83 protein-coding genes and 1 riboswitch are annotated in these 108,579 nt (G+C 48.1%); of the genes, 34 read left to right on the top strand and 49 right to left on the bottom strand.

All coding sequences use genetic code 11. From position 1 onward, the window contains the following. Window positions 1-160: 160 nt before the first annotated feature. Window positions 161-1,222 carry a tRNA dihydrouridine synthase DusB gene (gene dusB / locus ACR6Z4_RS17660; RefSeq protein WP_479718623.1) on the top strand — a complete coding sequence of 354 codons (1,062 nt, stop codon included), beginning with the start codon at window positions 161-163 and terminating at the stop codon, window positions 1,220-1,222. Window positions 1,223-1,343: 121 nt separating this feature from the next. Here dusB and nblS read toward each other — a convergent pair whose 3' ends face one another. Together nblS and ACR6Z4_RS17650 are read right to left on the bottom strand one after the other, a co-directional pair. Next, entirely contained in the window at window positions 1,344-3,353 is a 2,010-nt protein-coding gene (gene nblS, locus ACR6Z4_RS17655; RefSeq protein ID WP_479718619.1) for a two-component system sensor histidine kinase NblS, read from the bottom strand. Window positions 3,354-3,973: 620 nt separating this feature from the next. Beyond that, the gene (locus ACR6Z4_RS17650; protein WP_479718618.1) at window positions 3,974-5,764 is read right to left on the bottom strand and encodes a protein kinase domain-containing protein; all 1,791 of its coding nucleotides are present in this window, start codon (window positions 5,762-5,764) and stop codon (window positions 3,974-3,976) included. A gap of 629 nt (window positions 5,765-6,393) precedes the next feature. Here ACR6Z4_RS17650 and ACR6Z4_RS17645 point away from each other — a divergent pair. Together ACR6Z4_RS17645 and ACR6Z4_RS17640 are read left to right on the top strand one after the other, a co-directional pair. Beyond that, entirely contained in the window at window positions 6,394-7,551 is a 1,158-nt protein-coding gene (locus ACR6Z4_RS17645; RefSeq protein ID WP_479718617.1) for a DegT/DnrJ/EryC1/StrS family aminotransferase, read from the top strand. A gap of 428 nt (window positions 7,552-7,979) precedes the next feature. Further along, window positions 7,980-9,245, top strand: coding sequence for a hypothetical protein (locus ACR6Z4_RS17640; RefSeq protein WP_479718616.1), 1,266 nt, complete (start codon window positions 7,980-7,982; stop codon window positions 9,243-9,245). Between the two features lie 102 nt (window positions 9,246-9,347). Here the strand turns inward: ACR6Z4_RS17640 and ACR6Z4_RS17635 are convergent, their stop codons facing one another. After that, window positions 9,348-10,283, bottom strand: a complete 936-nt coding sequence (locus ACR6Z4_RS17635) for a peptidoglycan DD-metalloendopeptidase family protein (RefSeq protein ID WP_479718615.1) — start codon at window positions 10,281-10,283, stop codon at window positions 9,348-9,350. Between the two features lie 496 nt (window positions 10,284-10,779). On the opposite strand from ACR6Z4_RS17635, the gene ACR6Z4_RS17630 reads away from it, so the two are divergent. Next, window positions 10,780-12,000 carry an HhoA/HhoB/HtrA family serine endopeptidase gene (locus tag ACR6Z4_RS17630; protein ID WP_479718622.1) on the top strand — a complete coding sequence of 407 codons (1,221 nt, stop codon included), beginning with the start codon at window positions 10,780-10,782 and terminating at the stop codon, window positions 11,998-12,000. Between the two features lie 208 nt (window positions 12,001-12,208). On the opposite strand, the gene ACR6Z4_RS17625 is transcribed toward ACR6Z4_RS17630, so the two are convergent. From ACR6Z4_RS17625 to rimI, 5 genes are all read right to left on the bottom strand, one after another. After that, the gene (locus tag ACR6Z4_RS17625) at window positions 12,209-12,577 is read right to left on the bottom strand and encodes a DUF760 domain-containing protein (protein WP_479718614.1); all 369 of its coding nucleotides are present in this window, start codon (window positions 12,575-12,577) and stop codon (window positions 12,209-12,211) included. A 90-nt stretch (window positions 12,578-12,667) separates the two neighbouring features. Further along, window positions 12,668-13,162: an SMC-Scp complex subunit ScpB gene (scpB, locus tag ACR6Z4_RS17620; RefSeq protein WP_479718613.1), complete on the bottom strand. Its 495-nt coding sequence runs from the start codon at window positions 13,160-13,162 to the stop codon at window positions 12,668-12,670. Window positions 13,163-13,447: 285 nt separating this feature from the next. Continuing rightward, window positions 13,448-14,299, bottom strand: a complete 852-nt coding sequence (locus ACR6Z4_RS17615) for an ABC transporter ATP-binding protein (protein WP_479718612.1) — start codon at window positions 14,297-14,299, stop codon at window positions 13,448-13,450. A 146-nt stretch (window positions 14,300-14,445) separates the two neighbouring features. Beyond that, the gene (locus ACR6Z4_RS17610; RefSeq protein ID WP_479718611.1) at window positions 14,446-16,920 is read right to left on the bottom strand and encodes an ATP-dependent Clp protease ATP-binding subunit; all 2,475 of its coding nucleotides are present in this window, start codon (window positions 16,918-16,920) and stop codon (window positions 14,446-14,448) included. A gap of 602 nt (window positions 16,921-17,522) precedes the next feature. Then, window positions 17,523-18,275, bottom strand: a complete 753-nt coding sequence (gene rimI, locus ACR6Z4_RS17605; protein ID WP_479718610.1) for a ribosomal protein S18-alanine N-acetyltransferase — start codon at window positions 18,273-18,275, stop codon at window positions 17,523-17,525. Between the two features lie 234 nt (window positions 18,276-18,509). On the opposite strand from rimI, the gene lysA reads away from it, so the two are divergent. The 3 genes from lysA (at window position 18,510) to ACR6Z4_RS17590 (ending at window position 21,895) form a co-directional block, all read left to right on the top strand. Continuing rightward, a complete protein-coding gene (gene lysA, locus ACR6Z4_RS17600; protein WP_479718609.1) occupies window positions 18,510-19,919 on the top strand; it encodes a diaminopimelate decarboxylase in 1,410 nt (469 codons plus the stop codon). Window positions 19,920-20,225: 306 nt separating this feature from the next. Next, a complete protein-coding gene (gene cdaA, locus ACR6Z4_RS17595; RefSeq protein WP_479718608.1) occupies window positions 20,226-21,149 on the top strand; it encodes a diadenylate cyclase CdaA in 924 nt (307 codons plus the stop codon). Further along, the gene (locus ACR6Z4_RS17590; protein WP_479718607.1) at window positions 21,146-21,895 is read left to right on the top strand and encodes an isoprenyl transferase; all 750 of its coding nucleotides are present in this window, start codon (window positions 21,146-21,148) and stop codon (window positions 21,893-21,895) included. Before cdaA ends, ACR6Z4_RS17590 begins: the two co-directional genes overlap by 4 nt. Before the next feature lie 118 nt (window positions 21,896-22,013). Here the strand turns inward: ACR6Z4_RS17590 and ACR6Z4_RS17585 are convergent, their stop codons facing one another. The 3 genes from ACR6Z4_RS17585 to ACR6Z4_RS17575 are packed head-to-tail and all read right to left on the bottom strand — an operon-like array spanning window position 22,014 to window position 23,964. Continuing rightward, entirely contained in the window at window positions 22,014-22,286 is a 273-nt protein-coding gene (locus tag ACR6Z4_RS17585; protein ID WP_479718606.1) for a DUF3143 domain-containing protein, read from the bottom strand. 3 nt (window positions 22,287-22,289) lie between these two features. After that, window positions 22,290-23,099 (bottom strand): J domain-containing protein, encoded by an 810-nt coding sequence (locus ACR6Z4_RS17580; RefSeq protein WP_479718605.1) that lies wholly within the window; start codon window positions 23,097-23,099, stop codon window positions 22,290-22,292. Between the two features lie 22 nt (window positions 23,100-23,121). Next, complete coding sequence (locus ACR6Z4_RS17575; RefSeq protein WP_479718604.1) at window positions 23,122-23,964, bottom strand: YaaW family protein; 843 nt, start codon at window positions 23,962-23,964, stop codon at window positions 23,122-23,124. A gap of 99 nt (window positions 23,965-24,063) precedes the next feature. On the opposite strand from ACR6Z4_RS17575, the gene ACR6Z4_RS17570 reads away from it, so the two are divergent. After that, window positions 24,064-25,209 (top strand): NAD(P)/FAD-dependent oxidoreductase, encoded by a 1,146-nt coding sequence (locus ACR6Z4_RS17570; protein ID WP_479718603.1) that lies wholly within the window; start codon window positions 24,064-24,066, stop codon window positions 25,207-25,209. Between the two features lie 78 nt (window positions 25,210-25,287). On the opposite strand, the gene ACR6Z4_RS17565 is transcribed toward ACR6Z4_RS17570, so the two are convergent. The 5 genes from ACR6Z4_RS17565 to ACR6Z4_RS17545 all read right to left on the bottom strand — a co-directional run bounded on the left by ACR6Z4_RS17565 (window position 25,288) and on the right by ACR6Z4_RS17545 (window position 31,814). Further along, entirely contained in the window at window positions 25,288-25,479 is a 192-nt protein-coding gene (locus ACR6Z4_RS17565) for a hypothetical protein (RefSeq protein ID WP_479718602.1), read from the bottom strand. A 362-nt stretch (window positions 25,480-25,841) separates the two neighbouring features. Then, entirely contained in the window at window positions 25,842-27,173 is a 1,332-nt protein-coding gene (locus ACR6Z4_RS17560; RefSeq protein ID WP_479718601.1) for a tRNA nucleotidyltransferase/poly(A) polymerase-related protein, read from the bottom strand. A gap of 501 nt (window positions 27,174-27,674) precedes the next feature. Further along, window positions 27,675-29,030: an SPOR domain-containing protein gene (locus ACR6Z4_RS17555; RefSeq protein WP_479718600.1), complete on the bottom strand. Its 1,356-nt coding sequence runs from the start codon at window positions 29,028-29,030 to the stop codon at window positions 27,675-27,677. A gap of 419 nt (window positions 29,031-29,449) precedes the next feature. Further along, entirely contained in the window at window positions 29,450-30,832 is a 1,383-nt protein-coding gene (dnaA, locus tag ACR6Z4_RS17550) for a chromosomal replication initiator protein DnaA (RefSeq protein ID WP_479718621.1), read from the bottom strand. 694 nt (window positions 30,833-31,526) lie between these two features. After that, window positions 31,527-31,814 carry a hypothetical protein gene (locus ACR6Z4_RS17545; protein WP_479718599.1) on the bottom strand — a complete coding sequence of 96 codons (288 nt, stop codon included), beginning with the start codon at window positions 31,812-31,814 and terminating at the stop codon, window positions 31,527-31,529. Between the two features lie 540 nt (window positions 31,815-32,354). Between ACR6Z4_RS17545 and ACR6Z4_RS17540 the strand changes: the two genes are divergently transcribed. The 4 genes from ACR6Z4_RS17540 (at window position 32,355) to plsY (ending at window position 35,934) form a co-directional block, all read left to right on the top strand. Then, complete coding sequence (locus ACR6Z4_RS17540; RefSeq protein WP_479718598.1) at window positions 32,355-33,152, top strand: MlaE family lipid ABC transporter permease subunit; 798 nt, start codon at window positions 32,355-32,357, stop codon at window positions 33,150-33,152. A gap of 137 nt (window positions 33,153-33,289) precedes the next feature. Next, on the top strand, window positions 33,290-33,700 hold the full coding sequence (locus tag ACR6Z4_RS17535) for a DUF3119 family protein (RefSeq protein ID WP_479718597.1): 411 nt from the start codon (window positions 33,290-33,292) through the stop codon (window positions 33,698-33,700). A 73-nt stretch (window positions 33,701-33,773) separates the two neighbouring features. Continuing rightward, complete coding sequence (locus ACR6Z4_RS17530; protein ID WP_479718596.1) at window positions 33,774-34,916, top strand: DUF3086 domain-containing protein; 1,143 nt, start codon at window positions 33,774-33,776, stop codon at window positions 34,914-34,916. Window positions 34,917-35,256: 340 nt separating this feature from the next. After that, window positions 35,257-35,934, top strand: coding sequence for a glycerol-3-phosphate 1-O-acyltransferase PlsY (gene plsY / locus ACR6Z4_RS17525; protein WP_479718595.1), 678 nt, complete (start codon window positions 35,257-35,259; stop codon window positions 35,932-35,934). Window positions 35,935-36,070: 136 nt separating this feature from the next. Here the strand turns inward: plsY and mtnA are convergent, their stop codons facing one another. From mtnA to ACR6Z4_RS17490, 7 genes are all read right to left on the bottom strand, one after another. Then, the gene (gene mtnA, locus ACR6Z4_RS17520; RefSeq protein WP_479718594.1) at window positions 36,071-37,129 is read right to left on the bottom strand and encodes an S-methyl-5-thioribose-1-phosphate isomerase; all 1,059 of its coding nucleotides are present in this window, start codon (window positions 37,127-37,129) and stop codon (window positions 36,071-36,073) included. 96 nt (window positions 37,130-37,225) lie between these two features. Continuing rightward, entirely contained in the window at window positions 37,226-37,513 is a 288-nt protein-coding gene (locus ACR6Z4_RS17515; RefSeq protein WP_479718593.1) for a DUF2281 domain-containing protein, read from the bottom strand. 123 nt (window positions 37,514-37,636) lie between these two features. Further along, window positions 37,637-41,503, bottom strand: a complete 3,867-nt coding sequence (locus ACR6Z4_RS17510) for a tetratricopeptide repeat protein (RefSeq protein WP_479718592.1) — start codon at window positions 41,501-41,503, stop codon at window positions 37,637-37,639. Between the two features lie 166 nt (window positions 41,504-41,669). Continuing rightward, window positions 41,670-44,663, bottom strand: a complete 2,994-nt coding sequence (locus ACR6Z4_RS17505; RefSeq protein WP_479718591.1) for a CHAT domain-containing protein — start codon at window positions 44,661-44,663, stop codon at window positions 41,670-41,672. A 160-nt stretch (window positions 44,664-44,823) separates the two neighbouring features. Then, window positions 44,824-44,979: a hypothetical protein gene (locus ACR6Z4_RS17500; RefSeq protein WP_479718590.1), complete on the bottom strand. Its 156-nt coding sequence runs from the start codon at window positions 44,977-44,979 to the stop codon at window positions 44,824-44,826. 49 nt (window positions 44,980-45,028) lie between these two features. Beyond that, window positions 45,029-45,529 carry an anthrone oxygenase family protein gene (locus ACR6Z4_RS17495; RefSeq protein WP_479718589.1) on the bottom strand — a complete coding sequence of 167 codons (501 nt, stop codon included), beginning with the start codon at window positions 45,527-45,529 and terminating at the stop codon, window positions 45,029-45,031. A 329-nt stretch (window positions 45,530-45,858) separates the two neighbouring features. Next, window positions 45,859-46,491 carry an FMN-dependent NADH-azoreductase gene (locus ACR6Z4_RS17490; protein WP_479718588.1) on the bottom strand — a complete coding sequence of 211 codons (633 nt, stop codon included), beginning with the start codon at window positions 46,489-46,491 and terminating at the stop codon, window positions 45,859-45,861. 240 nt (window positions 46,492-46,731) lie between these two features. On the opposite strand from ACR6Z4_RS17490, the gene ACR6Z4_RS17485 reads away from it, so the two are divergent. Further along, complete coding sequence (locus ACR6Z4_RS17485) at window positions 46,732-47,322, top strand: class I SAM-dependent methyltransferase (protein ID WP_479718587.1); 591 nt, start codon at window positions 46,732-46,734, stop codon at window positions 47,320-47,322. Between the two features lie 83 nt (window positions 47,323-47,405). Next, entirely contained in the window at window positions 47,406-47,762 is a 357-nt protein-coding gene (locus ACR6Z4_RS17480; RefSeq protein WP_479718586.1) for a Spx/MgsR family RNA polymerase-binding regulatory protein, read from the top strand. Here ACR6Z4_RS17480 and ACR6Z4_RS17475 read toward each other — a convergent pair. Continuing rightward, window positions 47,759-48,115, bottom strand: a complete 357-nt coding sequence (locus ACR6Z4_RS17475) for a hypothetical protein (RefSeq protein WP_479718585.1) — start codon at window positions 48,113-48,115, stop codon at window positions 47,759-47,761. The two genes, ACR6Z4_RS17480 and ACR6Z4_RS17475, sit on opposite strands and share 4 nt — an antisense overlap. 21 nt (window positions 48,116-48,136) lie before the next feature. Between ACR6Z4_RS17475 and ACR6Z4_RS17470 the strand changes: the two genes are divergently transcribed. Then, window positions 48,137-48,532, top strand: a complete 396-nt coding sequence (locus ACR6Z4_RS17470) for an ACT domain-containing protein (protein WP_479718584.1) — start codon at window positions 48,137-48,139, stop codon at window positions 48,530-48,532. A gap of 106 nt (window positions 48,533-48,638) precedes the next feature. On the opposite strand, the gene ACR6Z4_RS17465 is transcribed toward ACR6Z4_RS17470, so the two are convergent. Both ACR6Z4_RS17465 and ACR6Z4_RS17460 read right to left on the bottom strand, forming a co-directional pair. Then, window positions 48,639-49,439: a hypothetical protein gene (locus ACR6Z4_RS17465; RefSeq protein ID WP_479718583.1), complete on the bottom strand. Its 801-nt coding sequence runs from the start codon at window positions 49,437-49,439 to the stop codon at window positions 48,639-48,641. A gap of 55 nt (window positions 49,440-49,494) precedes the next feature. After that, window positions 49,495-49,839 carry a DUF3082 domain-containing protein gene (locus tag ACR6Z4_RS17460; RefSeq protein ID WP_479718582.1) on the bottom strand — a complete coding sequence of 115 codons (345 nt, stop codon included), beginning with the start codon at window positions 49,837-49,839 and terminating at the stop codon, window positions 49,495-49,497. Window positions 49,840-50,149: 310 nt separating this feature from the next. Here ACR6Z4_RS17460 and ACR6Z4_RS17455 point away from each other — a divergent pair, with 310 nt between their 5' ends. Further along, complete coding sequence (locus tag ACR6Z4_RS17455) at window positions 50,150-51,532, top strand: lysophospholipid acyltransferase family protein (RefSeq protein ID WP_479718581.1); 1,383 nt, start codon at window positions 50,150-50,152, stop codon at window positions 51,530-51,532. 316 nt (window positions 51,533-51,848) lie between these two features. Then, the gene (locus tag ACR6Z4_RS17450) at window positions 51,849-52,211 is read left to right on the top strand and encodes a VOC family protein (RefSeq protein WP_479718580.1); all 363 of its coding nucleotides are present in this window, start codon (window positions 51,849-51,851) and stop codon (window positions 52,209-52,211) included. Between the two features lie 83 nt (window positions 52,212-52,294). Here ACR6Z4_RS17450 and ACR6Z4_RS17445 read toward each other — a convergent pair whose 3' ends face one another. From ACR6Z4_RS17445 to speB, 6 genes are all read right to left on the bottom strand, one after another. After that, the gene (locus ACR6Z4_RS17445) at window positions 52,295-53,071 is read right to left on the bottom strand and encodes an ABC transporter ATP-binding protein (RefSeq protein ID WP_479718579.1); all 777 of its coding nucleotides are present in this window, start codon (window positions 53,069-53,071) and stop codon (window positions 52,295-52,297) included. A gap of 397 nt (window positions 53,072-53,468) precedes the next feature. Then, window positions 53,469-54,326, bottom strand: coding sequence for an ABC transporter permease (locus ACR6Z4_RS17440; RefSeq protein WP_479718578.1), 858 nt, complete (start codon window positions 54,324-54,326; stop codon window positions 53,469-53,471). Between the two features lie 12 nt (window positions 54,327-54,338). Continuing rightward, window positions 54,339-55,385 (bottom strand): ABC transporter substrate-binding protein, encoded by a 1,047-nt coding sequence (locus tag ACR6Z4_RS17435; protein WP_479718577.1) that lies wholly within the window; start codon window positions 55,383-55,385, stop codon window positions 54,339-54,341. Between the two features lie 79 nt (window positions 55,386-55,464). Continuing rightward, window positions 55,465-56,181, bottom strand: a complete 717-nt coding sequence (gene hypB, locus ACR6Z4_RS17430) for a hydrogenase nickel incorporation protein HypB (RefSeq protein ID WP_479718576.1) — start codon at window positions 56,179-56,181, stop codon at window positions 55,465-55,467. A gap of 287 nt (window positions 56,182-56,468) precedes the next feature. Next, window positions 56,469-56,834, bottom strand: coding sequence for a hydrogenase maturation nickel metallochaperone HypA (gene hypA / locus ACR6Z4_RS17425; protein ID WP_479718575.1), 366 nt, complete (start codon window positions 56,832-56,834; stop codon window positions 56,469-56,471). A 13-nt stretch (window positions 56,835-56,847) separates the two neighbouring features. Then, window positions 56,848-58,032 (bottom strand): agmatinase, encoded by a 1,185-nt coding sequence (gene speB, locus ACR6Z4_RS17420; RefSeq protein WP_479718574.1) that lies wholly within the window; start codon window positions 58,030-58,032, stop codon window positions 56,848-56,850. A gap of 127 nt (window positions 58,033-58,159) precedes the next feature. Beyond that, a riboswitch (guanidine-I (ykkC/yxkD leader) is annotated at window positions 58,160-58,291 on the bottom strand. A gap of 392 nt (window positions 58,292-58,683) precedes the next feature. On the opposite strand from speB, the gene ACR6Z4_RS17415 reads away from it, so the two are divergent. Further along, window positions 58,684-59,067 carry an endonuclease domain-containing protein gene (locus tag ACR6Z4_RS17415; protein WP_479718573.1) on the top strand — a complete coding sequence of 128 codons (384 nt, stop codon included), beginning with the start codon at window positions 58,684-58,686 and terminating at the stop codon, window positions 59,065-59,067. Between the two features lie 249 nt (window positions 59,068-59,316). Here the strand turns inward: ACR6Z4_RS17415 and ACR6Z4_RS17410 are convergent, their stop codons facing one another. Further along, entirely contained in the window at window positions 59,317-61,590 is a 2,274-nt protein-coding gene (locus tag ACR6Z4_RS17410; protein ID WP_479718572.1) for a GUN4 domain-containing protein, read from the bottom strand. 92 nt (window positions 61,591-61,682) lie between these two features. Further along, window positions 61,683-62,624: a ribokinase gene (rbsK, locus tag ACR6Z4_RS17405; RefSeq protein ID WP_479718571.1), complete on the bottom strand. Its 942-nt coding sequence runs from the start codon at window positions 62,622-62,624 to the stop codon at window positions 61,683-61,685. 33 nt (window positions 62,625-62,657) lie between these two features. Here rbsK and ACR6Z4_RS17400 point away from each other — a divergent pair, with 33 nt between their 5' ends. Then, window positions 62,658-62,900 carry a hypothetical protein gene (locus ACR6Z4_RS17400; protein WP_479718570.1) on the top strand — a complete coding sequence of 81 codons (243 nt, stop codon included), beginning with the start codon at window positions 62,658-62,660 and terminating at the stop codon, window positions 62,898-62,900. Between the two features lie 81 nt (window positions 62,901-62,981). Further along, complete coding sequence (locus ACR6Z4_RS17395; RefSeq protein WP_479718569.1) at window positions 62,982-64,205, top strand: homocysteine biosynthesis protein; 1,224 nt, start codon at window positions 62,982-62,984, stop codon at window positions 64,203-64,205. 143 nt (window positions 64,206-64,348) lie between these two features. Here ACR6Z4_RS17395 and ACR6Z4_RS17390 read toward each other — a convergent pair whose 3' ends face one another. Further along, window positions 64,349-65,488, bottom strand: a complete 1,140-nt coding sequence (locus ACR6Z4_RS17390) for a hypothetical protein (protein WP_479718620.1) — start codon at window positions 65,486-65,488, stop codon at window positions 64,349-64,351. 1,024 nt (window positions 65,489-66,512) lie between these two features. Between ACR6Z4_RS17390 and ACR6Z4_RS17385 the strand changes: the two genes are divergently transcribed. The 7 genes from ACR6Z4_RS17385 (at window position 66,513) to ACR6Z4_RS17355 (ending at window position 81,437) form a co-directional block, all read left to right on the top strand. Beyond that, on the top strand, window positions 66,513-67,436 hold the full coding sequence (locus tag ACR6Z4_RS17385) for a tetratricopeptide repeat protein (RefSeq protein ID WP_479718568.1): 924 nt from the start codon (window positions 66,513-66,515) through the stop codon (window positions 67,434-67,436). 539 nt (window positions 67,437-67,975) lie between these two features. Continuing rightward, window positions 67,976-69,022, top strand: coding sequence for a threonine aldolase family protein (locus ACR6Z4_RS17380; RefSeq protein ID WP_479718567.1), 1,047 nt, complete (start codon window positions 67,976-67,978; stop codon window positions 69,020-69,022). 656 nt (window positions 69,023-69,678) lie between these two features. Next, window positions 69,679-72,351: a hypothetical protein gene (locus ACR6Z4_RS17375; RefSeq protein WP_479718566.1), complete on the top strand. Its 2,673-nt coding sequence runs from the start codon at window positions 69,679-69,681 to the stop codon at window positions 72,349-72,351. A gap of 208 nt (window positions 72,352-72,559) precedes the next feature. Beyond that, the gene (locus tag ACR6Z4_RS17370; protein WP_479718565.1) at window positions 72,560-73,834 is read left to right on the top strand and encodes an AAA family ATPase; all 1,275 of its coding nucleotides are present in this window, start codon (window positions 72,560-72,562) and stop codon (window positions 73,832-73,834) included. Further along, a complete protein-coding gene (locus ACR6Z4_RS17365) occupies window positions 73,831-74,535 on the top strand; it encodes a retron system putative HNH endonuclease (protein ID WP_479718564.1) in 705 nt (234 codons plus the stop codon). The genes ACR6Z4_RS17370 and ACR6Z4_RS17365 overlap by 4 nt, the downstream gene beginning before the upstream one ends. 772 nt (window positions 74,536-75,307) lie before the next feature. Beyond that, complete coding sequence (locus tag ACR6Z4_RS17360; protein WP_479718563.1) at window positions 75,308-77,776, top strand: 5'-nucleotidase C-terminal domain-containing protein; 2,469 nt, start codon at window positions 75,308-75,310, stop codon at window positions 77,774-77,776. A 343-nt stretch (window positions 77,777-78,119) separates the two neighbouring features. Then, complete coding sequence (locus tag ACR6Z4_RS17355; RefSeq protein ID WP_479718562.1) at window positions 78,120-81,437, top strand: choice-of-anchor I family protein; 3,318 nt, start codon at window positions 78,120-78,122, stop codon at window positions 81,435-81,437. 75 nt (window positions 81,438-81,512) lie between these two features. Here ACR6Z4_RS17355 and ACR6Z4_RS17350 read toward each other — a convergent pair whose 3' ends face one another. From ACR6Z4_RS17350 to ACR6Z4_RS17310, 9 genes are all read right to left on the bottom strand, one after another. Further along, window positions 81,513-82,010 carry a GNAT family N-acetyltransferase gene (locus ACR6Z4_RS17350; RefSeq protein ID WP_479718561.1) on the bottom strand — a complete coding sequence of 166 codons (498 nt, stop codon included), beginning with the start codon at window positions 82,008-82,010 and terminating at the stop codon, window positions 81,513-81,515. Between the two features lie 3 nt (window positions 82,011-82,013). Then, window positions 82,014-82,703 (bottom strand): Rho termination factor N-terminal domain-containing protein, encoded by a 690-nt coding sequence (locus ACR6Z4_RS17345; RefSeq protein ID WP_479718560.1) that lies wholly within the window; start codon window positions 82,701-82,703, stop codon window positions 82,014-82,016. Further along, complete coding sequence (locus tag ACR6Z4_RS17340; RefSeq protein WP_479718559.1) at window positions 82,700-84,040, bottom strand: ParA family protein; 1,341 nt, start codon at window positions 84,038-84,040, stop codon at window positions 82,700-82,702. The genes ACR6Z4_RS17345 and ACR6Z4_RS17340 overlap by 4 nt, the downstream gene beginning before the upstream one ends. Before the next feature lie 335 nt (window positions 84,041-84,375). Continuing rightward, window positions 84,376-85,122, bottom strand: coding sequence for an SDR family oxidoreductase (locus ACR6Z4_RS17335; protein WP_479718558.1), 747 nt, complete (start codon window positions 85,120-85,122; stop codon window positions 84,376-84,378). Between the two features lie 208 nt (window positions 85,123-85,330). After that, complete coding sequence (locus tag ACR6Z4_RS17330) at window positions 85,331-85,642, bottom strand: hypothetical protein (RefSeq protein WP_479718557.1); 312 nt, start codon at window positions 85,640-85,642, stop codon at window positions 85,331-85,333. 252 nt (window positions 85,643-85,894) lie between these two features. Continuing rightward, window positions 85,895-86,566, bottom strand: coding sequence for a hypothetical protein (locus ACR6Z4_RS17325; RefSeq protein ID WP_479718556.1), 672 nt, complete (start codon window positions 86,564-86,566; stop codon window positions 85,895-85,897). A 181-nt stretch (window positions 86,567-86,747) separates the two neighbouring features. Continuing rightward, window positions 86,748-87,728 (bottom strand): NAD(P)-dependent alcohol dehydrogenase, encoded by a 981-nt coding sequence (locus tag ACR6Z4_RS17320; RefSeq protein WP_479718555.1) that lies wholly within the window; start codon window positions 87,726-87,728, stop codon window positions 86,748-86,750. Between the two features lie 182 nt (window positions 87,729-87,910). Then, the gene (locus ACR6Z4_RS17315) at window positions 87,911-88,762 is read right to left on the bottom strand and encodes a DUF6602 domain-containing protein (protein ID WP_479718554.1); all 852 of its coding nucleotides are present in this window, start codon (window positions 88,760-88,762) and stop codon (window positions 87,911-87,913) included. 513 nt (window positions 88,763-89,275) lie between these two features. Beyond that, the gene (locus ACR6Z4_RS17310) at window positions 89,276-89,464 is read right to left on the bottom strand and encodes an NblA/ycf18 family protein (protein WP_479718553.1); all 189 of its coding nucleotides are present in this window, start codon (window positions 89,462-89,464) and stop codon (window positions 89,276-89,278) included. A gap of 384 nt (window positions 89,465-89,848) precedes the next feature. Here ACR6Z4_RS17310 and tnpA point away from each other — a divergent pair, with 384 nt between their 5' ends. Then, entirely contained in the window at window positions 89,849-90,277 is a 429-nt protein-coding gene (gene tnpA / locus ACR6Z4_RS17305; RefSeq protein WP_479718552.1) for an IS200/IS605 family transposase, read from the top strand. Window positions 90,278-90,566: 289 nt separating this feature from the next. Here tnpA and ACR6Z4_RS17300 read toward each other — a convergent pair whose 3' ends face one another. Continuing rightward, window positions 90,567-93,071 carry an NAD-binding protein gene (locus ACR6Z4_RS17300; protein ID WP_479718551.1) on the bottom strand — a complete coding sequence of 835 codons (2,505 nt, stop codon included), beginning with the start codon at window positions 93,069-93,071 and terminating at the stop codon, window positions 90,567-90,569. A gap of 468 nt (window positions 93,072-93,539) precedes the next feature. Here ACR6Z4_RS17300 and purS point away from each other — a divergent pair, with 468 nt between their 5' ends. The 3 genes from purS (at window position 93,540) to ACR6Z4_RS17285 (ending at window position 95,104) form a co-directional block, all read left to right on the top strand. Further along, on the top strand, window positions 93,540-93,812 hold the full coding sequence (purS, locus tag ACR6Z4_RS17295) for a phosphoribosylformylglycinamidine synthase subunit PurS (RefSeq protein ID WP_479718550.1): 273 nt from the start codon (window positions 93,540-93,542) through the stop codon (window positions 93,810-93,812). 89 nt (window positions 93,813-93,901) lie between these two features. Next, window positions 93,902-94,600: a phosphoribosylformylglycinamidine synthase subunit PurQ gene (gene purQ / locus ACR6Z4_RS17290; protein ID WP_479718549.1), complete on the top strand. Its 699-nt coding sequence runs from the start codon at window positions 93,902-93,904 to the stop codon at window positions 94,598-94,600. A 6-nt stretch (window positions 94,601-94,606) separates the two neighbouring features. Then, a complete protein-coding gene (locus ACR6Z4_RS17285) occupies window positions 94,607-95,104 on the top strand; it encodes a GNAT family N-acetyltransferase (RefSeq protein ID WP_479718548.1) in 498 nt (165 codons plus the stop codon). 140 nt (window positions 95,105-95,244) lie between these two features. Here the strand turns inward: ACR6Z4_RS17285 and ACR6Z4_RS17280 are convergent, their stop codons facing one another. After that, window positions 95,245-96,201 carry an aldo/keto reductase gene (locus ACR6Z4_RS17280; protein WP_479718547.1) on the bottom strand — a complete coding sequence of 319 codons (957 nt, stop codon included), beginning with the start codon at window positions 96,199-96,201 and terminating at the stop codon, window positions 95,245-95,247. Between the two features lie 508 nt (window positions 96,202-96,709). On the opposite strand from ACR6Z4_RS17280, the gene clpB reads away from it, so the two are divergent. Beyond that, the gene (gene clpB, locus ACR6Z4_RS17275) at window positions 96,710-99,331 is read left to right on the top strand and encodes an ATP-dependent chaperone ClpB (RefSeq protein ID WP_479718546.1); all 2,622 of its coding nucleotides are present in this window, start codon (window positions 96,710-96,712) and stop codon (window positions 99,329-99,331) included. Window positions 99,332-99,691: 360 nt separating this feature from the next. On the opposite strand, the gene ACR6Z4_RS17270 is transcribed toward clpB, so the two are convergent. From ACR6Z4_RS17270 to ACR6Z4_RS17260, 3 genes are all read right to left on the bottom strand, one after another. Further along, a complete protein-coding gene (locus tag ACR6Z4_RS17270) occupies window positions 99,692-100,999 on the bottom strand; it encodes a CO2 hydration protein (protein WP_479718545.1) in 1,308 nt (435 codons plus the stop codon). 66 nt (window positions 101,000-101,065) lie between these two features. Beyond that, on the bottom strand, window positions 101,066-102,574 hold the full coding sequence (locus ACR6Z4_RS17265) for an NADH-quinone oxidoreductase subunit M (protein WP_479718544.1): 1,509 nt from the start codon (window positions 102,572-102,574) through the stop codon (window positions 101,066-101,068). A 323-nt stretch (window positions 102,575-102,897) separates the two neighbouring features. Further along, the gene (locus tag ACR6Z4_RS17260) at window positions 102,898-104,739 is read right to left on the bottom strand and encodes an NAD(P)H-quinone oxidoreductase subunit F (protein WP_479718543.1); all 1,842 of its coding nucleotides are present in this window, start codon (window positions 104,737-104,739) and stop codon (window positions 102,898-102,900) included. Window positions 104,740-105,337: 598 nt separating this feature from the next. Between ACR6Z4_RS17260 and ACR6Z4_RS17255 the strand changes: the two genes are divergently transcribed. After that, window positions 105,338-106,525, top strand: coding sequence for an MFS transporter (locus ACR6Z4_RS17255; protein WP_479718542.1), 1,188 nt, complete (start codon window positions 105,338-105,340; stop codon window positions 106,523-106,525). 1,537 nt (window positions 106,526-108,062) lie between these two features. Continuing rightward, the coding region (locus tag ACR6Z4_RS17250; protein ID WP_479718541.1) for an AMP-binding protein at window positions 108,063-108,579 on the top strand (517 nt) is incomplete at its 3' end.

Below are 108,579 nucleotides of genomic sequence, written 5' to 3'. Positions count from 1 at the left end.
CTTGCCAAGGGGGACTACAGGGGGTTCTAGTTTGGCGCAACTTCATAAAAGATTGGTATTAGGACATCAGGGGGATGGGGCACCGCCCCCACGCAGGGGTTTCACCCCTGCACCCCGTCCTTACCCCAATACGTACTGCTATAAACCTCATCAACGTTCCATGCTCTCTTTGTCTCCTCAACTTCGGGATAGGCTGGCTACACCGCTGAAGATTGGGTCGGTTGCGGTCAACAGTCGTGTGCTGCAATCACCATTATCTGGTGTCACCGATCTGGTGTTCCGCCAGTTAGTACGGCGTTATGCGCCAGACTCAATGATGTATACCGAAATGGTCAGTGCGACCGAGTTGCACCATGTTAAGCAACTGCCCAAAATTATGGAGATTGACCCCAACGAGCGTCCGATTAGCATTCAGCTATTTGACTGTCGTCCTGATTTTTTGGCAGAAGCGGCTCAAAAAGCCGTTGCAGAGGGAGCCGATACGATAGACATCAATATGGGGTGTCCGGTCAACAAAATTACGAAAAAGGGGGGTGGCTCGTCGCTGCTGCGCCAACCGGAAATGGCGATCGCCATTGTGCAAACGGTGGTTAATGCCGTCCATGTGCCCGTAACGGTCAAAACCCGCATTGGTTGGGATGATGACGACATTAATGCAATTGAATTTGCCCAGAAAATGCAAGATGCTGGGGCACAAATGTTGACGCTACACGGGCGCACACGGGCACAAGGCTATACGGGTGAGGCTCGCTGGGAGTGGATTGGTCGAGTCAAACAGGTGTTATCGATTCCTGTGATTGCCAATGGAGATATTTTTTCGGTCGAGTCGGCAGTGCGGTGTCTGGAAATGACGGGTGCTGATGGGGTGATGTGTTCGAGAGGTACGTTGGGCTACCCATTTTTGGTCGGTGAGATTGACCATTTTTTCAAGACCGGAGAGGTTCGTAGACCTGCCACGGTGATTGAGTTGCTCCAATGTGCGCAGGAACATTTACTGATGCTATGGAATTACAAAGGCGATCGCGGTATTCGTCAGGCGCGCAAGCATATGACCTGGTATGTCAAAGGCTTCGCTGGAGCTGCTGATCTGCGCGGACAGTTGGCGGTAATTGAAAGTGCAGCGCAAGGAATTGAGTTGATTGATCAGGCGATCGCTCATCTGACACAAACAGAAGTTGAAAACATCAACCCTGCCCCACTGGGTCTTCTGCAACCCAACTGAACTGCCGGTTGAGGATGATGTGTTAAGCCGCATCGATTAATGAAGCGATCGTTACGTTTGAGCGTGCGATGGCAAAGCCATCGCACGCTCAAGAAGAATTGGATTTTATCAATCCCCAATCCTAAGGATCTATGCCAGGACTTAGCACCAGTTCCGTGACGGGAGCCGTTTCGGGTGGGTCGTCCGTTAATTGGATCGATTGAACGGGCAAGGCATGGTCTTGAAAGATGCTTAGATCAAACCAGAACGTTGTGCCAATGCCAACTTCGCTAATCAATTGAACGGCACTGTGGTGCTTCTCAATAATATTTCGCACGATAGATAACCCCAAGCCTGTGCCTTCGAGGGTGTGAACTCGATTTTCTACCCGGAAAAAGCGATCGAAAATTGCTTCCTGATCTTCTGGATCAATTCCAATTCCCGTATCCGATACTTCAATGCGCACTAACGACGACGGGATATGACTTCTCGGGTCGGGATCGACGAGATACGCTCGAATGCCAACGCGTCCGCCCGATTGGGTAAATTTGAGGGCATTGCCAACTAAATTGGAAAATACCTGCAACAACAGATCATAGTTGCCCAGGACAGGGGGCAGGTCTGGATCAACATCTTGAATTAACTCAATCCCCTTATCTCTCGCATTGAGTTGATATGTCCGAATCGTTTGTTCAACCGCTTGAGGGATATAAACCGCATCAAATAGATAGCGTTTGTTTGACTCCAGCCGAGATAGATCCAGCACATCATTAACCAATCGAGTCAGGCGATCGGTTTCCCGGTTAGCTGTTTCCAGGAATTCGAGCCGTTCTTCTTCGGTTAAATCATCGCCATACTCGTGCAATGTCTCAATAAAGGATTTGATATTAAACAGGGGAGTTCGCAACTCATGAGAAACATTACTGATGAAATGGCTTTTCGCCTCATTCAGTTCCACTTCGCGCGTAATATCTTGCACCGTAATGGCAATGCCTTTGACATTTTCTCGATGCTGATCCAGCACCGTGGTCAATAGTAACCGTACCGTTCGGCGCGTCGGCTCAGGAATGGTGATGCAAAACTCCGCTCCTTCCCGCTCGCGCAGCGCTTCGGGTGACGGTTCACCGGCGGCAATTTGATAGAGCGGACAGGTAAGTTCTGCTTTAACGGGTTCCGGCAGATAATCCGCGACATCCTTACCCAACACGTCCTGATTTTCCCAGCCAAATAACCGTTGGGCAGTGGGGTTTACCAGAATGATGCGCATATTGCTATCCAGCAGCACGGCACCATCGGCGATCGTAGACACCAACGTTTCTAATTTGGCTTTCTCGGCGGTTAATTCTTCAATATTTTGTTCTTCATAGCGTTCCAGCCGCTCTGCCATGTCGTTGAAGCTGAGGATTAATTCCCCCAGTTCTCCGCCCAGAGGCAAATCGATGCGTTGCTTAAAGTTGCCTGTGGCAATGTTTTTAACACCCAGCAGTAGCTCTTTGATCGGCTGAGTAATTGTCAGGGCATTAAACACCGCTCCTAAAATCACCATGACCCAGATCGAAACAAATACGGCGATCGTGACATCGCGAGTCAGGTGAGAAGAGGTGACAACGGTGGGATTGGGATTGGTGCCGATCGCCAATACACCCAAATATTTGCCATCGTGCAGCAGCGGAACAAATACATCGGTGACTTCGCCATCAGGGGTAATATGCTGCCGTACCATTGGCTCTTCCAGATTTTGCATGTAGTTATCTGGAAGTTGCATTCGTCGGCGAATTGTCAGGGAGTTTTGGACTTCGGAGTCCGAGAAAGGAATGCCAAAGAAAATATTGCCGTCTTCGTCGGCATACAGCATATAGCGAACGCTAGACGTGCTGCTATAAAACCGATGGGAAAAGCGGGCAAGTTCTGTGCGATCGCTTTCTGCCACCAGAGGTGCAACATTGGCAGCCAACAGCAACCCCAAATCTCGACCAAAGCGGGTGTCATTGAGGCGAGCATCTTGCTGAATGGAATTGACTGCCCAAAAGGTGAGACCACTCATAATGAGCGAAACAACCAGGGTTGCAGCAGCCATTAGGCGAGTCTGAAGTGTGAACTCAGACCACCAGCGTCCTATAATTTCCCCGATTTTTTTAAGTAGCGCCAACAAACTAAGTCTATCCGCAGCGAATATTTATGATGTGATAGAGCCTGTTCTAGAACTCGTGGGTTGTGCACGTCTTAAGTCCGGTTGGTCAGAATGACGAGGGACGCAACCGCTGGCTTTTGTTAAGGATCATGGATTAAATGAGATCGACGATTGAATCGTTTGCAGGGGCGAACGACCGTTCGCCTTTGCAACACATCATCAATAGTTATTGACAGCGATTTTCAATCGTTTACAACCGGGTTAGTTTCGTGAGCGCCGTGCTCCGCGCAGCTTTCACAAAACTAACGATGGCTTACTCAATCGCAAAGCGCTGTAATTCCCATTCCTACATTTCAAAAGCGTTAGCTTGTACTATCAGACCTGTAATCAGCCCAAAAGATTAGAACTTCTTTACTTTTACTTCATTTTTACACAAATGGCAGACTTAAAGGATGAGTTACCGAAACGCTTGATGTTTCCGGAGTCTGCGCGTGGAGCATGGGGTAAAACATCATCGCTAGCGCGATGATTATGGGTGTTGTGTGAGAGCCGCGCAGAGCGCGGCTCTCACACAACACCCATAATAATTCGGATCTTACAAATAACAGACTTATAAGGATGAGTTACCGAAACGCTTGAGTTTAACCTGCCTGACAAGAATCGACAATTGCCCTAAATTCAGGCGGGAGTTGTTCAGCTTGGGACAACTCCTGAACTAACTGAACGAATTCTTGGTAAGTATATTGCTGCTGAATTTTGTCAATCGTGCAGCCACAGTAGCTTTGAGCTTGACTCTGAGTTGCTCCGTTATCAAGCGCTGAGTCAATGCAGCTGGTCATGTAACTCTTGACTTCTGCATCGGGATAGACATTGCTTGACGTCTCGGTACCTGGAGCAGACCCGGAAGATGCAACCCCAGAAAGAGGATTGGGGGCGATAGGAGATGCGGTTGGCGCTTGGGTGGGTTGGGTACCTGAGTCAGACCCGGAAGATGCAACCCCAGAAAGGGGATTGGGCACGGTAGGAGATTCCGGTGAGGTGCCCGTTGCGTTAGAGGTTGCGCTCACTTCTGGGTTTTCTTCGGTGGGTATAAAAATTGCAACGCTGACAATGAGTGCTACCAAACTTCCCCACGTCACAAACCCTCCGATCGCCCAATGTTTTTGATTTCGTTTAAAGGTTTCTATATCGCGCCATTGGCGGCTTTTCCATGCCCATTCGTTGCCTTTTGCACCCAGAACGAATGCCATGACAAAGCCGACATAGGGAATCCAATTGAGTAATCCAATCCAAACCTGGTTGTTAATGCACCACAATCCCGGTAGCCAGAATGCGCCCCAGTTCCATCCCAGGATCTCGGCAGGAACATCACTTCTACTAGAGGGAGATAAGGCGTTGTTAGATGCCGCCAGACTACCTGCTTGGGCATTATATTCTCCCGCCACAAACTGTCCCCCCTGATCTACGGCGCGGGGTGGATTGACTACGGTCGGCGGAACGTTTGCTTGTGCCTGAGTTGGGGGTATAGCTGATGCATCCGTATGCCATGCCGGAGAAACAATCGTGGGATCAACCCCTGGAGCAATTGTTTCCGTCGGGGCACTGACCTTAAGATTTTGTAACGCGGTCAACATATCTTGGGCAGCAGGAAAGCGATCGCGTGGATGATATTGAATCGCCTTATTGAGCACCTCAGCAAACGCTGGTGAAAGGGTTGGCGCAAACGGACGCCAGATAATATCTCCAGTTGCAGGATCAGACTCTAGCTCATGGGGATACCGCCCAGTAAGCAGATAAATCATCGTCAACCCCAGGCTATATAAGTCACTGGAGTAGAGTGGACGTCCGGCTGCCTGCTCAGAGGGCATGAATCCAGGTGTACCAATGACAATCGAGCTGCCCGTTTGCCCCTGCGAGTTCATCACGGTGCCCATGGTTTCTCGCACTGCGCCAAAGTCAATTAAAACGGGCTTACCATCTCGTTTTCTCAGGATGATGTTGTCGGGTTTAATATCGCGGTGAACAATATGCTTACCATGCACATAGCTCAGCACCGGCAAAATATCGATCAAAATCTGGCGGACGATCGCCTCTGTCTGGCATCCTTCGGTTTCGACTTTGCCCCGCAGTGTTGCACCTTCAACCCATTCTTGAATGAGATAGAACTGATCCCCTTCAGAAAAATAGGCATAAAGGTTAGGAATCTGCCCATTCATATTGCCCAAATCTTCCAAGATGGCAGCTTCTCGTTGAAACCGCTCTTGAACCAGTTGATAGATTTGGGGATTATTGTTGATGGGTTTGAGTTGTTTAATGACGCATTTACGCCGGGAGGGCATTTGAATGTCTTCTGCTAGATAGGTAGTGCCGAAGCCCCCAGCTCCCAACGTTTGCAGAACTTGATAGCGATTCCCTAACAATGTGGCAGACATAGGATGATAGTTCGACCTTTAGGATTCTTCTAAAACATTCCCTTGATTTAAGGGAAGATACGCAGGATTGTTACAAATTGGATTGATTTTGCATCCGCAAGATTGTTATAGCGGTACGCACTCGGGTCAGGACGGGGTGCAGGGGTGAAACCCCTGCGTGGGGGCACCGCCCTCACCCCCCTAATGTCCTAGCTGGATTACGTAAAGCCATACAAATTGGATGGATTGTTAAAGAGACAGATGATGAAGGGAATAGGGGGGTTGCATCCTTCATCAATACAACGTCTGCTGCACCTCTATCTGTTATGTTTGCGGTTCAGGTGAAGATGGGGGCGCTTCAGATGATCTGAACCAAAACATCCAAATTTTGGTGCGGCGCAAAGCGCCGCACCAAAAACCAAATTTATAAATTTCAAGGTGTGGCTGAATTTTGGAACAAATGTGAACTCACAGTTATAGCCAAAACCAGCGCGACAATTTCGACAAAGTCTAATCTATAAACCAACCCGTCTCAGTCTTATTCCGGATGTAATCTATCAGATCTTTTTCAGTTGCGGTTTCGGCTAGAAAACCGATAAGGCAAGATAATACAGAACAGCAAAATAGACAGCAAGGTGTGGTGTAAGCGAGTGAACTTTATTCCTCCTCTTGATCTAACCCAGCAATATCAGCTGATTGGTGATGAAATTAGTGCCGTTGCCGCAGAGGTATTATCATCGGGTCGTTATATTAACGGTCCTGTTGTTGAGACGTTTGAACGGCAATTTGCATCTTATATTGGTACGACTGAGTGTGTTGCCTGCAACTCTGGTACTGATGCGCTCTACCTGGCATTGAGAGCGCTCAAGATTGGAGTTGGAGATGAGGTGATCACAACGCCCTTTACCTTTATTGCGACAGCAGAGGTGATTAGTGCTGTCGGGGCAACTCCCGTTTTTGTGGATATTGATCCGCAGACGTTTAATTTAGACGTGAACAAAATTGGCACGGCTATTACGCCTCGCACCAAAGCAATTATGCCAGTGCATTTGTTTGGGCAGCCTGTGGATATGACGCGGCTGATGGCGATCGCCCAAGCCCATCAGTTATGGGTAATTGAAGACTGCGCCCAGGCAACGGGAGCCACCTGGGCAGACACCAAAGTGGGTAATATCGGACATATTGGCTGTTTCAGTTTTTATCCCAGCAAAAATTTAGGTGCCTGTGGTGATGGCGGAGCGATTACGACCAATGATGCAGCGATCGCCCAGACCATTCGAGTCTTAAGAAATCATGGGCAACAACAGCAATATTTGCACGAAGCCATTGGGGTCAATAGCCGTTTAGATGCAGTACAGGCAGCGATTTTGCAAGTCAAGCTGCGCTATCTCGATACCTGGAACCAGCAACGCCAGAAAGTTGCTGACCACTATCATCACCTGCTGTCGGCTATTCCAGGGATTGTTTTGCCCCAGGGCATTTCGGGTGGGCAGAGTGTTTGGAATCAATACACCATCCGTATTATGGCTACAGATGCAGATACACCTGATTTGCAGCTCGCTAAAGGGGGAGAAAAACGCGATCGCATTCGCCAAGCTCTACAAGATCGGGGTGTGAGTTCTACGATCTATTACCCCATTCCATTGCATTTGCAGCCCGTTTATGCGTCACTGGGTTACCCCATCGGGCACCTGCCAAGGGCAGAACAAACTGCGTTTGAGGTCTTGTCGTTGCCCATGTTCCCCGAACTTTCTGTAGAACAACAAGAGCAAGTTGCTTACGCTATCAAAGATAGTCTGATGGAATAGGGTGCAAAAAGGGGGGCGCGGCATTGCCGCGCCCCCCTTTTTTTCATCTATCCAAAGGTTGATTAGAAAAAGTCATGTTTCAGACAGATTCTAAAAAGTAACATTGCTTAATCTGGCTATGATATTGAGTTTAGGTGTCGTGCGAAGCATGACACCCAAACTCAATATCACAATTCCGATCAGCAGCGTTTAATAGAATTTCACCCAGATGGTGATTTTTCTCTGACGATGGTCACTTGGCAAAGTGTCCCGAATCGGCTATAGAAAGAATGGGTTAGCTATAAAATTTTTCTAGTTTCAACACTTGCCCCCAACTTATAGCCCCAGCTTGCAGAGTTTATCTGCTTTAACTAGCCCGAAGAAATCTTAGCTCACAGTTGGCATCAGTGTTGCATCACCCACTGTTTCATGATTTCGGTGCTATCTTCATGATGGATTCTTGGTCTCAATACTACAATCGTCCGTCTAGCCTTGCAGAGCAAACGTTATACGATTGCCTATTTGAATGGGCAGAAATGGCTTCGCCGCCCGCCGTGCTCGATGCCTTCCATCAATTGTTTATTGAAGGAACAGCTTGTTCCGACGTGGAGGCACGGCGGGCACTGGAAATAATTGTCAACGAGAAGTGGATTGAGCGCGAATTCAAGTTCATTCTCAACCGCAGTTGTTATATTTTGATCAACCGTTGGCTAATGCAGCCACATTGGCGCAATTACGTTCCAGAATTGGTAGCGTTGCTTGACCTAAGCCCGACGACGGTGACTCGTTCTCGAACTACACAACGATTACGAGAACTGATGCAGCGGTTTGTGGGTACAGAACAATATCTGGCACTTCATCATTTAGCTCAGGTTGTTCTGGCTGAAGAGCAAGAGGGTGAGGTCGAGATTCCGCTAAGAAATCTGATTCACCGTTACCCTTGCCTCTACGAACACACGCTGTTGACGGAAGATAGCCCGGATGAATTGCGCCGCCGGGTCAGATCTCTGCGGGGTCAAGCACAAAACAAGTTTGAAGTAGAGCTTTCCCATTACCTGACCTATCGGAAATTGCGAGGTACGGCTATTGTCTCCGATAGCGGCACGGCTGGTTCTCCTGAAGGGTTTCCCCAGATCATCAAAAATCCAACCCTACTGAGCGATCGCCAAATTGACCAAGCCGTTGAGTTATTTACAGGGCGCGTCGATGGTTTCAACACCCTGAGAGATCAGGCAAAGCATTTCACCGCTTACAGTCGAGACACTCGCAGCTATGGAGCGTTTAAGGAAGACCTCTATGTTTATCTCATTTCTGCGGTGGATTTAAAATATGGGCAACGCCAGTTCAACCAGGGTCTATATCGATATTTACAAACTCTATTGTCTCAAAACGACTCACAAAAAATGAGTAATGTTTTGTTGATTACGACCTGCTGCAAACTGCTGAACTATCTGGTTGTCGAGAGTCCTCAGCAGCCAAGCCACTTTATTTTTAATGATTTGACTGCAAATCTGGGCACAACCCAGACCATTGGATTGTTACTTAAAATTGTCTTGATTTGCCGCAGGGTCAAGCATCATCTGGAACGACGCTTTGCAATTTTGTTTACGCACTATGAAGCCTGTGTGACCGATAGTGTGAGTTGGCTAGTCGAGGCATTGGAGAATCTCAACATCGCTCTCAGCACCAACTTTGGCTCCATGAAACTCTGTTGAGGATGCAACCTAATTTTTTGAGAGAGCGATGGCGCAGCCATCGCTCTCTCAAAAAGAATGACACAGTCATTTACGTGTGACCTTCAACCCTAGTGGCGCAGCTCAATTACTGCCAAACCGCATATTGCGAACATAGTTGCCGGGGTTTTGGGCAACCCAGCCCAGATCGGAATTAGACCGTACTTCAAAATGTAAATGGGGCACAGTCGCTAACCCTGTAGACCCAACACTGCCAATGCGATCGCCCCGACGGATTTGTTGCCCCATCTCAACATTCATGGCGTCTAACTGGGCATAGCGCGTTTGCAACCCATCGGCATGGTTAATCACCACTAGATTACCGTACGCTCCCTGTTGCCCGACGAACGCAACCAACCCATCTCCGGCTGCCAAAACGGGTGTGCCTCGTTCTGCGGAGAGGTCAACCCCACTATGAAAGACGACGGTGCCGGTCGCATTATCGAGTTGCCAACCATATCCCGTGAGTACCGCAGCAGTTTCGGGTAATGGATAGCCACTAGCGGCGTTGTCTTCGGTTGCTACGGTTGCGGCGGCGGGGTTAGGAGACCAGTTTACCCCCGGAATAAACACGGTTCGAGGAACATCCTGACAGCCATTGATCTCAAATAAAACATCAGCTCTTACCCCATAAGCGGCGGCTAAATCTCGCCACGTACTGCCGCGTGGTGCCTCAACCTGGATGCCGTTATAGGGCGGGATAAGAATTTCTGTGCCGGTACGAGCTTCTCCCGTTCGTAGAGATGGATTCATCCCCATCAAGGTTGCCGGGATCAAGTTATAACGCTGAGCAATACTCACTAGCGTTTCTCCGGATTCGATCCGATGTCGCGTCAGGCGTGATAGGGCAGCGTCGGGGCAAGCTAAACCAGTTTGCGGGTCTTGTTTAACCGACGATGGAGCGATCGCCGCAGGGGAGGATTGGTCTGCTGACGACACGATCGATCGAGCTTCACCCGGCATTGCAATGATTAACCCTGTCAATGCAAATAGAAAGGAAAAATAAGGCACTCGATTCATACCTACCCATGCAGTCCAACAATTTAGCTACAAAACCAGTAAGCCATTTTGGCACTGAATCTAGCTATGAAATTTTGATATGCGTGCCGCGCCGCGCGCGGCACGCATATCAAAATTTCATAACCCCAATTAGCAATGCCTGTCATTTCTAAGATAACGATGACTGTCTCATCTGTGTTGCATCTTATGTAAAAAATAGACGCCATTCATCCTGTCTGCTACACGCCACTTTATAAATGTGTCTTAATTAGAATTGAGCTGGCTAAAATAAACATGCTTGTAAATCTCTTTGATAAAAGCATTTACCAAAGCCTATCTAACGAATGCTTCGCCCTTACAGGGGATAACATCTTTTTCAGCAATCTCCTTAGTTCTTGAGTTGTGGATTCACCCCTGCTTGAGGTTTACTAGCAAGTTTTCGTACCTATTCCTGAGCCATGCTGACTTCTTATAGTTGCTCTTATCCTGCTGTTACACAATCATGAGTACAAAAATGATGGGTTTATCCGTCAAGCAGCTAGTTATTTATACAAGTTTTTTAGCCATCGGTGGCATCGCTGGCTGGGCAAGTGGCTATTATCTCAACGCCGATCATCGGTTGTCTCAACAGGGTGAAGCGCAAGCACCGCTGGGTTTATCGGAAGCACAAGCCCAGGTTCCGAGATTACCCGTGCTTAACAGTAGCGATCGCTCAACCAATCCTAATTTTATTGCAGAAGCGGTTGAAAAAGTGGGCCCTGCGGTGGTTCGCATTGATGCAGCTCGAACAATTACCCGACGGGTGCCCGATGTGTTTCAACGACCATTCGATCGGTTTTTTGATGAAAATACACCTCCTGACCAGGAACAGCGGGTCGAACAGGGAACAGGGTCGGGGTTTATTTTGACCAAAGATGGGCATATCTTGACCAATGCCCATGTGGTAGAAGGGGCAGATGTCGTCACCGTGACGCTCAAGGATGGTCGAGAGTTTGATGGTGAAGTGGTGGGGATTGATCCGGTCACAGACATTGCAGCAATTAAAATTGAGGCGAATGATCTACCTATCGTCACTCTGGGAAATTCTGAAAATCTGATTCCCGGTCAATGGGCGATCGCCATTGGTAATCCGCTTGGGCTAGACAATACCGTGACGGCTGGAATTATCAGTGCAACTGGGCGATCGAGTTCTCAAGTTGGCATTCCCGATCGTCGAGTTCGCTTTATTCAAACTGATGCGGCGATTAATCCGGGCAACTCCGGAGGTCCCCTGCTCAACGATCAAGGTGAAGTCATTGGCATCAACACGGCGATTCGTGCCGATGCGCAAGGCTTAGGGTTTGCCATTCCGATAGAAACAGCTCGACGGGTTGCCGAACAATTATTTAGCTCAGGTCAGGTTCAGCATCCCTATTTGGGTATCCAAATGATTGAGCTAACTCCTTCTCTCAAAAAGCAGATTAACGAGGACAGTCAAGCTGAATTTGAAGTGACCCAAGATAAGGGCATTTTAATTATTCAAGTCATCAGCGGTAGCCCTGCGGCTCAGGCTGGTCTGAAACCCGGAGATGTGATTCTCAAAGTGGGCGGAGATCCGGTGCTAACAGCATCCGAAGTGCAAGATAAAGTAGAATCAACCCAGATCGGCGAAAATCTAGCCATTGAAGTAGATCGTGCCGGTGAAAACGTAACAATTCAAGTCAATCCCAGTGCTTTCCCTACTGAGCAACTCAAGTAGACGTAAGGGACGGGAAAAAGAAGCGCTTTGCGCCTGAAGAGAGTATGGTTTTGAGAGAGCCGCGCAGGGCGCGGCTCTCTCAAAAAACTGTGTATTTTACGCCATTGAAAATTGCTGTAAAGTCCCAATTTGGTAGGAGTAAACGGTGCTGCGCTGCCACCAAACTGGGATTTTATCAAAAAAGTCAGGGTTGATAAAATCTGCGCTTCTAAGGCTCGGTTGGCTCAGAATTACTGGACTCACGATACAACGATACAGACCCTACAACGCTGCTTTCTAGTTCCATGCGTTGTTCCATGCGCCGCAGAAAATATCCTGTCATCATGGCAGAGGCTAACAAACCTGCCAGATTTTCTCGGTCGGTTGTGATTTGCACGTTAAAGTTTTCGGATGGTAAAACCCCTACCAAACCTTGAACATTTTGCGAGATAATTTGCTTAATTTCGGGGCTAACAGACCGGGCAACTCTGGCTAAAACTTCAGGGGATTGATTTTGTAAATACTTCAACAATTGGTTGGCTTGAACCTCTTCAGCACTACTGCCAAAAAAGTTAGTGTCGTCAGGGTTGAAAACCATAGAAACCCTAAATATTTATGTCACTATTCGATCTATTGTTACATCGATATTCGCTAGTGTGACCAGTAAAACTGAGGATATCTCTAGAAGTTATTCAGTTTGAGTTGAAGATTTCGTAATGTTTGGCAGTTGTTCTACCTGGAAGTACTGATGAAACTTATCGGTCACTTGCAGCCAGTAGGAACGTCCATCGGACTGCCGTCGCTTGCGGATAAAGCCCAAACTCACCAGTTCCTGGACATGTTGATAGGCTCCTGAACCGCGTAAATCAACCAATTCAGTCTGTGTAATCGGTCCTTTGAGTGCGATCGCTGCCAGGGTTCGCAATGCCCCGACCCCCAAATCTACCGGAATCAAGGTTTGCACTAAATCTTGAAATGTTTCTCGTAGCTGAAGGCAGTATCCTTCAGCCGTTTCGACAATTTCTAAGGCGCTATCGCGGTGCGCATAATCGGTCATCAGTTCGATTAAAGCTTCTTCAACCTCTTGGCGATCGCAGTTGGCATATTCGGCAATACGAGCAATTGGCAGTGCTTGAGCCTTGAGATAGAGAATCGCTTCAATTTTGCTGGCTAACCGTATCATTGAGTCACTCTTTAAAAACAGATGAATCGTGTGGGTGAGGATGGTAACGCAGTTCCTACCCACACAAACTAGTACACCAACTTAAAAGTTTTAGAGGGGGTGGAGGGGGTAAAACCCCCTCTTGGGGGCGCAGCCCCCAAACCCCCATGTGGCAAAATTTCGTGTTTGCAACACTAGTACACCAACTTAAAAGTTTTAGAGGGGGTGGAGGGGGTAAAACCCCCTCTTGGGGGCGCAGCCCCCAAACCCCCATGTGGCAAAATTTCGTGTTTGCGACACTAGGATTTAGTCTAAATTGCGTCCGGTCAGTTCAACAAAAATATCTTCTAAGTTAGACGCACGGGTCATAATGCCAGTTTTATCGGCTTGTTGCTCTAGATATAGATTGGCATCTTCCAGGGTGGCAAAAAAATTATAATCCCAGCGATCGCCCATTTTGGTCATGACTAAGCCTTCGCCATGTTTGGCACGCAATTGTGGTAAGGTGCCCATTTCAATGAGCTTGCCGTTGTCCATAATACCAATGCGATCGCAAAGATATTCCACTTCTTCCATGTAGTGAGTGGTGAGTAAAATCGTCATCCCTTGCTGGTTTAAGCCTTTTATAATTTCCCAGAGGCGACGCCGGGTTTGTGGATCTAGCCCAACGGTAGGTTCGTCTAAAAACAAAACTTGGGGTTGATGGAGCAGGGCACGAGCGATCTGCAATCGTCGTTTCATTCCCCCCGATAGGGTTTTGACCCGGTCTTTACGGCGATCGCTTAACTCTACATACTCTAACCAGCGGTCGATCTCTTTTTGCCGACGCGGATTGGGAATATGGTGCATCCGCCCATGAAATTCCATATTCTCCCAAACCGATAGATCGACATCGACGCTAGTTTGTTGCAACACCACGCCAATTTGTTGCTTGACTTGAAAGGGTTGCCGAATCACATCGTACCCTGCAACAACTATGTCGCCCTGGCTGGGTTGGGTCAACGTCGTTAACATCCGAATGGTGGTCGATTTGCCCGCACCATTGGGTCCCAAAAGTCCAAAAATCTCCCCTGGCTCAATGGCTAACGATAAGTCATTAACGACGGAACGGTTGTTATATACCTTGTGAATATTTTGCAGAACAACTGCGGCGGTCATAAACGTATGGCTCTCTCAGCTTGACTCAAACGTACGGCGATCACTGACAGCCTATCCGAAAAAGGGGTGTCAGGTTGCGTTTTTCCACAACAAGAAGCGGCAAAGTCTGAAAGACTTTGCCGCTCAAAAACTAGGCAATTTTGAGCTTACTCAACCGCCTGGGGAAGTAAAGCTCGGCTTTCGCCTTGAAGAACTCTAACCTGACCATCTTCAGCCACGTCTACCGTCGCTGTGTCACCATTCTTGATCCGACCTGAAAGAATTTCTTCCGCTAAGGAATCTTCTAACAGCCGCATAATGGCACGACGTAGCGGTCTAGCACCGTAGCTGGGGTTATAGCCTTCTTCAACCAATCGATCTTTGAATTTCTCGGTTACTTCCAGCGTAATCCCTTGCTCTTGCAGACGGTTGAAGACTTCCTTCAGCAGGATATCTCCAATCTCCTTGACCTCGTCTTTCGATAGTTGGCGGAAGACGATAATTTCATCTAGACGGTTGAGGAACTCTGGGCGGAAGTATTGTTTTAATTCTTCGTTGACCAGAGAACGGATGCGGTTGTACTGAGAATCGGCTTGGCTCTCGGAAGAGAAGTCGAAGCCCAGGCCACCGCCACCCTTTTCAATCACCTTAGACCCAATATTGGAGGTCATGATCAAGAGGGTATTCTTGAAGTCTACTGTGCGACCTTTGGCATCGGTCAAACGACCATCTTCCAAAATTTGCAGCAGCATGTTGAACACATCGGGGTGTGCTTTTTCGATTTCATCGAATAATACGACGGTATAAGGACGACGACGAACCGCTTCTGTTAACTGACCGCCCTCGTTGTAGCCGACGTATCCCGGAGGAGAACCGATGAGTTTGGAGACGGTATGCCGCTCCATATACTCCGACATATCCAACCGGATCATGGCTTCTTCAGAGCCAAAGAAGTAGGATGCCAGCGCTTTGGTTAACTCTGTTTTACCGACCCCTGTTGGACCCGAGAAGATAAAGCTAGCGATCGGGCGGTTGGGATTTTTCAGCCCAACTCGAGCCCGACGGATGGCACGAGAAACAGCTTTCACCGCTTCATCTTGACCAATCAATCGCTGATGCAGGGTATCTTCCATGTGCAACAGTTTTTCAGACTCAGATTCAGTGAGCTTATTAACTGGAACACCTGTCCAAGAAGCCACGATTTGGGCGATATCTTCTTCGTCCACCATGGGCGAATGATCGTCGCCTTCACCAGACTCATTCTTCTTGGTTTGAGCGATCGCCCGGATTTCAGCTTTGATTTCCATTTCGCGATCGCGCAGCTCACCTGCGCGATCAAAGTCCTGAGATCGAACGGCGTCATCCTTCTCTTTGAGAACTTGACGCAATTCTTTATCGAGTTCTTTGGCAGCAGGAGGAAGCTGAGAATTAATCAGACGAACACGGGAACCCGCTTCATCGACTAAGTCAATGGCTTTATCGGGCAGATAACGATCTGAAATGTAACGGTCGGAGAGCTTGGCGGCAGCTTCCAGGGCTGCATCCGAGATCTTCAACTTGTGATGTTGCTCGTAGCGTTCGCGCAGACCGCGCAAAATTTCGATCGTTTCATCAACCGTGGGTTCACCCACCATCACGGGTTGGAAGCGCCGTTCTAGAGCCGCATCGCGTTCAATATGCTTGCGATACTCGTCTAGAGTGGTGGCACCGATGCATTGCAGTTCGCCTCTTGCCAGAGCCGGTTTGAGGATATTTGCGGCATCAATTGCCCCTTCGGCAGCCCCTGCACCAATCAGGGTGTGAACCTCATCAATCACGAGAATGACGTTTCCGGCTTGCCGGATTTCATCCATGATTTTTTTCAGTCTTTCTTCAAACTCACCACGATATTTGGTGCCCGCGACCAATAGACCAATATCTAAAGTTACGACACGCTTATCTTCAAGAATATCGGGAATATCGTTGTTCGAGATGCGCTGTGCTAAGCCTTCTGCGATCGCCGTTTTACCAACACCCGGTTCTCCAATGAGGACAGGGTTGTTTTTGGTACGACGACCCAAAATCTGGATTACACGCTCAATTTCTTTCTGGCGACCTACAACCGGGTCAAGCTTCCCTTCAGCAGCCATCTGCGTCAGATTGGAGCCAAACTCATCTAGCGTCGGAGTTTTAGTGCGCCCCTGACTTCCTCCAGCGGAAACCTCAGCCGTTTCTCCCAGCATTCGGATGACTTGAGTCCGAACTTTGGAGAGATCGACACCGAGATTTTCTAGAACTCGTGCAGCCACCCCTTCGCCTTCACGGATTAACCCTAAGAGCAGGTGCTCTGTGCCGATGTAGTTGTGACCGAGTTGGCGGGCTTCTTCGAGAGATAGTTCTAACACTCGTTTGGCACGAGGCGTGAACGGGATCTCGACAGCTACGAAACCAGACCCGCGACCGATGATTTTTTCAACTTCGATACGGGCGTCTTTGAGATTAACTCCCATCGACTTCAGTACTTTGGCGGCGACGCCGGTCCCTTCTCCAATCAGACCCAGGAGGATCTGTTCAGTACCCACAAAATTGTGTCCCAGGCGACGTGCTTCTTCCTGGGCAAGCATGATCACCTTAATGGCTTTTTCTGTGAAGCGTTCAAACATGGCGGTTTTCTATCACCTGCTGCGTGCCGGTACGCTGATTCTAGCATAGAGAATCTGTCCGGTTGCGACCGTGGTGCAACAGGTGAGGAATAAATGCTCTATTGCTGGGAAGATATTGGCTCAGCCGTGATCCCCGTGACTCATGCCAAACTCAAATCGGGCTCTAGATATTTTTTGATGAAAAGATACTGTATCAACGGGCAGGCTTGGAGGAGAGGGGTTCACAGGGTATGTTTGCCGGTCAAGAACCCTCCACATTGCCTACCTCAAAACCCCAACATTGGGGAGTGAGACAGTATAAAAAAATTCATCTTTTTTGATAATGATCTAGTCAGGTTTATCGATGAGCAGGACAACTCCTTCAGGATCTTTGGAATGGGACTTAGATAACGTCGATGATCTGCTGTAGGAGCAAACAGCTGTTCGCCCCTACAAACAATCCAGTAGTCGATCTTATTTAATCCCCGATCCTCGATCCAATGGTCACGAGAACCATGAAACTCGAACGTTTAGTTTCGGAAGCTCAGCGTCGCCGCGATCCCAAAAATAAATCTTTGGTCGTATTAAATCTACGATCCTTATCTAAAGTTAAAGGATTGCCATTATTTGCCTTTACCGAGGAAAGATTTTGATGGGAAACGTGCACCCTCGTCAAGGGGAAACGTCCAGATGCAGGGTAAATCGTTTGATAGTTGTAGATCCCAGTTGGATTGGTGCAGGCGATCGCTAACAGCTTGCCCCCAATCGTCTAAAGTCTGTTGAAAATCAGGTTTTTGCAACCCTTTGCGCCACAGGATCAGAGCATCTTCACCCGTGTCTTGATAATATTTGCGTCGGCTGCCGACGGTTTCGAACCCAAATTTTTGGTAGAGCGCGATCGCCGTCTGGTTGGAGGCTCTTACCTCTAATGTTGTCCATTCTAGTTTTCTGGCATGGGCGATCGCCATCAGAGCAAATAATAAAATTTGTCCTAATCCTTGTCTGCGATAGTTGGGGTGGATGGCAAGGGTTGTGATGTGAGCTTCTTCGACAATTGCCCAAACACAGCCTAACCCAATGATGGGCAAAGGAGGCGCAGTTAGCAGCGATGTCGGTTCAGCCCCTTGCTGAGCATGGGGATCGGGAACGGAAGCAGGATCTGATGGGTTGGGATGCGGGCGGGACGAGACAGCCGCTGTGGGGGGATCAGTCGCTGTTGGCAGAACAAGCTGTAAAACCAGTAAATCGCTGTTAGGGCTGTCAATTTCTCTTTGATAACCGTCTGCTGTCCACAGTCCACCCAGGCATTGCTGGTCTAATTGAACCGCAGCCGGGATCAGTTCAGGGGTTAAGGGTTGTAACGTTAATAAAGCCATCCGTAAACTGTAGCGGGATTTGAATCGGCAAAGACTGAATGAGCGCTGTCTATCACGTAGCGCGTAATTTTATCAGGGTTGCTATAGGTAGTGAGGCGTTGATTAATCTAATATAAGGTTTTGCAGACAATTGAAATGGTGTCTGTAGCATCGCACCTGTGCTCATCAACTGGCTCAAAATCAGTCATCCGCACCCACCTAATTCTTAAGATTTATTAAGGACAGCAACTTCCAATGGTATCGACCCCCATTGCAGCGGTAGAAAATTCTGCTCACCAATATTTGCCCACCATTACGACCGCCTCCCCGTCTCCCAATCAACATCTTTTACCGTTAACGGCTCAGGTCAATCGTCAAGATCATCTGGAAATTGGTGGTTGTGACGTGGTTGAGCTGGTTCAACAGTTCGGTACGCCGCTCTATATTCTCGATGAAGAGACGTTTAGAACCGCTTGTCGCCAATATCGCACGGCATTCCAGCGCTATTATGCCGGAGATTCGTTAGTCCTTTATGCCTCGAAAGCCTGGAATTGTTTAGCCGTCTGTGCGATCGCCGCTAGTGAAGGATTGGGTATCGATGTCGTGTCAGGTGGCGAACTCTACACCGCTATCCAAGCCGGTGTCAAACCCGAATTCATTTATTTTCATGGCAACAATAAGTCAACCGAAGAGTTAATGTTGGCGATCGCCTCCAACTGCACGATTGTGGTAGACAACTGGCTAGAGTTAAAAACCCTGGCAGAGATGCATCACAAAAATGCAGGTGCTGCCGACTATCCAGCGATTCGCATCATGCTGCGGTTAACGCCCGGAATTGAATGCCATACTCATGACTATATTCGCACGGGGCATTTAGACAGCAAGTTTGGCTTTGATCCCGATCAACTGGACGAGGTATTTGCTTACATCAGTCAGACAACGGGCTTAGACTGTATTGGGTTACATGCTCACATTGGCTCACAGATTTTTGAACTTCAACCCCATCAAGACTTGACCAGTGTCATGGTGCAGTGGCTGAAACGAGCCGCAGAGTATGGGTTGCCTATCCGCGAATTGGATATTGGCGGTGGTTTGGGGATTTGCTATACCGAAGCAGACGATCCCCCCAGTATTGATGAATGGGTCAATGTTGTTTGCCAGGGAATTACTCAGGCTTGTCAAGATCAACAGGTGCCCTTACCGCGATTGTTGGCAGAACCCGGGCGATCGCTGATTGGTTCTTCCTGTATTACGGCTTACACCATTGGTAGTCAGAAAACAGTTCCCAATATTCGCACCTACGTCACCGTGGATGGGGGCATGTCAGATAATCCCCGCCCAATCACCTACCAATCGGTTTATCGAGCCTTTGTGGCGAATCGCGTCTCTGCGCCTTTAGATCAGTCTGTTACGGTTGCTGGAAAACATTGCGAATCGGGTGATATTGTGATTCAGCAAGCAAAATTACCAGAAACGCAACCTGGCGATGTTCTCGTCGTCCTCAGTACAGGAGCCTACAATTACAGTATGGCTTCCAACTACAACCGACTCCCACGTCCGGCAGCGGTTTTGGTGCAAGCTGGGGAAGCAAGCGTCATTCTCCGACGCGAAATTTATCAAGATTTGATTCGGCAAGATCGTTTACCAGAACGACTGATCTTGTAGACAATAGGGGAGAGGAAAGCCGAATTTTAAGTACAGATTTTCATCAAGCAGGATTAAAAAGTGGGATGTGGGGGTCAACCCCTTGTTTGAGGTCTATGCCCTTACATCCCCTGTGCTGCCAGCATTCTATTTGATGAACGGGAGTACTACAAAACCTATCTGAGGATGTGGATTTAGTAAAACCGACAATTAATTTTTGGTAGCGCGGCGTCGCTGCGCTTGCAAAGAAAACTCCCAGGTTTTGTTGAATTCGTAATTCTGAACATGATTCATTAGGGGTACAAGGTTAATCCAAGCTCAATTCAAATGGGATCTCTGTTAGAGCGATGGCTGACAAACCTTGACTGGACTCAGTTCTTGCTGATTCGTCTGATTGATGTTGGGCTAGTTCTGATTTTGACCTACATGGTTTTGGTCATTATCGGTGAACGTCGCACATTGTGGATGGTGCGAGGGTTAATTATCCTAATGTTGGCTGCGGCTCTGAGCAAAACGCTAGATTTAAGGTTGCTCAGCTTCGTGTTAGACAAATTAGTGATCGGCTCAGCTGTCGCCATGGCAGTTATTCTTCAGGCTGAATTTCGCCGTCTTTTAGAACAATTAGGACGGGGTGAAATTTCTCAACTGTTTCAGCCAGCAAATCAAGCCATTCCCAAGCCCGATAGTGTCATCGACGAAATTGTAGACGCGGTTAAGGAACTCTCTCAGAATCGTACAGGTGCCTTGCTGATTTTGGAGACCGATCGCCCCATCGACGAACGCGACTTTTCTGTTCCCGGTGTGCGTTTGAATGCAGAGGTGTCTAAAGAACTGATCCAAACTATTTTTCAGACGACCACTTTACTGCATGACGGTGCCGTACTGATTCGTGCGTCCAGGGTGATCGCAGCTGGCGTAATTTTGCCAATTTCTGAGCGCACGGCGTCACGGCAGTTAGGCACTCGACACCGAGCCGCAATGGGGATTACAGAACGGGTCGAAAACTGTCTGTGCATTGTTGTATCAGAGGAAACCGGGTCTATCTCACTGGCTGAACGAGGGGGCCTGAACCGTCCGTTGACCAGTAGTAAACTGAGAGAGTTACTGATGGCTCGGTTCTCTCAGTCTGTTGATCGGGAAGCAGTTGCACCCCAATTGCGAAGTTTGGGTCGCCATCTTGGCGGGAAGGTTATGGTATTGATCTCACGTTTTTTCCGCTTTTTACCGTCGGCTTCTCGGGAGAAAAAATGAAAACAAAGCCAACTTTGTTAACAGAATTACCTGCTGATCTGGAGCGTGAACGATTGCCCAGACATGTTGCAGTCATTATGGATGGGAATGGTCGTTGGGCAAAGCGCCAAGGGTTGCCACGGGTGATGGGGCATCGTCGAGGGGTGGACGCACTTAAGGATATCTTGCGCTGTTGTAAAGATTGGGGTGTGCAGGCTCTGACGGCTTATGCCTTTTCGACGGAAAATTGGGGCAGACCGATCGAAGAAGTTGATTTCTTGATGATGTTATTTGAGCGGGTTTTGCGACAAGAGTTGCGCGAAATGATGGCGGAAGATGTCAGGATTCAATTTGTCGGCAATTTAGCAATGTTGCCGCGATCGCTACAAACAGAAATTAGTCGGGCAGTAGAAGAAACGCGCCACAACAGCGGGATTCAGTTTACAGTGGCAACCAATTATGGCGGCAGACAAGAGATTTTGCAGGCGTGTCGAGCGATCGCCACTCAAGTCAAACAAGGGTTACTGGAACCCGACCAGATTGATGAAACGATATTTGAACAACATCTTTATACAGCGGGAATTTGTGATCCCGATTTATTAATCCGCACCAGTGGCGAAATGCGGGTCAGCAACTTTTTGTTATGGCAAGTTGCCTATGCCGAACTCTACATCACCGATACATTATGGCCTGACTTTGACCGGGCAGAATTTCACCGGGCATTGTGTGATTATCAAAAACGCGATCGCCGCTTTGGCAAAGTGTAATGTTGAGGAACGTGGATTTATGGTTGGAAAGGCAGCGTCGCCGCACGTCCAACCATAAATGTTCGTATAATTTGGGTTGAGAGAGCGACGGCGGAGCCGTCGCTCTCTCAACCCGATCCTAAGGGCCTGAGAAGATGGCGTTGTCTAAGTCTTGGCGGCTAAGAGAATATTTGAATGAACGCTGAATGTCTTGACCGTCTGCGCCAGCCTTAAGATATCGCACAATCAACGAATCGATTTCCATCCAGATATCTGCTGCCCAATCGGTTTTCTTGACATGCCAGCAGTGAACGTCATTCCCATCTTGCTGGCAGCCATGAGAAGAGAGCCACTGCTCAATATCCGGTAAAGGATGGTTGTACAGTGGAGTATCAGCGGAAGGAAGTGTCATGCCTTAAATGGAATTTTGAGATGAATTGAGTGTGGGCGCTTCAGAAGAAGTCTCTATACTCGATTGTAAAGGACGGTCGTGGTTGAGTGGGGCGTCCGGCACAATTTCCACAGAAGAATTAGCAGCTTTAGCAGAAGACACGGAGTCGGGCAGCACTGGCTCGGGCTGCGGATCTGGAAGAGGCAGGATGGGGGACTGATAGAAAAAAGGCTGGGGCAAGGTAGGAGTCGTCGTTTCTACCGCAGGCGGAGGCGAGGGTTGTTCGAGGGCTGGCGTCTCCGATTGTTCAATATCTGGTGCCGCTGGTTGTTTAAGGGCTGGTGTTCCCAGTTGTTCGAGCACGGGTATACCTTCTATCAAGGGTTTGACTGGAGCCAGTGCGACTTCGCCCCGTGTTAAGCCAATGGTGACGACCAGAATCAGACACGCGGCAAAGGTAAGACCCAAAATAAATAAAGCAAAAATCTCTCCGGCAGACAGGGGGCGATCGGTCGGGTCAAGGTAGGCAGACGAACGATATTTCCACGTATCTTTACCTGTGCGATTTAAATCTGCCACGGATTGAACAACAGGCACTCGCGAAAATCCATTTTTTAAATCATAGGAAAATCGCTTTTCTGGATTGCTCAGGGTGGCATATGCCTCATTGAGAGTATGAAATTTGCTCGTCGCGATCGCCGCTGGCAACTCTGTCGTATCTGGGTGATAGAGCTTACTCCTATCCCGATAGGCACGACGAATTTGTTGCGGTGACGCGGAGGAAGAGATTCCTAGTAGCTCGTAATAGTTCGAGCTAGGCTCCTGTTCTGGCATCGCTGATCCTTGATGATTTGCATTACGCTGGTTGAAAACAATCCGATCGGGTCAGACGAATTTGAGCCAGGGTAAAAACAACCGGAATAATCCGCCCATAGTTGGTGGCGATCGCCCGCCAGCCCAAGTCTGCCAGAAACCAAGTCCACAAAGCCGGTCCCAAAAAAGCCAGGACGGTGCGAGCAGCACCATATCGAGCTGCGTTGACAACCATGCCACGAGACGCCGTTTGTAGTGCTACCTGCGTTTGCACCCGAGTGGCAGCCACGACCCCACCTCGAATCAAGGTTTCAGCGGCGGCTTGGTGGGTTGCCGCATGTAGGGCAAATTGACGGGCAATTTGTTGCAAAATCCAGGGACGAATTACGGAACTGACGGCGATCGCACCACTGCCCTTAAGGATCAGCCCCATTGGGTCTTGCTGAACGGGTGAAGGAATTTGTTTAGCCAGTTGAGATTGGGAAATTACAGTTTGCAGGTCACTATTGAGCTGCCGTCGTTTTGCCGCAGGCAGCTGTTGCCAAACTCGATTTAATAAGGTGAGAAAGATTTCTGCTTCCAGATCGGTAGTGGATAGATCGGATACGTAATGAATTTTTAAGTACCGACAAACCTGAATCAAAATCTGACGATAGCTGACATAGTTAGTCTTGCGTTGCAGCACCGTCAACCCATCGGCGGCTAAAAAGCGAAAGCGCTCTTCTATGGCATCAAGCCACGCTTTTTTACTCTGACGTTCGACATCAATAGGCTCTGGCGTACAAACGTAGTCTATGGGGTTAAATTTGCGGCTAAAAAGAATTTCTGTGAGCAGTCGCAATTCCTCTTCTGTTGCCAACTCTAAACCCGCTCTCAAATCATCCACAGCGTCCTCCCCTATCGTGCTGCTTGCCGATGTCCAATATTCTACTGAATGAAGGGCAATCCGAACGTGTTGTAGTCATTCTAAATGAAGGATCATGCAATGTTTCCATCTCTACCTCAGATCGATCATAGAGTTGATTCCAATTCCGTGGGGGATAATTTAGCCCAGCCGTTTGATGTCGGGGTGATTGGTGCCGGGATCGCTGGCTTAATCTGCGCTCAGGAGTTGCGGCATGCGGGTTATCGGGTTGTAGTGCTGGAAAAATCTCGGGGGTTAGGCGGACGGATTGCCACCCGTCGAATTCAGGAAACGTGGGCAGATCATGGGTTGCCTTATTTGCACGACCAGGGTGAACTTTCTCATCAACTGATTACAGCGCTGGTGTCAAACGGACTCCTACAGCCCTGGCTAAACGCGCTCTATCAGCTTAACCAGACTGGGTTATATCCCGTTGCAGATCAGGGGTTACGGTATGTGGCAGCGGGAGGATTAACGGCGATCGCCAAATGTTTGGCACAGGGGTTATCAATTTATCGGGGGCAGCGAGTCTGTGCGATCGCACCTGCGCCTGAGCAACACTGGCACCTCAGGTTTGCCCATGAGAATAGTGATCCCCTGCCCGATCTTCAGGTTCAAGCGGTTGCCACCACGATCCCTGCGCCCCAGGTTTTACCATTGATAGAGGCGATCGCACCAGAGCGTGATCCCAGCTTTTGGGCAGAGTTGCAAACGGTTCAGTTTAACCCGTGTTTCGCTGTGATGGCTGTTTATACGGATGCGACTCAACTTGAACTCATTCAATCGGTATCATGGCATGCGGTGCGAGTTTGCGATTCCCCTGATCTGGCGTGGGTGAGTGACGAACGGAGTAAACGCGATGGCATCACTCCGGCTGTATTTGTCTTTCACAGTACGCCTGCTTTTGCAGACGCTCATCTAGACGTAGCCGATGTGCAATCTATGGGGCAGCATTTACTGAATGTGGCGGCGCAGCAATTGAGCCTACCTTTCCATCAACCTTCTATGGTTCAGGTGCATCGCTGGCGATATGCCACACCCAGGCAGCCCTTTGAGGGTGCGGTTTTATCCTCAGATCACTTACCCGGTCTGGTCTGTGGGGGTGACTGGTGTGGGGGTAAGGGAGTGGAAGATGCCATGCAATCTGGATTGGCGATCGCTGAAAAAATAAATAGCCAGCTCAACGGGGCAACCTTACCCCGGTTAAATTGGCTACTACCGTCATGATTTTTGGGGTGCAAGCGAAACCTACACCCCAACACAACTGATATCTATTGGCAATGACATTTGAGCAAGCTCTAGAAACTAATCGGCAGCGCCTTCGCCACCATCTTGGCTTCTCCCTTCTTCCATCGAATCGTCATTATCTTGAGCCGAGTTAGAGCCCATGTACCGTCTTCTGCCAAATCGCCCGGAGCTAGGACGCTTGCGGAACTTACGAGCATATGCCTGGTTACGGAGTGCTTTCTCTTTCTTTAGGTTTCGGCGTTTAGCCATTCTTAACCTCTTAGGAATAATGGTCTGGAAATAGAAATAGGTGGAACACGAAATACAGTGAATTAGGGATGGGGGTTGTTATCTCAAACAACCCGCAAGAGGTATACTCTAGCACAATCTTGACCCTTCTCTTCCCCTTAAAAGGTCTTCTTAAGCCGATTTCAACGGAAGACATTAGCAGCCATGAGGATTTTGCGATTGAAAATAGGGCAAATAGACAGGTTGGAGACTCGCAATACCATCAAATCCGGGGTCATAGCACTTTACGCCGTTTTTGTGAGAGAGCCGCGCGGAGCGCGGCTCTCTCACAACACCTTGGACATTACGCCATTGAGAATTGCTGCAAACCTTTCACCCAGCCATTACCGATATCCAGGCTCAATCAATAAACATTGGGCAAACTGAATGGCGTCTTGAGCGTTAGAGATTTTGCCCTCGGCTTGGGCAAGTTGAACTCGCTCTAACAAATGCCCAATGCGTGGTCCCGGTCGAAGTTGAAGCTGTTGCATCAAATCTCGTCCACTAATCAGCGGTGTGGGGTGGGCGACCGGGTCAGTGGGATCGAGAAACCGTTTGACCAGGGGTGCGATCGCTTCTATGGGTGTTCCTAAGGCAACTGCCAGAACAATCAGTGAGCGGAAGACATCGCCAATTTCCTTAAACAGGAAATATTGATCGCCTAAACTCAGGGTTGTCCAATCGATCGCCTGAAACTTGGGTAAAGCCTTCAGGACGGCAAGCACAGCTTGTACTTCTGCCCGACTATATTTGAGCCGCCACAGTTCTTGTTCTGCCAGGGCTGGATCGGATGCGACCAGGCAAGCCAGTTTGGCAATTTTGAGCCAACTGCGACGGGCACCCGATGTTTTGATCTGCTCTCTGACCCAGGCTAAGAGTTCTGCACCAAATGCCGTCCAGTGTTGCTCCAGGGCGATCGCCGCTTGATCGACCAAGCGCAATCGATTGACCTGTTCAACGGTGGTGCATGGAAAACAGTGATGCAATAAACCATCTTGCCACGCTTCGATTAATAGCTTGCTGCCCTGTGACGTACTCAGTAAATAATTTAATTCTGCCTGAATCCGCTCAGCGGCAACCGTTTTCAATAAATCAGCTAACTCTTGGATAGTCGCTTGGGTGGTGGCTTCTAAATGAAACCCAAGCTGTGCCGCCTGTCGATAGGCTCGCAGTAACCGCAGGGGGTCTTCGATTAGATTATCGGGTGCAATCATGCGAATTAACCCGGCGCGCAGATCGAGCGCACCCTGGAGCGGGTCAACAATATGTTGCGTCAGAGGATGATAGGCGATCGCATTGATTGTAAAATCTCGGCGTTTTAGATCGGTTTCTAAATCAGGTCCCACCTGTTGGGCAAAATCAACCGTCGCATTAGCAAAAACAACCCGTGCAATTTGACGGTCTGCATCCAATAAAACAAACCCTGCCTTATAGTGACTGGCAATGGTTTTCGCGGTTTCTACAACACCTGTGGGTAAGACAAAATCTAGATCTAAATAGTCGGCAGGTCTACCCAATAGTGCATCTCGAACATTCCCACCCACCAGATAAGCCGTTTCCGGCAAAAAATCCAGGCTAAAGGGCCAGGTCTGAGGCGACAGAACCGAGGCGAAAGTAGGAACACACTGGTGTTGGTTCAAAATAGAAAGGGTTCGGTGAAAGGCTACGAATTTCAAAAAACTTGCATGAGGAACGAGAGAACGGGCATGCGAGAATTTCTCACACACGACACCCGTACTTTACTGAAGCACAAAATGCTAAAGATTTAGGGGCGTTGTTGATTCTAAACCAAATTTATGCCAAATTCCGTAGTGAACATTGAGTAATACCCGAACAGCTCAACCCCTGGTTAAAGATCCCAGATCCATGAGGCTGTCTTTTTTGAGTGGGCGACGGCGAAGCCGTCGCCCACTCAAAAAATTAGATTGTGTAATATTCGCGAGTCTCAGGACTTTGGCAGGAGCGATGAGGTAAACGCCGCAGCCCCTATCCTCTTTATAGCAGTCCTAAATGGGTTGTAAGATAAGCGGGTTGTGAGAGGCGCACCCCGAAGGGGTGCGCCTCTCACAATCCATTTGGGGTTGTTAAATGAAGACGGGTAAAGGGTTAAAAAGCGGTTCGGAGTGCTGCTCTCTAATTCTTTACCATCCTGGTTCTGAACGCATCACGCTGGAGCGTTAAGGCTGATAGACCTGAGCAGAAATCCCATTTTGTTGCAATTCTTGTCTCAGTTGCTCGGCTCCAGATTCATCGCTAAACGCTCCCATTTGTACGACCGCTCTGTTCGGGAAGTTCCGGACATAGGCTTCCCCTACGGCTTCACGGGCTTGCTCTAAGCTGCGATCGCCTGTGTATTCGGTGACGACATAATACAAGTCTTGTCGTGCCGGAGCGGGGGCAGCAGCAACTGTTGGGGCGGGGGCGGGACGAGAGCTAGCAGGTGTAGCCGGTCGGGGTGCCGCTGCCTGGGGTGCCGGTCGGGGTGCTGCCGCTTGCGAAGGTGCCGCCTGGGGTTGTCTAGCACGGGCTGGACTGGAGGGGGCAGAGGCGGGACGGGCAGAGGATGAGCTGCGAGAACTCGACGTAGAAGGTCTGGAAGCGGGTGAAGCAGCCGGTGCGGATGTAGGTGCAGATGTGGGTGCAGATGCGGCTGAGGAGCGACCCGAGGTCGATGCTGTGGCGATCGCCGTTTCTGGGTTGGCAACCACACTGGGCGCAGTCGTTGGCATGGGCGAGACGGTGGGAGACGGCGAATTTGCCGCATCCGTCGCCGGTAACGTGCTCAGCGTACTCAGGTTAATATCGACAAACTCATCACTGGATAGATCAGGAGACATTGCCGGCTGGGGCTCTTGGGGATTGGTAGTTTCAGGACGGTTGCTTGCCAACTCAGGCTCAGATTGAGCCGAACGGAGCCACTTCTCTAAGCCCAGCATCTTAAAGCTATCGGGATTGGTAAACAGATAACCAAACGTAATGCTAGACAGCAGCAATAACAGCATGGAACCGATGCCCAGGGGCGTCAGCAGCGTTTGCAGGAGTCTCGGTTCTTCTTCGGCTCGCAGCTCGGCTTCTTCTTCCGCCAAACTTTTGAGCAGTTGTTCCGACGATGCCAGGTAATCTTCTGGCAATTCAGTTGCGTCTGGCTCGGCAAAACTCTCAGCTGCCCTGTTATTGAGAATGGCATTGGTCAAGGTTTCTTCGTCCATGTTGGCAGCGATCGCCAACGGTGGAATTAACCCTGCTGCTGCCGCCGCTCTAGAAACGTCTGGCGATCGCCTTGGAGCAGGATTTTCCCCTGACGCAGGGGATGGAGGAATGGGGGATTGAACGGTGTGAGTCGAGACTGTGCCGACTACTGCCGCACCTGAACTCGCTTGGCTCTCTTGCCTGCGCCCTGAACGCCGACTTTGCAGCCGTCGATAACGATTCAGTTCTTCCTCAAGCTGCACATCCAAACTGCCCAGCGCAGCTTTTAATAAGGGATGCAAGGAAGATTGGGTGGATGAATCGACTGAGGTACTACGACGCATAGCGGTACTCCTGTCAGCCTATAAACAGGCATGAAAGCAACGTGTTCAGTTCTTGCGAACAAAAAATAATATGAATCTCTACAAAACCAGGATAGTGCGTGCGAACTTGCTTTTAAAGCTAGCAACGTAGCGCTGCAACTATCTGCAACTAAACGATCTTGCAACTAACAGTATAAATGCGCCCCGAGAGTTGATGCTGAACAATCGCAACGAAAATCATTGCACTGCTAAAACGTTAACTATAGTCGATAAACAAAGGCTAGTACACCAACTTAAAAATTTTAGAGGGGGCGCAGCCCCCAAACCCCCATGTTGCAAAATTTCGTGTTTGCAACACTAGTGGCATAACCATCATGATTTTTTGATCAAATGCCCCTTCTCTTTGAAGTTGAGCAACAGCAGTTGGACAGAACAGTGGGTTACTTTTTGGGTTGGCTCATGAGATTAATGCGATCGCTCAGTTGCCTCAAGGTTCGATTCATATCTAGATCATTACCACGCTGCTGAGCTACTTTTTCACAGCTATACATCACTGTAGTATGGTCTTTACCACCAAACACTTCACCAATTTTTGGCAGGCTCAAATCCGTATGTTGTCGCATTAAATACATACCAATCTGGCGAGCAACACTGATTTCCCGCCGCCGAGAGCTACTCTTTAAATCTTCAATCGATACATTGAACGTATCAGCAACGGCTGCCATGACCGCATCCGGTGAGGCTTCTACTTGCTCGCTGGGAGGATTGAGCACTGGGGTAATGTTTTCTACCGTCATCGGCAGCCCGGAGATAGAAATATATGCCACCGCCCGGATCAATGCCCCTTCTAACTCTCGAATGTTGGAGGTATAGCTGGATGCGATATATTCAATCACTTCGCGAGGCAGACGCATACTTTCGTATTCTGCCTTTTTTTGCAAAATTGCCATCCGGGTTTCCAGGTCGGGTGGCTGGATATCGGCAATCAACCCCATGGAGAACCGCGAGCAGAGTCGCTCTTGTAACCGAGGAATTTGATTGGGGGGGCGATCGCTGGCAAGCACGACCTGTCTACCGGCTTCGTGCAAGGTGTTGAAGGTATGGAAAAACTCTTCCTGGGTATATTCCTTGCCTTCAATAAATTGAATGTCATCGACCAATAACACATCGGCTGCCCGATAGCGCTCGCGAAAGCTCTGCATACTGTCTTTCCGAATCGCGGCGATCAGGTCATTGGTGAATTGCTCAGTAGAGACATAAAAAATCTTAGAGTTGGCGTCAATTTCCAGGCGATAGTGCCCGATCGCTTGCATTAAATGGGTTTTGCCCAATCCGACGCCCCCACAGAGGAATAGGGGATTGAATTCTCGTCCCGGCGATTCGGCAACGGCTAAAGCAGCCGCATGTGCCATACGATTGTTGGAACCGACGACAAACCGAGAGAAGACGTATTTAGGATTCAGTTCAGTTGCCAATTTTTCCCGAGTCACTGGTGGGGGTTCTGCTGGTAACGGTTCCGCCGGAGGAATCCACATTCCAGCACCGATATCGCCATTCCATTCGTTTTCGGCTCCTGGCTTTACTTTGATGTGGATATCGACGGCGTACCCTAACACTTCTTGCACCACCTCGTTGATGGTGCGCATGTAATACTTCTGAATCCAGTTTCGCGCAAATGGGTTGAGTGTGTAGATAACAATCGAGTTATCTTCCAACTGTTCAACCGTGGCAGATTTAATCCAGGTTTCAAAGGTTGGCGGACTGAGCTGTAGCTGTAAACGCTCTAGCACTTGACCCCAGAAGCTTTCGAGAATCATGTCCAATGCCCCAACTCCCTCAACCCTTGTAAACATCTTCCTCAACCACAAATTTCAAACAGTAACTTGCAGCTACAGAGCGCATCTGATAGCGATCGCCATCAGACGGTTATGGTTCTCCCTGTTTGATCCAACACCTTCACAATCTGATCAAACAACCCCACCATCGGAGGTTTGTCAAATAAAGATACTCCTTTGCTCACGCCCAATCAGGTCATATTATTGTGAGACTCTTGAATCTATTTTTAGAATAAAGGGTGTGTATAGCGTGTTTCTAAAGGGATGGCGTCCAGATCAGTCTCTCAGACCAGGCGATCGCCCAGACTGATGGCAGATGCCACAGCGCTTAAGAGCGCGATAGCACTCTCTCGGAAAAGGATCTGGATTAACTAGACTACTAGATGTTGAGTACGAATTCTATAGGTATTCCAGATGTGGTGAACTTAAGATAGCAAAAATTTCATCTAGAACCCATTTCGCCCACAAAACATAGCAATTAAATTTACGGAAGATAATCCTCAAAAAGAAATAGTTTTGGTGTGCCCAGATCTTGCCTGGTAGCCTGTCAGAGCAATGGATTTGATCCCCCCTCATGCCTTTTGGGCGACAATACAGATATCGGCTGAGAGCCGCGCTTCGCGCGGCTCTCAGCCGATATCTGCCCGTGCCTATAGCAACCGAGTCTATTTATCAACGAGCCTTAACTCAGTTTTTGGTAGCGATAAAATGTATAGGTGTCAAATAACACCCCTACGGAACTACAGACCAGACCGATCACACACACGCCTTTGACCGTATCCCCACTGCCAAAAATCGCTAGAAATCGAGCGATTCCGTGAATACTGAACTGGCTCAGGTCGGTGAACATCGGGAACAACCCTGCTAGCATCAAAAAAATTAGCAAACTAGCTACTAAAACTACGGGTGCAAAAAAACTGAACAGACCCGTAATCAAGAGCGATCGCAGAAGATTGGGTAAAGTTGCCATAATGCGACAAAAGCTCGATAGCAGAAGGGACGACAGGGTTCAGGCTGTGGGTAAAACAATAATGAACAAACCACATCCCAAAACCGACCATGGTTATGTAAGGATGTTGAGCAATAGCTCACTGTTGTAGGGTGAACGATTGCAAGACAGACTATTGTAGACCGTAGTACAAGGGCGTCGTCGTCAGCCTCTGCCGAACGGTGAATCTTTGTTCGGAACTGCGCTTTTCAACCCTCTGTCGGACACTAATCGGACACTCAATAGCCGGATGATAAATGGCGATCGCGATTGAGAGAGATTGACACGCGGTTGTCAACTTCTACAATAAGGGGCGATTGTGAGAATTGCCCACACAGGGTCGCAATCTTAAATCTTTATTAAAAAAACTTGTTGATGCTATATTAACTGGCTTCTTATCGCCAAATTGTAGTCTGTACTGCTATAAGCTAGAGCAGACTTAACATACTTTGTGACATCGGTTATGAATGGGTCGGTGTCTGCCGCTGACAGCGCACAATACTTGGATCAGGTGATATACCCTTGAGCGATATTTTCAAAAATACTAGTTTGGGTTTGTGGAGCCAGCGCTTAACCTCTGCGGCATTACTGGGCGGACAAGTGATTGTCCATCTGCTGCGGGGTAAGATCCATTACCGCAATGTGATCGAGCAAATGTCGGTGGTTGGGCCCGGATCACTGCTGATTGCGTTGCTAACCGCTGCCACCGTTGGCATGGTGTTTACCATTCAGGTTGCCCGAGAGTTTATTAACCTGGGTGCCGGAACGGCGGTAGGCGGGGTTTTGGCGCTGGCGTTAGCCAGAGAACTTGCACCCGTGCTCACTGCTGTAATTGTCACGGGGCGGGTTGGCTCTGCTTTTGCTGCTGAATTGGGCACGATGCAGGTGACTGAGCAAATTGATGCCCTGCAAATGCTCAAAACGGACCCGATTGACTATCTCGTTATTCCCAGAGTCATTGCCTGTTGTTTGATGTTGCCAATTTTAACGGTATTGGCATTTGTCACAGGGATGGCAGGGGGAGTGCTCGTTGCCAGCTATTTATATGACATTTCCCAACGGGTGTTTTTAGATTCGGCAAGAAATTTCTTGACCAATTGGGATCTCATCAGTCCGATGATCAAAGCTTTTATTTTTGGGGCATTAATTGCGATCATCGGCTCAAGCTGGGGGTTAACCACCACAGGTGGAGCCAAGGGAGTCGGGCAATCGACCACAACGGCTGTGGTAACAGCGCTATTGGCAATTTTTATTACTAACTTTTTCTTATCGTGGATTATGTTCCAGGGGCTGGGTAGTGCGGTCATGGGTGGGTTTTAAGCCGGTATGTTTTGAGGTATGAAACCTGCGGTTTCACACCCCAAAACATCTTCAAACTCGGCATCCCTGCCCTCAGGAACCCCTTAAAATAGGAGTGAAGTTCGTTGTTGTGATGCCTTTAATTTTTTGGAGTACGCGTGACTCAATCTTCTTCGACCCAGGTTCCGCTCTTCAATCCGGCCGAGAGTGTGCAACTCAGCCCCAGCTTTAGTTTGCCAGTTGCTTTGGTGATCCTGGCAATTCCATTGGCATTCTTGCAGCCCTTTGTTGGCGGGGCGATCGCCCTATTTGGCTTATTCTTGCTGTTTCAAACCGTTAGTCTGCGGCTATTGTTCACCCCCGACGCTTTAGATGTCTATCGAGGGGATACTTTAATTCGCCGATTTCCTTATCAAGACTGGCAAAACTGGGAAATTTTTTGGACACCCGTACCCATCTTGTTCTATTTCAAAGAAGTTAAAAGCATCCACTTTCTGCCTGTCCTGTTTGATCCTAAGATGCTTAAACACTGTCTTGAATACCGTGTTCCCAAAGCCGATATCCATTGAACGGGTATGGGGGAGTAGTTCTCCCTGCTGACGGTTTAATGAATTTGAGTCATTTCTCGCACCCTAGATACTCATGAATGCTGACGAATTGCCAACTTTAGCCGCATCTGTTGAACCGACCAACCCTTCATCATCGACGCCTGTGCCGGACGCATCAGGGAGTCTATTTGGCAGTTCGCTATCCTCTGCCCCGATCTCTAGCAGCACCCTTTCCAGCCTGTCTGCGACTGAACCCACTTCTGAGGTTGCCCTGTTAGAACAACGGTTGACCAGCTTGCGACAGGAAGAACAACGCCTCAAGCAAGAAATTGCGATGTTGCAATCGTCTCAAGCCCTGCTCAAAGACCAGGTGACTGATGCACAGACGGCGATCGGTCGCTTGATCAAAGAAGGATTGAGCGATCTTGAACAACGCCGACAAACGTTGCAGATTACCGTTGAGCAGTTAGAACGGCGGCAAGATCGGATCAAGTCGGAAATGCGAACCAGTTTTGCGGGAGTGTCTCAAGACCTGGCAATTCGGGTGCAGGGGTTTAAAGATTATCTCGTAGGGAGTCTGCAAGACCTGGCAGCCACGGCAGAGCAGTTGGAACTGGCACCCAAACTCCAGGAACAGAAGCGGGTTGCGCCGCCGGTTGAAAAGCGCGTTGAAGCCGATGCCCCAGCTCCACGATTTTCGCAACAGAGCTTTCAAGACGAATCGAAGCAAATTCGTTATTTGCTCGATCAATACCGGATGTCGCCTGATTATTATGGACCGCCCTGGCAATTGCGACGGACATTTGAGCCTGTCCATGCAGAACGAGTTTCGACCTGGTTTTTTACTCAGGGTGGGCGGGGTGCAATTCGGACGATGGGATCGCGGTTGCAAAATATTCTCGTTGTCTCGGCGGCGATCTCGATTTTGCGGAAAGTGCATGGCGATCGCCTGCGTACCTTAGTTTTGGCAGATTCTCCAGAACGATTAGGAGAATGGCGCAGAGGTTTACAAGATTGTCTGGGTATTTCTCGCACCGATTTTGGTGCTAATGAAGGGGTGGTGTTGTTTGAGACGCCTGAACCCCTGGCGCAACGTGCCGATCGCTTAGTCAAACAAAAGCTGTTGCCGCTGATCATTATCGATGAAGCCGAAGATGATCGGATTAGCTTATCGTTGTTGCAATTTCCCCTGTGGTTGGCGATCGCCGCTGACCCGATGAATCCACCGATGTATTAGGATCGGGGGTTTATAAAACCTAATTCTCTTTAAGAGCGCAATAGACCTGTTGCTGTGAACCCTGACTCTTGTCTCCCAGCAGATTGCCAAAATTGGTAAAGATGACAGGGTAAACTGTTAGCTAACAGCGATGAGGATCAGGAGGGTTGGCAGCGCGGCGACGCCGCGCTGCTAACTCCAAATCTATGATCTAAATCCAGGGTCATGAGGGACTTGCGCGAACATAAAATACCTGCGGGGCGTTATGGCTAGCGCCTAACACACCCTACAAACGGGGATATTATTGGTTCGCAAAATCCCGTAGCGCTTCAACCTCAAAACGTTACAAGGGGACGGTCGAATGGGTCTTTGGTTAGCTTATGTTCTGGCAGTGTTTGTCGTTGCCTACTTATTAGGAGCGACGCCGACGGGCTATTGGACTGGGCAAATCTTAAAGGGCATTGACATCCGTGAACATGGCTCAAAATCGACGGGTGCTACCAACGTGTTGCGCACGCTGGGCAAAGGACCTGCGGTTTTTGTATTGCTGGTGGATGTGTTAAAGGGCGCTGTGGCGATCGCTCTTACCCGATGGTTTTATTCTCTACCCGCCATTACGAGCATGGCTCCAGCGTCAATTGATTTAGCCGTATGGATTCCCTGGATGGTAACGCTGGCAGGGTTAGCAGCTATGGTTGGGCACAGCCGCTCGGTCTGGATCCAGTTTAGTGGTGGCAAGTCGGTTGCGACTGGGTTAGGGGTGATGTTGGCGATGTCGTGGCAAGTAGGACTGGGCACCCTGGCTGTATTTGGTTTGTTACTCGCCATCTGGCGAATTGTGTCGCTGGGGTCGATTGTGGCAGCGATCGCCGCTCCCGTTTTGATGCTGGTTCTGGCGCAACCGCTCCCTTATGTGTTAACGGCGATCGCCGGTGGGCTTTATATTGTTGTGCGGCATCGTGCCAATATTCAACGGTTGATGGCAGGTACCGAACCTCGGATTGGACAGAAACATTCAGAACCAGAGCAAGCCGCTTAAATGCGATCGCCCCAGACGTTCAATAAATCCATAGTGAAAGCGCCTACCCTTCGGGCAGGCGCTTTCACTACTAATTTAGGAGCGCGATAGGGTGAACTGTGGCGCAGTTCACCCTGAAAAAATACATCCCGATACCTTAACCCAACTGTTTTGAGCGAAATTGTTCTAACTCCGCAGGGGCGATCGCGCCATGCTCCGTAATAATGGCAGCAATCAGGTCAGCCGGAGTCACATCAAACGCCGGATTATAAAACTCCACACCATCTGGACAGATGCGGGTTTCACCAATCTGATATACCTCTGCCGGATCCCGTTCTTCAATCGGAATTTGACTGCCATCCACCAGCTTAAAATCGATGGTAGATAAGGGTGCTGCTACAAAGAAAGGAATGTTGTGTGCCTTTGCCACCAGTGCCAGGCTATAGGTGCCGATTTTATTGGCGGTGTCACCATTAGCAGCAATGCGATCGGCTCCGACTACGACTGCATCAATCATGCCCTTCTGCATACAATGGGCTGCCATGCTATCGGTAATCAGCGTTACGGGAATTCCTTCTTGCACACATTCCCAACTGGTTAGCCGTGCCCCTTGCAGCCGAGGACGCGTTTCATCGGCATAGAGCCGTTGCAACCGATCCTGATGCCATGCCGAACGCACTACACCCAATGCAGTACCATAGCCTGCGGTTGCCAATGCACCGGCATTACAGTGGGTTAACAACCGCAGTTGAGCAGGTTCGCTGGGTAATGCGGCTAAGCCATGTGCCCCGATCGCCAGACAGGTTTGAATATCTTCAGCATTGATGGCTTTCGCTGTATCGAGCAATGCGTGTTTGATCTGCTCGACCTCACCCTCAATTTTGTAGGCGGTTTTTAACATGCGCTCGATCGCCCAAAACAGATTTACTGCCGTCGGACGGGTTGCCCGTAGCTTTGTGGCAACCTCTTCTAACTGTTGCAGAAAAGTATCGCGATCGCTCGTTCGACTTTCTCTTGCCCCCAAATACATCCCATAGGCTGCTGCCACCCCAATAGCAGGCGCACCCCGGACAATCATGGTTTTGATTGCCAACGCCATATCGTCGCAACGGCTAATTTGTACGACATCATATTCTTCGGGTAAGCGGTTCTGGTCAATTAACCAAACATGATCATCTTGCCAAATGACGGGGTAAACCTGATTTGTGGGTGACATAGAACTCCAGCGCTAGTGAGGGTTAAAAGGGTCTGAATCCAACCCAAACCTACTATAGTCGCCGCTGTCGATTTTTGGCTGGCTCACCAACAAATTTCAAGGTGTCATTTGATAATCAGTATGGATTGAGCGATGCTCAAATTCTGTTAGTTCGGGGTCATTTCGGAAATCGTCTGCCATGGATGCCACAAAAGGAGTGAGCCATTGATGACGTTGTTCTAGAGGCAGTGTAGCCACTTGCTGAAGTGAGGGTACGGTTTGAGATGAAGGTTTGTCAGAAGCCGTTTTCTGCTGAAGGAGTTCAACAAAATCTAAAACGTCTTGAAGAACAGAGTCGGGTAGAGTCTGTAACTTTTCAACAATATTATCGGCTAAAAGACCCATATAACCATCCTAGTTTTAGGCGATGAATCAACTATAGCAATCCTAAATGGGTTATGAAAGGCGCACCCCTACGCGGTTCTCTCTCAACAACTTATGATTCACACCCTTAAGCATTGCTATCCATTACAGTCCATTGCCAATCAAAATGAAGGGTGCCCAGTAGTAGGGACGATTGAACGATGGTTGTGTCGGAGGATCTACACCTAATTCGGTAAAATCGCCTGTAATCAAAGCAATCTGGGCTTGTCGCAGGGCTTCAGCTTTAGTCATGTTCTGTTCTAAAGCTGCATAAAACGCATTCATTAACACCTGGGTGCCACCATCATCGACCGACCAGAGTGAGGCGATCGCTGCTTCTGCCCCAGTTTGTTGCACCTGATAACCAAAGCCTAAAATCTCTTCACCATTACCCAATGCCCCGCTAACCGCCGTTTTACAGGCACTTAAAATCACCAGATCGACATCCGGCAATGACCAATCAGACAATTCTCGCAGGGTAACGCGATCGCCATTGCCAAACACGATAAATGATTCTTCGGGCAGACCAGACACAAACTCGGCATGGGTAGCAAAGTGTAAAACCCGGTAATCATCCATTTGCGGTTCCACCGCAGCTCGACTGAACTGTCGATTGAACAGTGTTCGGGTATGGGGCACTTCAGCTGCAATATTTTCGACTTCTACCCCAGCAGATCGTAGCCCACTAAATTGGAAAGAGCGATCGCCTACCTGAAACGTATAGGTTTGCTGTGGATCGCTGAATGCTGCTGCCAACACACTCAGCGGTTGCGATGGACGGGGGGTGAAGTCGGTCAGAGAAGCCGCTGTAATCGAGTTGATAGCAAAGCGTTGAATCAGCCATTGCTGCCCATCATGCAATGCAGCTAAAGGAATATAACGCAATGCCCCATCGGCAGCATAGAGAAGCGTCTGCGTTCCCGCTGCTTGTAGCTCTGATTCCAACGGCTGAATCAACCATTGATAAAACTGTTGTCCCTCCATCTGTGCCCGATTGCCCGACGTTCGACTGGTCAACACGGTGCGAAACTGGACAATCGCTCGATTCAATTCCTCTCGACTCACGGACACCGTGCGCCGCACCACACCCTCAGTCGTCACCAACACTAACTCCAGGCGATCGTCCAGCACCAGCGGATAAAGCAGCGCCGCATTGCCCACCTGTTGCAAATTATCTTGCAATTTTGCCAACTGCTCCGGATTGAGGTTTTGCCCCCGTGCATTACGCCGCAGTTGTTCCACCAACCCCACCACCTCTGGATTCGTCAAAAACGCCTCAAAATCAGGCACTTCTTCCCCGACTTCCCCATCTCCCTCAGCGTCCCCATCTGCCAACATCTCATCAAAAATCTCTAAAATCTGCCGCTCCGGTTGCCATAAATCAAGCCCCTGTGCTGTCTGCTCGTTGCCCCGCACATTTCGCAAGTAATCTTCCAGTTCTTGCAGCTTCAGCAAATCCAAAACTTCCTGTGCTTCCAACACCCGATCTTGTTGAAGGAGCAGATCAACCAGATCACGATAATCATCAGCAATTGAACGAGCATAAGACTGTTGCATCTCTTGGGGTAAAACCTGAATTTCACCACGGATTTGCTCTCTAAGATTCACTGATTCCTTATAGAACAGGATTGCCAATTCCGGTTGATTTTGTGCAGTTAAGGCACGACCTATATCACATAAAACAAGTGCTTGACCTGCACGATCACCGATATCTTTAGTGATGATTAATGCTTGTTGATAAAATTCTAACGCCTGTGAATATTGCTCTAGCTCAGAATAAGCCACCCCTATATGGTTAAGGGTCATACTCTCACCCAATCGATCACCAATATCTCTTTGAATTGCTAATGCTTGTTGTCCAAATTCTAATGATTGTTGATATTGTCCTAACTTGCTATAAGTGGAGCCAATATTGCTAAGGGCTATTCCCTCCCAAGCACGATCACCAATTTCTCGGGCAATTAACAAAGCCTGCCGATAATAATCTAGCGCCTGTAAGGGTTGGTCTAATTTGTCGTAAGCAGAAGCAATGTGATTGAGTGCCACTCCTTCGCCCGCTCGATCGTCAATTTCTCTACTAAGAGCCAAGGCTTGTTGATAAAACGCTAATGATTGTGGATACTGTCCCAAGTTGATGTATGCTGCCCCGATGTTCCCTAGTGTTGTGCCTTCTAAAGAGCGATCGCCAATTTCTCTAGCAATCACCAATGCTTGTTGATAAGACTCTAAGCCTTGTGAATATTCTCCCAAAGCCTGGTTAGTTACTCCAATATTGTTGAGTGATACTCCTTCCCCTGCTCGATCGCCCATCTCTTTGCGAATAGCTAAGGCTTGTTGATAAAACTCTAATGCTTGTGAGTACTGCCCTACGTTGTCGTAAATTGTGCCAATGTTACTAAGCGTTGTACTCTCTCCCTCACGATCGCCAATGTTCCTGGCAATTTCTAATGCTTGCTGATAAAACGCTAACGCCTGTTGATACTGTCCTAAACTGCTATAAATCGAACCTATGTTACCGAGTGCAGTACCTTCTCCTTCGCGATCACCAATGTCTCTGGCGATTTCTAAAGCTTGTTGGTAAAACTCTAATGATTGTGGATATTGTCCCAAATTGCTATAAATCAGACCAATATTACCAAGAGCAGTTCCTTCTCCTTCGCGGTTACCAATGTCTCTGGCGATTCTTAAGGCTTGCTGGGTACTCTCTAACGCTTGTGAGTATTGTCCTAAAGCTTCATAGGTTGATCCAATGTTGGTGAGGGAAGCGCTTTCCCCTAAACGATCGCCAACTTCTCTGCGGATGCTTAATCCCTGTTGATAAAAACTTAATGCCTGGATATATTCTCCTAAGCTGTCATAGACTCCGCCAATGTTGTTAAGAGTTACCCCTTCTTGAGTCCGATCGCCCACTTCCTGGAAAATGACTAATGCTTGTTGGTAAACTTCTAGCGCTTGCGGATATTGTCCAAGCTTGTGATAAATTAACCCCATGTTAATGAGGGTAATACTTTCTCCAGAACGACTACCTGTTTCTCTACGGATAACTAATGCTTGTTGGCAAACTTCCAGTGCCTGTAAGTATTGACTAAGACTAATATGAACTGCACAAATATTATTGAGAATGATACCTTCAAGGGGAACATTACCTATTTCTGTAGAGATGCTTAGGGCTTGCTGATAATGATCTAGTGATTCTTCATATAACCCTAAATTGTCCTGTATAAATCCAATGTTATTGAGAATCTGTCCTTCGCCAATACGATCGCCTATTTCTCGATAGATTTCTAAAGCTTGTTGATAGGACTGAAGAGCTGCTTCATATTGACTCGTATTATTTAGCTGAGTCCCTCGCTGATTAAGTTGATAAGCTTCTGACTGACGATGAGCAGTTTCACTAAAGAGTGGTTCTTGTTGATTTGCTGGAACCACTTCTACAGTGACGCTATAACGTCCTTGCCCGGCTGCTGCATAAGCATTAGCAAAGAGGGTATAAGTTCCATCCTGCGGCAAATCCAAAAGGATTGCAGAGTTACGAGTGTCGTTATAATCATCATTTTGTACCAGTACTTTGCCATTAGGAGCCAGTAACCACAAATAGGGATCGAACTCCAGGCTTTCCATAACAATGGAAACTCGTTGCCCTGCTCGTCCCTCAAAGGTATAGGTGTCGTACCAGGAGTTATCTTCTTCAAGCACTGCATCCCCGGCTTCTAGAGTTCCTTCAACTCGTAGCAAGGTAGTAGTAGTAGTAGCAGGTGGTTCAGATGGTGTCTGAGCAGGATTGGGAACCGCGTCACTGGCAGTTGATTCTGCTGAGTCCGCCAGATTAGGGGGACTGTTGCCGGTAATAGGTATTTGGGCAATCGCCGTTTCAGTTCTAATTCCTAAGCACATCCCTAAACACACGATTGTGCCTGAGATCCAAAACAGCGGAGCGATCGCAGGTAGCCAGGGCAGGGGCAACTTTTTCATCTGGGTAGATTCTTAGCAACGCATGATTGTTGACTTATCAGGCGATCGATTTAATTTTACGCGAAGAAATGGGGCAGATGAGGAAGAGGAGCGATCTCGCTGATGGGTATAGCAAACGTCAATTAGGCTGTGCATAACCTCAGTACGATCGCCCTGCTCAATGAACTTACAAGCCATTGCCAATCAAAATGAAGGGTGCCCAGTAGTAGGGGCGATTGAGCGATGATTGTGTCGGGGGATCTACACCTAATTCGGTAAAATCACCTGTAATCAAAGCGATCTGAGCTTGTCGCAACGCTTCAGCTTTGGTCATGTTTTGTTCTAAGGCTGCATAAAACGCATTCATTAATACCTGGGTGCCGCCATCATCAACTGACCAGAGGGATGCGATCGCGGCTCTGGCTCCGGTTCGTTGGATTTGATAGCCAAAGCCGAGGATTTCTTCGCCATTACCAAGTTCACTGCCCACGGCGGTTTTGCACGCACTTAACACCACCAGATCGACGTTGGGGAGTGACCAGGTTGCCATATCGCGTAAATTGATGCGATCGCCATTGCCAAAGAGAATAAATGATTCTTCGGGTAGACCGGGGACAAATTCGGCATGGGTTGCCAGATGTACGACGGTGTAATCATCCATCTGGGGAATGGTAGCTTGCGGGGTAAAGGCTTGATCGAACAATTCGGTCGTATCAGGAATCTCAGCGGCAATATTGCTGACTTCAACCGCTGCAAAGGGCAAGCCACTAAAACTAAATTGCCGGGTACCCACCTGAAAATCGACGCTACCTTCAGTAAATGCTCCTGCCAAAACTCGTAATTGACCTTGCGGTGTGGTGTCAAAATCAGTCAGAGAAGCCGCTGTAATCACGTTGATGCGAAAGCTCTGTACCAACCATTGATTGCCGTCATACAGCGCGGCTAGGGGAATGTAGCGCAATTGCCCATCGGGGGCATAGAGGATGGTTTCAGCCTGGGCTTGTTGTAAATCTGCTTCAATCGGTTGAATCAGCCATTGATAAAGCTGTTGTGCCGAAATTCTAGCATCATTGGTGCGACTGGTTAAGTCAGTCCGAAACTGGGCGATCGCCCGATTCAATTCTTCGCGGGTGACAGCAACAGTACGCCGAATCGGGGGAGAGTAGGGCGTCACCAATACTAGTTCCAGCCGATCATCCAAAATTAAGGGATAGAGCAATACGGCATTTTGATTCAAGTTTTGCAAATTATCTTGCAGGGCAGTCAGTTGTTCTAAATCAAGATTTTGGCGGCGAGCGTTGCGGGTCAGTTGGGTGACGGCGGCAATCACATCATCGCGGTTGAGGAAATCATCAAAACTCAGTGCCAGTTCTTGTTGATTTGCCACTAATTCTGCTAAACGCTGTTGTTCGTCAGGGGTGCGATCTGCCATGGGGATAGCTCGTAGTTGCGATAGTTCTTGACCCTGAGCGATCGCATGATCATACAAGTCCACCAGCTGTTGTTCGGGTTGCAAATAGTCGATACCCTGAGCCGTCTGGCTGTTGCCCCGGACATCTTGCAAGTAGTCTTCCAGCTCTTGTACTTTCAACAAATCCAGTACTTGTTGGGCTTCTAACACCCGATCTTGTTGCAGTAGTAAATCTGCTAATTGACGATAGCTACCTGCTACCGTTGCCGTGTAAGACTGTTGCTCATCGGACGACAATGCTCGCAAATCTTGCCGAATTGCTTCTGTAATATTGACCGCTTGTTTGAAAAAGATGATGGCTAACTCAGGTTGGTTTTGGGCTGCCAGCAAGCCTCCCATGTTGCCTAACGTGATTCTTTCGCCAGGACGATTGCCCAATTCCTGTAAGATTGCCAGAGATTGCTGGTAGAAATCTAGCGCCTGGGGATAGTTTCCCTGATTGTTATAAATCAGCCCAATGTTATTGAGCGTAATTCCTTCTGTTTCTCGACTGCCCAGCTCTTGAACAATTGCTAAAGACTGTTGGTAAAATTCTAGTGCTCGATCGTACTGCCCCAAATCGTTATAGACCAACCCGATATTATTCAACGTCACCCCTTCACCTGCGCGATCGCCAATTTCTTGTCGAATGGCTAATGATTGTTGAAATACATTCAGTGCTTGATCATAGTCACCGAGATGGATATAGGTGTTGCCCGTGTACAGTAATACTTCTCCCTCGGCTCGCCGATTGCCAATGTCTCGATGAATCGCTAAGGCTTGCTGATAAAAATCTAATGCTTGCGGATATTGCCCCAATGCATCATGGGTGAAGCCAATATTATTAAATGTTTGCCCTTCTAATGCGCGATCGCCAATCTCTTTAGCGATCGCGGCTGCTTGTTGATATAGATCTAAGGCTTGCGAATATTGCCCAAGGTTGAAGTAAACATTGCCACTATTACTCAGCACATAGCCTTCACCCGACCGATTGCCCGTTTCTCGATGAATCGCTAAGGCTTGCTGATATACGTCTAAGGCTTGCTGATATTGCCCCATGCGTTCATTCGTAAACGCAATATTATTCAGCGTTGTCCCTTCTACAAAGCGATTACCCACCTGACGTTGAATGGTTAAGGCTTGTTGATACACCTCTAATGCTTCAGGGTAGCGACTTTGATAGGTATAAATCAACCCAATGTTGTTGAGCGTGGTACCTTCTGCGGCTCGATTGCCCACCGCTTGATGGATTGCCAATGCTTGTTGAAATAGATCCAACGCCTGAGGATAATCGCCTAAGGCGTTATAAACCAAACCCATATCATTTAAAACAATCCCTTCCTCTGACCGCAACCCCGCTGCCCGGATATAGGTCAGCACTTGCTGAAACGAAGCTAATGCGTCCCGAAATTCTCCTTGTTGATATTGCTGGGCACCACTCTGATAGCGCTGAAGTGCTTCTGATTCAGAAGATATAGCTTGACTTAATAGCAACCCCTGTCCCATTCCGGCGGCTGGGATCGCATTCATGGGTACTGGAGAAACCGATGCGCGTGCGATCGCCGCTGTTGGGTCTGAAGTTGCATGTGGAGTCGAGGGGTTTACGGTCAAATTTAGACTCAAATCCACTGCCGTCGCTGCCGTCACAGGTCGAGAAACAGCGATCGCTGGCAATACCGTCAGCGTCAGCGACAGACACATAACCCGATGAATCAAGTATTGCGCAGCCATAGGACAAGGTTCTTGCAATCACAAGAAAATAGGGATCTCAGCAATCGTCAGGAAACAGGTGACAGAGTCAGAACAGGTGTAGCGATCGCCTCACTATTCACATCCGGAACAGGGGGCTAAACCTGCCCACACCGACCGTAGAAGCATTCCCTACTCTAAATTATCCTACGACGCCATGACTGCGGTTAAATTGCAATGATTTGAGAAGCGATCGCCAGAGTAACGACGGATTTACCAACATCATCTGAGACGTTTGCGGTGCAGAGTCAACCCGCACAGCGCTATGGCAATCCCAAATGGCTTGTGAGAGGCGCACCCCTTCGGGGTGCGCCTCTCACAAGCCGCTCAGGTAAATTTATCAGACTCTACAGTTTTAGTGGAGCATTGAGGGTCATTGTAAATAAGGCGGCGGCGATGAAGGCAGCGATCGTCCGAACATGATTCCAAAATGTCCAATTGGTCAGGTATTTAGCCCAGAGATCTGCACCTTCTGGACTGTTGGGGTTAGCGGCAGCCAACGCATCATTCAGCGGCACATTAAACACCATCGTCACTCCAAAGCAACCGATCAGGTAGAGCAAAGCACTGAACAGTAAATAAGCCGTACCGGGTTGTTGCCACCGCAGAAGTGAAAAGCCAATTAACACCAGACAAACAACACTCGTTCCTAAAAACGCAGTCATAAACCAGGGGTTAATCACTGTGATGTTGATCGATTGCATGGCGGCAATTCCCTGTGCAGGTGGTTGTTGCTCCAGAGCCTTCATCACAAAGGTTGAGAAGGCAAAGAACACGCCAGCGATTAACCCACATCCAAGTACTGCAATCAGTTTTAGCGGAAAATATAGTGGTTCAAGCATAACCATCACCCAGTTTTGGTTGAGGAGAACTTAGTCGAGGGTAAATGAATCCGTTTCCAGGGAACCCGCAGGACGGTATATGCAGACAATAGTACCTTTACGGGTTGTGCTGGAACGAACGAGTTGTAGAGTAGAGGGCACTTCAACATTGTCGAAGAGCCGCTTGCCTGTACCTAGTACACCAACTTAAACGTTTTAGAGGGGGTGGAGGGGATAAAATCCCCTCTTGGGGGCGCAGTCCCCAAAACCCCATGTTGCAAAGTTTGGTGTTTGCAACACTAGAATGACTGGAAAAATCAAGAAGCGGTATTCATCAAGGTATGGCGTCCTGCTATTTATGCAGCAACTAGCTCCGTGATTTTGTGACGAGCATTGGCGATCGACTCTGCTAACTTTTGTCCGCCAGACTCATCATTCTCGACGTGAACAAAGGTAATATCTGTGATGCCCATAAACCCGAAAACGGTCACAAGGTAGGGATCATGGTGGTTCATGGTTTCGTAGCGTCCACCGGGTTGAAAGCCAGAATCTCCCCGTGCCTCAATAATAAACATTTTCTTACCCAGGACGAGCGGTTTATAGACATTGCCAGCCTCGTTGGATTCAATATCAACAGTGCGCCCAATTCGGACTATCTGGTCGATATATGCCTTAAATCCGCTAGGTACACTGAAGTTATACATGGGCACACCAATGACATAGATATCAGCTGCCAAAAATTCGTCTACCAGTTGATCACTGACGCGAATCGCTTCCTGAAGTTGGGGGGTGTAGTGTTCTGGGGATGAAAAAGCAGCCGCAATCCAGGCTTCATCCACATGGGGAATGGGATTGCGCCCCACATCTCGATAGGCGATCGCATCGTTGGGATGCTGCTGTTTCCACTGTTCGATGAACTCACGAGTCATGCGGCGAGAGTGGGAGCGTTCTCCGCGTGGACTTGCATCAATGTGTAGTAAATATGCCATTGTTTTTCCCAATTCCCATAGTGATTTCTCAAGACACTTTTAGATTAGAAAATGGCTTGTTCTTTCGCTATCTGATTCTTGCGGCACTATCACATTCTTGAGATGAGTTGCCCTTAGTTCAATCCCAACTGGGTGATCAAAGGCGCGTCCACAATCCATCTAGAATGGCTATATTGGCTCGCAAATCCCTTAGAATTCTCTTTAATCACCTGTACCGACGGCAACCCATGGAGAAAACGAATGTGGGATGAAAGATATAGCGCAGAAGAGTATGCTTATGGCACAGATCCAAACCAGTTTTTGGAAGAGAATGTCAGCCGCATTCCCAAAGGTCACGTTCTCAGCCTGGCTGAAGGAGAAGGGCGAAATGCTGTTTTCCTGGCAAAGCAGGGATATGCCGTAACTGCGGTAGACGTATCGGTGGTGGGTTTGAATAAAGCCAGAAAGTTAGCCGAAAAGAACGGGGTTGTGGTTGATTTTGTTCATGCTGATTTAGCAGAGTATGAGTTGGGCGAAAATCGGTGGGATGGAATTGTGTCAATCTTTTGTCCCTTGCCCCCGGCTGTGAGAAGACACCTGTACAAAAAAGTAGAAGCAGGCTTAAAGCAAAACGGTGTTTTTTTGCTTGAAGCGTACACGCCTGATCAGTTGAAGCATGGCACGGGTGGCGGCAATTCAGTCGATTTGATGCAATCGCAAGAATCTTTAAGCCTTGAGTTAGCGGGCTTAACGTTTACGCATTTAGTTGAGCTTGAGCGGAATGTGGTAGAAGGGATTTATCACACAGGTATGGCAGCTGTGGTGCAGGCGATCGCATTCAAAGCCCCATAATGCCTGTTTTGCTGATGCGCTAATCGCTAAAAGCCAACAATTAATCATCTACACTAGAAACTGTTATGTAGAATGTGTGACTAATGGCTATTCAAGTCTATGGCATCCCCAACTGTGGCACCTGTAAGAAAGCATTTACCTGGCTTAAGAATAACGGGATCGACTACGAATTTATTGACACCAAAGAGCATCCCCCAACCCGCGACATGATCCAAGGTTGGGTCAGTGCGTTAGGGTTTAAGCCAATGCGGAATACCTCCGGACAGTCGTACCGGGCGTTGGGCGTTGAGAAAGATGACTGGACAGAAGAAGAATGGGTCAAAGCGTTTGCTCAAGATGCAATGCTGTTAAAGCGCCCTCTTTTTGTGAAAGAAGGGACAGCGGTTTTGGTAGGGTTTCGTGATCAGGAAGGTACTATCCGCGAAAAATTAAGGGGTTAGGGCGTTGCGCTTTCTAGATCGGCAACTTTTTCTTCTAGTGTAATAATGCGATCGCGCAGTTCGATCGCCAGCGTTGCTAATCGGTCGAACATGGGGTCAGATGAAGCGGCTGAACTGGAGGGTTCAGAGCTTTGAACCGGGGGAGATAATTCAACCCCAGAGGCTCGGCCTAACCGGGCAACATCTGACTCTAGGCGATTGACACGCGATCGCAAGGTACTATTTTCGGTTTCCAGACGAGAAACCCGAGCCGTCACATTGGACGAAACCTGCGCTGTGGTGATGGGCTGTAGTGACAAGACCAGCAACAGCACTATGCCAATTAAAAGACCAAAGCGTTTGAGTAACATCATCGCAAATTTCAGGGAAAGACAATGTTTGGAGAAAAAGATTTAACCACGCTGCTACGCTCCATGCAGCCTCAACTTTTCCCAGAAGACTACGTGTTTTGCTGTGTTCCTGTTACCCAGGTGAGGCAGCTAGAGATCCTCCCGGTTTGTCAGTTTCGAGAACCTGAAGGACTGACGTTAATTATAACGAAGCAAGAAGCGGAACAGTTGCAACTGGATTACGTATTTGTTTGCAAGATGATTACGTTGACGATTCATTCTAGCTTAGAAGCCGTTGGCTTTCTGGCAGCGATCGCTCGACAGTTGACTGAACATGGGATCAGCAGCAATGTTGTGTCTGCATACTACCACGACCATCTTTTTGTGCCTGTCGAAAAAGCAGATTTAGCCATGCAAGTATTACGTCAGATGACGGGCTAATAGCCGCAAACCGAGTGTAAGATAAGCGGGTTGTGAGAGGCGCACCCTTCGGGGTGCGCCTCTTATAAGTCCGTGGGGATGGTTATAGATCAGCGATCGCGGATGATTAAGGAATACGAATCAGATTTTTAGCTAACTGTTCTCGAATGGGAACCTGATATTTTTTCCCCGCTTTAGTGAGTACCCAAATTGTCATTTTCAGATACCAAAACGGCACGGTTAAAATATATCGAATAAAGCTTTTGCCTACGTTTACATAATGGTCTCGAAAATGTTGCGCAGGAATGTCTAGCGGCGTATGACCATAATCAGCAAAGATTTCTAAGGCATCCCGGTGTAATTCTAATAGCGTGCTGTAGTCTGCTTGAGGCAGAGATTGTAGATAAGCCTGAGGGAGGCGAGGAAAGTGTCCGGCGGCAATTGAAATGCTACTCAAATATAAGCCGCTCTCAAACTCGGAAAAAATAGTAGAATACTGAATTCGTCCAACAACATGATTCATCTCCCAATAGAGAGGAGACTGCCGATCTTTAAAGATAAATACCAGGGATTCATAAGTTGTGTGTTTAATATAGTAGCGCTCAATCTCCTCAAATCCTAGACGTTCAATTTTAACGATTTCTGTCTTTAATTCGTCTAAAACAGCATCAAATTTTTTACTTGGAATCGTTTGAACTGGGACATCATTGACTAACAGTGATGCAAGGCTAACATAATTAGTTGCTGCCTGAAACAGCACCATTCCAGATAATAAAAGGCTAAAGAAAATCAGCGGGTTGGGTGAGTAATAAATACTCCACAGGGCAATGCAAACGGCAAAGATAAAGGACGCTTTAATCCGATATAAAAACGTCAAAAACCCCAACAATTTCAAGTTAATGTTAGGTTCTTTGGGGTGTTCCTGCATGGTGATGAATCAACTCATCCAAGTTTGATAACGGTCAGTAGAGCCAGATTAAATATTATTTTTCCTGGGGTTGCCCAAGTTGCTGAATCAAAAGTTTGATGCCCAGGGCGATGAGTCCTAACGTGGCGATCGCAAAGATGGCAGTTGCCATGGTGCTTAACCCAACCACCAAGGTTCGAACCGCAATCGAAATCTTAACAGCAAACTGATTACCCGATGGAATTGCTTTGCTAGCAAAGGTTTGGGCAATTGAGGCGGTTAAGAAATAGAGCGCTGTGGCGATCGCGCCAGAAATCGATGCCCCACTAAAACATCGCAAGGGGGAGACTGAACTTTGGCTTGCTTCACCCTGAGGGGTCGGTGAAGACGAGGGCGGTTGGGTGGGCGTGGGATTGACCATAACGAATAAAACCTGGCTATGTGAACCTTCACAGATGAAACCTAGTGTAAACCTGAGTTGACTAACATCTGTAGACCAATTGTAAAAGAGTTGTTGGGGATCGGGGATTTAATAAAACCGAAGATTTAGTTTTGGAAGCGCAGCAACGCCGCGCTCCCAAAACCAGGTAGGGGTATTCATGTCATGTTTTTTGGGATGCGGATCTGGGCGATGAGATTTAGTGTGAGTGCCACACGGAGCGCAGCACTCACACCTGGGTTGTATTTAATGTGTGATCCCAGGTTCTTTAGCAGAATTCGGGTGAGGATTGATGACACAGCAACCCTATTTAATGCGTGAAAATGATCGGTTGTGCAAGTGCCCACCCTCCGGGTGGGCACTTGCACAACTGATTTGGGTCGCTATAGCTGCTAAAGGATTGCTAGAGTGGAGTTTGAATCCCAGCGGTTTTCGGTTTAGTACTGTCAATCATTGCTACATGACAAACTCTCAACATCTACCCGATTTCTATCCGTCTCGGCTTAATCCCCTAGCCGTTCGTTTGTTTCAAAAAATTGCTCCGCTCTTTTGCTATTGGCGCTATCGGATGAGTTTGGATGTTAGCCCCAACTGTATCGCAACGCTTCGATCGATCCAATCTCACCGTTTGTTATTGCTGCCCAACCATCCTACTTTTTATGACTGGAGTGCTATTTTTTTGCTGTCGGCACGTCTGGGAGAGGTGTTTCACTTTATGGCAGCCTATGAGCGCTTCAGAGGATTTGAAGGGTGGTTTTTGCAACATATGGGGGCGTATTCAATTCGTAGGGGATTGGGCGATCGCAAAAGTGTTGCCAAAACTTTGGAATTGATTAGCCAAGCCGATAGCCGTCTGGTCATTTTTCCGGAAGGTGGGTGTTCGTTCCAAAATGATACGGTTATGCCATTTCGGGTGGGTGCGATTCAAATTGCGCTACAAGCCATGAATCGCATGGTCAAACAGGGTGAAGCGAAGCCTGATTTATATGCCGTTCCCATCAGCATCAAGTATCGCTATACCAGCAATATGGATACGGTGATTCATAATACCCTGAGTCGGCTGGAGCAAGCCCTTCAGATTGCACCTGTAGGCAATTCGTATGAGCGTTTGCGGGCAGTTGCAGAACAAGTGTTGATCAGCTTTGAAAAAGATTATGGCTTGTATGATGATGCGATCGCGCAAACTGATTGGAATCAGCGGATTCCTCGCCTTAAGGATCATGTTTTGCAAGCATGTGAACAAAAGCTAGGAATCACCCCCGCAGCCAATGATTTAGCACGAGAACGGGTTTATCGAATTCAATATACGCTTGAATCTTTTGCTGAACGGTTTGCCAATGAAGACTTTTGGACGTATGAATTAATGCATCAAGCGGCAGCGCGATTGTTGAATTTTGATGCCATGTATGATGGCTATGTCGCTGATCATCCTACCCCAGAAAGATTCTTAGATACCCTAATTCGCCTGGAACGGGATGTATTTAAGATTGATCAACCGCCTCCTAAAGGGTTTCGTAAAGTTTATATCCGCATTGGCGATCCGGTGAATCTGGGTGATTATTTTGAACACTATCAACGCGATCGCAGTAAAACGGTCATGCTCCTGGTTGAACATCTGCATCAAGCCGTGCAAACCAATCTCAACATTCTTTCTAAAGGACTGGCAGAGCAGTAACGTTCCCAGTTTTTCATAGTTGGGTAAGGGTATTTATGTAATGATTTTTTGTGGCGCGGGCGTCGCCCGCGCCACAAAAAATCATTATCTTTCTAGTAGACCCAATTAAAAGTTTTACAACGGGGTGTAGGAGTGAAACCCCTGCGTGGGGGTGCAGCCCCCACATCCCATGTTGCAGAATTTAGTGTTCGTAACACTAGGACTACTGATGTTTGATAGTCATTAGGTGTTGTGAGGGAACCGTGCTGAGCGTAACTCTCTCAACACCCATAATCGATTCAGGCGCAAAGCGCTATAGAACAGGAGGAACATCGTCATGCAGCTGACTCAATATCTCCATACAGCAGTACTGGTCACAGATTTACAAGCCGCCGAACATTTTTATGGCACTGTTTTAGGATTGGAAAAAGTCGATCGGGTGCTGAAGTTTCCAGGTGCCTGGTATCAGTTGGGCACTATTCAGGTGCATTTAATTGTCGATTCATCCTATCGTTGCCAACCACAAAACCCTGAAAAACTAGGACGCGATCGCCATCTTGCCTTTGCCGTTGCGGATCTTCAGGCAGCTAAAGAAGAGTTAATCGCGCAAGGATATTCTATCCAGATGAGTGCATCTGGGCGACCAGCCTTATTTACTCAAGATCCAGATGGCAATATCATCGAACTCAATCAAAACTAAGCTGGTAGTGTTTCAAACCTGTTGTTAATGCTTTGGGAAAGCGCACTCCGTGCGCTTTCCCAAAGCATGATTACCTGGCACGATTAACTCGCAAGGATCGTTTCTTCGTCTTTACCGCGTAATAGATCCATGATGTCGTCACGATAGCTTTGGAAAACAGCTTGACGTTTAATATGATAGTCGCGTTGCTCGGAAAGTTCGATCTGAATCTCGCGCTGAATTGTACCGGGGTGTGCAGTTAAGACATAAATTCGTTGGGATAAAAAGACGGCTTCTTCTACATCATGGGTAATCATTAAAATACTCGTTTGAGTACGTCGCCATACTTCTAACAAGAACTGCTGCATGGTCTCTTTGGTTTGTACGTCTAATGCGCCAAAGGGTTCATCCATTAATAAGATCTTGGGTTGGGATGCTAATGCACGGGCGATCGCCACTCGTTGTTTCATCCCCCCTGAAAGCTCTTTGGGCAAGGCTTTGGCAAACTTGGTTAATCCTACAACTTCCAGATAATAGGAGGTGCGCTGACGTCGTTCTATTGCCGAAATTCCTTGTAACTTTAAGCCAAATCCGACATTTTCCTGTACCGACATCCAGGGATAGAGGGTATAGTTTTGGAACACCATGCCCCGATCTGCACCGGGTCCTGTCACTTTGATTCCGTCTACTAACACGTCACCACTGCTGGGCAAGTCTAACCCCGCAACCAGTCGCAGTAAGGTTGATTTTCCAGAACCCGATGCACCCACCGCACAGACAAATTCACCTTCTTCAACATGAAAACTGATATCTTTCAGAGCCGTAATCGTGCCATTGCTGGTCGGAAATTGTTTGTAGAGGTGATTGACTTCGAGGTGCATAGTTAGAGATTGGGGTTAAGGATCAGAGACAGGTTTTAATGTAGGGGTTTAGCATTTGGATAGAGATTTAGGAAATGCATTACAGGAAAATTGCCAAATGCTAAACCCGGACAAATTTTGGCTAGAGATTTGGGACGTGCATTACAAGAAAATTGCCAAATGCTAAACCCGCACAAATTTTGGCTAGAGATTTAGGAAATGCATTACAGGAAAATTGCCAAATGCTAAACCCGGACAAATTTTGGCTAGAGATTTGGGACGTGCATTACAAGAAAATTGCCAAATGCTAAACCCGCACAAATTTTGGCTAGAGATTTAGGACGTGCATTACAGGAAAATTGCCAAATGCTAAACCCGGACAAATCTTGGATGGAGATTTAGGACGTGCATTACATTTTTACTGCGACCATCGGCAACTCAGGCGTAGAGCAAGGCGAAACAATAAATCGATCGCCAGTCCAATCAACCCAATCACAATCAATCCAGCAAAGATTTCATCAGTTTTGAGGAAGCGTTGAGCCAGACTAATGCGTTTTCCTAAGCCTTCATTAGCCGCAACCAGTTCTGCCACAATCACCAGGTTCCAGGACGCTGCCATATTCACCCGACACGCATCCAGGATGTTGGGAGTGATATAAGGAAAAATCACCTGTAACAAGACTTGCAACCGCCGACCCCCCAGAGTATAGGTGGTTTCAATCATCTCTTTGGGGACGAACTTAACGGCATCCATCACCATCAACGTATTGAAGAACAGGGTGCCAATGAAGATCAACAAGATCTTTGGAGTTTCGCCTAACCCAAAGTAGAGAATCAGCAGAGGAATGAAGGCAGGGGCAGGCATATAGCGAACAATGCCGATGATCGGTTCTAGTAATGCCCGCACGCTCGCAAAGCTACCCATAAGTGCGCCCATGGGAATCGAAATCAAAGCTGCCAGGGTGAAGCCTCCTAAGACCCGTAGCAAGCTATAGGCAATGTCTTTGGGCAAAATACCATCAACCCAGAGGCGATGGAGCGCCGCAATCACCTGGGCTGGAGTTGGCAGCAAGTAGGCAGGTTGCACCACACCACTAGTAGAAACAAGCCACCACGCCAGCAACGGCACCACAATCGACAAGACAATTAAAACCAGGGCAAGGCGTCTGGGAATGTTTTCTGCGATGCGCCAGAAGACAGTCGGGGGAAGCATCCGCGAAGGGCGATCGCCCTTTGCATTGGCAAAATCTTGAATCGGCTCGAAGGATGAACTCATGGCGATCGCTCCTTAGCTTGAATGAGCCGCAGCGTATGCTTTGATAAAGCGATCGTCAAATAGCTTGGTCAGGTCAGGTGCCTGTGCTGCCAGCCCTGACTCTACCAGGAACTTTGTAATTTCTTCAGCCGCATAGGACAACGACGTCATATCCGTTCCCGGTTCCATCGTCTTCAAATTGTCTTCCAGTGTAAAAATCTTGGTTCCGGCATCATATTCTTTGTATTCATCGATGGAGACAGCCGCCCGCTTTGCCAAAATTTCTAGGGCTGCATCTTTGTTTTGGTCGATATAATCCAACGTGGCGAACCAGCTATTGACCAATGCCTGCACTGCGTCTGGGCGTTCGTCTACCATCTTGCGGCTGACGACCAGATGGTCAGAAATTGCCCCCGGAAAGTCTTTAGAGCTAAACAGCGTTTTGCTACCCGGACGAGCCAGGGCAGTGGTGGTAAAGGGTGCAAACACACCGACGGCATCCAGTTGACCCGACGCAAATGCCGCTGCTGCCGCACCCGTTTCTAAAGGCTGGAAGTCAATATCTGCCTGGGTCATCCCTGCTTTTTCTAAGCCCAGGAGCAAGAGGAAATGATCGACAGTGCCTTCCTCAGCCGCCACTTTCTTACCGCGCAAATCTTCGATGCTATTAATGCCTTCAGCGGCAATAATCTGGTCGTTGCCTGTGGAGTTGTCGTTGGTCAACACAATCACCAGATCGGCACCTCCAGAGACTGAGCTAATGGTGTCATTTAAGGTTTGGCTATTGCCATCTAACTGGGTGGATGCCAGAGCATTGATTGAATCCAAATAGCCATCAAACCATTTCAGATCGACCTTGACATTATTGGCTTCAAATAACCCCTGCTCTTGCGTGACTTGCCAGGGAATCCAACCCGGCCATGCACTAAACCCTAAGGTGACGACCTCGCCTGCGGCAGATGAGGAAGCGTCAGGAGAAGCTGGGTCAGCCGTTTGATTGGAAGATGGGGTACAACTAATGGCAAAAAACAAACCCACTAGAAATACAACACCCCAAGTCAATAGCTTACGAATCTTCATTGAGCCTCCTTAATCGAGCCGAGTATTTGTAAAAGTGAGATGAGTCGCGATCGCACCGTCGTTTTATCTTCTGTTCTATCTAAGGGTGAAGGGATGCCAGGGTTTGTATATTTTGTTGCACTTTCCGCACAGAAACCTGCGATCGCACCCAATCAAACCAGAGATCTAACCCTTCGCCCGTTTTGGCAGACACCGAAATGATGGTGACATGGGGGTTCATCTGTCGTACATTAGCGGCGATCGCTTCAATTTCAATGTCTAAATAAGGAGCCAGATCCAGCTTGGTAATCAGCAAACAATCAGCTTCCTGAAACATGATCGGATACTTCAGCGGCTTGTCTTCTCCTTCAGTGACGCTGAGCAGCGCAACCTTCAAATGTTCGCCGACTTCAAACTCTGCCGGACACACCAGATTGCCGACATTTTCGACCAGAAGCAGATCAAAATCTTCGGGGGTATAGTCGTGCGCGAGTCGGTGAATGCCACCCGCCACCATTTTGGCATCGAGATGGCAGGAGCGTCCGGTGTTAATGGCAATCACCGGCACCCCATATTGGCGCAGGCGATCGGCATCTAATTCAGTCGTCATATCCCCTTCAATCACGACCATCTTCAGGTCTTGGCTGAGTGCCGCCAGGGTGCGTTCTAACAGCACCGTCTTTCCGGCACCGGGACTGCTCATAATATTGAGGCAAGTGATGCCCCATTGATCGAAGTGGGCGCGATTGTGTTCGGCTCCTTCCTGGTTGGCATGAAGCAGATTGATTCCAAGGGCAGCGTCAAATGTTTGATGCATAGGTTTAGGAAATAAAGGACGCGTAGGAATTTGGTATTGGGATGAGAAGGTTGGTGATGCAGGAATGATTCTGATGCTGGTGAATTTTGCGTTGCAGCTATCAAATCCTGTCAGTTCCTAAAGATTCGTGGATTACATAATTCCTATCAGTCAAGTGCCCTGTAGGGGCGCACAGCGGTGCGCCCTTACCCAAGAATTACTGAATAAAACCGAAGATTTATTTTTGTCAGCGCGGCTCCGCCGCGCTGACAAAAATAAACTTCCGGGTTTTAATTACTTTGTAACCCTTAATGGCTAACGACTTCACTGGCATATTCAACCCGATCGATTTTCAATTCTCTGCCAGAGCGAATATCCTCCATGGGTGAATGACAGGTAGGACAGGCATATTGAATGCCAATTTCCGGACGATAGTCTTGCTGGCAGGTATGGCAGAAAGCAATCAGCGGGGTTTCTTGAATCACTAATTCTGCCCCATCCAAAAAGGTCTGTTTGGTTTGCACCTCGAAGGCAAATTGCAAACTCACAGGTTCAACACAGGTAAATTGCCCCACAATCAGGTGAACTTTGGAGATTTTAGGACGGTCTGGCTGGGTTTCCCACCAATCCTTAACGGTCAGGATCAGAGCTTTGGTCATGTCAGTTTCATGCATGGTGCGATCGCCCCTAAGCCCACGCTTGATCCACGTCCATATTGCAGGCTTCGTGAATGTAGCTTGCTTTTTGTTTCCGGGGGAGTTGACCTGACAGCACCAGGTGCGCCATTGTGTCGCAAATCACGCGGGTTGCCATCAGTGCAGTGATGTCGCTGATGTCGTAGGGAGGCGAAACTTCAACAATTTCCAGACCGCAAACAGGCGCTTTTTGGACGATCTTACCGAGCAAATAGAGCGCTTCACGGGGCAGTAGTCCCCCCGGTTCGGGCCAGCCGGTACCGGGGACAAATCCAGCATCAATGCAATCAATATCAAAGCTGATATACACGCAATCGGTGCCATCTAGCGCCCGTTCTAGGGCAAAATCGACCGCTGCATCCAAGCCCATATCCATGATGTCGGTGACGGTGAGAATGTTGGTTGCTCGTTCGCGGCACACCTTCACCCCCTGACGGGGCACTTGCCAACCGCCGATGCCCAATTGCACCAGGTTTTTCGCTGGGGCATTTGCCATATTGGTGGCATGGAACCAGGGACAGGTGTGCATCCGTTCATCCAGGTCGGTTTCCTGGGTATCGACATGGCGATCGAAGTGGATGATACCAACTTTTTTGTCGCCCAGGTGACGGCACACGCCGCGCACCGTAGGGAAGCCAATGGAATGATCGCCGCCTAACAGAATCGGGAAGGCTCCAGAACTGAAGACATGGGCAACCCCTTTGGAGATCTGGTCGAAAGATTTTTCGTTATTCGCCGGAATCGTGAAGATATCGCCAACATCACAGAGGGTAATTTGTTCGCGCAAATCAACGCCCAATTCAAAGTTGTAAGGGGTGTACAGGGCAGAAATGCGGCGAATTCCTTGGGGACCGAAGCGGGTACCGGGACGGTAGGTGGTGCCAGAGTCGTGGGGAATGCCGACGATCGCCACGTCATAGTTACCCACTTTGCGGACATCTTCTAAATAGGGCGCTTTTAGGAACGTGTTGATGCCAGCATAGTGTGGCAGTTCACCCCGCGAAAAGGTAGGAATGGAGCGATCGCGGATACTGGCAGCGGCTTCTAGACCAAACTCTAGACCCTGAGAGACTTCTTGTTGCCACCCGGTGAGGGGCAATTTTGCTTCTAGTTCTAAAGCACGATTGGCTTCAGTCGAAGCAGCGTTGGGATTTTGAAATAACGGATTGTCAGTCATCGAAGACACCCAATGAAATGATTTACTGGACGGGCTGAGACAGAGTCAGAGTATGCAAAATACGTGAATAGTACCAGTCATGCAAACAACTAAAGCCCAGGAGAGCATGCCGTCAAATGACTGCCGCTTCTCCCGGGCTTTTATCCCGCCGTGTGGCTAATGGAGCGTTCCTCAAGGGAAAATTCTTGCATTAGCTTGCCTCTCTCGGACCAGGCATTTAGCGCCATGGCGCTAAACCGGAACCCTAGAAGCAATGGTTTCATTCATTTTTTCACAAAATCTCTCAATCCTCTTACAGGTTAAGTTGTCTTAGGCATTGCACCAGACGATTGAGGATCTACTCCTAAGAAGATGATTGAAAAGTCTTACCGTTGGTAGCAACCTGTTTCAGATCCCCCTAAATCCCCCTTCAAAAGGGGGACTTTAGAACCAGTTCCCCCCCTTTTGAAGGGGGGCTAGGGGGGATCAGCCGGTGTCGAAAATCACAACCGATCACTTTTCAAACATCCTCTAAGACAGTTACCAGTGGATTAAAAATAAAAAAGTATCGTATTTTACATTAATGAAATGTTGAATCGCACTGGGCACTTTTAGGGAAATCTCGAAGGTATAGTTGCGGCGCTTTATTTCAAGAGGTTGGGGGATCTATTCATGTCTAAACTCAACACAACTGATTTTCATCTACCCTACAATCCTGAATTGATCGACAGAGCAAAGCAATTCCGAAAAAATCCTACTTTGGCAGAGAAAAAACTCTGGCGAGACTGCCTTAAAACATTTCCATTTCGTATGTTGCGACAACGTCCGATTGGTCACTTTATTGTGGATTTTTACTGTGCGGCTTTGAAATTGGTGATTGAAGTAGATGGGGAAAGCCATTTTACAGAGGCAGCGAAAACCCGAGATGCAGAACGGACTAAGGTTTTGGAGGAATATGGTTTGACGGTGTTGAGGTTCACTAATGACGAGGTGATGAATCAGTTTGAGGGTGTATGTCAACGAATTTGGGAGCAGATCCCCCTAAATTCCCCTTAAAAAGGGGGACTTCCGACAATTCCCCCCCTTTTGAAGTTACCGGGTACACATATCTCGAATGAGAAGCTACAATCCTGCTCGATCCCCCTAAATCCCCCTTCAAAAGGGGACTTCTGGACAATTCCCCCCTTTTGAAGGGGGGCTAGGGGGGATCGAACCCTAGTGCCAGGTAACAGATCCTCGAAATACCTAATTTCCCGTGCAGAGAGGGTCAGAAATAAAACTGGATCAGTCTGGAGCGCTCATCTGCTAAGGTTTACAACGCACGATACGAGAAAAGAACAACCACACCACTGCCAACCAAGAAAAACTGATAGGGAGGTGTCCCTTAGGTGACGAGGTATTAAAAATCACCTTGAACTCCCAATTTCCATTCGCTCTCCAACCGACGCGATCGCCAAACTTTGCAAATGCCTCTCTATAATACTTGCCATCGGGAATGCCGCCACAGGCTATATAAATATCTTTTTGTACACTAAAACCAAAGTGCCCGTTGCTGTAGTTCACCCAAAGGCGATCGATCGCCAGGAGTTCATCACAGGGAAAGTTGAGTAACTCCTCTTTGGTTTCAAAATACTGTCCTTCTTCCTTGCCGATAGCTGTCATCATCAGCCGATACGTTTCCCGATCTGCTTCTTGCCACTGCTGGTTTTTCAAATACTGTTCTAGGGCTTGATAGCGGGAGTTTTGTACCGTGGGTTTTAGCAGATCAAGTTCTGCTGACAATTCGGGATCGAGACGTTTGGTCGTTTCCTGAAAGCAGGTATATGCCAGGTCAGTGGCTTGCCGTTGCAACATCTCCCTGATCAGGCGAGTAGGGTTGACCTGGGCGGCATAGAGCAAAATCGTCGGTTTCCACCAATCTTCGTGGAGGTGGTCATAGAGCCAGCTTTCTTGCTTTTGTTGGGCGACGTAGGTAGCTGCCAGATATTCTTGAAAACTGAGATGGGCGAATTCATACTCGTCTTCTTGCTGCACCAGCAATTCGCTGATCTGTACCACCTGCTCTAAAAATTCTTCGGCAAAGACCGTTTCTTTTTGCTGCTGCAAACATCCAGCCAATCCTTTGAGCAACACGCTTTTGGGTAGACGTTCTCGTTTGTTTTTCATCATGCCCCATGCCAGCATTTGCAAAATCGTCTGGGCATCGCATTGGGTCAGCAGCGTATCCAGTTTTCGGGCAGCGGGTCTGTCTCGCAGTTGCAACTGGCAAATTTCCCGATAGAGATCAACACGGCGTTTGGGCAGATCAGCACCCGGATAGCGGCGATGAAACGTGACAATCAGGTTTAGCAGCAAGGGATTTTTGGCTAAATCTTTGAGTTCTTGCCGTGCTTCGATTTGCCGTAATAGTTCCTCGCTTGCCCGATGTGTAATGGCTTGCACATCAGGAGTATTCTCGCCACCAGCGGTATAGCGTTCTTGACAGAGATACCACTTTTGCACAAAATCGCGCCGTTGTTGGGCATTAAAGTCTTTGACCCAGAGACGTGTAGTTAGCTCCATGCGATCGGTAATGTCTTGCTCTTGATAGGCTTTGGGACGCGATGTCAAGATAAAAATTGATTTGCCATAGAGTCGCATTTGTTCATTGATCCACCTGGCAACGGCAGGGTGTTGAGTTTTTGCCACCTCATCAAAGCCATCGAACATCACCAGGGCATCCCCACGCATCAGTTTGTTTTTTGCCCAATCTGTTGGCAGGGTTAGCCCTTCTGCTTCGGGCAGGCTGGGGATGTGATGCTGGGTGATCAGATCGGGTAGATTCGGCGGGTTGTCCTGAGCAATCAGGTCTCGATATTTGCGCAGCACCAGTAAGAAGGGAGTGCGTCGAGAAACTTGATATTTGCTCTGCTGATGGGTGCCGTAGGTATAGGCTATATGTTTGAGCAGGGTAGTTTTGCCATAGCCACCCCAGGCAAGAATGACAATTTGCTTAAAAACAGGGTGTTGATTGGTTTTTCGCAGTAAGTCCCAGATGCTTTGCCCATCGGGATTATCTATTTGTCGTAGTAGTGTCTCATTAAGATCCTCTACGGATTGCAACACTGCCGCATCGGGGTTACGAAACCCAGGCACAAGAGAACTGGGGTCGAGTTGCAAGGGCACAAACACTTCTTCGAGCAAGGGAATGAAGATGCGATCGTGCTGTGCCATGCCTTCTGAGTGATAGCGCCGACAATCCCAGGCTTGGCATTGCAAATACTGATCTTCCACGCCTCTGACTCTGGCGATCGCCTGTTCTGCGGCTTGATCGACCATGCGATCGGCGGCTTCTCCTGCCTGGGTTAAGCGGCGCTTGGTGCCTTTATGCAAGGGATCGAGCAAACTGGCTCCATAGGAAATCCCCAGTCCAATGACCGCAGAGGCGATCGCCTTGGGCAGATCACTTTCTTTGAACAATGACCAAAACGCACCCAAGCCTCCTCCGGCAACGCCCCCTGTCATCACCACTTTCAATGCAATGTCGGCAATTTTTTCATTCAGCGTGGGTGAAGCGTCAGGGCTATCTGGGGGCGTCATGGGCACAGCGGATTAGCAACGTTGAAAGAAAATGCGCTGCCAATTGGGTTGAGCCTATTGTATTCACTTTTCCCAGAGCATTCCAGGTTGACCTATGGCGTTACGCGATCGGAACCAGGGTGCTGACTTAAAAAATTGTCTAACGCTTCACGGGTAGGTAACGAGGGTTGCGCTCCGGCTTGGGTGGTAGACAATGCCCCAACGGCGGCTGCCCAGGTTAGCGCTTGCTTCAGCGATCGCCCTTCTGCCAATGCGGCGGCTAATCCGCCATTAAATGCATCTCCAGCGGCAACCGTATCGATCGCTGTTACCGGAAAGGCTGGGATGATCACTGTCTCATCGGCGGTGACACAGACGGCACCCTGTTTGCCCAGTTTGACAATCACGGTTGATACGCCCCGTTGACGTAGAGCGATCGCCGCCTGGGTAGCAGTTTCAACGGTATTGACCGGAAAGCCGACGAGCTGAGCGGCTTCTACCTGGTTGGGCGTCAGAATATCGAGCAGGGGATAGAGTTCGTCGGGCAAATCAGATCGGGCTGGGGCTGGATCCAGGATCACTGTTGCCCCCTGGGCTTTTGCTGCCTGGGCAGCGGCAACGACTGCGGGTAAAGGAATTTCGAGTTGCAATAACAGAATGTTGCCCGGTGATAGCACGGCTTGCAATCGTTGCACATCGGTAGCACCGACTGCCCCGTTGGCTCCAGGAATGACGATGATGTGGTTTTCTGCCTGCTGATCCACGGCAATGACGGCGACACCAGAGTGGGTGGTAGAGTCAATTAAAATGCGATCGCAACCAACGCCACTGGCGCTTAGCTCGGTCAGCAAGTCTTGCCCAAATCCATCTCCCCCGACTCGCCCAACCATCTCTGCGGCAACGCCCAGCCGTGCCACTGCGACTGCCTGGTTAGCACCCTTGCCACCGGGGATGGTGTTGAAGGATTGCCCCATCAACGTTTCGCCAGGAATCGGTAAACGCGGTACGCTGGCTACCAGATCCATATTGATGCTGCCAAAGACAATGACCGACATGAGAGAAGAGGGTAAAGGATCAGGACTTGCGGATTGAATGGGTGTGATGGGCTGCGCCCATCACACCCATCACTATGGTTTCAGATAGAGCAGACTGGCGTAAGTGCTAAGGCTAAGGGACTGACAAATGTTCTGACGCAGGGTGGTGTTGAACAACGTGAACCCCAACAGCAACACTGGTTTGAATGGGTTACGCGATCGCTCACCCATCCTACAGCAGAATCAGGGTTACAAACGGTGTGTCCGGCAACTCTGTCAATTCATGCCCAGGTTTAACACTGGCTCCTACTCCTGATCCCTGACTGCCTATTCCTGCTTCAAATTACAGTACACATCTTGCACAAATCGATGAGTGTTATGCGAACGATTGCGGAAATCAATGAAAAAATCACGACCGGAAAAGTGGTGGTGTGGACGGCAGAAGAGCTGAAAGCACGGGTGCAGGAGGTCGGTGTCACTCAGGCGACCCAAGAAGTGGATGTGGTGACCACGGGGACGTTTGAGCCGATGGAGTCTTCCGGGGCAATCCTCAATCTGGGGCATACAGACCCGCCGATTAAGATCCGCCATTGTTGGTTAGATGGGGTGCTGGCTTACTCTGGCTTTGGGGCAGTGGACTTGTATTTGGGTGCGACGCAGGTGGCAGATGGTGGTGGCGGCGATATGACCGATCTGGAAGATACGCGCGATATGCCGTTGCGCAATCCGGGACGAGAGCGCGGGGGTGGGCATGTGATTGCCGATCTGATTGCGGGTAAGCCTGTGCGGTTGCGGGCGATCGGGCAGGTGACCGATTGTTATCCGCGATCGTCCTTTGAAACGACGATTACGATCGATACGATTAATCAGTTTTATTTATTTAATCCGCGTAATCTCTACCAAAATTTTATTGTCGGTGTCAATGGCGGCGATCGCCCATTGTTTACCTATCTGGGGCAGTTACAACCCCGGTTGGGAAATGCGGTATATTCCAACCCCGGTGCAATTTCGCCGTTGTGGAATGATCCGGAGTTAGATCTGATTGGCATTGGCACGCGTATTTTTCTGGGGGGTGGCGTTGGCTACATCACCTGGGAAGGCACTCAGCATTTTCCGTTACAAAAACGACTGCCCAATCACACTCCAATCGGGCCTGCGGCAACTCTGGCCGTGATCGGCGATGCCAAACAAATGCAACCCCGGTGGGTGAGGGGCTGCTATTTCAAAAGCTATGGTCCCTCGTTGATGCTGGGCGTGGGCATTCCGTTGCCGGTGCTCAATGAAGAGGTCGTCAGACGGTGTGCCATTCAAGATCAAGAGTTGGTTGCCCCTGTGGTTGACTTTTCCATTCCCCGGCGGGTACGCCCAACCTTTGGTTTGGTTAGCTATGCCCAACTCAAGTCCGGCAAGCTATCCATTGATGGCAAAACCGTTCGGGTTGCGCCGCTGGCTAGCATTTATCTGTCTCGACAGGTAGCACTGGAGCTAAAGCAATGGATCGAGCAAGGCAGCTTTACCTTGACTGAACCTGTTGCTGCTATTCCCAAAGACCGAGCCTTTTTGGCACAAGATCGCTGGGGTGCCCAACTCAATCTAGATTGAGGTAAAGGCGATCGCCCGTTTCAGTAGTCCTGAATCCTGGAGTAATGCTCGCGGTTCTGGACTCACACCAAACCGGAATGATTGGGGGTTGCATTGGCAATGCCAGTGCAACCCCCAATCATTCCGGTTTGCAAACGACTCACTTATTCTGGATTGGGGGTTGACGATCCGTCTTTAGGACGCTTAATTGGTTTTTCTGCCGGTGCGCGACGGGGGCTGGGTGGACGAGTTGGGCGATCGCCTGATGCATGGGCAGATTGCCCCTCTCTGGGGAAATTGCTGCGGCGTCTGGCACCGCCCCCACCCCCGCCACCAAATTTCGGCTTGCCGCTCCAGGGTCTACGGTTATCGCTTTCACCCGCCTTCCGTTTTTTCGGAGGAACCAGAGCGATCATGGTGCCTTCTTTAACTAGCAGATAATCGTGCTGCCGTTGCACTTGCAAATCCCAGAAATAACCGACGGCTTTGCCTTCCAGGGTGCCTTGCATATTGAGCTGAAAGGCTTTGCCACCCGTTTCACCTTTGCGGGGTGCCTGTTGAATTTTCACAACCAGACGGTCTTCCTCTGGAATATGGAAAATCACTTCGCCCCGAATCGAGAAATAGCCATCTTCCAGGTCGAGCAAAGAGCGATCGCCATCGGCATCGGCTGGCGCATCGGCGGCGGCAGTTTCGGTGGATGGGTCTGCCGATGGTTCTGTAGCATCTGCGGCAGGTTCAGATAAATCTTCGGGTGCAGGATCGCTGGTGCTATCAGCAGTCTCTTCTGTGCTGGCTTCAGATGCGGCTACCGACGAGTCTATGGCAACATCGTCGGCATCTATTTCTGCATGGGTTTCAGTATCTTCCAACGAGGAGTCGGCTGATAGGGGACGGTTGAGCTTTTCAGGCTCCCAAACCCCGACAATTTGCAAATGTAAGGTGTTTTCCTTGTTGCGAGTGCGCGGATAAACAACCCAAAGATGGTGGTCTGCCAAATCGAGATGCTTCTTGACAAGACTCATGACTCGCCCCAACAAGACCGCACCAATGGAGGTACCATCCTCCATCGTCAGAGTTCCACGGGTAAATTGCTCTTCCGAGGGCGCATAGATTCCTCTGACTAGCCCAATCGCCCGATATTGCATCGGTTCGCTGGCAGGTGGGATGGGATGCTGTCGATTTTTGACGCTAGACGCTTCGTTCGAACGGGCATCTACGTCCGTCTGGAGAGTGGAGCCAGAGGTTTCAGGTTCATTCAATAGGGTCACGTCTGAAATCGTTGAATTAGCGGAAGAATCCATGGTGAGGGTCGAGGCTAAGTGCTGATCCATAGTAATTCCTGCGGAGGGTTCCGACTCAGGCAGATTGCCTGCCTGGTTTTGGGGTTGCGGTTGGGAGGATGGAGCCGCCTTGGGTGGCTCTGGAACCGGGCTTTGAGAGGAACTCATGAGAAACCTCCTTCTGCGGAACTACGCCGCCAACCTTGAACAACAACAGCAGCAGAATACTAACTCAGATTGCAGTGGACAGCCACCCAGACACCCAAAGTTTACTAAAACATGATTGAGAGATGTTTTAGCTTTGGCTAGTCTAAGGTTAACTCTGCCCATTCAATTGAAACACATCGTTTAACACTAGATTGACTTAAACGAGACACATGTTTTTGGGTTTTGTTGCGCAGCACAATGTCTGTTGCAACAGATCTAACATGCACTCGATTAAACACTAGGTTAACATTTGCACTGAATCTAGCTTGCTGAGTGCTTGGAGGTTGGGGTCTCCGGTTGCATCTATCCATTTTGTTTATACAATTGCGATCGCTGTCGTCAGGGATCTCTACGGGAAATCTACACGAGAGCCAGTGGATTACATGAAAAATTTACTGTTATGGCAATTGAATGGTTAATTTAAGACGGGGTGCAGGGGTGGAACCCCTGTGCGGAGGCACAGCCTCCGTGACCCTGTCATAAGGAGCTGTAAAGAAATAACATGAGCTAGGCTGTTAGCTGTTGGCTAATAGCTAATAGCTAACAGCCAGCCAAAACCATGAAACTATTTTTCAACAAGCCTTAACCAGTCCTTCGGCTGCTGTATGTGCGGTTTTGCAGGTGATTTACAGCGCTTCGCGCTTGAATATGTTTAGATTTTTTGTTGTGTGCCGCGCTCCGCGCGGCACACAACAAAAAATCTGTGGCTTAATCCATTGAAAATGGCTGTAAGGCGGTTTTTGGCGATCGCCTGGAAACGTACAGGAATATTGCAAAGATGTCCTGCTCTCTTCCGATGTGGTTAATAATGGAAGGGCATTAGAGTTTGGGAAGTGGCGTGTTTAATAAGCGCAATCGCTGGATTATCACCCTGATTATGTCGATCGCCTCTCTGTCGTTCCTGGCGATCTTTCTCGTGCCTGTGTTTGTGGCTGCCTTTCAAAGTTCTCCGGCAGTAACAACAGCCGTTTCACCCGATCCCAGTGCTTCTGGCGCACCTCAGGCGGATTTAGAAGCGCAGGCAAAGGGCTATGAATTGGTGTTGCAACGGGAGCCAGATAATCAGACGGCTCTTCGGGGGTTATTGGAATTGCGTATCCAACAGGGTAATTTGCAAGCGACAATCGAACCCTTGCAAAAGCTGGCAGACCTTAATCCTGACCAGCCCGACTATCAGGTCTTGTTGGCGCAGGTCAAGCAACGGCTGGGCGATCGCGAAGGGGCAGCTCAAGCCTATCGCCAGGTGTTGTCGTCTCGACCGGGCGACCTCAATGCGCTTCAAGGGTTAGTTAATTTGCTGCTCGACCAGGGACGACCCCAGGCAGCCGTGGGGATGCTGCAAGATACGTTGCAGACGGCGGATGAAGCCAATAATGTGCAACCGGGCAGTGTGGACGTGCCATCGGTGCAGTTGTTGTTGGCACAAGTCTATGCCGAACAAAAGCGCTATGGCGAAGCGATCGCCGTTTACGACCAGATCATTGGCTCCAATAGCCAGGATTTTCGCCCCTTATTAGGTAAAGCGATCGTCTTGCAAACTCAGGGTAAAACAGAGGAAGCGCAGCCACTCTTTAGTAGTGCGGCAACCCTTGCCCCTGCCCAATTCAAAGATCAGATTGAGCAAATTGCATCGGGTGATACGAGCAATCCCTTAGGGGCTGAAAATGTCCCGACCAATCCCGGAGCGACCGAGCCAGCACTTTCGCCGGGAACCGTCGCTCCCAGTGCGACTCCTGGCGTATCGCCGTCGCCGTCGCCTTAGGATCGTGGGTTGTATAAAACCACATTCTTTTTGAGAGCGACGGCAAAGCCGTCGCTCTCAAAAAGAAGCACAGGTTAACTGATTTGAGATCCCTGAGGATTATGAATTAAAGGTTTTGTAGGATGTGCTGGGCGATCGCCGTCATGCATCACAAGCCCTAGAGTCGATGCGTTACGCTGCGCTAACACATCCCACGCAAGAATCCGGTTTTATTAAATCCACGATCCGTAGGGATCATGAATTCACTAAAATCTAGAGTTTCATTTTGGCGATCGCGAGGTTGCCACGCTAGTCAAAACATAGAAAAATTCTATGGTTATGTTTGCAATCATAGATTTACATCTGCCACGACAGCAGCCGAAGAGCTGCTTAAGACGGGGGCGTGGGGGCTGTACCTCCGGACAGGGATTCTACCCCTGTACCCCGTCCTCATGAACCATTGAATGGCTATACAACTCAACGCATATCCGAATTGAGTAAGAACCTTGCACCGCAAGACTTTTACCCCACCCCTATACTGAATCAGATTAAAACTTTATATGAATTTTGCCAGTGATAACGTCACCGGGGCTTGTCCTGAAGTTTTGGCTGCCTTAATTGCTGCCAATGATGGCACTGCCATGCCCTATGGGGAAGACGAATATACTCAGCATTTAGAATCGCAATTTTCTACCCTATTTGAAACAGAAGTGACTGTTTTTCCGGTTGCCACGGGTTCTGCCGCAAATTCTCTGGCATTATCGGTGCTGTCTCCTGCCTTTGGGGCGATTTACTGCCATCAAGATGCCCATGTCAACGTCGATGAATGTGGTGCCCCAGAGTTTTATACGGGGGGCGCTAAGCTGGTGGCATTGACGGGGGCGCAGGGCAAGATTCATGCCGATGATTTAGAAACAGCGCTAGAAAAAGGCTGGTCGGGGATAGTCCATCATGTGCAACCTGCCGTCGTCAGCATAACCCAGGCAACCGAAGCGGGAACGGTGTATCAGATTGATGAGATCAAAGCGATCGCTCAGGCAACTCATACCCACGGGCTGCACCTGCATATGGACGGTGCCCGCTTTGCCAATGCCATTGTGAGTTTGGGCTGTACCCCGGCAGAAATGACCTGGAAAGCGGGGGTCGATGCGCTATGTCTGGGGGCAACCAAGAATGGGGCGATCGCCGCAGAAGCAGTCATCTTTTTTAACCGCGCCCTGGTCAATAGCTTTAGCTACCGTCGCAAACGGGGGGGACACTTATTTTCTAAAATGCGATTTCTGTCTGCCCAGCTTCAGGCTTATCTGACCGACGACGTCTGGTTACGCAATGCCACCCATGCCAACCAGATGGCAACCAAATTGGCACAGGGATTATCTATCATTCCTGAAATTAAATTGTGCCATGCCGTTGAAGCCAATGAAATTTTTGCGTACCTGCCCAACGACACCATCAAAGGGCTTTATGCAGAAGGGTTTCAGTTTTATCGTTGGGAAGGGGAAGGCTCAACCTTAGTGCGTCTGGTGACTGCCTTTAATACAGCAGAAAAAGATGTGGATGCATTTATTGCAACAGCGCAACGCTATGCCGTTTCGGTAAATTCTTAAAAACCATATATTTAGTAGAGTGGTTCCTCAATAGCGTGATTAAATAGCGAAGATATATCTATATCTGGTCACTTGGGATCGCAAGTTGAATCCAACTCAGCTCTCTCAAATAGAGTTAGAGGTGAATGAATTGTCGATCCTTATGATTGTGGATTTAATTAACCCGCAGATGTATCGGTAGACGCGTGGCATTGCCGCGCTTTCGACCATAAACTCTGAGGTTTGATTGAAACTGGGATCCTGAATCAGGGGGTTTATGGGCAATAAAAGACTAAACCCCCTTGATGAAGATCTAAATTTTTTGCCTGAGGAATGGGAATTAAATAACTCCGGTGATTTGTTGTACGGGCGAACGGCCGTTCGCCCCCCCAAACGATTTAATATTCGATCTTATTTAATCCATGATCCTGAGCTGTTACAAAACTTATGATTTGTCAGGCAAGAGATGTCTTCATACTGCTCTTACAGCACTGTTCAATTGCGTAAGCCGTAGATTTTGGGTGTATGCCGCGCTCTGTGCGGCACACGCCCAAAAATCTAAACCGATCGAAGCGCGAAGCGCTGTAAACAATAGGGCGGGTTTTACTCGTTTTCTGTTGCTTTTTAATCAACCCTATTGCTAACCTTTAGCCTTTGCCAGTCTCCTGAGGTGCGTTATGGCGTTTTGGGAATTTTTAATCCAAAAAGAAGGCGATCGCTCCTGGTTGCCCTTAGAATCTCCTGATGTCGAAATTCTGGAAGGACGATATCGGGTCGTTGCCCGTTCCAATCGGGTGAATGTGCCCGTGGAAATCCGTATTACCCATGATGCGATCGACGAAGATCCACCCAAACGCCGCGTCCAAAAGCGCACCAGCCGCACTAACCGCGATGGCTTAATTGTCGTCATTCCTTACACCCGATTGCATTCCGGCATTTGGGAACTGGCGTGCAATGGCGATTTGATGGCAGATATGTTGGGAGAAGGCTGGCATTATGCCGTCAAACTGCAAGTCATGTCCCATGAATCGGGATTAACCGAAGCCTGGGATCCTGATTGGCAAGATGACGTCCAACTCCATCCGGTCACAGCCAGCGCTGATCCTCACAAGGCTGAGACTCATTCTCAGGTGGTTGGTTTCGAGCACGCTGACGCTATCCCAGCGGATTCTACCCCAGCCGAGTCTATTCACCCTGAGCAACCCTTACCCGCGATCGCCCACAATCACCTCGACCCATCCGTACCGGGCGCAGTCTCCAATCCACCAGCGGACGAGGCTACAAGCACCGTTCCAGACGTCGCGTTTGTCGAGACTGACGCCACAAAGACTGAATCGGTAGAACCTGAAGCCGTGGAGACGGAAGCAACAGAGCCGGAAACGGCGGAGCCTGAACTCGAAAATGCGGAACCGCTGACGCCGATTGCGATCGCATCCCTGTTAGAAAATGCTCGTCAAGCGTCGCAACAAATTTTAGATGATCTGTTTCAAGAGTTGGACGACGACCCAGTTGAGCGATCGCCTGTTCTGCCAACCTCCACTGTCGAATCTGACATTGAAGCTACTCCGCCGATTCCCCTGCAAATTATGTTGCGTCGGGAAACCTATACCGCTCAACGGGGACAAAGCATTGATCTGATCGGACAGATTCATGTGCTAGAAGAAGCTCCGGATCAGGCGATCGCCCCCTTTGCCGCAGAACTCTGGCTGTGTCTCCGCAGTCCGCAGACGGGTCAGGCGTTGTTAGATATCCGGCGATCGCTGAACATTGAGAGCTTGCCCCACGCCTTTGAGCTATCGATTACCGTTCCAGAAACGGATCAGACTCATTTGTTCTTAGGAGAACTTTGCCTATTGGCCAGTCAGGAACCGGGCGAAGCTCCTCACGTGTGGGTCAATCAGTCGTTTACCATCACCGTTGATCTCAATGAATTGCTGGAGGCGATCGCCAACGAGCCAATGGATTCTGACGATCTGCATCCACCCCTAGAATTTGCCAAACCTGCGGATACCGATCTGAATCTGGCATTTTTAAATTTGTTGGGCGCACCGAAACCCATGCTCAACTTACAAACAGCCGGGAAACAGCTGTTACCCCCGCAACTTTACCAGCCCGACCCTGCCCAAAGCCGCGCCAAAGGCATTGACTTGCCATTTAGTAACTCGACCGCATCGTCACCCTTGTCGGACTTGGGCAAACAAATGCTCAGTCAGATGACCTCGCCTGATGCCTCAGAGCCATCATCGTCAGAACCGTCAGAACCGGAATCGGGTGAACCGAGTGAATCACTGGCAACAGATACCACAACGGTTGGAGATGAGGCGATCGCCCTATCCCCAGAGTCCAATGCTTTAGAATCACAGTCTTCAGACCTGGAAGATATTCCCGTTGCCACTAGAGCGATCGCCGATCCAGACCTGACGAATGCGATGATTGCCGATCCCATGATGGCTGATTCAACAATTGCCGATCCAGAGTCGGCAACCTCAGATAGCTATCCTGCGGTTCCTTCAACCCCAAATCCGGTCAGAGCATTCCAGCAACCGCCATCGGGTTCAACAGTGACCACCCATCATCTGGCGGATGCTCCTTTAGAATTTGATGCATTGCCGCACCCCCCCAGTTTAAATACGCCCCCGTTCCCGGCTAAATTTAGCCGCCCTACCTGGCAACCCAGCCGCAATGACGGCAATGACGCTTTCCGGTCATTGAACTTGAAACAGCGGTTTTGGTCGCGGCTGAGTTCCATGGCCAGTGATGCCGAACTGGCAGATTGGTTGGGGCGAGTTGATCCGGTTGAATCGGGTATATCACGAGATGCCCCATTGGGATTGGATAGTCAGCTGTCAACCGATGAATTTGTGATTGATGATGAACCTGTGATCCCGGCGGCTCCAGTATCGCAGCCTGATGCCGAGGACTCTGTGCGACTCAACCGATTTTCGGAAGCCGAGCATTTTCCTATCCTTGCCGACGATGAGCCAGTCCCCTTGCCGGATGTGGAACTGCCAGCCGGTGAACTGGTTTCAGGTAAGTCGATCCGGGTTAAGGTGAAGCTGCCCAATTTAGAGCCTCGAATTTATGTCAAGTTGTGGCTGCGCGATCGCCAAACTCGGGCGTTATTGGATGGACCGAAATGGTTAGTGAACTTTATTCCCAATGCTGCCGGTGACTTAGAAGCCTGGACGCATTTGATGATTCCGTTTGGCTGTTTAGAAATTCAATTTGAAGCGATCGCCATTGAGATGGCAACCCAACGCGAAAGTGACAAGACTACCAGCGATCGCATCGTCATTCCGCCCGATTTACCCATTTCTTCATTAGACCTTCGGGATGAATTAGATATGTAGAGCGATCGCCAGATTAGAATATCAAGCATAATAGAGTCATCTTTTTAGACGTGAAAACTTGAAATTTTACGTCTAAGAGGATACTCAAAATCTGTAATATAGCGCTTCGCACTAGATAAATTATGGTTGTTGTGTGAGAACGGAGTATAGCTCTCACACAATACCGTGTACTTCACGCAATAGATATAGATGTCTTGACTGGAGACGAATGAAAGTTGACCATCTCAAAATCCAAAACTTTCGTGGAATTCAGGATTTAACTTTAGAATTTAATCCTGCCGAACCTACTGTTTTAATTGGTATCAATGGCTCTGGTAAATCAAGTATTCTTAAGTGCGTAGCATTCTTTCTATCATCTTTTTTAGAAGAGATTAGAGATTTAGATCAGCCAATCCCTGGCAGTTTACCTCAAGAGCAGGATATTACTAATAGAGAAGATGAATCAAAAATAACAATTACTATTTCTTTTGGAAATTTTGGATCTCTTCTTTTATCAATTAATCCAATCCGTAAGGATCTTGAAAAAGGTTTTCATATAAAAACTAGTAGCTTTGGAACTTTAAAGAATGTCATTAAAAGCCTTTACCTTGAATTACTTAAATCTGACTCTAATGCCAGCTTACCTATTACTTTATACTATTCAACAAATCGAACTGTCTCCGATATTGCACTAGAGAGTAAAGATGATTATTTGTTTACTCAACTTGCAGCTTATGACCAGGCAATTGAATCAGGACAAGCTAATTTTCTGAATTTCTTTCAATGGTTTAGAAATCGGGAAGATTTAGAAAGTGAATTCCTTCGGGATGATCCTAACTATAGAGATATTCAATTAGAAGCTGTCAGAAAAGCGATTGGATTTCTAATACCAGATTTTTCTAATTTACGAGTTAGACGATCGCCTCTACGAATGACGTTAGAAAAGCAAGGGCAAGAACTGATTATCAATCAGTTATCTGATGGAGAGAAGTGTTTGTTAGCGATGGTTGGGGATATTGCGAGGAGGCTGGCGATCGCCAATCCTGGTTTAACTGAGCCGTTGCAAGGTGAAGGTATCGTTTTGATCGATGAAATTGAACTCCATCTTCATCCCCAATGGCAACGAGGAATTATTCCAAAATTGACTCAGACATTTCCCAACTGTCAATTTATTGTCACTACACATTCTCCTCAAGTTGTGAGTGATGTTCAACCCGATAATATTTACATTTTGGAATCAACCCCAAATGGTATAACAGCTAGACATCCAGATAGTTCGTTTGGTAGAGATAGCAATCGGATTCTAGAAGATCTAATGGGAGTTTCTGAACGTCCGGAATGGATTAAAACGGAGTTGCTTCATCTTTTCCGATTAATTGATGACGGTAATTTAGAAGAAGCTAAAAAATTGCAAAAGCAGCTTGAAACTCGAATTGGAGAAGATGAGCCAGAGTTTGCTAAATCTGATGTTTTGATCCGGCGGATGGAAATTCTTGGACGATGAAATTTATTAAAAAGAATGAGGAACCCAAGGGATTTTCAGATTGGAAGCAAGAGGCAAATGAAGATTGGCAACCCACTTGGAATACGCTCAGTGATGATCCCCATAATCCTGAGCGAAAACCTAAAACAATACTGCATGAATCTTTGCTAAAAGAACAGGGCTATATTTGTTGTTATTGTTGTGGACGAATTGGCAGACACAACAGTCATATCGAACACCTGAAACCACGTAAACATTTTCCTGAGTTAGCGTTAACTTATACCAATTTACTAGCATCGTGTCCTGGATATGCTGAAGAGGAAACTCAAGCATCAGCTTCATCAAAAACTTCTCAGGAATTTTGTGGGCAAAAAAAGGGATCTTGGTATGACGCTGATTTAATGGTTTCTCCACTCACAGAAGACTGTGCTAACTATTTTAGATACACGGGTGCTGGAGAAATGCGTGCAACTGACGATGTAGCAATGCAAGCGGCTGCCAAGGAAACGATTGAACAGCTTGGATTGAATCATACCAACTTACAAGCATCAAGACGAAAAGCGATCGAAGGAATTTTAGATGCCATTTCCGAATTGACCGAGGCGGATATAAATCGGTTGATTCAATCTTATAATCAGCTAGATCCGGACGGAAAATATGTTCGTTTTTATTCTGCAATTATTTATATCCTTCAGCAATTTTCACCTACGCAAATGAAATAAATCTCAGATGTTTATTCTGGAAAATTGCATGATTCCTGAGCAAAGCAAGCATCATTCTTTCATAATCGGGTTGTCATTGAGCGATCGCATCTCCAGACATCCATCCTGCGGTTTCTTCAGTCCCACATCCAGTGAAGGCATTCCATCAACCGTCACCGATCTCACCTGCTCCCACCCACCAGATGGCAGATGCTCCCCTAAAATTTAATGCATTGCCGCACCCACCCAGTTTAAACACGCCCTCGTTCCCTGCTAAATTTAGCCGCCCTGCGTGGCAACCCAGCTGTTATTCCGCCAGATTTACCCATTTCTTCATTAGATCTTCGGGATGAATTAGACGTATAGAGCGCTCTAAAGAGGAATGATTTTGGGGTGTGCGGGCGACGCCCGCACACCCCAAAATCATTCCTCCCGTTTTGATATAAGGGTGTGGGGCGGTGCCCCACGCAGGAGTTTTACCCCTGCACCCCGTCCTAACCTAAGTGCGCTGATAAAACGGCAGAGGGCTTTACCTTCTGCCGTTTTATGCTGCTGATAACCGTAAAGCTACGCACAATTCCGTATCGCTTCACACAATCTTGATAATGGGTGTCAGCTACAACACTTAACCCTCCATAGATGTCAGTGGTACTTTGCTAGAGGCGAGTCAGGATTTTGACACGCTTTTAATTCAGTGCGCGGAAAGAATTTTTTCGAAATTCCATTCTGGGATTGCTTCAAGACCGAATCACATTGATCCGAGATCTGACTGATAAGCTTCCAAACAATACTTATGGCAAATTTCACCTTACAGCTCCTCCATGCCTCCGACCAGGAGGCAGGTATTTCTGCCCTGGCAGATGCACCTCGATTTTCCGCTGTTCTTGATGCCCTGAAAACTGAAGATGCCAATGGTGATGGTGCTATCGATTATCCCAATACGTTGGTGCTTTCGTCGGGTGATGCTTACATTCCGGGTCCATTTTTAAATGCCAGTCTACCAGCCTTTGGCGGTACGGGTCGAGCCGACATTCTGATTCAAAATGAATTAGGCTTTCAAGCAATTGCTTTTGGCAACCACGAGTTTGATTTGGGCACGTCTTTGGTGGCATCCCTGATCAATCCTGCGGATGGTTATTCAGGAACGCTGTTTCCCTATCTCAGCAGCAACCTGGATTTTAGCACTGACAGCAATTTAGCTCCCCTAGTCACTGCCGATGGTCAAGAAGCCAGCACCATTCCTAACAAAATTGCTGCCAGTACGATCATTACTGTCAATGGCGAACGCATTGGCATTGTGGGTGCGACAACGCCAACGCTAGACACAATTTCTTCTCCAGGTGGAGTCGGTGTGTTGCCAGAAGATTCAGGAGATATTGAAGCGCTGGCAGCCGAAATTCAGACAGATATCGATGCATTGTTGGCGGCAAACCCTGATATTAATAAAGTCATTTTGCTGGCGCATATGCAGCAAATCGCGATTGAACAGCAACTGGCTGGTTTATTACGAAACGTCGATATCATCGTTGCTGGCGGCTCCAATACCCTGCTGGCAGACGAAAGCGATCGCTTGAGAGTGGGCGATGTTGCAGAAGGTGTTTATCCGATTCTGCAAACAGCAGCAGACGGTAATCCGATCGCCGTAGTAAACACCGATGGTAACTATAAGTACGTAGGACGTTTCGTTGCGGACTTCGATGAACAGGGCATTTTACTTCCTGATAGTATTGACCCCAATATTAGCGGTGCTTACGCAACGGATGACGAAGGGGTCGCTGCGGTAGGGGGTACGCCTGATCCTGAAATTGTCGCAATCACAGACGCTTTAAGTAGCGTGATTGCAGACCTGGAAGGAAATATTTTTGGTAATACCACTGTCTTCCTCAATGGCGATCGCAGTAGTGTGCGGACTGAGGAAACTAACTTGGGCAACCTCACCGCAGATGCCAACCTGGCACTGGCTCAAGCAGTTGATCCGACGGCAGTGATCTCAATCAAAAACGGGGGAGGTATTCGCGACAATATCGGCTATACCACCTATCCTCCTGGTTCAACAGATCCCGACGATTTATTGAAACTACCTCCCGCTGCAAATCCGTTGGCAGGTAAAGACGAGGGTGATATTTCTCAACTGGATATTTCAAATTCGCTGCGGTTCAATAATGGGTTGTCATTGGTGACCGTAACGGCAGAGGAATTGTTGGCACTGGTTGAACATGGTGTGTCGGGTGTAGCTCCGGGTGCAACTCCCGGTTCTTTCCCACAAATCAGTGGTATGTCCTTTAGCTTCGATCCTGATCAAGCTGTAGGCGATCGCATTACGTCACTGGTGGTAGAACTCCCCGATGGTAGTTACGACATCGTTGCTGCCAATGGTGAGTTGTTTGGTGATCCCAGTCGCACCTTCCGTATCGTCACTCTGGGCTTTTTGGCAGATGGCGGTGATGGCTATCCCTTCCCCACTGGAGATGCCGCTAACCGGGTTGATTTAACCCAAGCTGAAGACGCTCCTCGTACGGGGGTTGCCACCTTTGCCGCAGATGGTTCTGAGCAAGATGCCCTGGCAGAATATCTCGCAGCAAACTACAGCGACCAGTCCTATGATAGTGCCGATGTCAGTGCTGAATTTGATACACGCATCCAAAACCTCAACGCTCGCGAAGACTCTGTTTTAGTCGATGCAGGTTACGTCGTTGGAGACGATACCGACAACGTTCTAATTGGCAATATTGGGGACGAAACTATTCTCGCGTTTGGGGGTGATGACCTAGCTGCGGGTGGTTTTGGGGATGACACGATTTATGGAGGCGATGGCGACGACCGTTTGCGGGGTGACCTCAACCGGGTCAGTGTCAGTCATGCTCAAGATGGGGATGACCTGATTTACGGTGGCGATGGCAATGACCGCATTGGTGGTAAGGGTGGTCATGACACTCTTTACGGTGAAGCAGGGGATGACACGATTTGGGGGGATAGTGGCGATGACCTGATCTCTGGGGGTCTGGGCGATGACACTCTCTATGGTGGTGCGGGTCACGATACCTTTGTTCTGGCAAGCGGTGACGGTACCGATGTGATTAGGGACTTCAACGTGTTGAAAGACACCATCGGTCTAAAAGATGGTTTGACTTATAGTGACCTATCGGTTTCCAGACAGGGCAACAGAGTCCTCATCAGTGTCGGTGATGAAGTGTTGGCAGTGGTTCAGGGTAATGCTAATGCCTTTGTTGCCGCTGGAGACAGGCTGTTTGCAACGCTTTGAGGTTTGTCCTACCATTCCTTCTTTTATATAGCGCTGCGCAAGTTTTAGCAGATGCTCGGAGATTCTTCTACATCCTGCTCAACACGGAAACTACTGAACCTATCCCTTTTGGGGTATGGCGCTTTGCGCTCGGCTAGAACCGGTAGTACACCAACTTAAACGTTTTAGAGGGGGTGGAGGGGGTTTTACTCGCTCTAAGTGTGGAAGCGCGGCGACGCCGCGCTTCCACACATAAATCTTCGGGTTTATTCAATCCACGATCCCAAGGGAGTGAGGGGGAAAGCAAGCTTATTTTTCCGATGGCTGCGAATCGCATTCATTCATTTATCAGGAGAGTTTATTTATGAGTACAGCCCAACTGTTTCCGATTGGAACATTTGTCGGTAGTGGTGCTGAAATTGTTGCCCACGACCCTACAACCCAACGGTTATTTTTAATTTCGGGGGGTACCGAATTACAAATTTTAGATATTAACGATCCACTTAATCCAACTCAAATTGGCATTATTGACATTGCAGCTTATGGAGGCGGTGCGAATAGCGTTGCTGTGCGAGATGGGATCGTAGCGATCGCCGTTGAAGGCGACGAAAAAACAGATGCAGGTCAAGTCGTATTTGTAGACACCAACGGCACCGTGTTAAATGTCGTTAGTGTCGGTGCATTACCCGACATGATTACCTTTAGCCCTGACGGCACTAAGGTATTAACTGCAAACGAGGGTGAACCCAACGATGATTACACAATTGATCCAGAAGGATCGATCAGCATCATTGATCTAACAGACGGCGTAACAAACGCCAGTGTTGCTACAGCCAGCTTCGCAGCGTTTAACGATCTGCAAGCGTCGTTAGAAGTTGCGGGGATCCGTTTTTTTGGACCCAATGCTACCGTTGCACAAGACGTAGAACCCGAATACATTACCATTTCTGAAGACGGTGCTACAGCCTGGGTGACGTTGCAAGAAAATAATGCGATCGCCGTAGTCGATATCGCCACGGCAACCGTAACTGATATCCTGCCTCTGGGCTACAAAGATCACAACGCTGTGACGTCAACCAGTCTGGAGACTTACGAGTTTACCGACATGCCGACATTAGGCACCACAACTGGCGGACAAGACATTCTCCTGGGTGGCTTTTCTGGGCTATTTTTCGAAGGGTATACCGCAGATGGCAACCTGAAGTTTGTTACCCATACAGATCGGGGTCCCAATGGCGAACCGACCGGATCAAACCGCCCCTTTTTGCTGCCTGACTTTGCGCCTGAAATTATCCGCTTTGAACTTGATCAAAGCACCGGACAACTTAGCATTACCCAGCGCATTCAACTACAGACGGCACCGGGCGAACTGCTAACGGGTTTGCCCAATACCACCATCGTCGGTGGCACAGGCAATACAGCCTACAATGATGAAGTCCCTGTAGATTTATATGGCAACACTCTCCCGCTTGATCCGCTAGGAGCTGATCTGGAAGGCATTGTCGTTGCTGAAGACGGTAGCTTTTGGATGGTGGATGAATATCGTCCTGCCATTTACCACTTTGATGCTAGCGGCGTGCTGCTCGATCGCTTTGTGCCTGAAGGAACCGCTGCCGCCGTTGGTGCAGCCGCAGGCACCTTTGGGACAGAAGTGTTGCCTGCTGTCCTGGCTCAACGTCGCCAAAACCGAGGCTTTGAGGCGATCGCGTATCAAGATGGCAAACTCTATGCTTTCGTCCAAAGTCCCCTGCGCAATCCCACCAGCACCAGCAATGGTACCCTCAACGGTTTGCAAAATATTCGTGTGGTTGAGTTTGACCCAGAAACAGGAAATACCCGTCAGTTCCTTTACACCATGGACAATCCCAATTTGGGTGGTGCGGGCAATAGCCGTGCCGACAAGATTGGTGATGCAGTTGCCATTGGCAATAGCGAATTTTTGGTAGTCGAACGAGATGATGATGCGATCGATAGTGATGCCCTCAGCCAAATTGAAAAGAAAGTCTATCGCTTTGACCTGAGTGGTGCAACCGATATCTCTAACGTCTCTGAACCTATTGATTTGGGCAATGGTATTTCTAAAACCGTTGACCAGATGACGGCTGAAGAACTAGCGTCTGTCGGCATCGTACCGATTCAAAAACAACTTCATGTTGATCTGGCAAAAGCAGGCTATAACACTGTCGAAAAGGTAGAAGGGTTGACCTTAATCGACGAAAATACCATTGCAGTTCTCAATGACAATGACTTTGGGGTAGCCGGAATTACCATCGACCCAACCACAGGTACCTTTATCCCTGACCCCAATGCAGAACCGATCGTGTTGGGATTGATCAAGACTGCACCGATAAATGGTTTAGATGCTAGCGATCGCGATGATGCAATCAATATTCAAAACTATCCTATCTTTGGGATGTATCAACCTGATGGTATAGCATCCTTCAGCGTCGATGGTACGACCTACCTGATCACAGCCAACGAAGGCGATGCCCGTGATTATGATGGATTTGCTGAAGAAGAGCGGATCAAAGACCTTGACCTCGACCCGACTGCATTTCCCAATGCCGATGTGTTGCAGGCAGATGATGTCTTGGGACGCTTGACCGTAACCACCACCAAGGGCGATCTGGATGGTGATGGCGACTACGATCAGCTCTATGCCTTTGGTGGACGATCCTTTTCGATTTGGGATACCCAGGGTAATCTGGTGTTTGACAGTGGCGATCAATTTGAGCAACTGACCGCTACACTCTTTCCAGAAGCTTTTAACTCGCAAGGCTCAGCGGATACCTTTGATAGCCGCAGCGATAACAAAGGACCTGAACCCGAAGGTATAACGATTGGTGTGGTCAATGGACATCCCTATGCGTTTATCGGTCTAGAACGGATTGGCGGTGTCATGGTCTATGACGTATCCAATCCATCTGCTCCCACCTTTGTCCAATACATTAACTACAACAGTGCCTTTGGCTTTGCGCCCGGTGCCGATTTTGCACCTGAAGGACTCACCTTCATCGCCGCCGCAGACAGTCCTACAGGCAATCCTATGCTGGTAGTTGCCAATGAAGCGAGTGGAACAACTTCACTGTTTGAAATTGCTGTACCCACTGAAGGCACGGCAGGTAGGGATCGCATTATCACAGGAGATGGCAGAGACTTTATTGTTGCTGATGCTGGAGATGACATCGTTGCCGGAGGGTTGGGCACTGATGTCATCTATGGTGGGGATGGCAACGACACCTTGCGAGGTGACCTCAATCGAGTGTCAGGTAGTCTGAATGTAGGCGATGACGACATCATTTACGGTGGTGCAGGTCGCGATCGCATAGGGGGTAAGGGCGGTAATGATAAGCTCTATGGCGATGCCGACAACGATCAAATCTGGGGTGATGGTGGCGATGACCTGATTTGGGGTGGACTGGGTAGCGATCGCATGGAAGGAGGTCATGGGTCAGATACCTTTGTTTTACAAGCAGGTGATGGTGGCGATACCATTGTTGACTTCAGACTGAATAGCGACAAAATTGCCCTGGCAGGCGGTCTTACGATTGATGATCTGGTAATTGTTGCAATGGGTGCAACTACTGTACTTCAGTTTGGCGAAGAAACCTTAGCGACCCTCAGAGGGGTCAGAGCTAACGCTTTGATTGATACGGCTGACAGCGTTTTTGTGTCTATCTAAGGCTAACAGGACTCTTGAAATTTAGTGTGGGTGCTACACGAAGTGCAGCACCCACACTAAATTTGATAGACTCAATCAGTGATGCATGATTGTTTTCCATTCACAACGCAACATGCTGTAAACGTAGTCGTCCCACAGCTTGCCATCTAATTCATGGTGCTCTCGCAATACCCCATCTTTGTGGAACCCAAGTCTTTCAAGCAGCTTAATTGACGCAACATTAAATGCACCTGTTTGACAGTACAGCTTATTTAAATCAGTCGTAGCAAACAAATGACTGATGCCTAAAGCCAACATTTTGAAACCAATGCCCCGCCTTCTAAATTGCGGACTAACCATATAGCCAAACTCCGCAGAACGATTACGGGGATTGAGATCAAAGTAGCTAAAGCGACCAACAGGGTCATCGACTCCATCGATAAAAAATGATAGGGTTACCCCTAATTCGCTCGGGGTGATTCGCTTACCATCAACCACCGGGCGACAAGTCCGTTCTTCAAGCCGCCCGAATTGATTCCACTCCGTAAAAAAGTGATTGTGTTCGCTAGATGCTCGCTCAAATCGCCCATTCATCGATCAATTTGAACCTTTGCTGAGTGCTGCAACCAGATCCTCTTTTTTCATTTTACTGCTAGCAATCCCGCGTTTTTTCGCCATTGCTTTGAGTTCAGTCGTTGACATAGTTTTCAGAATCTCGGCATCCGTGATGGTATCGGGCATCGGTTGTGGAGTTAGATAAAACACTTGTTTGAGTGCATCTAGCTTTTTACCTTTAGTAATGCCGCATTTTAGATTCACAATCGGATCAAATGTTTTCCAATATTGTCGAGGTGCTTCATCAATTCGGTTAGTTGCCACAGCAGGTTTAATGGTTTTGAGAATACTTCCTGGTTGTTCGACCAAGTATTCTAATGCTGCCGCAATTTCATCTCTAGATGCCTTGGATAGATTGATTTTTGGGGTTACTTCACTTGCCAGTACTCTAGTAATTTCAGCTGTATCATCACTATCATCAGCAATAATACACCAAACCCGCTCTAAACCGGCTTCCTCTGCAACCGCATAGATGAAGGAATTACCAATGACTTCGTATTTGTCTTCACCTGTTTCTTTGACAATCACTGGAATCCAATTTCGCCCCCCTTTTTGATTAAGCAAATGGGCGGATGCTTGAATCAAAAACTTAGGAGCCTCAGTTCCTTTGCCTGGATCAATCTCATCTAAATAGAGATGCATCAAATTCCCAATATCGGTAAGACTACTCATTGTAGAAAATACTCCTTCGCTAAATTCTTGTAATACTCGAGAGCTGATCGATCCCGATAAACTGCTGGGACACGCGAGAATGCTGAACTTGCAATATTTGCATAGCCAGGTAATTCAAAAATGTGGAGATCCTTTCTAGAATTCGTATATCTTGGGTAGAAATAAGGCTGTAGGTTAAATCCATCACTTTTGGCTGTCTTGATAAGGCTATGAATTTCTTTCTGTGCTGCCTCTCGCTGCGGTGAAGTAATCTTCTCTCCATTAAAAAATATAGGTAACGCAATAGGACTGCCGTCACCTTTCTCAGTCTGTACTTCGGGAATAAACTTTTTGATTGCAGTTGCCGCGTTTTCAATAGAAAAAAGGTTGTTGTGCTTTGTGGGAATCAGAACAACATCTGCTGCATAGACGGCGAGTTGACTAAATACTCGCCAGTTCGGTGGCGAATCTATCAAAATATAATCATATTCTTGCCTTGAGAATTCCAAATTGCGGTAAAGGGTGTTACGTTTTAGACGATTACGTAAGAGATTCTCAGGCGCATCCATCAGTTCTCGATCGGCTGTGATTACGTCAAATCTCAACTCTCTATTTGCCTTTTTCAACGGGAATGCATAGGTGTGAGCAGCGCTTTGGAGTTCTACACTCCTTTCTGTTAATGCTTTTAGTACACTACCCTCGCTTAGAGATAGACCTAATGAGCTAGTCAAATCTTGTTGGTTTGGATCAAAATCGATCGCTAAAACTTTTTTGCCTGCAAGCGTCAAAATGCCCGCCAGATTAACTGTTGTTGTTGTCTTACCAACACCCCCTTTATTGTTATAAATTGCTATCGTTAAAGCTTTAGCTGGTTTTTCGATCTTTTTTCGAATTAAAGCAATGATTGTATCAATATTCTCTTCATTGAGAGCAAGACATTGAGTTGCTGGAAAGATCACTTTCCCATGCTTTCGAAAGAGTTGAATATGACATGAGTTAGTAATAATTCCCCATTGTGCTGACTGACAATTAGGCGCAAGTAAATATTGTTTGATTTGGCGAACTGTGCTGTGATATTGCATTGTCCCTTCGGACAAGTTTATGTCTCTTCCTTTCAGCTCCAGCAAAAGATATGGGTTAGATCGAGTATGTAAGAATACATCATCTCCAACAGTTTTTCGGGCAGCTCTATCAACAAATTTTCCACCGCCATCAGGATATTGCGGATGAATTTCTTGGGTCTGAAACCCTAACGCCCCTAAAAGCTGAGTTGCGAAATTTAGATCAATAACTGCTTCTGGAGCGTTCTCAGGAAGATTTTGTAGGGCAGATCGGAGACTGATCGTTGTTGTGCTCATGATTTGGGGCTATTTCCAGCAATGGCTACTTATAGTGTGCCCAATTGGGGACGATCATTCGTTCTGTTTACTGATTCTTGTCCAGGAAGATCACATAGACTTCATACAATTTTCGTAAAGTTTTGTTCAGCGATCGCACTTATCAATCAAGGATGACTTAGCTATGTCCTTTAACAGTGAGGTTATGTAAAGAGCTTTTAGAAAACAGGGAAGCTTTGTGCATGTCCCACAGATGGGATAGAGCCAGCTCACGGTTTGGGTCAGCGGTTGCAGATCACACAAACTGAGTATAAGGGATAGTCATCGAACCAGTGCATGCATTGGTTAGGCAGCGGTTACTTACCTCCTGCAACATCAATAAATGAACCTGTGGTATACGAAGCCTCAGACGACAATAACCACAAAATTGCTTTTGCAACTTCAATGGCTTGCCCACCTCGCTTCATGGGGATACTCTCTTTAACTCGCTCAACCCGATTTGGTTCACCACCACTGGCATGAATATCAGTGTAAATAAAACCTGGACGTACCGCATTGACACGAATGCCTTCATCCGCCACTTCTTTAGCTAACCCAATCGTCATCGTATCGATCGCACCTTTAGAAGCGGCATAATCTACGTATTCACCAGCAGAACCTAACCGAGAAGCCGCCGATGAAACATTAACGATCGCTCCTCCGGCTCCACCTCGTCTGGTAGACATTCGTTTAACCGCTTCTCGTGCACATAGAAAACTGCCAGTAATGTTTGTTGCAAAGACTCGGTTCAGCCGAGCCGCATTAATATTCTCTACTCGCATCTGCTGTTCTAGAATTCCAGCATTATTGACAAGAGCAGTCACCTTTCCTAATTGTTCATCCACCATTTGAAATAGGTGAATCACGTCATTCTCGCAGGCAACATCAGCAGCGACGGCGATCGCTCTACCTCCAATTTGTTTAATGGAATTGACAATACTGTTAGCGGACTCTTGGTTGTGAAGATAATTGACACAAACAGCATAACCTTGCTCAGCAGCAAGACAGGCAGTAGCTGCACCAATGCCACGGCTAGCACCTGTAATAATCAAGACTTTTTCCACGCCTGTAAGGATCTACAAACTACCTTCACCTAAGATACAGTGTTTGACTGCACTCAAGCTTGATCAATTAACAGACACTTCAATATACTGCCCAATCCGCAAGGTAGACAGCCTAACGGCAAAACATAGCGGCGGCAAATTAAGCACCAACAACTCTCGCCCGTCCGCTGCGTTGGGGTTTATGTTCCCGTCACCGTCACCAAAACTTCTACCCAGGTTTGCTAGCTCGTACCGGAACTTTCACCCATTCACTACGCGTATCATGTACAAACGTTTGAGAAGCACCTTCGATTTCGACCGAATCACCTTGATGGGTCTGAAACTCTACTGTTGAGACATATTTTGTTGTGACTGTCAGTGGAGCAATTCCACCACCCCCTGAATATTCTTTCCTTTCTCTCGTTTCAACAACGGTTCCAGCTACAGAAACTTTGTTAGCTTCAAATGCAGCCTCTGAGCGATAGTATGAGGGAAACTGAACTAAAAGTATTCCACCCACTGAAGCAAAGAAGACACCCATTGCTCTTATGCAAAAGAGATCGGCTAGTCGTAGAGCGATCATACTTCACCTCTGTCTAACTGTTAAATCAGTTTGCAGTCTTTTTCAGTATAGGAGAAACCTAAAGGCTTGCTAGTAAAGACGATTGCCACTGCCTCAAGCGATCGCTCTGTAACATAATAACCAAGCTCACCGGATGCAGATAACCTTTGCAACTCAATTGACCATGTTGATACATTTCAGTACAGCGCGATATTAGGTGGCGACTTTACGCTACCAACTCATCATAAGCGGCAACTGAGGTCGGAAATCTACCTGTTTCCCTTGTATTTCTCCATCAAACCCAAGCTCTATAAAGTACTCTGTTCCTACCCGTAGCTTTATCTGTTTTGTATTGACCACTGCTTGAAGTTCGGGTGACAAATTATTTGCAGCAGGGCTGACCAACTCTACACGAGTAATTTCGCGTAAACCAATACTATGACCAAGAGGTTGTGACTTCTCAACAGGATATTGATCTGGACGTTGACCAAATGGAGTCTGAAACAGCCATGGCTCAGTCAATACATCACTATTCTTTCCCACCGCAATACTCATTGTTTCAGGCAAATAAGGTGGGTGATATGCCCAACTGGAAAATGCAACTGTGTCAACAGAACCTATGACCGGACGCAAACAGAGCCCAAATGGACATGCACCATCGTTCCGATGCATCCATCGCTCCCAAAGACGAGTGGGACGAATTAGCTCAGACCTTGCCTCTTCTGGATCATGAACCCACAACAACTCCAACATTGCGTTATGAAAAAAGAAACGGCGATTGGTTGTGCCCTGCCCAGGATGCGTATTAGAGGTTCCCTCCACCAAACCAAACGATACTAGACGCTCAGCTTCGTAAGCTCCAATGTCAGTCCAGATAAAGAGATGATCTAATTCAAATGCCATAGCTTCAGAGCCATCTAAGGATGGGCTGACTCAACTTTTTAAGTTTAATGAATCCAACAAACAAGTTCCAAGTACTGCCAACACCAATGACTCAAGCCACCTAACGTTCGCGCTCACCGAACGCAAACAAGTTTTGAACATCAATAGACCCTATTGAACGTTCTGGTGCAGCACGATTATGTTAGATTTTGTTGCTTTGCTCCACAGTAATGACGACATTTCCTTTCTTGTGTCCTTGTTCGACGTACCTGTGAGCCTCGGCAGTCTGTTCTAGTGGATAACGCCTGTCTATGACCGACTTCATCCTCCCCATCTCAATTAACTCTTTGAGGAAAATCAGGTCTTCTTTACGCTCGATCGCTACCCCACCTATTACTTTCTTGCTGCTTGTTATTGAAGTCCACAGCCCCCGGAATATCGGAGATAGATTTATGTGAACTGCTCTGAGATAGAGTCCATTGCTTTTTAGTGAGCTTAGACAACCTGAAAATGGACTTTTGCCACTTGTGTCAAAAATAATATCGTAGGTCTTACCGCTTTGAGTAAAATCTTCTCTGGTATAGTCAATAACATGGTCAGCCCCCAGAGACTTCACTAATTCCAACTTCGCTGTGCTACATACCCCAGTCACTTGTGCCCCAAAGAATTTGGCAAGCTGCACGGCAGCCATACCTACCGCTCCAGAAGCCCCATAGATCAAAACATCCTGTCCGCTCTGAATCTTTCCCTTATCTCTCAGGAAAATCAATGAGGTTGTTGCCCCAAAAGGAATAGCAGCAGCTTCCTCATAAGTCATATTGCTAGGTTTGATCGCGATCGCTCCTTCTTCAGGCAGACAAATGTACTCAGCATTTGCACCAAAACTGATTCCTGCACCAGCAAATACTGTGTCACCTGATTTGAATTGTTTTACATTTTTACCAACAGCTTCAATTTCCCCGGCTAGCTCCGACCCTAGTATCGTGTTGTTTTTAGGTCTTGTGAAACCGTAGAAAAATCTTATCGGGAATGGGTCAGCCTTTCGGATGCGTATGTCTGCTGACGTTACTGTTGTCGCATATATTTTAATTAGCACCTCGTTTTCTTTGGGAGTAGGTTTCTCTACCTCCTTAAGCTGCATAGCATCAGGAGATCCATACCTTGTACATACAATTGCTTTCATGAATTCTTCTCAAAGATAGCTTTAGTGTGCCACAATCTTCTATCCATTGAGTTCGCGAAACCTAACGGTTGCGCTCACTGGACGCAGAAAAACTTCACAGCCCAACCGACGTTTTAGAGCGTTCCAGTGCAGCGCATTTGTTAGGTTTCATATTTCCTATTTGTTGGATATTAGCATTAGATTTACGACTCATCATAATTAAGCCCGCCAATAGTTGGTGGCATATATGCTGTCATCTCTGGGAATAAAATAGTTGCACTAGTGGTAGCTGAATACATATAACTGCAAAAGAAGTGAAAATGAATAATAGGATTTTCGGTGGGTTGAATAAATCTATTCTTCACTGGATATCTGTCTGTAGATGGGTACATCCAAGATTTTTTATTTGCGTCAACATACAGCAGCAATCCGTCTGATACGCTGAGCACTATATTATGTTTATGATGATTCTCGATATCGTTTTCATACCAACTTGAAACTTCAGTAGCAAGAGAGCTTACGTCAAAGTCAAACTTTTCGCATACAAGAAAAGAAATAAGCTGGTCATAGAATACATTTGTGCGATTAAAAGGTTTTGTAGCAACTGCACGATCTCGATGAATGAATGCATTGGAAGAGACAATATCAGCTTTTGCTTTTACACGAGCGAGCTTATTTAATGCTTCTTTTAGTTTACTCTTTGATAAATGGCTCTTCACTTCACCTACTGCACAAACCCCTTCAACAGGAAAGAAACGCTGATGTTCGATTGATTCAATTTGTGGTATTGCAGATTTATCGTAAATAACTATATCTGCTTGGGTTGAGATATCACCTGAAGCATTTATTAGGAAGCCAGTACCTATATCAAGACGGGCAGGGATACAAATTCTAAGAAAGTCACGAAGAAGCCCCTCACGATAGGTGCCATATTCTCCAGGGTGGAATAACCTTCCAGTCGTTGGATCAACAAAAATCTGGCGAGCGGAAGCACTAAACGAGTATATGAAAACTGCAATTTTTTCATTGAGCAGTGTCGAGAATGCTTGATGCACGTATATGGCTCCTGTTTTGCCTCCGATTATTAAGATATAAGATTCGGAAACCTAACTATTAGTAGGCGGAAAATTTCTGCCTAAGATCCTAAAACGAGATAGTAGGCGGAAAATTTCTGCCTAAGATCCCATATACGGTGATTAGGTGGAAAATTTCTGCTTAAGATCCCTTATGAGATGATTAGGCAGAATAGTTCAGTATAATCACCCGCTAAGTAAGTGCTGGGGAAAGCTTAGTTTTTATTTAGACTTCAGCGATACCTGCTTCTATAGCAATCCTATTTGATCTGTGAAAATGATTCGGTGTGAAAGCGCCCGCCCGAAGGGCGGGCGCTTTCACACCGGATTTAGGATCGCTATATATGCCATCCCCTCAACCGCAGTCCCAAAAAGTTGCTTGATCACGGGCTGATTTGAATCCAGACGTGTTGTGTGAATCTGAGCCCTATGAAACTAAGGTGCGTCCTGCACGGCAGAACGCACCCAGGTGCAAGTATTCATGGTGAGTAATGGTTAGCCAATGGGTTGCAAGATTGTCTTCTTAACCAGGTCGCGAATGATGTTATCTTTCAGCATCAAAAGCCGAGACGATTTCAATAGAAGTTCTTTCAACTCATCACAGCTCATGCCTTGGGCTGCTTCTTCCATCAGCCGCATTTGAAACTGTTGTTCTAATGTGAGTTCGAAGGATGGGTTGTCCATAGTAGTAAGCCTCCTGTTCGCCAGGTCGGATAAAATTAAAGTAGATGTAGAGGCAGCGATCGCCTGACAATAGGTTGCTCAACTGGGCATCTTTGCAGGGTAATGCGAAGATGCTGACTGTACGATTGAAAAACAACTCAGTTGTGTCCAGTGCTTGCGATCGCTCAGCAACCTAAGAAGATGTGTGAGAAATCTTCCCTTGCTACGGTGAAGTTTTCCCATGCTCTAAGTTAAGCTGGCTGGCGATCGCCATACCTGTAAATATTCAACCCCATCAGGCTATTGATCGAGAACTTCTGTGGTTTGTAGCATCCTACACAGAAGATTAGTGGATTTGATACGAGTAGATTAGTATCATTCTTACATTATAGATAATTTAGCGCTATGCAGCCAAACAAAGGCTATCGCAACGTTTACAGCCTAAAGTTTCATTTAGTGCTTGTGACTAAAGACCATTGCAAAGTCATTACAGAGACGATGCAAGAGCGGCTTCACGAAATTTTGGCGACGACTTGCGATAAATGGGGCTGCAAATTAGAAAGTTTTTGTGGAGATGAAAATCACGTTCAGCTTTTGATTGATTTTCCTCCAGAGGTGCAATTAAGTAAGCTGGTCAACAACCTCAAGACGGTTTCCAGTCGGCTGATTCGCAAGGAATTTAAGGCGTGTTTAGATGAGGCTTGCGAAGAAGCGTTTTGGCATGGCACGTACTACATCACGTCTTGCAATGGTGTGACGTTAGAACAACTGGAGCAGTATACCAGCCCCAAATGTAATCGGCTGATGGGGCGGAGTTCGGAGGGTGGTGGGTAAGGGGCTAGGATCTGTTTTGAAAGTTGTTTTTTCGTGCGCTTTGCGCACGAAAAAACAACTCTCTTAGGATCGTGGATTAAATCAGATCGAATATTGAATCGTTTGGCGGGGCGAACGGCCGTTCGCCCGTACAACAAATCATCGGAGGTATTAAATTCCCATTCCTTAGCAAGTTTTACAGCTATTTTCAATGGCTTAAGCTACAGATTTTTTGTGGTGTGCCGTGCTCCGCGCGGCACACCACAAAAAATCTAAACATATCTAAGCGAGAAGCGCTGTAAAACACACCCTAGAGAATAGGGGTTAATGTGACGGTCAGTTGTTTGCTCAGCTCTTGCAGTAGCCGGTGTGCTTGATAATCGTAAAGCAACAATTCCATTGTGCTGGGTAGGTTTTCCATAAAGGCTCTGGCTTGATCGAGTCCGCAGCCCGAAATTCTTGCCAGGTCGTTGCCACTGTAGTGGCTAAAAGATGAATTCAGCGGTTTTCCGGCTTGTAGTTGCCAGCGTCCAGGGGGAGTAAGTTCGCCGCGTTCAATCCGTCGCAGACCGTTGATTGATGCCAGCACAATCAAGCGATCGCCTGCATGAAGCCGGACATCATCCAGGGGCATAAACACTTCAGCGGTATCGCCCATCAACATCGATTGCCCGCCGCGTTGATAAAAGATCGGCACAACCCCATAGCCGTAAGCCACCTGTGCTAATAATTTATTGGCTAACGTATCACCCTCGATGATGTTATATTCCGCGACCAAAATCGTTTGGTGATTTAACCGGAATAGGCTCAGCATATTTTCGCCAAATGCAGCTCCGGCAAATGCTTCAGCCGATAATTCATAGGCACAAAAAGCTTTAGCATCGGGCAATAGTTTCATTAAGTTGTTGCTAAAGCGTTGGTCGTAGGTGCGAATGACTAACCCGATGTCCCGGTTGATTCGTAGTGCGGCATCTCTAGCAATCAGTGCGGCTTCCAGGTTGACCATCTGGTCTTCGGTGACCACAATAATGCTCCGAGCGGTGGGCAGATTCGCTTTGTTCAGTTCTCGAATCGGATCGCCCACCAAGAGCGGCATATGACGTATGAAACGGACGGGTTCTAACTGCTCGATAATGGCAATGACGGGTTCGTTGAAGCTTTGCAATAAGGCTGCAACTTGCTGCCCAACTCTGCCAAAGCCAACCAGGACGATATGGTTAGTTTTGGGAATGGGCGGGCGACGCATAAAAAAATCGAATCGAGAACTCAGCAAGCTATCAGCAATCAACCCCAAAACACCCACGACAAACAAGAGGCTGATGCTAGTAATCAGCAAGCAAATCAGCTGCACCCAACCGGGAACAGGATCGTTGTCTAAGCCCCCAAACACATCGCCATAGCCCCCCAACAGCAAAATCACAGCCGATGACATGGCTTTTTTCCAGCTAATGCCGGGAACATTGACGCGCAATAACAGCGTTCCGATAATCCACAGCCCCAATCCGGTGACTACACCAATGCTGATGATCTGGCGGGTTCGTTGCGATCGCACCCATTGCCCAAATTCGTTGACCTGGTTCCACCACTGTCCAGAAACCACTGTTTTGAGGATCTGGCGTAGCCGCTGGCTGGGCTTTTCAGAAGGTTCTGGCTCTGTCGCAGGGGTGGTGCTTGGGGCTTCTACTAACTCCACATAGGCAATGCGATCGCCTGCTTGCACCCGAGTTTCAGGATGCCATTGATAAAAAGACCGGGTAGCACTAATGGGGATGACGGCTGAAGAATCCGATAGATGCGAAGTAGCACTCGAAAAAGTCATCAGCCGATGAGTCCGACGATGTAATTTGTATGCCGGGAAGCCGTCGAAGCGATAATCTTGGGGTTGAACGGTTTGCTCGACGACCCGTAAACGGTAGGTGAATTCAGCATTATCCTTGCGGAAATTAATATTGAATAATCCTAGAATCCCTTCGCCCAATCCAGCCAGCGCAAAGGTGGGAGCAGGAAGTTCGGTCGGTTCTAGCGCAACTAAATTTCCCAGTTGTTGTTTTAGCAATTGGTTGAGGTTGCTGCGTGCCGATCGCACGACCAGGCGAATGGTTGGATTCAGCCGACGAGCAGCGATCGCCGTTTCAATATTGCAACTTTCATCGCTGGTGACAATCAAGATGGCGCGACAGCGTTGGATACCGGCTTGCAGCAGCACATCATCTCTGCACCCATTGCCGATGACTAAATTACCGGCTAATAGCTCTGGCAATTCATCAACTTCCCAGTCTTCGGGCATGGTTTTGTCGATCGCAGTGATGTGAATATCGGCTTCTTCGGTGGCAAATTTCTTTAAGTTGACGGCGCAATATTGTCCCAGGCTACCTAAACCACAGACGATGAAATAGTCCACATTGACAGCCGGGTTTTCGTCGGTCGAACTAGTCTCATGGGTATCTGGATGGTGGCTGGCTGGCGAGAAGGAGGATGGATCGGTGGACGTGGCGACGGGTGGGGTGGATGGATCGGGGAATGGTTGATCCAACTGAATTCGCTGGCTCCAGTGCGGGACAAAGTCACCTGTCCCGTAGCCAAAAATTCGCACGGCTCGAATAAATTCAAACTCCAGACGGTGTAATTCTCGGTGAACGGCGGCGACCAGCGTGGTTTGATCGAGCAGCCCAACGCCATACAAACCCACGATCAACCGTTTTTCGTCTCGATCGACGCTAATCGTAATCGGGTACGCCCGTAAGGCTTCGGTTAAGATGCTGGCGATCGCCGCTGCATCTCCCCGTTTTGCCAATTCCAAAAGACTAAGAGTCATCTGCTACGCTACCCTATCTGCTAAAAAAACCTATCGGCTAAAAATCACATCACCACGTCTGTCTTAAGAATCGCAACGTGAGAGCTGCGCGGAGCGCAGCCTTCACAAAAATAACCTGGCTATAAGCAATGGAAAATCACTGTCAGTGTTGACATGTCTAGTTTTGGTTATAGAGTTGAACGGGAACCCTTCGGCTTCGCGTTCAACTTCATCTCAGAATTCAGCAATACCTAAGGATCGTGGATTAAATAAGGTCGAATATTAAATCGTTTGGAGGGGCGAACGGCCGTTCGCCCGTACAACAAATCATCGGAGTTATTTAATTCCCATTCCTAAGTTTTAGGGCGTGTTTTAAAACTTACCTAAAGGGTTGTTTTTTCGTGCGCTTCGCGTACGAAAAAACAACTTTTAAAACAGACCTTAGGGTGGTTGCTATACAATAAAACCTGTGACGTTCAAGAGAAAGCTGTGTCTCAAACCTATCATGTCCGTGTTTATGTGACCTTGCGCCCTTCCGTACTTGACCCGGCAGGCACAGCCGTCCAATCGGGGTTAAAAAATCTGGGCTATGACAATGTTAGCCAGGTTCGCATTGGCAAATATATGGAATTGACCTTGACCGCTGACAGTGAAGCGATCGCCCGCCAACAGGTCGATCAGATTTGCGATCAACTGCTTGCCAATCCGGTGATTGAAAATTATCGATTTGAACTAACCGAAAGTACGGTTGCCATTGTGTAGGATTTCAGGTTGAGGGTCGTCGTGCCGTATTGCCGGATGACAATCTTCAACAGCTCAGGTTTCGGGTCGCTCACTATCCCCAATACGTTATGAAATTCGGTATTATCGTCTTCCCCGGTTCTAACTGCGATCGCGATGTCGCCATGGTCACACGCGATCTATTACAGCAGCCCACTCGTATGGTCTGGCATGAAGAAAGCGATTTGTCTGACCTGGATGTGGTGATTCTTCCGGGCGGGTTTAGCTATGGCGACTATTTGCGCTGTGGGGCGATCGCTCGGTTTTCACCGGCGCTAAAAGCGACGATTGACCATGCCAATCAGGGTAAGTTTGTCTTGGGCATCTGCAATGGCTTTCAGGTGTTGACCGAGGCGGGGTTATTGCCGGGTGCCCTGGTGCGCAATCGAGATTTGCACTTTATCTGCGATCGCGTTCCGCTCAAGGTAGAACGCCATGATTTGCCCTGGACACAAACCTATCAACCCGGTCAGGTGATTACGTTGCCTATTGCCCACGGGGAAGGGTGTTATTATGCCGATGCCGAAACGCTGGCAACACTGGAAGCACACCAGCAAATTTTATTTCGCTACTGCACCCCAGAGGGCGCTGTAACCGACGCGGCGAATCCTAATGGCTCTCTGAGCAATATTGCCGGGATCTGCAATCGCCAGGGCAATGTCATGGGGATGATGCCCCACCCCGAACGCGCATCTGATGCAGTGTTGGGTAGCACGGATGGGCTGGGGATTTTTCAAGGGTTATTAGAACGGGTGCTGGCGATCGCCTGATCACTTATGGTTAGACAGAGCAAGCCCAATGATATGGCTGCGATCCTGTCCATCGCTGAGGCGATCGGGTTTCAGTCAGCTGAACTGGAGGTGGTCAATCACCTGCTGACGGATTATTTTGCAGATAGTGGCGATCGTGATGCTCTACAAAACAGTAACACCCAACGGTTCTGGCTTACCCATGCCCCAAACGGCGACGAAGCAATCGGAATGGCTTACTGTGAACCCGAACGGATGACAGATCAAACCTGGAATCTGCTATTGATCGCAATTCACCCCGATCACCAACGGCAGGGACACGGCAGCAAGCTATTGCGCTATGTCGAAGAAACGTTGAAAGCGCGGGGTGGACGCATGTTGCTGGTAGAGACGTTAGCAAGCTTTGATCTGGCACAAGCATTCTACAGACAGCATGGCTATGAGGAAGAGGCACGGATTCGTGACTTTTATGCAGCAGGTGAGGACAAGGTTGTGTTCCGTAAAATGCTTGGGATCACAAACTAATTAACTTAGTGTTGCAGACACCAAATTTTGCAACATGGGGGGTGGGGGCGAAGCCCGCAAGAAGGGGTTCCACCCCTTCACCCCTTACAAACCTTTCGTTTTGCTGTACTAGAATTTTATTTGATTCACGATCCTTAACGTTACGGATGTTCTTGCAAAAAGCTGTCGATTTGTTTTAATTCCGGTTCATTCAAGCGAAAATCAGCCGCCCCAATAATGCCTTCTACTTGTTTGGGATTGCGTCCCCCGACAATGGCTGCTGTTACCGCAGGATGTCGCAATGTCCAGGCGATCGCTACTTCTCCCGGTGAGCGTCCATGCGCTTGCCCGATTTGATGCAACAGTTCAACTAATTTGAGATTTCGCGATAGGCGCGGTTCCATAAAATCGTCACTACGTTTGCGCCAATCGTCATCGGGCAGGGTTGCGACTCGTTCGCGGGTCATTGCCCCGGTTAATAACCCCGATTGCATCGGAGCATAAACAATAACGCCGATATTATTGGCTGCACAGAAGGGTAAAATTTCGGTTTCGACACCGGGTTTAACCAGTGAATAGGGCGGTTGTAGCGACGTTACAGGGGCGATCGCCTGTGCCCGTTTGAGTTGTGCCACGTTAAAGTTAGACACACCGATGTACCGAACTTTTCCTTCTGCCTTGAGTTCAGCCAGAGTACTCCAGCCTTCTTCGATATCTGCATCCGGATTGGGCCAATGGATCTGGTAAAGGTCAATCACGTCCACCTGAAGCCGACGCAAGCTGGCTTCTACTTCCTGGCGCAATGAGGCGGCTTTGAGGCTACGACCCATTTCACCTTTCTCATTCCAGATCAGAGAACATTTGGTGAAGATGTAGGGACGGTGGGCGCGTCCTTTTAATGCCTGTGCTACCACTTCTTCCGAATGCCCCAAGCCATAGATCGCAGCCGTATCGATCCAGTTCACACCCAAATCTAGTGCCCGTGCGATCGCATCAACCGAGTCCTGATCTTCCTGGGCACCCCAGCCAAACTGCCAGCCGCTGCCACCAATTGCCCAGGCTCCAAAGCCAATAGGGGTCAGCTGTAGGTCAGAATTACCTAAGGGTCGGGTTTGCATAATTTACCTTGAGAGAGATCTAATAAGTTGATGCTAGAGGGGCGATCTGATTTAGAACATCACCCAAAAGAATAAGATCATGCCTTACAGCCATTTTCAATGGCTTAAGCCACAGATTTTTTGTTGTGTGCCGCGCGAAGCGCGGCACACAACAAAAAATCTAACCATATCCGGTTATGTCATAGCGCTGTGCAGGTTGATTCAGTACGGTGTTGTGGGGCGCGGAGCGCCCCACAACACCGTTTCTGTACTTAACGAACTTGCATACTGCTATAAATTCCTGCTGCTTTTAAGCAATGCTCGATTCTTCTCCATCCACTTTTAAAAAAGGACGGTAACATCACCATAAAGAGACGTGAATACCGATCTCAGTCATTTGCAGTCCTTTCTACAATGAGAACATTGCAGATATGTATTACAGACGTTTATTGGCTGTGGCTTGCCGTACAGGAAACGCTCCGAAACGTAAAAAAACACTGTAACTCTTTAGTCCCTATGGATAGCGCTTATGCAACCCACTAACCCCAACCAATTTACTGAAAAAGCCTGGGAAGCGATCGCTCGCACCCCCGATATTGCTAAACAAGCCCAACAACAGCAGATCGAAAGTGAACATTTAATGCGATCGCTGATTGATAAAGAAGGGTTAGCCATCAGCATTTTTAACAAGCTGGGGGCGAGTGCAGAACGGTTGCGCGACTATACCGACGAATTTATTAGCCGCCAACCCAAAGTATCAGGCAACAGTACCTCTGTTTATTTAGGGCGATCGCTCGATACCTTACTCGATCGGGCTGAAGCGGCTCGCAAAGAATTTGGTGACGAATACATTTCGATTGAACATCTGCTGTTAGGGTACGGCAAAGACGATCGCTTCGGCAAGCTGCTTTTTCAGGAATTTAAACTGGATGAGCGTAAACTGAGACAAGCGATCGAACAAGTCCGAGGAAATCAGAAAGTGACCGACCAAAATCCGGAAGGAAAATACGAAGCCTTAGAGAAATATGGGCGAGATCTAACAGAAATGGCACGTCAGGGTAAACTAGACCCGGTAATTGGTCGAGACGATGAGATTCGTCGGACGGTTCAGATTCTGTCTCGTCGAACCAAGAATAATCCAGTCTTAATTGGTGAACCGGGTGTCGGTAAAACAGCGATCGCTGAAGGGTTAGCACAACGGATCGTTAAAGGTGACGTACCCGAATCACTGCGCGATCGTAAATTGATTGCCCTGGATATGGGCGCGTTGATTGCTGGAGCCAAGTATCGCGGTGAGTTTGAAGAACGACTCAAAGCCGTGCTGAAAGAAGTCACAGATTCGCGTGGCAGCATCATCCTGTTTATCGACGAAATTCACACCGTTGTGGGTGCCGGGGCAACGCAAGGGGCAATGGATGCCGGAAACTTGTTGAAGCCTATGTTAGCGCGGGGTGAACTGCGGTGTATTGGGGCTACAACACTGGATGAATATCGCAAATATATCGAAAAAGATGCGGCACTTGAACGTCGCTTCCAACAAGTCTATATCGATCAGCCGACGGTAGAAGATACGATCTCAATTTTGCGCGGCTTGAAAGATCGCTACGAAACTCACCACAACGTCAAGATCTCGGATAGCGCGTTAGTCGCAGCAGCCACTCTATCTAATCGCTATATTAGCGATCGCTTCCTGCCGGATAAAGCCATTGATCTGGTAGATGAAGCCGCCGCGAAGCTGAAGATGGAAAGTACATCGAAGCCGGAAGAGTTGGATGAAATCGATCGCAAGATCTTGCAGCTAGAAATGGAGAAGCTATCGTTACAAAAAGAAGTTGATCCAGCTTCTCGCGATCGCCTCGACCGTTTGGATAAAGAACTGGCAGATCTGAAAGAACGGCAAAGTGAACTGAATGCCCAGTGGCAAGCCGAAAAAGCAGTTTTAGATCAACGCAAAGCTTTGAAAGAGCAGATCGATCAGGTCGTCAATGTCGAAATTCCTCAAGCAGAACGCGACTATGACCTCAACCGGGCGGCAGAGTTGCGCTATGGCAAACTTACCGATTTGCAACGTCAGCTTGAAGATACCGAAGCTAAACTGGCTCAGGCACAAACCAGTGGGCGATCGCTCTTGCGCGAAGAAGTTACTGAGTCTGACATTGCCGAAATTATTTCTAAATGGACCGGCATTCCCATCAGCAAGCTGGTGGAATCGGAAATGCAAAAACTGCTGCATCTAGAAGATGAGTTGCATCAGCGGGTGATTGGTCAACATGAAGCGGTCACAGCGGTTGCGGATGCAATCCAGCGATCGCGAGCCGGACTGGCAGACCCCAATCGTCCGATCGCCAGCTTTATCTTCCTGGGTCCGACGGGGGTCGGTAAAACCGAACTGGCGAAAGCCCTGGCAGCTTACCTGTTTGATACCGAAGAAGCGACCGTGCGGATTGACATGTCGGAGTACATGGAAAAACATGCCGTATCTCGCCTGATAGGTGCGCCTCCCGGCTATGTTGGCTACGAAGAAGGCGGGCAGCTAACCGAAGCGATTCGGCGGCGTCCCTATGCGGTGATTCTGTTTGACGAGATCGAAAAGGCACACCCCGATGTCTTCAACGTCATGCTGCAAATTTTGGATGATGGACGGGTGACGGATTCTCAGGGGCGCGTGGTGGATTTCAAAAATACCATCATCATCATGACCAGCAACATTGGTTCGCAGTACATTCTAGATCTGGCAGGTGACGATACCCGCTACGAAGAAATGCGGTCGCGCGTGATTGAAGCGATGCGAGCCAATTTCCGTCCGGAATTCCTGAACCGTGTCGATGAATTTATCATCTTCCATAGCCTGCACAAGTCCGAACTGCGGAACATTGTCAAACTGCAAGTCAAACGTTTAGAACAACGTCTGAGCGATCGCAAAATGGTGCTCCGGTTATCCGACAGTGCCCTCGACTTCCTTGCCGAAGTCGGTTACGACCCTGTATACGGTGCCCGTCCGCTGAAACGAGCCATTCAACGAGAACTGGAAACCGCGATCGCCAAAGCTATCTTACGCGGCGACTTTGTTGATGGAGACACGATCTTTGTCGATGTGCAAAACGAACGCTTAGCGTTTAAGCGATTGCCCGCAGAGCTACTGACTACCTAACTCTCACTTACAGCGCTTTGCGCTTGAATATGTTTAAATTTTTTGTTGTGTGCCGCGCTCCGCGCGGCACACAACAAAAAATCTGGGGCTTAACTAATTGAAAATGGCTGTAAAGGGACTAGAAGTCAAATCCCCGTTTTGTTATGGTGCGGTACTGCCACGCTATAGCAAAACGGGGATTTTATTAGCTTCAAATAAACGCGATCGCATCTTAAGTTTTTGGGGTTAGTATAGGCGGGGCAAAGCCCTTGCCCACATTAATTTGAAACAGATCTAATATGTTGAAAAGCGGCGCAGTGCGCCGCTTTTCAACATATCATCATCCCACTGGGTATAGCACGATACCAGACATTCGATAGCCTAACGATAATCCTGATCTTGGATATCATTCAGACGGGCTTCAGGACGTTTGAATCGATCCATTTGGGCTTCAAAAAACTGGCGATTTGCCATCAAATGATCAGGATTTGGATCATCTAGTGGATACAGTAAAGCGGCACGTAACGCCTGAATCACGGCTGATGTGACGTTATACATCGATCGCTGAAAGGTGATGCCCAATTGAATCAACATATCATCTTCGCCGCGACAGTGTTGCTTGTAGTATTCCACCAGATAGGGGGGCAAGAAGTGCAACATATCCTGCATCAACAATGTGGGCGGAATGCCAGCCGTGCCCACCGGAAAGACATCGGCATAGAGAATGCCATAGTGAAAGTCTTTTTGATCGGCAGGAACCTGTCCGGCTTGAGCGTTATAAGATTTTGTTCCTCGAAATGGAGCCGTCCGATAAAACACCGCTTCTACATAGGGTAACGCTGCTTCATACAACCAGGTAAAGCCCTTAGATTTGGGGATAATTTCATAGCATTCCCCATCGATATAAACATGATGGTAAATCGGTCGTCCGGCGATCGCAAAAATCCCATTCACCAGGAAATTCATGGCATCAGGAACACCCTTGAATCCCCCTTCATCATAAATATCACTCATTTCAAAAAATACTGGAGCCATGACTTCCCAAAACAAGCCCAGGTTGGCGTAATACGACAATTGCCGCACCTGTTCAAGAAACATATCAGGAAAGAGTTTATACAGCCCCATCATCACGGGATTATTCTTAAAATAGGCTCGAATGGCGCGATCGGCATTGGCTTTGTATTCGTCTGTATCGAGATATGGATCAAACTTGTTGTATGGCGTATACATGCCTCGATGCCAAAACATAGCTTGCATACACGCTTCGGCAAATTCCATATTGATGCGATCGTGCCACAGGTGATGCACCAGTTTAGGAAGCTTCTGGTTCAGTTCACCCTTTTCCATGAATTCTAATAATTCTGGATGGGCAGTTGCTTCACCGCGCCAAATCCGCAGATCGGCAGTATCTCCGGCATAGTGATTGGGCAAATCTAAATACTCTTGGGGCAGGAAGTACTTGAAAAAGGGTAAGGGTTCTAAAAAGACACGCTCGGCAATATAAAGCAAATCCCGCCAATAAAAATCCATTGGCACCGCATAGGCTTTATAAATCCCAATGATTTGCATTAAATTTTCTGGCGTATCGGGTAGCATCGAGCCACCGGCTTCCAGACGATGAATAATCTCGGCAAAGGGATGAGTGGAGGGTGGAATTTTGGTTTGAGGTTGCGATAGGGTTGTGGACATAGGGATGAAGGGGTAAAAGGTACAGGTGTGAAGGGATGAAGGGATGAAGGGGGATAGAGAGACGATTTATCGTGCCTCTATATCTTTTACCAATGCGATTTGTTCGGTGGCGATCGCCGGAATATGGGCAACCATTGCGTTAGTCGTTGATTCACTCCAGCGAACCAACCAGGTGGGTTGAATTCCCAGGAAAATGATGAGCGCAGTCAGAATAAAGGATGGTGCTTTTTCGGATAGCAGAACTTTGGGATAGTAAGCCGTCGCATTATCCAATTTGCCGAAGCACGTACGATTCAGCAGAATCACAAAGTAGACGGCAGTGAGACCCGTACCCACAACTGCCAGCAGAGTCGATAAGGGGAAGGTGGCGTAGCTACCCTGGAAGATCAGGAATTCTGCAATGAAGCCTGCCATACCAGGAATGCCTGCACTTGCCATCCCCCCTAAAACGAGCAGGGAACTGATGGCAGGTAACCCCCGAACCGGATTGAGCAGACCATTGAGGACATCCAATTCGCGAGTGCCGACTTTCGCTTCAATCAACCCGACCAGATGAAACAGAATTGCCAGAATCAAGCCGTGTGCCACCATCTGGGACACTCCGCCGACCAGGCTGAGGCTGGTTGATGCCGCTGCTGCCAGCAAGATATAGCCCATGTGACCAATGGAACTGTATGCCACCATGCGTTTAATATCTTTTTGGGCGATCGCCGCAACCGCCCCATACATAATACTAATGGCTGCCCAAATAGCTAGACCCGGAGCCAGTTTTGCCCAGGCTTCTGGAAACAATTCCAGGCAAAAGCGAAACAAACCATAAGCTCCTAGTTTTGCCAGAATGCCGCCTAACAGAATGGCGATCGGGGTCGATGCTTCTACATAGGTATCCGGCAACCAGGTATGAAAGGGCACCAGGGGAATTTTGATGCCAAACCCCACTAACAAACAGCCTAACAAAATGACTTGCAAAGATAGCGGCAAGGTTTGCCCCATCAGTGATTGATAAGAAAAGTCAGATGCGCCGGTGAGCCAGACCAGACCCAAAAATCCTGCCAAAATCAAAGCACCGGAGACTGCCGTATAAATCAAAAACTTAATTGCCGCATAGCCTCGCTTGGCACCGCCCCAGATCGAAATCAGCAAGTAGAAAGGAACTAACTCTAATTCATAAAACAAGAAGAACAGAAGCAGGTTTTGGGCGGCAAAGGCACCTGCCACCCCCCCACTGACAAACAGAATCAGGGCATAAAACAATCGAGAGCGTTCGGTTTCCGTCTGACTGGTTAAGATGGCAATCCAGGTTAGCAAGCTATTGAGTGCCAGCAACAGCACCGACAAACCATCTGCACCCAGTTGATAGTTCAAGCCCAGGGTCGGAATCCAGGCAAGATATTCCTGAAATTGCATCCCTGGATTACTCAGGTCAAATTGGCTGAGCAACCAGATTGACCACAGCACCATCACACCAGAAATAGCCAGGGCAGCAAATCGTACGTGTTGATTGGAAATAGCCTTTGGCAATAGCGCGATCGCCACTGCACCAATGATTGGAAACCAGATCAGAGTACTGAGCATGGGAAGGACAATGGATAAAGGACGAAGGATAAAGAACGAAAACTATAGCGGTACCCGTTTGGGTGAAGTATGGGGGTGTGGGGGTGAAACCCCCACGGGGGGCGGTGTCCCCTGTACCCCTCTACTTAATCAACTTGCACATTGCTTGCTATATACAGGCATTAAGGATCAGGTCGGCTTGTAAAAAATGAGGCGTTGCTGATTACAAGGATGAACGGTGAGCGACAGCAACGTTAGTAGCCCCCTAAATCCCCCAATTCTGGGGGACTTTGAATAATCCGGCTCCCCCAGAATTGGGGGTTGGGGGGCAAATTCATACGGACTTAGGACACCAGCAACGACCAGGTCAGCAACAAGCCGATGAAGACCATACCAATCGTGATAGTGAAGACATAAAACTGAGTTTGTCCAGTGTTGCCATACTTCAACGTTTCACCACCAAAGAGGGAAGAAAGACCGACGAAGTTGACCAAGCCATCGACGATGTAGCGATCGCACCAATCCGTCATCCGTGATGCAATGTCAACGCTACCGACGACACTAGAGCGATACAGTTTGGGCGTATAAAAGTCGTACGCAAACAGGTCTTGTAGAGGCTTCCAGGGAAGACGAACTGGTTTCTGAACTGTGTTGCCGAAGTAGATAAACCCACCCAGGCTCAGACCTGCGATACTTGACCAGGTAAGCAACAGCGCTACATCTTTATCCAGCAGTGCCCAGTTGGGTAATAAAGACAGCGTTTGTAAAATGATGGGGACATGCATGGTAAAACCCGCCAGGGCAACCATCGGCAAGACAACTGCCCAGAGGGGTTCAGGGGCACGTTCGGTCATCTGCGTGGGTTTATTGCCAAAGATCAAAGCAAATACCCGAATCAAACCAAAGGCAACCAATCCATTAATCACTAACAACAAGCCCAGTAATACAGGATGGGTTGTCCATAAGTCATCTGCCAGTTCGAGCAGTGCCCAAAATCCGCCCAGGGGTGGCAATGCAATCAACCCCAATGCGCCGACGATAAACGATAGTCCAGTCATCGGTCGCCGACTCCACAACCCACCCAACTGAGTCAAATCCTGGGTGATGCAGTTCAACACAATCGAACCACTGCTGGCGACCAACGTTGCCATGGCGATCGCATGGGTAAGCACAATCAATAAAGCGGCTTCTGTTTGTTGCACCCCAACAGCGATGAAAACTAAGCCCATGTAGGCACTGACGAGGTACGAAAGGGCACGTTTGACATCAATTTGGGCGATCGCAATCAGGGTTCCACCCAAGGCGGTGACAGCACCAATCGTAATCATGCAGGTCATCACTAGAGGTGAAATTGCAAACACTGGCTGCAATTTAATCAGTACCCAGGCACCCGTAGCGACGACAACTGAATTCCGCAAAATCGTGCTGGGGAAGGGACCCTCCATGGCTTCATCTAGCCACAAATGCAACGGAAACTGCGCGCACTTACCCATCGGACCTGCCAGCAATGCCAATCCTACCAGTGCAGCTAAGGTTGGATCGATCTGGGCAGTCTCTGCCCATTCTGCTAATTCACGATAGTCCCAGGTGCCGGTCAACGGAAAAATTGCCAACACCCCCATCAGCAGAAACAAGTCACCCACCCGTTTGGTCAGAAACGCATCGCGTGCTCCGGTGACAACCAATGACTGATTCAGCCAAACACCAATCAGCAAGTACGTGCCTAGCGTTAAAATTTCCAGGATAATATAGCCGAAGAAGAGAGAGTTGCACAATACTAAGGCACACATCCCTGCTTCAAACATTGCCAGGAGCGAGAAAAACCGTGCCCAGCCCCAGTCCATTTCTAGATAACCCACTGCATAAATCTGCGCCAAAAGATTCAAGCCCGTGACTAGAATGATGGCTCCCAGGGTCAGCGACGAGATTTCAACCGGAATCGTTAAATCCAACCCAGCAACCTGAAGCCAGGAGAAATAAAGATAGTTTGCCGGTTGTTGCCACAGTACCGGAAATGCCAGCACCGCATGACATAAGGCAATTAATGTCGCGATCGCATTGACATAACCGGCTGGACGAGGGCCTGTCAGCCGAGTAATCGACGGAAACCATAAGGCTGATAGCACCATTCCTATCAGCGGATACAGTGGAATCAACCAGGCAGTTTGTGCAAGCAACTGAGTCATTTTAAAGAGACCTTTTAGCAAATTAGAACAGCTAGAAGTCAGTCAGCACAGGATACTGACCCTTAAAACCAAGATGGAAAACTAGGGAAAATTGAACGTCCCTGAAGGGACGTTTCATTATTAATCTGGATGGTTTTAGAGAATGGACACCCAATAGACAGGTAATGTTTTAGATGAGTCAGTCATTTGTTTGAAACGCCCACAGAGTGAGCATTTCAAACAAATGGCGAACCGCTGCAACCATCACCGACAGATGACTAGAAGAATATCTATCGAGTATCGATAAACCATAGTTAAAACTCTATTGTTAAAGATAGTAACTCAGATTTTGTCCAAGAAAATAACGCATCCTTAGAACTTTCTTATGGAAACCCAAACTTTTATCTATGGAAAACCCCCAGTCGGGTGGAGCGGGGTTTAAGGGGGTCGGTTTACAGTATGGAAGTCTTAGGATCGGGGATTCAATCAGACCGACTGTTACATCTTTGGCAGGGGCGAACGGCTGTTCGCCCGTACAACAAATTATCGACGTTATTTAATTCCCAGTCCTTAGCCGCTAACACGCTTAGCCGCTGCCATCTATTCAACCTCAATCCAGATGAACCGAGAACAACGAAATGTAGCCTTGTTAGCGTTTTGCCAAGCCTTAGCTATGACCAGTGTATCTGTCTTATTTACCGTTGCGGCATTAATTGGACGTAACCTGACGGCAGATGAATCTCTGGCAACCTTACCTCTGGCATTACTACAAGTCGCGGTTATGCTGACCACGATTCCGGCGTCATTGCTGATGCGGCGACTCGGACGCCGTTGGGGGTTTGTCACAGGAACGCTGATTGGTACCGTAGGCGCAGGAGTGGGGGTAGCCGCCGTTTTAATTGCAAGTTTTCCCTTATTTTGTCTAGCAACCATTTTAATGGGTATCTTTAGTGGGTTTACCGGATTTTATCGGTTTGCTGCTGCCGATGCTGCCAGCGATGCGTTTCGGGCACAGGCAGTGTCGTTGGTTATCGCCGGAGGGGTGGTGGCAGCGCTAACGGGACCCCAATTAGCCAATTGGGCAAAAGACTGGTTTTCGACCGCGTTGTTTGCCGGTTCGCTGGTGCCGATTATTGGCTTGCAACTCGTGACGCTGGTGCTGTTACAGGGGATTGATATTCCGCCTCTATCGGTAGCCGAACAGCAGGAACAGGGGCGATCGCTGCCTCAAATTATGCAGCAGTCTGTCTTTATCGTGGCAGCGCTGGGGAGCACGGTTGGCTACAGCATCATGGTGTTGCTGATGACTGCAACACCTCTGACCATGGTGTCAATGCAACATCCTTTTCATGCTGCTGCGACCGTCTTACAATGGCACATTTTAGGCATGTTTGCCCCATCTTTTTTTACAGGGTTTTTGATTGCGCGGTTTGGGGTGCTAACCATGATTATGAGCGGCATCGGGCTGAATCTGGCGTGTATTGCCGTTAATTTTTTGGGAACCAGTGTAGAGCATTTCCTGGTCGCATTAACCCTGCTGGGAATTGGCTGGAACTTTATGTTTATCGGGTCTACCACCCTCCTGACGCAAACCTATACGGCGGCTGAAAAAGCAAAAACCCAGGCCATCCACGATTTCATTACGTTTACCTGTGTGGCGATCGCCACTTTCTTATCCGGTCAAATCCTGAGTCATCTGGGTTGGGCTGCGGTCAACTATGCGGCATTGCCTGCTCTGGCTTTCATTTTTATTGCTGTATTGTGGTTACGTCAACACGATATCAAGCATAAAGTCCTAAAGCTTTAAGCAATCCTGACAACGCTTCGCATCTGGATATAATTACTTTTTTGTGGTGTGCCGCGCAGCACACCACAAAGAACGGCATTGCTTAATAGCGGGATGAATTTGAATGTGAACCCAAAGGGTTCACATTCAAATTCATCCCCAAAATCAGCAACGCCCAAAGAACTGCGGCTAATAGATAGCAACGACAAGAATTTGGGAAGACTTGGCTTAACTTAGACCTTATTATCCTCTCTCATCACAAATCATCGTCACACATCTTCTATCGATGGGTTTTAAGTGCCGTCTGATCTAACGAGATCAACATGAGACATTATTTAAGATATATAAATTAGTCTAAATTTCCTGTTGCATTTTTCAGAATACTCTCAGATAGAGACATGCAAGATTATCAAAAAAACTATGCTGAGACATCAAATGTCTACGTAGTAAAGTATTCTGGCGCTTGAATCAAAATTGAATTCTGAGTCGGAATAATGATGACCCATCGGCAATATGTTTCTTTTTCTTGCAAAATGTTGATGGTTGGTATTATTTCCCTAGACGCTCCAATGAGAGAAGCTATACTGAATGAACAGCAAAAGAGCTACCTTTGGTATTCTTAAAACCTAGCTCTTTTGGGTCAATTCAACCCGTAGCCCTGCTTCAAATTCAGTCTTTTGAATTTGAAAATCTTCTAAGAGAAGTAACTTGGACTCAAAAGTTAGCTCCCAACAACTCCTTTCTTTTTTGTGTCTAGATGCTTCTTAAACCCCATTTTTTATGAAATGAATTAGAGGTCAAGCCGCAAGGATCTTATCTTCCCTGTAGAAACTTGTTTCTCAGCCTTTAATTTGCTTCAGACAGATCGAAAATGGGAAACCCGTTACTTGAGTACAGCATTTCTGATTCATTGCTAGTAGACACAATTCAAAGTTTTACAACGGGGTGCAGGGGTTCCACCCCTGCGTGGGGGCGCAGCCCCCACACCCCATGTTGCAAAATTTAGTGTTCACAATGCTAGTTAAACGCGACTTCAACGATGAGGGAGATTTCTTCCTCATTCTCGTTTTTCTTCAAATTTGTATTTTTACACAGGGTCATAAACTTAATGAAATCCAATTCTTTCTGAGAGCGTGACGGCTTCGCCGTCACGCTCTCAGAAAGAATCACAGATTCATAAATCCACGATCCTTAACTTCATTTGGCACTGGCATTATCGACCGTGAATTTTGAAGAACTGACAGAGCTTGCAAGAGGTCTACTCCTGTATCGGGCGATCGCCTGTGTCTCTGTTTCTCAATCCTTCAAAATCACTCGTTCTACAATTTAATCTTCCTCCTCTCCTAAGGCTGTTTCACAACAGTCTTCAGTCGTTCTATGCCCGTGTCAATGATGTCTATCCCCTTAATCAAACGGTTGTGGACTTGGGGTCAGTACCCCTTTCAACGGGAGTATTCCTCCACCCCAGTTCATTTCCGGTAAGGGACGATAAAAATACACCATCTATACCCTTCACTTCAGCGTGATCTGAAGCGTCAATTTGTGCTTTTCAAAAACTATGATTGACACTCACTCGCTTTCTCGCTCCCCAGATGTCTCTGCTGCACTAACTCTGGGGCGATCGCTACCTTCATTATTAGATCAGGGATGCGATCGCTATCCCAACCCACACGCCTTGAATCAGTGGCAAAACCGACGCTGGCAATCGCTTTCAAATACTGATTTCAGAACCGTGGCTGAAGAAGTTGCACTGGGGTTACTTGACCTGGGTATCCAGCGGGGCGATCGCGTGGCGTTTGTCATGCATAGTGATAGTCAATTTTGCATCGCAGATATGGGCTGTTTGCTGGCAGGGTTGGTGGATGTGCCCATCGACCTGACCCAGACCATTGAAAATATTCTGTTTGTGTTGCAACACAGTGAAGCGAAAACGCTGATTGTTTCTAATTTAGATTTGCTGTACCAGGTGCTTCCTTATCTGCAAAAAGCACAGGCTTTAGCACGAATCGTCGTGGCAGAAGTGCCGCCCGATTGGCAGGAGGTGCGGGTGAATTTGATGGGTGGGTGTGAGGGTA

The organism is Calyptranema fuscum S582 (assembly GCF_055793305.1).
Note: the sequence above shows the minus strand (reverse complement) of the source record. Positions and strands in the feature narration are given on the sequence as shown.

Bases quoted from the DNA above. Each gene is read 5' to 3' on its own strand.
- dusB (WP_479718623.1), top strand. From the start codon at position 161: ATGCTCTCTTTGTCTCCTCAACTTCGGGATAGGCTGGCTACACCGCTG.
- ACR6Z4_RS17650 (WP_479718618.1), bottom strand. From the start codon at position 5,764: ATGTCTGCCACATTGTTAGGGAATCGCTATCAAGTTCTGCAAACGTTG.
- ACR6Z4_RS17640 (WP_479718616.1), top strand. From the start codon at position 7,980: ATGATGGATTCTTGGTCTCAATACTACAATCGTCCGTCTAGCCTTGCA.
- ACR6Z4_RS17635 (WP_479718615.1), bottom strand. From the start codon at position 10,283: ATGAATCGAGTGCCTTATTTTTCCTTTCTATTTGCATTGACAGGGTTA.
- ACR6Z4_RS17630 (WP_479718622.1), top strand. From the start codon at position 10,780: ATGGGTTTATCCGTCAAGCAGCTAGTTATTTATACAAGTTTTTTAGCC.
- ACR6Z4_RS17625 (WP_479718614.1), bottom strand. From the start codon at position 12,577: ATGGTTTTCAACCCTGACGACACTAACTTTTTTGGCAGTAGTGCTGAA.
- scpB (WP_479718613.1), bottom strand. From the start codon at position 13,162: ATGATACGGTTAGCCAGCAAAATTGAAGCGATTCTCTATCTCAAGGCT.
- ACR6Z4_RS17615 (WP_479718612.1), bottom strand. From the start codon at position 14,299: ATGACCGCCGCAGTTGTTCTGCAAAATATTCACAAGGTATATAACAAC.
- ACR6Z4_RS17610 (WP_479718611.1), bottom strand. From the start codon at position 16,920: ATGTTTGAACGCTTCACAGAAAAAGCCATTAAGGTGATCATGCTTGCC.
- rimI (WP_479718610.1), bottom strand. From the start codon at position 18,275: ATGGCTTTATTAACGTTACAACCCTTAACCCCTGAACTGATCCCGGCT.
- lysA (WP_479718609.1), top strand. From the start codon at position 18,510: ATGGTATCGACCCCCATTGCAGCGGTAGAAAATTCTGCTCACCAATAT.
- cdaA (WP_479718608.1), top strand. From the start codon at position 20,226: ATGGGATCTCTGTTAGAGCGATGGCTGACAAACCTTGACTGGACTCAG.
- ACR6Z4_RS17590 (WP_479718607.1), top strand. From the start codon at position 21,146: ATGAAAACAAAGCCAACTTTGTTAACAGAATTACCTGCTGATCTGGAG.
- ACR6Z4_RS17585 (WP_479718606.1), bottom strand. From the start codon at position 22,286: ATGACACTTCCTTCCGCTGATACTCCACTGTACAACCATCCTTTACCG.
- ACR6Z4_RS17580 (WP_479718605.1), bottom strand. From the start codon at position 23,099: ATGCCAGAACAGGAGCCTAGCTCGAACTATTACGAGCTACTAGGAATC.
- ACR6Z4_RS17570 (WP_479718603.1), top strand. From the start codon at position 24,064: ATGTTTCCATCTCTACCTCAGATCGATCATAGAGTTGATTCCAATTCC.
- ACR6Z4_RS17565 (WP_479718602.1), bottom strand. From the start codon at position 25,479: ATGGCTAAACGCCGAAACCTAAAGAAAGAGAAAGCACTCCGTAACCAG.
- ACR6Z4_RS17555 (WP_479718600.1), bottom strand. From the start codon at position 29,030: ATGCGTCGTAGTACCTCAGTCGATTCATCCACCCAATCTTCCTTGCAT.
- ACR6Z4_RS17545 (WP_479718599.1), bottom strand. From the start codon at position 31,814: ATGGCAACTTTACCCAATCTTCTGCGATCGCTCTTGATTACGGGTCTG.
- ACR6Z4_RS17530 (WP_479718596.1), top strand. From the start codon at position 33,774: ATGAATGCTGACGAATTGCCAACTTTAGCCGCATCTGTTGAACCGACC.
- plsY (WP_479718595.1), top strand. From the start codon at position 35,257: ATGGGTCTTTGGTTAGCTTATGTTCTGGCAGTGTTTGTCGTTGCCTAC.
- mtnA (WP_479718594.1), bottom strand. From the start codon at position 37,129: ATGTCACCCACAAATCAGGTTTACCCCGTCATTTGGCAAGATGATCAT.
- ACR6Z4_RS17515 (WP_479718593.1), bottom strand. From the start codon at position 37,513: ATGGGTCTTTTAGCCGATAATATTGTTGAAAAGTTACAGACTCTACCC.
- ACR6Z4_RS17510 (WP_479718592.1), bottom strand. From the start codon at position 41,503: ATGAAAAAGTTGCCCCTGCCCTGGCTACCTGCGATCGCTCCGCTGTTT.
- ACR6Z4_RS17505 (WP_479718591.1), bottom strand. From the start codon at position 44,663: ATGGCTGCGCAATACTTGATTCATCGGGTTATGTGTCTGTCGCTGACG.
- ACR6Z4_RS17495 (WP_479718589.1), bottom strand. From the start codon at position 45,529: ATGGTTATGCTTGAACCACTATATTTTCCGCTAAAACTGATTGCAGTA.
- ACR6Z4_RS17490 (WP_479718588.1), bottom strand. From the start codon at position 46,491: ATGGCATATTTACTACACATTGATGCAAGTCCACGCGGAGAACGCTCC.
- ACR6Z4_RS17485 (WP_479718587.1), top strand. From the start codon at position 46,732: ATGTGGGATGAAAGATATAGCGCAGAAGAGTATGCTTATGGCACAGAT.
- ACR6Z4_RS17480 (WP_479718586.1), top strand. From the start codon at position 47,406: ATGGCTATTCAAGTCTATGGCATCCCCAACTGTGGCACCTGTAAGAAA.
- ACR6Z4_RS17475 (WP_479718585.1), bottom strand. From the start codon at position 48,115: ATGATGTTACTCAAACGCTTTGGTCTTTTAATTGGCATAGTGCTGTTG.
- ACR6Z4_RS17470 (WP_479718584.1), top strand. From the start codon at position 48,137: ATGTTTGGAGAAAAAGATTTAACCACGCTGCTACGCTCCATGCAGCCT.
- ACR6Z4_RS17465 (WP_479718583.1), bottom strand. From the start codon at position 49,439: ATGCAGGAACACCCCAAAGAACCTAACATTAACTTGAAATTGTTGGGG.
- ACR6Z4_RS17460 (WP_479718582.1), bottom strand. From the start codon at position 49,839: ATGGTCAATCCCACGCCCACCCAACCGCCCTCGTCTTCACCGACCCCT.
- ACR6Z4_RS17455 (WP_479718581.1), top strand. From the start codon at position 50,150: ATGACACAGCAACCCTATTTAATGCGTGAAAATGATCGGTTGTGCAAG.
- ACR6Z4_RS17450 (WP_479718580.1), top strand. From the start codon at position 51,849: ATGCAGCTGACTCAATATCTCCATACAGCAGTACTGGTCACAGATTTA.
- ACR6Z4_RS17445 (WP_479718579.1), bottom strand. From the start codon at position 53,071: ATGCACCTCGAAGTCAATCACCTCTACAAACAATTTCCGACCAGCAAT.
- ACR6Z4_RS17440 (WP_479718578.1), bottom strand. From the start codon at position 54,326: ATGAGTTCATCCTTCGAGCCGATTCAAGATTTTGCCAATGCAAAGGGC.
- ACR6Z4_RS17435 (WP_479718577.1), bottom strand. From the start codon at position 55,385: ATGAAGATTCGTAAGCTATTGACTTGGGGTGTTGTATTTCTAGTGGGT.
- hypB (WP_479718576.1), bottom strand. From the start codon at position 56,181: ATGCATCAAACATTTGACGCTGCCCTTGGAATCAATCTGCTTCATGCC.
- hypA (WP_479718575.1), bottom strand. From the start codon at position 56,834: ATGCATGAAACTGACATGACCAAAGCTCTGATCCTGACCGTTAAGGAT.
- speB (WP_479718574.1), bottom strand. From the start codon at position 58,032: ATGACTGACAATCCGTTATTTCAAAATCCCAACGCTGCTTCGACTGAA.
- ACR6Z4_RS17415 (WP_479718573.1), top strand. From the start codon at position 58,684: ATGTCTAAACTCAACACAACTGATTTTCATCTACCCTACAATCCTGAA.
- ACR6Z4_RS17410 (WP_479718572.1), bottom strand. From the start codon at position 61,590: ATGACGCCCCCAGATAGCCCTGACGCTTCACCCACGCTGAATGAAAAA.
- rbsK (WP_479718571.1), bottom strand. From the start codon at position 62,624: ATGTCGGTCATTGTCTTTGGCAGCATCAATATGGATCTGGTAGCCAGC.
- ACR6Z4_RS17395 (WP_479718569.1), top strand. From the start codon at position 62,982: ATGCGAACGATTGCGGAAATCAATGAAAAAATCACGACCGGAAAAGTG.
- ACR6Z4_RS17390 (WP_479718620.1), bottom strand. From the start codon at position 65,488: ATGGATTCTTCCGCTAATTCAACGATTTCAGACGTGACCCTATTGAAT.
- ACR6Z4_RS17380 (WP_479718567.1), top strand. From the start codon at position 67,976: ATGAATTTTGCCAGTGATAACGTCACCGGGGCTTGTCCTGAAGTTTTG.
- ACR6Z4_RS17375 (WP_479718566.1), top strand. From the start codon at position 69,679: ATGGCGTTTTGGGAATTTTTAATCCAAAAAGAAGGCGATCGCTCCTGG.
- ACR6Z4_RS17370 (WP_479718565.1), top strand. From the start codon at position 72,560: ATGAAAGTTGACCATCTCAAAATCCAAAACTTTCGTGGAATTCAGGAT.
- ACR6Z4_RS17365 (WP_479718564.1), top strand. From the start codon at position 73,831: ATGAAATTTATTAAAAAGAATGAGGAACCCAAGGGATTTTCAGATTGG.
- ACR6Z4_RS17360 (WP_479718563.1), top strand. From the start codon at position 75,308: ATGGCAAATTTCACCTTACAGCTCCTCCATGCCTCCGACCAGGAGGCA.
- ACR6Z4_RS17355 (WP_479718562.1), top strand. From the start codon at position 78,120: ATGAGTACAGCCCAACTGTTTCCGATTGGAACATTTGTCGGTAGTGGT.
- ACR6Z4_RS17350 (WP_479718561.1), bottom strand. From the start codon at position 82,010: ATGAATGGGCGATTTGAGCGAGCATCTAGCGAACACAATCACTTTTTT.
- ACR6Z4_RS17345 (WP_479718560.1), bottom strand. From the start codon at position 82,703: ATGAGTAGTCTTACCGATATTGGGAATTTGATGCATCTCTATTTAGAT.
- ACR6Z4_RS17340 (WP_479718559.1), bottom strand. From the start codon at position 84,040: ATGAGCACAACAACGATCAGTCTCCGATCTGCCCTACAAAATCTTCCT.
- ACR6Z4_RS17330 (WP_479718557.1), bottom strand. From the start codon at position 85,642: ATGGGTGTCTTCTTTGCTTCAGTGGGTGGAATACTTTTAGTTCAGTTT.
- ACR6Z4_RS17325 (WP_479718556.1), bottom strand. From the start codon at position 86,566: ATGGCATTTGAATTAGATCATCTCTTTATCTGGACTGACATTGGAGCT.
- ACR6Z4_RS17320 (WP_479718555.1), bottom strand. From the start codon at position 87,728: ATGAAAGCAATTGTATGTACAAGGTATGGATCTCCTGATGCTATGCAG.
- ACR6Z4_RS17310 (WP_479718553.1), bottom strand. From the start codon at position 89,464: ATGGACAACCCATCCTTCGAACTCACATTAGAACAACAGTTTCAAATG.
- tnpA (WP_479718552.1), top strand. From the start codon at position 89,849: ATGCAGCCAAACAAAGGCTATCGCAACGTTTACAGCCTAAAGTTTCAT.
- ACR6Z4_RS17300 (WP_479718551.1), bottom strand. From the start codon at position 93,071: ATGACTCTTAGTCTTTTGGAATTGGCAAAACGGGGAGATGCAGCGGCG.
- purQ (WP_479718549.1), top strand. From the start codon at position 93,902: ATGAAATTCGGTATTATCGTCTTCCCCGGTTCTAACTGCGATCGCGAT.
- ACR6Z4_RS17285 (WP_479718548.1), top strand. From the start codon at position 94,607: ATGGTTAGACAGAGCAAGCCCAATGATATGGCTGCGATCCTGTCCATC.
- ACR6Z4_RS17280 (WP_479718547.1), bottom strand. From the start codon at position 96,201: ATGCAAACCCGACCCTTAGGTAATTCTGACCTACAGCTGACCCCTATT.
- clpB (WP_479718546.1), top strand. From the start codon at position 96,710: ATGCAACCCACTAACCCCAACCAATTTACTGAAAAAGCCTGGGAAGCG.
- ACR6Z4_RS17270 (WP_479718545.1), bottom strand. From the start codon at position 100,999: ATGTCCACAACCCTATCGCAACCTCAAACCAAAATTCCACCCTCCACT.
- ACR6Z4_RS17265 (WP_479718544.1), bottom strand. From the start codon at position 102,574: ATGCTCAGTACTCTGATCTGGTTTCCAATCATTGGTGCAGTGGCGATC.
- ACR6Z4_RS17260 (WP_479718543.1), bottom strand. From the start codon at position 104,739: ATGACTCAGTTGCTTGCACAAACTGCCTGGTTGATTCCACTGTATCCG.
- ACR6Z4_RS17255 (WP_479718542.1), top strand. From the start codon at position 105,338: ATGAACCGAGAACAACGAAATGTAGCCTTGTTAGCGTTTTGCCAAGCC.